The sequence below is a fragment of the Delftia sp. WSY_10 genome (assembly GCF_043104705.1).
GTDB lineage: Bacteria > Pseudomonadota > Gammaproteobacteria > Burkholderiales > Burkholderiaceae_C > Comamonas > Comamonas tsuruhatensis.
Map to the genome: position 1 here is coordinate 276544 of NZ_JBICKY010000056.1, position 113447 is coordinate 389990.

At 69.4% G+C, this 113447-nt stretch carries 93 protein-coding genes (2 of these 93 only partly in view); 58 read left to right on the top strand and 35 right to left on the bottom strand.

Annotated features, from left to right (window positions below):
* From ACF8ML_RS23935 to ACF8ML_RS23945, 3 genes are all read right to left on the bottom strand, one after another.
* Nucleotides 1-491, bottom strand: partial view of a PilT/PilU family type 4a pilus ATPase gene (locus ACF8ML_RS23935; protein WP_016450725.1) — the 5' end (the start) only. 646 nt of this gene lie to the left of the window's left edge; 491 of the gene's 1137 nt are visible here — the first part of the coding sequence; the start codon lies at nt 489-491; the stop codon falls past the left edge of the window.
* 129 nt (nt 492-620) lie between these two features.
* Nucleotides 621-1253, bottom strand: coding sequence for a cyclic nucleotide-binding domain-containing protein (locus ACF8ML_RS23940; RefSeq protein ID WP_017406039.1), 633 nt, complete (start codon nt 1251-1253; stop codon nt 621-623).
* 31 nt (nt 1254-1284) lie between these two features.
* Nucleotides 1285-2328 (bottom strand): type IV pilus twitching motility protein PilT, encoded by a 1044-nt coding sequence (locus ACF8ML_RS23945; protein WP_016450723.1) that lies wholly within the window; start codon nt 2326-2328, stop codon nt 1285-1287.
* A gap of 37 nt (nt 2329-2365) precedes the next feature.
* Here ACF8ML_RS23945 and ACF8ML_RS23950 point away from each other — a divergent pair, with 37 nt between their 5' ends.
* Entirely contained in the window at nt 2366-3091 is a 726-nt protein-coding gene (locus tag ACF8ML_RS23950) for a YggS family pyridoxal phosphate-dependent enzyme (RefSeq protein WP_310036333.1), read from the top strand.
* A 38-nt stretch (nt 3092-3129) separates the two neighbouring features.
* Here the strand turns inward: ACF8ML_RS23950 and ACF8ML_RS23955 are convergent, their stop codons facing one another.
* Together ACF8ML_RS23955 and ACF8ML_RS23960 are read right to left on the bottom strand one after the other, a co-directional pair.
* Complete coding sequence (locus ACF8ML_RS23955) at nt 3130-4413, bottom strand: branched-chain amino acid ABC transporter substrate-binding protein (protein ID WP_016451988.1); 1284 nt, start codon at nt 4411-4413, stop codon at nt 3130-3132.
* 26 nt (nt 4414-4439) lie between these two features.
* Nucleotides 4440-5162: a TetR/AcrR family transcriptional regulator gene (locus tag ACF8ML_RS23960; RefSeq protein ID WP_013804427.1), complete on the bottom strand. Its 723-nt coding sequence runs from the start codon at nt 5160-5162 to the stop codon at nt 4440-4442.
* A gap of 159 nt (nt 5163-5321) precedes the next feature.
* Here ACF8ML_RS23960 and ACF8ML_RS23965 point away from each other — a divergent pair, with 159 nt between their 5' ends.
* From ACF8ML_RS23965 to ACF8ML_RS23985, 5 genes are all read left to right on the top strand, one after another.
* A complete protein-coding gene (locus ACF8ML_RS23965) occupies nt 5322-6917 on the top strand; it encodes an AMP-binding protein (protein WP_267178254.1) in 1596 nt (531 codons plus the stop codon).
* A 16-nt stretch (nt 6918-6933) separates the two neighbouring features.
* Entirely contained in the window at nt 6934-10227 is a 3294-nt protein-coding gene (locus tag ACF8ML_RS23970; RefSeq protein ID WP_392408168.1) for a carboxyl transferase domain-containing protein, read from the top strand.
* Nucleotides 10228-10329: 102 nt separating this feature from the next.
* Nucleotides 10330-11472: an alanine--glyoxylate aminotransferase family protein gene (locus ACF8ML_RS23975; protein WP_012203005.1), complete on the top strand. Its 1143-nt coding sequence runs from the start codon at nt 10330-10332 to the stop codon at nt 11470-11472.
* 38 nt (nt 11473-11510) lie between these two features.
* The gene (locus tag ACF8ML_RS23980) at nt 11511-11930 is read left to right on the top strand and encodes an FKBP-type peptidyl-prolyl cis-trans isomerase (protein ID WP_016446675.1); all 420 of its coding nucleotides are present in this window, start codon (nt 11511-11513) and stop codon (nt 11928-11930) included.
* An 88-nt stretch (nt 11931-12018) separates the two neighbouring features.
* Nucleotides 12019-12933, top strand: coding sequence for a DMT family transporter (locus ACF8ML_RS23985; RefSeq protein WP_133072602.1), 915 nt, complete (start codon nt 12019-12021; stop codon nt 12931-12933).
* Between the two features lie 9 nt (nt 12934-12942).
* On the opposite strand, the gene ACF8ML_RS23990 is transcribed toward ACF8ML_RS23985, so the two are convergent.
* A complete protein-coding gene (locus ACF8ML_RS23990) occupies nt 12943-14124 on the bottom strand; it encodes a Fic family protein (protein ID WP_016446673.1) in 1182 nt (393 codons plus the stop codon).
* Between the two features lie 124 nt (nt 14125-14248).
* Nucleotides 14249-15820, bottom strand: a complete 1572-nt coding sequence (norR, locus tag ACF8ML_RS23995; RefSeq protein WP_392408169.1) for a nitric oxide reductase transcriptional regulator NorR — start codon at nt 15818-15820, stop codon at nt 14249-14251.
* Between the two features lie 120 nt (nt 15821-15940).
* On the opposite strand from norR, the gene hmpA reads away from it, so the two are divergent.
* Complete coding sequence (gene hmpA, locus ACF8ML_RS24000; protein ID WP_017407870.1) at nt 15941-17167, top strand: NO-inducible flavohemoprotein; 1227 nt, start codon at nt 15941-15943, stop codon at nt 17165-17167.
* A gap of 112 nt (nt 17168-17279) precedes the next feature.
* Here hmpA and ACF8ML_RS24005 read toward each other — a convergent pair whose 3' ends face one another.
* Nucleotides 17280-17537: a DUF3297 family protein gene (locus ACF8ML_RS24005; RefSeq protein ID WP_016446670.1), complete on the bottom strand. Its 258-nt coding sequence runs from the start codon at nt 17535-17537 to the stop codon at nt 17280-17282.
* Nucleotides 17538-17657: 120 nt separating this feature from the next.
* On the opposite strand from ACF8ML_RS24005, the gene ACF8ML_RS24010 reads away from it, so the two are divergent.
* Nucleotides 17658-18962 (top strand): DUF445 domain-containing protein, encoded by a 1305-nt coding sequence (locus tag ACF8ML_RS24010; RefSeq protein WP_252653270.1) that lies wholly within the window; start codon nt 17658-17660, stop codon nt 18960-18962.
* A 166-nt stretch (nt 18963-19128) separates the two neighbouring features.
* On the opposite strand, the gene ACF8ML_RS24015 is transcribed toward ACF8ML_RS24010, so the two are convergent.
* The gene (locus ACF8ML_RS24015; RefSeq protein ID WP_156180070.1) at nt 19129-19296 is read right to left on the bottom strand and encodes a hypothetical protein; all 168 of its coding nucleotides are present in this window, start codon (nt 19294-19296) and stop codon (nt 19129-19131) included.
* On the opposite strand from ACF8ML_RS24015, the gene ACF8ML_RS24020 reads away from it, so the two are divergent.
* Together ACF8ML_RS24020 and ACF8ML_RS24025 are read left to right on the top strand one after the other, a co-directional pair.
* Nucleotides 19295-21322, top strand: coding sequence for a ligand-gated channel protein (locus ACF8ML_RS24020; RefSeq protein WP_392408170.1), 2028 nt, complete (start codon nt 19295-19297; stop codon nt 21320-21322). The two genes, ACF8ML_RS24015 and ACF8ML_RS24020, sit on opposite strands and share 2 nt — an antisense overlap.
* 121 nt (nt 21323-21443) lie before the next feature.
* Complete coding sequence (locus ACF8ML_RS24025; RefSeq protein ID WP_392408171.1) at nt 21444-22388, top strand: siderophore ABC transporter substrate-binding protein; 945 nt, start codon at nt 21444-21446, stop codon at nt 22386-22388.
* On the opposite strand, the gene ACF8ML_RS24030 is transcribed toward ACF8ML_RS24025, so the two are convergent.
* Nucleotides 22364-23365 (bottom strand): arsenic resistance protein, encoded by a 1002-nt coding sequence (locus ACF8ML_RS24030; protein ID WP_392408172.1) that lies wholly within the window; start codon nt 23363-23365, stop codon nt 22364-22366. The genes ACF8ML_RS24025 and ACF8ML_RS24030 overlap by 25 nt on opposite strands.
* 127 nt (nt 23366-23492) lie before the next feature.
* Nucleotides 23493-25175 carry a sigma-54 interaction domain-containing protein gene (locus tag ACF8ML_RS24035; RefSeq protein ID WP_392408174.1) on the bottom strand — a complete coding sequence of 561 codons (1683 nt, stop codon included), beginning with the start codon at nt 25173-25175 and terminating at the stop codon, nt 23493-23495.
* A gap of 222 nt (nt 25176-25397) precedes the next feature.
* Between ACF8ML_RS24035 and ACF8ML_RS24040 the strand changes: the two genes are divergently transcribed.
* The 6 genes from ACF8ML_RS24040 to ACF8ML_RS24065 are packed head-to-tail and all read left to right on the top strand — an operon-like array spanning nt 25398 to nt 32149.
* The gene (locus tag ACF8ML_RS24040) at nt 25398-26945 is read left to right on the top strand and encodes an acyl-CoA carboxylase subunit beta (protein ID WP_017406246.1); all 1548 of its coding nucleotides are present in this window, start codon (nt 25398-25400) and stop codon (nt 26943-26945) included.
* 28 nt (nt 26946-26973) lie between these two features.
* Complete coding sequence (locus tag ACF8ML_RS24045; protein WP_016451976.1) at nt 26974-27993, top strand: tripartite tricarboxylate transporter substrate binding protein; 1020 nt, start codon at nt 26974-26976, stop codon at nt 27991-27993.
* Between the two features lie 10 nt (nt 27994-28003).
* Complete coding sequence (locus ACF8ML_RS24050; protein ID WP_392408175.1) at nt 28004-30121, top strand: acetate--CoA ligase family protein; 2118 nt, start codon at nt 28004-28006, stop codon at nt 30119-30121.
* Nucleotides 30118-31479 (top strand): acetyl/propionyl/methylcrotonyl-CoA carboxylase subunit alpha, encoded by a 1362-nt coding sequence (locus ACF8ML_RS24055; RefSeq protein ID WP_392408176.1) that lies wholly within the window; start codon nt 30118-30120, stop codon nt 31477-31479. Before ACF8ML_RS24050 ends, ACF8ML_RS24055 begins: the two co-directional genes overlap by 4 nt.
* Nucleotides 31480-31490: 11 nt before the next feature.
* Nucleotides 31491-31715: an acetyl-CoA carboxylase biotin carboxyl carrier protein subunit gene (locus ACF8ML_RS24060; RefSeq protein WP_012203026.1), complete on the top strand. Its 225-nt coding sequence runs from the start codon at nt 31491-31493 to the stop codon at nt 31713-31715.
* The gene (locus tag ACF8ML_RS24065) at nt 31712-32149 is read left to right on the top strand and encodes a PaaI family thioesterase (protein WP_392408177.1); all 438 of its coding nucleotides are present in this window, start codon (nt 31712-31714) and stop codon (nt 32147-32149) included. Before ACF8ML_RS24060 ends, ACF8ML_RS24065 begins: the two co-directional genes overlap by 4 nt.
* A 7-nt stretch (nt 32150-32156) precedes the next feature.
* On the opposite strand, the gene ACF8ML_RS24070 is transcribed toward ACF8ML_RS24065, so the two are convergent.
* From ACF8ML_RS24070 to ACF8ML_RS24080, 3 genes are read right to left on the bottom strand one after another with little or no spacing between them, the layout of a single operon-like run.
* Nucleotides 32157-32585, bottom strand: coding sequence for a hypothetical protein (locus tag ACF8ML_RS24070; protein WP_034363519.1), 429 nt, complete (start codon nt 32583-32585; stop codon nt 32157-32159).
* 35 nt (nt 32586-32620) lie between these two features.
* A complete protein-coding gene (locus tag ACF8ML_RS24075; protein ID WP_043789226.1) occupies nt 32621-34000 on the bottom strand; it encodes a heavy metal sensor histidine kinase in 1380 nt (459 codons plus the stop codon).
* Nucleotides 33997-34686: a heavy metal response regulator transcription factor gene (locus ACF8ML_RS24080; protein ID WP_252653264.1), complete on the bottom strand. Its 690-nt coding sequence runs from the start codon at nt 34684-34686 to the stop codon at nt 33997-33999. Before ACF8ML_RS24080 ends, ACF8ML_RS24075 begins: the two co-directional genes overlap by 4 nt.
* Nucleotides 34687-34839: 153 nt before the next feature.
* Here ACF8ML_RS24080 and ACF8ML_RS24085 point away from each other — a divergent pair, with 153 nt between their 5' ends.
* The 7 genes from ACF8ML_RS24085 to ACF8ML_RS24115 all read left to right on the top strand — a co-directional run bounded on the left by ACF8ML_RS24085 (nt 34840) and on the right by ACF8ML_RS24115 (nt 44291).
* Entirely contained in the window at nt 34840-35250 is a 411-nt protein-coding gene (locus ACF8ML_RS24085; protein WP_392408178.1) for a hypothetical protein, read from the top strand.
* A 176-nt stretch (nt 35251-35426) separates the two neighbouring features.
* Nucleotides 35427-36728 carry a TolC family protein gene (locus ACF8ML_RS24090; RefSeq protein ID WP_047326297.1) on the top strand — a complete coding sequence of 434 codons (1302 nt, stop codon included), beginning with the start codon at nt 35427-35429 and terminating at the stop codon, nt 36726-36728.
* A gap of 30 nt (nt 36729-36758) precedes the next feature.
* Nucleotides 36759-38132, top strand: a complete 1374-nt coding sequence (locus ACF8ML_RS24095; protein WP_392408179.1) for an efflux RND transporter periplasmic adaptor subunit — start codon at nt 36759-36761, stop codon at nt 38130-38132.
* 11 nt (nt 38133-38143) lie between these two features.
* Nucleotides 38144-41317: a CusA/CzcA family heavy metal efflux RND transporter gene (locus tag ACF8ML_RS24100; RefSeq protein ID WP_392408181.1), complete on the top strand. Its 3174-nt coding sequence runs from the start codon at nt 38144-38146 to the stop codon at nt 41315-41317.
* 200 nt (nt 41318-41517) lie between these two features.
* Nucleotides 41518-43005, top strand: a complete 1488-nt coding sequence (locus tag ACF8ML_RS24105; protein WP_392408182.1) for a purine-cytosine permease family protein — start codon at nt 41518-41520, stop codon at nt 43003-43005.
* The gene (locus ACF8ML_RS24110) at nt 43002-43754 is read left to right on the top strand and encodes a carbon-nitrogen hydrolase family protein (RefSeq protein WP_047326293.1); all 753 of its coding nucleotides are present in this window, start codon (nt 43002-43004) and stop codon (nt 43752-43754) included. The genes ACF8ML_RS24105 and ACF8ML_RS24110 overlap by 4 nt, the downstream gene beginning before the upstream one ends.
* 186 nt (nt 43755-43940) lie before the next feature.
* Nucleotides 43941-44291: a DUF4148 domain-containing protein gene (locus tag ACF8ML_RS24115; protein ID WP_016446650.1), complete on the top strand. Its 351-nt coding sequence runs from the start codon at nt 43941-43943 to the stop codon at nt 44289-44291.
* Nucleotides 44292-44360: 69 nt separating this feature from the next.
* Here the strand turns inward: ACF8ML_RS24115 and ACF8ML_RS24120 are convergent, their stop codons facing one another.
* Nucleotides 44361-44783: a hypothetical protein gene (locus tag ACF8ML_RS24120; protein WP_016446649.1), complete on the bottom strand. Its 423-nt coding sequence runs from the start codon at nt 44781-44783 to the stop codon at nt 44361-44363.
* A gap of 119 nt (nt 44784-44902) precedes the next feature.
* Between ACF8ML_RS24120 and ACF8ML_RS24125 the strand changes: the two genes are divergently transcribed.
* Nucleotides 44903-45925 carry a hypothetical protein gene (locus tag ACF8ML_RS24125; RefSeq protein WP_016451965.1) on the top strand — a complete coding sequence of 341 codons (1023 nt, stop codon included), beginning with the start codon at nt 44903-44905 and terminating at the stop codon, nt 45923-45925.
* 87 nt (nt 45926-46012) lie between these two features.
* On the opposite strand, the gene ACF8ML_RS24130 is transcribed toward ACF8ML_RS24125, so the two are convergent.
* The 3 genes from ACF8ML_RS24130 to purU all read right to left on the bottom strand — a co-directional run bounded on the left by ACF8ML_RS24130 (nt 46013) and on the right by purU (nt 49458).
* The gene (locus ACF8ML_RS24130; RefSeq protein WP_343739900.1) at nt 46013-47524 is read right to left on the bottom strand and encodes an FAD-linked oxidase C-terminal domain-containing protein; all 1512 of its coding nucleotides are present in this window, start codon (nt 47522-47524) and stop codon (nt 46013-46015) included.
* A gap of 142 nt (nt 47525-47666) precedes the next feature.
* The gene (locus tag ACF8ML_RS24135) at nt 47667-48590 is read right to left on the bottom strand and encodes a LysR substrate-binding domain-containing protein (RefSeq protein ID WP_017405258.1); all 924 of its coding nucleotides are present in this window, start codon (nt 48588-48590) and stop codon (nt 47667-47669) included.
* Between the two features lie 19 nt (nt 48591-48609).
* Nucleotides 48610-49458, bottom strand: coding sequence for a formyltetrahydrofolate deformylase (gene purU / locus ACF8ML_RS24140; RefSeq protein ID WP_013804418.1), 849 nt, complete (start codon nt 49456-49458; stop codon nt 48610-48612).
* 73 nt (nt 49459-49531) lie between these two features.
* On the opposite strand from purU, the gene ACF8ML_RS24145 reads away from it, so the two are divergent.
* Complete coding sequence (locus tag ACF8ML_RS24145) at nt 49532-51487, top strand: bifunctional diguanylate cyclase/phosphodiesterase (RefSeq protein ID WP_016451962.1); 1956 nt, start codon at nt 49532-49534, stop codon at nt 51485-51487.
* A 3-nt stretch (nt 51488-51490) separates the two neighbouring features.
* On the opposite strand, the gene ACF8ML_RS24150 is transcribed toward ACF8ML_RS24145, so the two are convergent.
* Nucleotides 51491-52375 carry a ChaN family lipoprotein gene (locus tag ACF8ML_RS24150; protein ID WP_392408183.1) on the bottom strand — a complete coding sequence of 295 codons (885 nt, stop codon included), beginning with the start codon at nt 52373-52375 and terminating at the stop codon, nt 51491-51493.
* Between the two features lie 161 nt (nt 52376-52536).
* Between ACF8ML_RS24150 and ACF8ML_RS24155 the strand changes: the two genes are divergently transcribed.
* Both ACF8ML_RS24155 and ACF8ML_RS24160 read left to right on the top strand, forming a co-directional pair.
* Nucleotides 52537-54435, top strand: a complete 1899-nt coding sequence (locus ACF8ML_RS24155) for a type IV pili methyl-accepting chemotaxis transducer N-terminal domain-containing protein (protein WP_392408184.1) — start codon at nt 52537-52539, stop codon at nt 54433-54435.
* A 28-nt stretch (nt 54436-54463) separates the two neighbouring features.
* Nucleotides 54464-55135, top strand: coding sequence for a response regulator (locus tag ACF8ML_RS24160; RefSeq protein WP_012203037.1), 672 nt, complete (start codon nt 54464-54466; stop codon nt 55133-55135).
* A gap of 4 nt (nt 55136-55139) precedes the next feature.
* On the opposite strand, the gene ACF8ML_RS24165 is transcribed toward ACF8ML_RS24160, so the two are convergent.
* The 3 genes from ACF8ML_RS24165 to ACF8ML_RS24175 are packed head-to-tail and all read right to left on the bottom strand — an operon-like array spanning nt 55140 to nt 59466.
* Nucleotides 55140-56381, bottom strand: coding sequence for an MFS transporter (locus tag ACF8ML_RS24165; RefSeq protein WP_392408185.1), 1242 nt, complete (start codon nt 56379-56381; stop codon nt 55140-55142).
* Nucleotides 56378-57445 carry a class I SAM-dependent methyltransferase gene (locus ACF8ML_RS24170; protein ID WP_392408186.1) on the bottom strand — a complete coding sequence of 356 codons (1068 nt, stop codon included), beginning with the start codon at nt 57443-57445 and terminating at the stop codon, nt 56378-56380. Before ACF8ML_RS24170 ends, ACF8ML_RS24165 begins: the two co-directional genes overlap by 4 nt.
* A gap of 26 nt (nt 57446-57471) precedes the next feature.
* Nucleotides 57472-59466, bottom strand: a complete 1995-nt coding sequence (locus ACF8ML_RS24175) for a TonB-dependent receptor (protein ID WP_392408187.1) — start codon at nt 59464-59466, stop codon at nt 57472-57474.
* Nucleotides 59467-59596: 130 nt separating this feature from the next.
* On the opposite strand from ACF8ML_RS24175, the gene ACF8ML_RS24180 reads away from it, so the two are divergent.
* From ACF8ML_RS24180 to ACF8ML_RS24245, 14 genes are all read left to right on the top strand, one after another.
* Nucleotides 59597-60559: a helix-turn-helix transcriptional regulator gene (locus ACF8ML_RS24180; protein WP_392408188.1), complete on the top strand. Its 963-nt coding sequence runs from the start codon at nt 59597-59599 to the stop codon at nt 60557-60559.
* Nucleotides 60560-60715: 156 nt separating this feature from the next.
* Nucleotides 60716-62038 carry a nitrate/nitrite transporter gene (locus tag ACF8ML_RS24185; RefSeq protein WP_012203038.1) on the top strand — a complete coding sequence of 441 codons (1323 nt, stop codon included), beginning with the start codon at nt 60716-60718 and terminating at the stop codon, nt 62036-62038.
* A gap of 16 nt (nt 62039-62054) precedes the next feature.
* Nucleotides 62055-63515 (top strand): MFS transporter, encoded by a 1461-nt coding sequence (locus tag ACF8ML_RS24190; RefSeq protein WP_392408190.1) that lies wholly within the window; start codon nt 62055-62057, stop codon nt 63513-63515.
* Between the two features lie 67 nt (nt 63516-63582).
* Complete coding sequence (locus ACF8ML_RS24195) at nt 63583-67437, top strand: nitrate reductase subunit alpha (protein WP_392408191.1); 3855 nt, start codon at nt 63583-63585, stop codon at nt 67435-67437.
* Between the two features lie 18 nt (nt 67438-67455).
* Entirely contained in the window at nt 67456-68997 is a 1542-nt protein-coding gene (gene narH, locus ACF8ML_RS24200) for a nitrate reductase subunit beta (protein ID WP_034363529.1), read from the top strand.
* A gap of 11 nt (nt 68998-69008) precedes the next feature.
* Nucleotides 69009-69722 carry a nitrate reductase molybdenum cofactor assembly chaperone gene (narJ, locus tag ACF8ML_RS24205; protein WP_047326399.1) on the top strand — a complete coding sequence of 238 codons (714 nt, stop codon included), beginning with the start codon at nt 69009-69011 and terminating at the stop codon, nt 69720-69722.
* Nucleotides 69719-70456, top strand: a complete 738-nt coding sequence (gene narI / locus ACF8ML_RS24210; protein ID WP_012203043.1) for a respiratory nitrate reductase subunit gamma — start codon at nt 69719-69721, stop codon at nt 70454-70456. Before narJ ends, narI begins: the two co-directional genes overlap by 4 nt.
* A 94-nt stretch (nt 70457-70550) precedes the next feature.
* Nucleotides 70551-71372, top strand: coding sequence for a peptidylprolyl isomerase (locus ACF8ML_RS24215; RefSeq protein ID WP_047326284.1), 822 nt, complete (start codon nt 70551-70553; stop codon nt 71370-71372).
* Between the two features lie 15 nt (nt 71373-71387).
* On the top strand, nt 71388-72065 hold the full coding sequence (locus tag ACF8ML_RS24220) for a carbonic anhydrase (protein ID WP_016451950.1): 678 nt from the start codon (nt 71388-71390) through the stop codon (nt 72063-72065).
* A gap of 55 nt (nt 72066-72120) precedes the next feature.
* Nucleotides 72121-75714 carry an LAGLIDADG family homing endonuclease gene (locus ACF8ML_RS24225; RefSeq protein ID WP_392408192.1) on the top strand — a complete coding sequence of 1198 codons (3594 nt, stop codon included), beginning with the start codon at nt 72121-72123 and terminating at the stop codon, nt 75712-75714.
* A 146-nt stretch (nt 75715-75860) separates the two neighbouring features.
* Complete coding sequence (locus tag ACF8ML_RS24230) at nt 75861-76925, top strand: type IV toxin-antitoxin system AbiEi family antitoxin (RefSeq protein WP_392408194.1); 1065 nt, start codon at nt 75861-75863, stop codon at nt 76923-76925.
* Nucleotides 76913-77776 carry a nucleotidyl transferase AbiEii/AbiGii toxin family protein gene (locus tag ACF8ML_RS24235; RefSeq protein WP_047218513.1) on the top strand — a complete coding sequence of 288 codons (864 nt, stop codon included), beginning with the start codon at nt 76913-76915 and terminating at the stop codon, nt 77774-77776. Before ACF8ML_RS24230 ends, ACF8ML_RS24235 begins: the two co-directional genes overlap by 13 nt.
* A 101-nt stretch (nt 77777-77877) precedes the next feature.
* Nucleotides 77878-78444 (top strand): hemerythrin domain-containing protein, encoded by a 567-nt coding sequence (locus tag ACF8ML_RS24240; RefSeq protein WP_392408195.1) that lies wholly within the window; start codon nt 77878-77880, stop codon nt 78442-78444.
* Nucleotides 78445-78515: 71 nt separating this feature from the next.
* The gene (locus ACF8ML_RS24245; protein ID WP_392408196.1) at nt 78516-79610 is read left to right on the top strand and encodes an AbrB family transcriptional regulator; all 1095 of its coding nucleotides are present in this window, start codon (nt 78516-78518) and stop codon (nt 79608-79610) included.
* A 7-nt stretch (nt 79611-79617) separates the two neighbouring features.
* Here the strand turns inward: ACF8ML_RS24245 and ACF8ML_RS24250 are convergent, their stop codons facing one another.
* From ACF8ML_RS24250 to ACF8ML_RS24285, 8 genes are all read right to left on the bottom strand, one after another.
* A complete protein-coding gene (locus tag ACF8ML_RS24250; protein ID WP_012203049.1) occupies nt 79618-80184 on the bottom strand; it encodes a glycerol-3-phosphate responsive antiterminator in 567 nt (188 codons plus the stop codon).
* A gap of 1 nt (nt 80185) precedes the next feature.
* Nucleotides 80186-81736, bottom strand: a complete 1551-nt coding sequence (locus tag ACF8ML_RS24255; RefSeq protein ID WP_392408197.1) for an FAD-binding oxidoreductase — start codon at nt 81734-81736, stop codon at nt 80186-80188.
* On the bottom strand, nt 81730-83412 hold the full coding sequence (locus ACF8ML_RS24260; protein WP_392408198.1) for an FAD-dependent oxidoreductase: 1683 nt from the start codon (nt 83410-83412) through the stop codon (nt 81730-81732). Before ACF8ML_RS24260 ends, ACF8ML_RS24255 begins: the two co-directional genes overlap by 7 nt.
* A complete protein-coding gene (locus ACF8ML_RS24265) occupies nt 83409-84950 on the bottom strand; it encodes an FGGY family carbohydrate kinase (RefSeq protein ID WP_047326279.1) in 1542 nt (513 codons plus the stop codon). The genes ACF8ML_RS24260 and ACF8ML_RS24265 overlap by 4 nt, the downstream gene beginning before the upstream one ends.
* Nucleotides 84951-84963: 13 nt before the next feature.
* Nucleotides 84964-86412: a nitrate/nitrite transporter gene (locus ACF8ML_RS24270; protein ID WP_197944867.1), complete on the bottom strand. Its 1449-nt coding sequence runs from the start codon at nt 86410-86412 to the stop codon at nt 84964-84966.
* Between the two features lie 241 nt (nt 86413-86653).
* A complete protein-coding gene (locus tag ACF8ML_RS24275) occupies nt 86654-86947 on the bottom strand; it encodes a DUF3567 domain-containing protein (protein ID WP_034363542.1) in 294 nt (97 codons plus the stop codon).
* Nucleotides 86948-87182: 235 nt separating this feature from the next.
* Nucleotides 87183-88370, bottom strand: coding sequence for a DUF3108 domain-containing protein (locus ACF8ML_RS24280; RefSeq protein ID WP_392408199.1), 1188 nt, complete (start codon nt 88368-88370; stop codon nt 87183-87185).
* Complete coding sequence (locus tag ACF8ML_RS24285) at nt 88363-89142, bottom strand: IclR family transcriptional regulator (RefSeq protein WP_012203056.1); 780 nt, start codon at nt 89140-89142, stop codon at nt 88363-88365. The genes ACF8ML_RS24280 and ACF8ML_RS24285 overlap by 8 nt, the downstream gene beginning before the upstream one ends.
* A 126-nt stretch (nt 89143-89268) precedes the next feature.
* Between ACF8ML_RS24285 and ACF8ML_RS24290 the strand changes: the two genes are divergently transcribed.
* The 3 genes from ACF8ML_RS24290 to ACF8ML_RS24300 all read left to right on the top strand — a co-directional run bounded on the left by ACF8ML_RS24290 (nt 89269) and on the right by ACF8ML_RS24300 (nt 92357).
* Entirely contained in the window at nt 89269-90291 is a 1023-nt protein-coding gene (locus ACF8ML_RS24290; RefSeq protein ID WP_034368208.1) for a fumarylacetoacetate hydrolase family protein, read from the top strand.
* Complete coding sequence (locus ACF8ML_RS24295; RefSeq protein WP_392408200.1) at nt 90288-91301, top strand: TraB/GumN family protein; 1014 nt, start codon at nt 90288-90290, stop codon at nt 91299-91301. The genes ACF8ML_RS24290 and ACF8ML_RS24295 overlap by 4 nt, the downstream gene beginning before the upstream one ends.
* Before the next feature lie 81 nt (nt 91302-91382).
* Nucleotides 91383-92357 (top strand): tripartite tricarboxylate transporter substrate binding protein, encoded by a 975-nt coding sequence (locus ACF8ML_RS24300; protein WP_016446620.1) that lies wholly within the window; start codon nt 91383-91385, stop codon nt 92355-92357.
* A 196-nt stretch (nt 92358-92553) separates the two neighbouring features.
* On the opposite strand, the gene ACF8ML_RS24305 is transcribed toward ACF8ML_RS24300, so the two are convergent.
* A complete protein-coding gene (locus ACF8ML_RS24305; protein WP_392408201.1) occupies nt 92554-94338 on the bottom strand; it encodes an ABC1 kinase family protein in 1785 nt (594 codons plus the stop codon).
* Between the two features lie 90 nt (nt 94339-94428).
* Nucleotides 94429-96507, bottom strand: a complete 2079-nt coding sequence (locus ACF8ML_RS24310) for a molybdopterin-dependent oxidoreductase (RefSeq protein ID WP_154835921.1) — start codon at nt 96505-96507, stop codon at nt 94429-94431.
* Nucleotides 96508-96704: 197 nt separating this feature from the next.
* Here ACF8ML_RS24310 and ACF8ML_RS24315 point away from each other — a divergent pair, with 197 nt between their 5' ends.
* From ACF8ML_RS24315 to ACF8ML_RS24330, 4 genes are all read left to right on the top strand, one after another.
* Entirely contained in the window at nt 96705-97862 is a 1158-nt protein-coding gene (locus tag ACF8ML_RS24315; RefSeq protein WP_016446617.1) for an ABC transporter substrate-binding protein, read from the top strand.
* Nucleotides 97863-97888: 26 nt separating this feature from the next.
* The gene (locus tag ACF8ML_RS24320; protein ID WP_016451935.1) at nt 97889-99097 is read left to right on the top strand and encodes a M20 aminoacylase family protein; all 1209 of its coding nucleotides are present in this window, start codon (nt 97889-97891) and stop codon (nt 99095-99097) included.
* Nucleotides 99098-99158: 61 nt separating this feature from the next.
* A complete protein-coding gene (locus ACF8ML_RS24325) occupies nt 99159-99938 on the top strand; it encodes an ABC transporter ATP-binding protein (protein ID WP_392408202.1) in 780 nt (259 codons plus the stop codon).
* Between the two features lie 115 nt (nt 99939-100053).
* Nucleotides 100054-100308, top strand: coding sequence for an acyl-CoA-binding protein (locus ACF8ML_RS24330; RefSeq protein ID WP_012203065.1), 255 nt, complete (start codon nt 100054-100056; stop codon nt 100306-100308).
* Between the two features lie 227 nt (nt 100309-100535).
* On the opposite strand, the gene ACF8ML_RS24335 is transcribed toward ACF8ML_RS24330, so the two are convergent.
* A complete protein-coding gene (locus ACF8ML_RS24335; RefSeq protein ID WP_392408203.1) occupies nt 100536-101558 on the bottom strand; it encodes an isopenicillin N synthase family dioxygenase in 1023 nt (340 codons plus the stop codon).
* Nucleotides 101559-102155: 597 nt separating this feature from the next.
* Between ACF8ML_RS24335 and ACF8ML_RS24340 the strand changes: the two genes are divergently transcribed.
* The 6 genes from ACF8ML_RS24340 to ACF8ML_RS24365 all read left to right on the top strand — a co-directional run bounded on the left by ACF8ML_RS24340 (nt 102156) and on the right by ACF8ML_RS24365 (nt 107043).
* Nucleotides 102156-103184, top strand: a complete 1029-nt coding sequence (locus ACF8ML_RS24340; protein WP_392408204.1) for an ABC transporter substrate-binding protein — start codon at nt 102156-102158, stop codon at nt 103182-103184.
* A gap of 10 nt (nt 103185-103194) precedes the next feature.
* A complete protein-coding gene (locus ACF8ML_RS24345; RefSeq protein ID WP_012203068.1) occupies nt 103195-103710 on the top strand; it encodes a nucleoside deaminase in 516 nt (171 codons plus the stop codon).
* 55 nt (nt 103711-103765) lie between these two features.
* Nucleotides 103766-104803, top strand: coding sequence for an ABC transporter substrate-binding protein (locus ACF8ML_RS24350; RefSeq protein WP_043825805.1), 1038 nt, complete (start codon nt 103766-103768; stop codon nt 104801-104803).
* Nucleotides 104804-104872: 69 nt separating this feature from the next.
* A complete protein-coding gene (locus ACF8ML_RS24355) occupies nt 104873-105715 on the top strand; it encodes an ABC transporter ATP-binding protein (RefSeq protein WP_012203070.1) in 843 nt (280 codons plus the stop codon).
* Between the two features lie 16 nt (nt 105716-105731).
* Nucleotides 105732-106499, top strand: a complete 768-nt coding sequence (locus ACF8ML_RS24360) for an ABC transporter permease (protein ID WP_012203071.1) — start codon at nt 105732-105734, stop codon at nt 106497-106499.
* A 10-nt stretch (nt 106500-106509) separates the two neighbouring features.
* Nucleotides 106510-107043, top strand: a complete 534-nt coding sequence (locus ACF8ML_RS24365) for a nucleoside deaminase (protein WP_392408207.1) — start codon at nt 106510-106512, stop codon at nt 107041-107043.
* An 18-nt stretch (nt 107044-107061) separates the two neighbouring features.
* On the opposite strand, the gene ACF8ML_RS24370 is transcribed toward ACF8ML_RS24365, so the two are convergent.
* Entirely contained in the window at nt 107062-108828 is a 1767-nt protein-coding gene (locus ACF8ML_RS24370) for a phosphoethanolamine transferase (RefSeq protein ID WP_392408208.1), read from the bottom strand.
* A 149-nt stretch (nt 108829-108977) separates the two neighbouring features.
* Between ACF8ML_RS24370 and ACF8ML_RS24375 the strand changes: the two genes are divergently transcribed.
* Together ACF8ML_RS24375 and ACF8ML_RS24380 are read left to right on the top strand one after the other, a co-directional pair.
* On the top strand, nt 108978-109652 hold the full coding sequence (locus tag ACF8ML_RS24375; RefSeq protein ID WP_016446608.1) for a response regulator transcription factor: 675 nt from the start codon (nt 108978-108980) through the stop codon (nt 109650-109652).
* Nucleotides 109645-111072, top strand: a complete 1428-nt coding sequence (locus tag ACF8ML_RS24380) for an ATP-binding protein (protein WP_392408209.1) — start codon at nt 109645-109647, stop codon at nt 111070-111072. Before ACF8ML_RS24375 ends, ACF8ML_RS24380 begins: the two co-directional genes overlap by 8 nt.
* Here the strand turns inward: ACF8ML_RS24380 and ACF8ML_RS24385 are convergent.
* Entirely contained in the window at nt 111024-112295 is a 1272-nt protein-coding gene (locus tag ACF8ML_RS24385) for an aminopeptidase (RefSeq protein WP_392408348.1), read from the bottom strand. The genes ACF8ML_RS24380 and ACF8ML_RS24385 overlap by 49 nt on opposite strands.
* A gap of 22 nt (nt 112296-112317) precedes the next feature.
* Here ACF8ML_RS24385 and ACF8ML_RS24390 point away from each other — a divergent pair, with 22 nt between their 5' ends.
* Both ACF8ML_RS24390 and ACF8ML_RS24395 read left to right on the top strand, forming a co-directional pair.
* Nucleotides 112318-112926 (top strand): hypothetical protein, encoded by a 609-nt coding sequence (locus ACF8ML_RS24390; RefSeq protein WP_016446605.1) that lies wholly within the window; start codon nt 112318-112320, stop codon nt 112924-112926.
* A gap of 24 nt (nt 112927-112950) precedes the next feature.
* On the top strand, nt 112951-113447 hold the beginning of the coding sequence (locus tag ACF8ML_RS24395; protein WP_016446604.1) for a class I SAM-dependent methyltransferase. Its footprint extends 832 nt past the window's final position; the window shows 497 of its 1329 coding nt (coding positions 1-497); its start codon is at nt 112951-112953; its stop codon lies beyond the right edge, outside the window.

Consider the following 113447-nt stretch of genomic DNA (forward strand, 5'->3'; position numbering starts at 1 on the left):
GTCACGATGTGGCCGTAGGAATTCTCGTTGCGCCAGTCCACCATGGCGGCCAGCGTGGTGGACTTGCCCGAGCCCGTGGCGCCGACCAGGATGCACAGGCCGCGCTTGGTCATGGTCACTTCCTTGAGCACCTGGGGCACGCCCAGGCTGTCGATGGTGGGCAGGGCCAGCGGAATCGTCCGCATCACCATGCCCACGCGGCCCTGCTGGATGAAGGCGTTGACGCGAAAGCGCCCGATGCCCGGCGGCGAGATGGCAAAGTTGCACTCCTTGGTGCGCTCGAAATCGGCGATCTGCTTGTCGCTCATGACGGAGCGCGCCAGCGTCAGCGTGTGCACCGGCGACAGCGGCTGCGGCGACACCTTGGTGATGCGCCCGTCGATCTTGATCGCCGGCGGGAATTCCGCCGTGATGAACAAGTCGCTGCCGTTGCGGCTGACCATGAGCTTGAGCAGGTCGTTGATGAACTTGGTGGCCTGATCTCTTTCCATTGCCGTATTCCCCCGGGCATTGCGCACCGTCGTGGCGCGCAGGTTGTTTTGTTATGTGCAGGTGGTCCGGTCCGGCCCGGATGGGCCAGGCGTCCTCATATTCGACTCATTCGCCGACTCATTCGCCATCTAAGTGTGCTGCTCCTCGCCCAGGCGCACGCTGATGGCACGCAGCCGGAACGAGAGCTTGCGCGCCAGCAGCGCCATCAGCTTGGCGGCCAGCGCGGCATCCTTGACCATCATTTCGTCCAGCGCCTCGGCGCTGAGCACGCCGATCTCGCAGTCGGTCAGCGTGGTGCAGCTGGAAAAGCGCGGCCCGCCGTCGAGCAGCGACATCTCGCCGAGGATGTCGCCGGGCCGTGTCTGCGCCAGGCGCATGCGCTCGCCCCAGGGCTGCTGGCGCTCCACGGCGATCTGGCCGGACAGCACCACCGCCATGAAGCTGCCGTTCTCCTCCTGGCGGATCACGTCGCGCTGCGGCGCCACGGCCGCGTAGATGAAGTATTCGCTCAGCCGCTGCAGGCTGGCCGCATCCAGCTGGCCCAGGTAGCGGTCGCGCGACCACAGCTGCTCCAGCTGGGTGACGCTGCCGCGCGGCAGCCGCGTGGCGCCCACCTCGATGGCGCGCGCCTCCCAGGGAACGGGAGGCGTGTGCGGGTCCATGAAGCCATGCGCCGCCAGCGTGGTCGTGAAGAAGGCCGACTCGGAGGCCGGGGCCGAAGGGTCCTGGCCGCTTCGCAGCTTGCGGAAAATGCTTTTCATGGCGCGTGGCGAGAGGCTGGGCCGGTGGCGGTCAGCCCGGGAAGTTGTCCGGTATCTTGGCCTTGGCGCGCGCTTCGGCCGGGCTGATCAGGTTGCGCCGCACCAGATCGGTCAGGTTCTGGTCCAGCGTCTGCATGCCCACATTCTGACTCGTCTGGATGGTGGAGTACATCTGGGCCACCTTGGCCTCGCGGATCAGGTTGCGGATGGCGCTGGTGCCCAGCATGATCTCGTGGGCCGCGATGCGGCCCTGGCCGTCCTTGGTCTTGCACAGCGTCTGTGAGATCACGGCCTGCAGCGATTCGGAAAGCATGGCGCGCACCATCTCCTTTTCCTCGGCCGGGAAGACGTCGATGATGCGGTCGATGGTCTTGGCGGCGCTGGAGGTGTGCAGGGTGCCGAAGACCAGGTGGCCCGTCTCGGCCGCGGTCATGGCCAGGCGGATGGTTTCGAGGTCACGCATTTCGCCCACCAGGATGGCGTCCGGGTCCTCGCGCAGCGCCGAGCGCAGGGCGGCCGAGAACGACTGCGTCATCGGCCCGACCTCGCGCTGGTTGATCAGGCACTTCTTGGAGTCGTGCACGAATTCGATGGGGTCCTCCACCGTCAGGATGTGGCCGTACTCGGTCTCGTTGAGGTGGTTGACCATGCCGGCCAGCGTGGTGGACTTGCCCGAGCCCGTGGGGCCGGTCACCAGCACCAGGCCGCGCGGCTTCAGGGCCAGGTCGGCGAAGATGCGCGGCGCGTTGAGCTGCTCCAGCGTCAGGATCTTGCTGGGAATGGTACGGAAGACGGCGGCCGCGCCCCGGTACTGGTTGAAGGCGTTGACACGAAAGCGCGCCAGCCCCTCGATCTCGAACGAGAAGTCCACCTCCAGGAACTCCTCGTAGGCCTTGCGCTGGGAGTCGCTCATGATGTCGTAGACCATGGCGTGGACCGTCTTGTGGTCCAGCGGATCGACATTGATGCGGCGCACATCGCCGTGCACGCGGATCATCGGCGGAAGCCCCGCGGACAGGTGCAGGTCGGAGGCCTTGTTCTTGACGCTGAAAGCCAGCAATTGGGTGATGTCCACGGAGTTCGCTCCCTCGTTTGGTACGCTGGCGGCAATTATGACGACGATTGAAAACAAGCTTCAACAGATTCACGAACGGATTGCCTCGGCCTGCGCGCAGGCGGGCCGGGCGGCCGGCTCGGTGCAGTTGCTGTCCGTCTCCAAGACCTTCGGCGCCGACGCCGTGCGCCAGGCCGTGCTGGCCGGCGAGCGCAGCTTTGGCGAGAACTACATCCAGGAAGGCGTGGACAAGATCGCCGCCGTGCGCGCCATGGGCCTGCCGGGCGGCGAGGCCCTGCAATGGCATTGCATAGGCCCCATCCAGAGCAACAAGACGCGCCTGGTGGCCGAGCATTTCGATTGGGCCCAGACCGTGGACCGCCTGAAGATCGCCGAACGCCTGTCGGCCCAGCGCCCCGAAGGCCTGGCGCCGCTGCAGGTCTGCATCCAGCTGAACGTGGATGGCGGTGAGACCAAGGCCGGCGTGGCGCCTCAGCAGGCGCTGGAGCTGGCCGCCGCCATCGTGCAGCTGCCGCGCCTGGTGCTGCGCGGCGTGATGAGCATTCCCGACGATGTGCCGGGCTTCGAGGCCCAGCGCGAGGTGCATGCCCGCGCCACGGCCGTGTTCACGCAGATCCGCGGCAGCGGCCTGCCGGGGCTGGAGCGCTTCGACACGGTGTCCATGGGGATGACGGGCGACCTGGAAGCGGCCGTGGCCGCCGGATCGACCATGGTGCGCGTGGGCAGCGGCATCTTCGGCCAACGAAACTACGCCCCGCATTGAGCGGGGCGTAGCTGGCTTGGCTGGCGGGGCAGGCCGCCTCAGCGCCCGCCTGGCCGCTTCATCTGGCAGTCCGTGGGCAGCTCCACCTGCTCGGGCGTGTAGACGGCGTCGGTGCGAAAGCCGTAGTTCGTGCCTTCCCAGCCGGTCTTGACCAGCTTGCCATCCACGGGCGCGATGGTGTTGACCACCTGGGGCAGCAGCAGCTGGTGGTCCTTGCCGCGCATGCGCACGGGGCCGACCACGGTGTCCATCTGCAGGTCCTCCAGGGCCAGCGCGATCTTCACAGGTTCGGTGGACTGTGCCTTGGCCATGGCGGCAGCCAGCATGCGCGGCACCAGGTCCATGCGCGGGGCCAGGAAGTCCTTGCCCATGCGGGCCTTGTATTCCTGGGCGCGGGCGTCGGCCAGCGGGCGGCCGGCCTGGCCTGGGTGCCATTCGGCCACCCAGGTCAGCTGGCCGATGCGGGTCTGGGCGAAGGATGTCACCGTGCCCGGCATGCCGCCGGCGCTGTGGTTGAAGTAGCGCAGGTCATAGCCCGAGTCGGCCGCTGACTTGAGCAGCAGGGTCAGGTCCTGCCCCCAGTTGCCCGTGATCACCGAGTCCGCACCCGTTTCCTTGATCTTGGCCACGTAGGGAGCGAAGTCCTTGACGCGGCCTATGGGGTGCAGCATCTCGCCCGTGAACTGGATGTCGGGCCGGGCCGCGCTCACCATCTGGCGCCCGTAGGCCGCCCACTGCTTGCCGTGGGCGTAGTCCTGGTTGAGCAGGTAGACCTTGCGGATGCCGGGCTGGGTCTTGATGTAGCTGGCAATCGCCTGCATGCGCATGGCGGTGTTGGCATCGAACATGAAATGCCAGAAGCTGCAGGCCTTGCCCGTCAGCTCGGGGTCGATGGAGGAGTGGTTGAGCACCAGCACCTCCTTGCCCGGATTGCGCTGGTTGTGGCGCGAGGCCGCCTGCACCAGGGCTGCCACCACCGACGAGCCCGATCCCCCGGTCACCACCACGCGCGCGCCCTGGTCTAGGGCCGCCTGCAGCGCGGCCTGGCTTTCCTGGGCCGAGAGCTTGCTGTCGAACTGCAGCAGCTGCAGCTTCGCCCCGTTGAACAGACCGCCCTTGGCGTTCACGTCCTCGACCGCGTACTGCACGTGGTCCCGCATCAGCTCGCCCGTGCTGACGAAGGGGCCGGACAGCGGGTCGATGAAGGCGATCTTGAAGCTGTCGGTTCCCTGGGCGTGGGCGGCCGTGCTGCACAGCAGGGCGGCGGCGAGTGCCATGGATGGCTGGGAATATCGTCGGATGCAATGGCGGCGGATCGGCATGTCTTGTCTCCTCGAAGGAATGGTCGTCAGTCCTTGCCGGGCGGCTCGGCCCGGGGCCGGCTGCGCCGTGCAGGCGTCTTTTTCGCGGGGGATGCGGCAATGGCTTCGGGCGCGGTGGCTGGCGCCGTGCGCAGGCCCAGCACGCGGCTGGCCAGCTCGGTCAGCTCGGCCACCATCTCGGCCGTGCCCAGGCGGCCGCCGGGGCGGTACCAGTTGTAGAGAAAGCCCGGCAGGCTGCAGGCGGCCTGGGCGGTGATGCGTGTCTCGCGAAAGTCCAGGTGGCCGCTGGCGCGGCCTTCTTCGAGCAGCGCGCAGAACTGGCGGTAGAACTGGCGCGCCAGCGTGCGCGAGGCCTTCATGTACGCCGGACTGAAGGCCTGGGGCTCGCGGTAGGGAAAGAAGGCCGCCGGATAGTGGGCAATGGTGGCCGCGATCAGGCGCTGCAGGCCGTCCACGGCCTTCTCGTGCGCGGCGCGCGCATCGTCGGCCGCGAAGTCCAGCACAGTGAAGCAGGCCTCGGTGGGTGCCCAGCACAGGGTCTCGAAGATCTCCTGCTTGTTGCGGAAGTAGTAGTAGACGAAGGGCTTGGTCACGCCCAGGGCCTGGACGATCTGCTCCATCGTGGTGTTGGCGTAGCCGTTGCGGTCGAACAGGGCCTCGGCCGCCTTGAGGATGCGTTCGCGCTTTTCATCGGAGCCGGCCGTGGGAAGGCGCTGGCGGCCGCGCGGGGTGACAGGGGGCTTGGGCATGCGGGAAATCTCGTGTCGCGTCGGTGGCTGCGATGGTTATACCGGTGGGTAGCAATGTTCTACCAGCGGGTATATATTGGCAAGACGCCGATCCAAAAATCAGATCAAGGCTATCCCTTAGGACTGGTTCCGGGGTGGCCAGACACCCAGGAGACAAGCATGGCGGATTCCGAGACCCTCATTCCCCTGCATGAGGCCCTGCGCCGCAATGCGCGCAACCACCCCGGCCGCGACGCCTACATCTGGTATGGCCGCCACATCAGCTGGGCCGAGATGGATGCGGCCAGCGACGCCTTTGCCGCGCGGCTGCAGGCGCTGGGCGTGGGCCGGGGCGAGCCCGTGGCGCTGTTCATGAACAACTGCCCGCAGTACATCGTGGCGCACTACGGCATCCAGAAGGTCGGCGCCATCGTCTGCCCCTGCGGGCCGCTGAACAAGGAGCATGAGCTGCAGTACCAGCTCGATGACCTCCAGGCCCGCGTCATCGTCGCGGCCGATGTGCTGCTGCCCGTGGTGGACAAGGTGCGCGCCAGCACGGCGCTCAGGCATGTGCTGGCCGTGCGCTATGGCGACTGGCTTCCTGAATCGGCCACGCTGGCGCTGCCGCCCGAACTGCAGGTCCCCGTGCAGCCGCTGCCCGAGGGCGTGGAATCGTTCTGGGATGTCATGCACAGCGGCGCCAAGCCCGTGCCCGTCGATGTCGCCATGGACGATGTCTCGCTGATGACCTATACCTCGGGCACGACGGGCCTGCCCAAGGGCGCCATGCTCAGCTACGGCAACGCGGCCAGCAAGACGGCCGGCGCCTCCAGCGCCACGGGCGTGAACGCCGGCGACATGCTGCTGGCCGTGGCGCCGCTCTATCACATTGCCGGCATGTCCATGGGCGTGAACATGCCCGTGCACAGCGGCGCCACCTGCGTGCTGCTGCACCGCTTCGACCCGCTGGCCGTGGCCCAGGCGCTGGAGCGCTACCGCGTGACCTGGTGGTACAGCATCGCGCCCATGAACGTGGCCGTGATGCAGCTGCCGGGCGTGGAGGCCATGGACTTTTCCGCGCTGCGCCGCAACACGGTGACCAGCTTCGGCATTGCCTACACCGAGGAGCTGGCGCGGCAGTGGAGGCGCTTCACCCCGAACTGCATCTCCAGCGAGGCGGCCTATGGTCTGAGCGAGACCCACACCATGGACACCACCATGCCGGGCGATGCCATCCGCTGGGGCACGCACGGCAAGCCGCTGCCCGGCAACGAGGTGCGCATCATCGACCCCGAGACCGGCGAGCCGCTGCCGGCCGGCGAAGTGGGCGAGATCACCATCCGCGGCCCCGGCAACTTCAAGGGCTACTGGAACAAGCCCGAGGCCACGGCCAGGACCCTGAAGAACGGCTGGGTCCACACGGGCGACATGGGCCGCTTGGACGCCGAGGGCTACCTGACCTTCATCGGCCGCTTCAAGGAAATGATCAAGGTCTCGGGCTACAGCGTCTTCCCCGAGGAGGTGGAGGCCATCCTCATCAAGCATCCGGCCGTGGCCCAGGCCGCCGTGATCGGTGTGCCCGACCCGCAAAAGGGCGAGGTCGTGCGCGCCTTCATCGTCACGCGGCCGGGCCAGCAGATCGCGGCCGAGGACCTGGTGCAGTGGTCGCGCGAGAACATGGCCAGCTACAAGGCGCCGCGCGAGGTGCGTTTCATCGAGGCGTTGCCTGCCACCGGCGCAGGCAAGGTGCTGCGTCGCTTGCTGCGCGATCAATGAGAAAGACCGAAGTCCCATGTTCCAGAAGATCCTGATAGCCAACCGCGGCGAGATCGCGCTGCGCATCGTGCGCGCGCTGCGCGAGCTGGGTGTGCCCAGCCTGGCCGTCCATGCCGCAGACGATGCGCAGGCGCCCCATGTATCCGCTGCCGATGCAGCCGTACCCCTGGACGCCAGCGGCCCCTCGGCCTACCTGGACGGCGCCCACCTGCTGCGCATTGCGCGCGAGCACGGCTGCGACGGCATCCATCCGGGCTACGGCTTTCTCAGCGAGAACGCCGGCTTTGCCCAGGCCTGTGCCGATGCGGGCCTGCGCTTCATCGGCCCCGCGCCGGAGCACCTGGCGCTGCTGGGCGACAAGGCCCGCGCACGCGATCTGGCGCGCCGCTGCGGCGTGCCGCTGATGCCGGGCAGCAGCGAGGCCGTCACGCTGGAACAGGCCCAGGCCTTCTTCGAGGCGCAGCAGGCCGGGGGCGCCAGCGGCATCATGGTCAAGGCCATCGGCGGCGGCGGCGGGCGCGGCATGCGCGCCGTGGCGCGTGCCGAGGACCTGCCCGCTGCCTACGAGCGCTGCCGCAGCGAGGCGCGCGCCGCCTTCGGCGTGGACGGTGTCTATGTGGAGCGTCTGATGACGGGCGCACGCCATATCGAGGTACAGATCCTGGGCGACGGCGGCGCAGGCCCCATCGCGCTGGGCGAGCGCGAATGCACGCTGCAGCGGCGCTTCCAGAAGCTGGTCGAGATCGCGCCCAGCCCCAGCCTGGCGCAGCCGCTGCGCGAGCGCATCACGCGCGACGCGCTGCGCATGGCCGCCGAGATCGGCTACGAGAGCCTGGGCACCTTCGAATTCCTGGTCGATGCCGCCTCCGACTCCCTGCCCTATGTGTTCATTGAGGCCAACCCGCGCCTGCAGGTCGAGCACACCATCACCGAGGAAGTCTTCGGCATCGACCTGGTGCAGGCCCAGATCCGCATTGCGGCGGGCGATCACCTGGGCGAGCTGGGCCTGGATGCCAGGACACCCCCCGCGCCGCGCGGCTATGCCATGCAGTGGCGCATCAATGCCGAGACGCTGGATGCCGCAGGCCATTCGCGCCCCGGCAGCGGACGCATAGGCGCATTGCAGTGGCCGGCCGGCCCCGGCATCCGCATCGACACGCATGCGGTGGCGGGCGCCAGCCCCTCGCCGCACTACGACACGCTGCTGGCCAAGCTCATCGTGCACAGCAGCGGGCCGCGCTTCGAAGACGTGCTGCGCCGCGCACGCCGCGCGCTGGACGAATGCCACATCGACGGGCTGGCCACCAACCTGCCGCTGCTGCAGGCGCTGGCCGGCCGGCCCGAGATGGCGTCGCAGGCCGTGCACACACGCTGGCTTGAAGAGGCCCTTCCAGAATTGGTGGCGGACGCCCAGGCGCTGGCCGAAGGCGCGCAACGCACGGCTGTGGCCGCCGATGTTCCGGTGGCGGACGAGGCTGCTGGCGCGCCCGTCCCCGAAGGCGCCATCACGGCCCCCATGCCCGCGCGCATCGTGCAGTGGAGCGTGGCCGTGGGCGATGTCGTAGCCGCAGGCACCGAACTGGGCGTGCTCGAAGCCATGAAGATGGAGCATGTGCTGCTGGCGCCGCAGGCCGGCACCATCACCCAACGGCTGGCCCAGGCCGGTGCCTATGTGGCCCAGGACCAGCCCCTGCTGGTGCTGGCCGCCGCCGAAGGCGTGCGGGCCGACGCACGCGCGCAGCAGATCGCCCAGGACCCGGACCACATCCGCGCCGACCTGCGCCGCGTCATCGACCGCCATGCCTTCACGCTGGACACCGCCCGGCCCGAGGCCATGGCCAAACGCCATGCCCAGGGCGGCCGCAGCGCGCGCGAGAACATCGCCGATCTTTGCGATGAGGGCAGCTTCATCGAGTACGGCGCGCTGGCCATTGCCGCGCAGACGCGCCGACGCAGCATGGACGACCTGATCGCCAACACGCCGGCCGACGGCATGGTCACGGGCATGGGCTCCATCAACGGCGCGCAGTTCGGCCAGGAGCGCTCGCGCGCCGTCGTCATGGCCTATGACGCCACCGTGCTGGCCGGCACCCAGGGCGCGCGCAACCATGCCAAGACCGACCGCATGCTGGGCATTGCGCTGGCGCAGAAGCTGCCCGTGGTGCTGTTCGCCGAAGGCGGCGGCGGGCGGCCCGGCGATACCGACACGCCCGTGGTCGCCGGCCTGCATGTGCACACCTTCGCGGCCTATGCGGCACTGTCGGGCCAGGTGCCGGTGATCGGCATTGCACACGGCCGCTGCTTTGCGGGCAATGCAGCCCTGCTGGGCTGCAGCGACGTCATCATCGCCACGCGCGCCAGCACCATCGGCATGGGCGGGCCAGCCATGATCGAGGGCGGTGGCCTGGGCGTGTTCCGCCCTGAAGAGATAGGACCCAGCGGCATCCAGCATGCCAATGGCGTGATCGACGTGCTGGTCGAGGACGAGGCCCAGGCCGTGGCCGCCGCGCGCCACTACCTGTCCTTCTTCCAGGGCCGCACCACGGAGTGGACCGCGCCCGACACGCGCGCCCTGCGCCATGTGGTGCCCGAGAACCGGCTGCGTGCCTATGACACGCGTGCGGCCATGGCGCATCTGGTGGACGAAGGCAGCCTGCTGCTGCTGCGCACGGGATTTGGCGCAGGCATCCACACGGCGCTGGCGCGCATCGAAGGCCGGCCCGTGGGGCTGATGGCCAACAACCCCTCCCACCTGGGCGGCGCCATCGACGCCGATGCGGCCGACAAGGCCGCGCGCTTCATGCAGCTGTGCAACGCCCATGGCCTGCCCATCGTGAGCCTGGTGGACACGCCGGGCTTCATGGTCGGCCCCGAGATCGAGAAGACCGCCCAGGTGCGCCATGTCAGCCGCCTGTTCGTCACGGCGGCCAAGCTGCGCGTGCCGTATTTCAGCGTGGTGCTGCGCAAGGGCTACGGCCTGGGGGCCATGGGCATGACGGCAGGCAGCTTCCATGCGCCGGTGTTCAACGTGGCCTGGCCCACGGGCGAGTTCGGCGCCATGGGTCTGGAAGGCGCCGTGCGCCTGGGCTTTCGCAAGGAACTGCAGGCCCTGCCCGAGGGCGCCGAACGCAACGCTCTGTTCGACCGGCTGCTGGCCCAGCAGTACGCCCACGGCGAGGCCATGCACATGGCCGGCACGCTGGAGATCGACGCCGTCATCGACCCCGCCGACACGCGCGCCTGGCTGTCGCGCGGCCTGGCGGGGGCGCGCGTGGCACCCGCCCAGGCGGGCTTCGTGGACACCTGGTAGGCCCTGAAAACGCTGCAGGCGGCGTGCTAAGCTGATCCTCTTTTCGACGAACACGATGGCGGGCCCGCTCAAGCGGGCCCCGCTGCCTTTGGAGACCTTCCCATGCCCGGACTTCTGCCCGATATCGATCCCGACGGCCTGCTCGAATTTTCGGTGGTCTACACCGACCGCGCGCTCAACCACATGTCCAAGCGCTTCGCGGGCGTGATGCAGGACATCCTCACCACGCTGCAGGAGGTCTACCACGCCCACACGGCCGTGCTGGTGCCGGGCAGCGGCACCTTCGGCATGGAGGCCGTGGCGCGCCAGTTCGCCAACCGCGAAAAGGTGCTCATCGTGCGCAACGGCTGGTTCAGCTACCGCTGGACGCAGATCTTCGAGGAAGGTGGCCTGGGCGGTGGCGCCGTGGTCTGCAAGGCCCGCCGCCAGGGCCCGGGCAGCCAGGACCCCTGGGCGCCTTGCGCGGCCGAGGACGTGGCCGCCGCCATCCGCACCGAGAAGCCCAAGGTCGTGTTCGCGCCCCATGTGGAGACGGCCAGCGGCATCATCCTCAGCGACAGCTACCTGCGCGCCGTGGCCGATGCCGCGCACGAGGTGGGTGCGCTCTTCGTGCTGGACTGCGTGGCCTCGGGCGCCATGTGGGTGGACATGGAAAAGACCGGCGTGGACGTGCTGATCAGCGCGCCGCAAAAGGGCTGGAGCAGCTCGCCGTGCTGCGCCATGGTCATGCTCTCGCAGCGCGCGCGCGAAGCCATCGAGCACACGCAAAGCTCCAGCTTCTCCTGCGACCTCAAGAAGTGGATGCAGATTGCCGAGGGCTACGAAAAAGGCCAGCACGCCTACCACACCACCATGCCCACCGACGCCCTGGTCCGCCTGCGCGACGTGATGCTGGAGACGCGCGCCTACGGCTTCGCCAAGGTGCGCGACGAGCAGATCGCCCTGGGCGCCAAGGTGCGCGCCCTGCTGGAGTCGCGCGGCTTTCCCAGCGTGGCGGCCGAAGGCTGGAAGGCCCCTGGCGTGGTCGTCAGCTATACCACCGACCCCGGCATCCAGAGCGGCAAGAAGTTCATGGAAGCCGGCCTGCAGACCGCCTCGGGCGTGCCCCTGCAGTGCGACGAAGGCCCGGACTTCAAGACCTTCCGCATCGGCCTGTTCGGCCTGGAAAAATGGCATAACGTGGACCGCACCGTCGGCCACATCGCCAAAGCGCTGGACGACATCGGTGTCCCCGCCAAGGCGTGAACCGAACCCGCTGCAAACATTGCATTGAAAGAGCCCTCATGAACAAGACCCTCACCACCCTGGCCGCCTCCTGCGGCCTGATGCTCGCCGCACTGACCGGCGTGGCGGCCCATGCGGCCGAACCCGTCACCACGGCCAGCGGCCTGGTCTATGAAAGCCTCAAGGAAGGCACAGGCGCCAGCCCCAAGGCCAGCGACACGGTGCGCGTGCACTACCGCGGCTACTTCCCCGACACGGGCAAGGACTTCGACAGCTCCATCACGCGCGGCCAGCCCATCGAGTTCCCCCTGACCGGCGTGATTCCCTGCTGGACCGAAGGCGTGCAGAAGATGAAGGTCGGCGGCAAGGCCAAGCTGACCTGCCCGCCCTCCATCGCCTACGGCAGCCGTGGCGCGGGCAGCGTGATCCCGCCCAACGCCACGCTGAACTTCGAGGTGGAACTGCTGGGCATCAAGTGATGGCCGGCCCGCTGGCCGGGCCATCCCCCGCCTGATGCGAAGCCGGCCTGCGGGCCGGCTTTTTCACGGTCGCTGAAAGGAAGACGTCGTGGACCCACGCAAACCGCTGGACGCGCGCGCTGCCGCGCTGATGCTCATGCTGTGCCTGATCTGGAGCCTGCAGCAGATCCTGCTCAAGGCCACGGCCGATGCCATCGCGCCCACGCTGCAGATCGCGCTGCGCTCGGGCGTGGGCGCCGTGCTGGTGTGGCTGTTCATGCGCTGGCGCGGCATGCGCGTGCAGTGGGGCGACGGCAGCTGGCGCCCGGGCCTGGCCGTGGGTACGTTGTTTGCGCTGGAATTCCTGCTGGTGGGCGAGAGCATCAACCACACCTCGGCCGCCCATGTGGTGGTCTTCCTGTATTCCGCCCCCGTGTTCGCGGCGCTGGGCCTGCACTGGAAGCTGCCCTCGGAGCGCCTGGCGCCGCTGCAATGGCTGGGCATCGTGCTGGCCTTTGCCGGCATTGCGCTGGCCTTCCTGGGCGGCGGCAAGCCTTCGAAGGCAGCCGGCGCCGCCATGCTGCTGGGCGACCTGCTGGCCCTGGCCGCCGGCGTGGCCTGGGGCGCCACCACGGTGGCCATCCGCACCACGCGGCTGGCATCGCTGCCCGCCGCGCAGACCCTGCTCTACCAGCTGGCCACCGGCTTTGCGCTGCTGCTGCCCGCCGCCTTCCTGCTGGGCCAGACCCGCTTCGAGCCCACGCCCCTGGCCTGGGCCGGCCTGGCCTTCCAGTCCGTGCTGGTCTGCTTCGTGAGCTTCCTGGTCTGGTTCTGGCTGCTCACGCAATACCTGGCCTCGCGCCTGGGCGTGTTCTCTTTCATGACGCCCATCTTCGGCGTGGTCTTCGGTGCCTGGCTGCTCAGCGAGCCCATCGAGCCCAACTTCCTGGCCGGGGCACTGATGGTGCTGGCGGGGGTGCTGCTGGTGAGCGGGTATGGGTGGCTGATGTCGCTCAGGCGGTGAGGCCAGGGATCAGGCCGGCCGGGGTAGCGGATCCGTGCCCTCGTTGAGCACGGAAAGATAGCGCTGATAGCTGAAGACACGGCCTCGCTTGCGGCCGGTCACTTCCTCGATGATGCCCAGGCGCTGCAAGTCGGCGAGCGCCGTGTTGACGGTGGGCGAGGACAGTCCCGTCTGCCGGACCAGCTGGTTGGACGTCAGGAAGGGGTTGAGCTGGAACAGGTCGTGGATGCGCAGCGTGGAGCTGGCGCGTTCGCCTTCGGTCGCGATGCGTTCGCGGTCCTGCCTGAACAGATCGACGATATGCGTGGCGGCCTCGAAGGCCTGGTTCGCGGTCTGTGCCACGCCGGTGAGAAAGAAGTCGAGCCAGGCTTCCCAATTGCCGTTCTCGCGCACTTCCTGCAGCAGCCGGTAGTACTCGGCCCGGTGCGTCTTGAGAAATAGGCTGAGGTAGAGCAGCGGCTTGTTCAGCACGCCGTTGATGCAGAGATACAGCGTGACCAGCAGGCGGCCAATACGGCCATTGCCATCGAGGAACGGATGCAGTGTCTCGAATTGCACGTGCAGCAGGCCGGCCTTGATGAGGGCGGGCAGGCGGGAGGCATCTTCGTGCATGAAGCGTTCAAAGGCGTCGAGGCAGGGGCCGAGCTCGTTGACGGGCGGCGGCACGAACAAGGCATTGCCTGGACGCGTGCCGCCAATCCAGTTCTGCGAGCGCCGGAACTCGCCGGGGCTCTTGGTGCCGCCGCGTCCGCTTTGCAGCAGCCGGCCATGCATCTCGCGGATCAGGCGCAGTGACAGCGGCAGGTCCCGCAGGCGCTCCAGTCCGTACATCATCGCGTCCACATAGTTCGAAACTTCGCGGATGTCGTCGATGGGCTGGCCCGCCTGGGCCTCGGCTTCGAAGCGCAGCAGGTCCGACAGCGTCGATTGCGTGCCCTCGATCTGCGAAGAAAGCACGGCCTCCTTGCGCACGTACATGTAGAGGAACAGCTCCTGGCGGGGCAGCAGCATGGTGATGCCATCGAGCCGTCCCAGCGCACGCTCGGCAAGGCTGAGCTTTTCCAGGAGGACGAGCACATCGATGGCCGGCTCCGGCGGCAGCGGTGGCGGCACGAAGGCGCGCACCTTTTCGCCTGCTGCGGATGTCTCGATGAAGCGGCCAAGCCGCTGGCTGGTAGGGGAATCGGGCATGGGCTGACTATGGCTTCGGACGCTTATTTAAGCAAATGCGGTTTTTCTTAAATAACGAGAGCGCCAAGTTAAGCAGACTTAAATAAGCCTTCGTCTCAAGGCGGCGGGCCGGCCCCATGACCCCTCATGCCAGTCCCAGCCGCCGCGCCAGCCGCTGCAGGTTGGCGCGGTCCATCTGCAGCTCGCGTGCGGCGGCGGCCCAGCTGCCGTGGTGGCGCTGCAGGCTGGCCTTGATCAGCTGGCGTTCGTAGCTTTCGACGGCATTGCGCAGGCCTTGGGGGCTGGCGCCGGGCGATGCGGCCTGTGGGACGGGCAGGGTCGGGGTGGCCGTCGCCGGGGGCTGCGCGTCATCCCAGAGATCGGCCTGCCCCAGCGTGACCATGCGTGCCCGGCCACCGGCCGGATTGCCGGAGGGCGCACGGCTGAGCGCCCGCAGCACGCCGCGGCTGATGAGGTGCTCCAGTTCCCGGACATTGCCGGGCCAGTCCTGGGCGAGCAAGGCCGATTGCGCAGCGGGGTGCAGGCGCAGTCCGCCCAGGCCCAGGCGGGAACGGTTTTCCTCGAGGAAGAAGCCGGCCAGCATCAGCACGTCGCTGTCGCGCTCGCGCAGCGCGGGCACGCGCAGCGGGTAGACGCTCAGGCGGTGGAAGAAATCGGCGCGCATGCGGCCGGCCGCCACCTCGGCGGCCAGGTCACGGTTGGTGGCGGCGATCACGCGCACGTCCACATGGTGCTCGCGGTCCGAACCCAGGCGCTGCAGCTGTCCGCTTTGCAGCACGCGCAGCAGCTTGGCCTGCACGGCCAGGGACAGCTCGCCCACTTCGTCCAGGAACAGCGTGCCCTGGTCGGCCTGCTCGAACTTGCCGCTGCGCTCGGACAGCGCGCCCGTGAAGGCGCCGCGCACATGGCCGAACAGCTCGCTTTCGACCAGGTTGTCGGGCAGGGCCGCGCAGTTGATGCTGACCAGCGCCCGGCCCGCGCGCGCCGACTGGGCATGCACGGCCTGGGCCACCAGTTCCTTGCCCGTGCCGGTCTCGCCCGTGATCAGCACATTGAGGTCGCTGGCCGCGACCAGGGCGATGTCCTTTTGCAGCGCGCGCATGGCCGGGCTCTGGCCGATCAGCGGACGCGATGAATCGCCCCCCGGGGCGGCGCCGGGTGCGGGCAGGGCGCGCGCACTGCGCGCCAACCGGCGCAGCCGCTCGGCCGTGGTCACGGTGGCCGCCGCCAGGTTGCTGAAGGCCTGCAGCGCCGCCAGCGCGGCCGGGTCGGCAAAGCGCCCCGGGTCCAGCGCGTCCAGCGTCAGCAGGCCCCAGGGCAGGCCGCCCGTCTGCAGCACGCAGCCCATGCAGTCGTGCACCTCCAGCGGCCCGTGGCCCTGGGCCACCAGGCCGTCATAGGGATCGGGCAGCGGGCTGTCGGGCGCAAAGCGCATGGCCTGGCCCGCGGCCAGCAGCTGGGCGAAGCGCGGGTGCTCGGCAATGCGAAAGCGCCGGCCCAGCGCATCGGGCACCAGGCCATCAATGGCCACGGGCCGCAGCCACTCGCCTTCCAGGCGCAGCAGGGCGGCGGCATCGGCCGGCAGCACGGCGCGCAGGGCTGCCAGCAGGCGGCGAAAGCGCTCGCGCTCGGGCAGGTCCTGGGCCAGGTCGGCCACCAGGGGGGTGAGGGCGTGCAGGGCGGTGGATGTGGTCATAAAGACTGCGATGGCTGTCAAAAGGACTCGATTTGACGGGAGTCATATTGACGCATGAAACGCCAAGCCCTTGTTCTTCAAGGGTCGCGGGACTGGCACGGCCCTTGCCTTTGCCAAGGCATGTCCGGCATCGCACCGGGCATGTCCGTCCCCGTACCCAAGGAGTTTCCCGTGCTGACCGACCGCCAACGTGCCATCGTCCAATCCACCGTTCCGCTGCTTGAAACCGGCGGCGAAGCGCTGATCACGCATTTCTACCAAACCATGCTGGGCGAGTACCCCGAGGTGCGCGCCCTGTTCAACATGGCCCACCAGCAAAGCGGCGCCCAGCCGCGTGCCCTGGCCTACAGCGTGCTCATGTACGCCAGGCACATCGACCGGCTGGACGCCCTGGGCGACCTGCCCGCGCAGATCATCAACAAGCACGTTGCGCTGCAGGTGCAGCCCGAGCACTACCCCATCGTCGGCACCTGCCTGCTGCGCGCCATCCGCGAAGTGCTGGGCGCCGAGATCGCCACCGACGAGGTCATAGCCGCCTGGGGCGCCGCCTACCAGCAGCTGGCCGACATCCTGATCGGCGCCGAGCGCCAGGCCTATGACCGCACGGCGGCGGCCGAAGGCGGCTGGCGCGGCGAGCGCGCCTTCGTGGTCGAGGACAAGGTGCAGGAAAGCGCCGAGATCACGTCCTTCTACCTGGTGCCCGCCGACGGCGGCCCCGTGATCGCCCACCAGCCCGGCCAGTACATCGGCCTGCGCCTGGTGGTGGACGGCCAGGAGCAGCGGCGCAACTACTCCCTGTCCGCACCTGCAGACGGGCGCAGCCTGCGCATCAGCGTCAAGCGCGAGGCGGGTGGCAAGGTCTCCAACTTCCTGCACGACCGGGTCCGGGTCGGCGACACGCTGCAGCTGTTCCCGCCCGCAGGCCACTTCACGCTGCAGCCCGGCGAGCGCCCGCTGGTGCTGATCAGCGGCGGCGTGGGCATCACGCCGACCCTGCCCATGCTGGACGCGGCCTTGCCGACCCGGCGGCCCGTGGTCTTCATCCACTGCGCACGCGAGCGCGGGGTGCATGCCTTCCGCGAGCATGTGGATGCGCTGGCTGCCGTGCATCCGCAGCTCACCCGTTACTACTGCTATGACCGGGCGGAGGAGGGCGATGGGGTCGATGCGCAGGGCCTGCTGACCGCCCGCCAGCTGGGTGAATGGCTGCCCGCCGTGGATGCCGATGTCTATTTCCTGGGGCCTCGGCCGTTCATGCGGTCGGTGAAGGAATCGTTGAAGGCCCTGGGGGTGCCGCAGGAGCAGGTGCGGTATGAGTTTTTTGGGCCGGCCGAGGCGCTCCAGTAGGCTTTGCCGGAGCCTGCCCTGGGTGGTTCCTGGCTCTGCCGCACCCCTGGCATGCCTTTGTCGCGCCCCTTGTAGCACCTCTGTGGCAAGAGGCGCGACAAGGTCCGAAGGCTCAGCGGTAGAAGGCTTGCACGGTGCCCTTGAGCTTGATCAGCAAGGGCCTGCCCTTGCGATCCACCGTCTTGCCCGCGGGCACCTTGATCCATCCCTCGCTCACGCAATACTCCTCCACGTCGAACCGCTCCTTGCCGTTGAAGCGGATGCCGATGTCGTGCTCGAACACGGCCGCCACGTGGTGCGGGCTGCGCGGGTCGATGGACAGGTGGTCGGGCAGGGCGGGGCGCTCGGCGGATGCGTTGGCGTCGGTCATGGTCTTGTTCTCGCAAGAGGGTTCTGAAGAAAGCCGGTATTGTCCGCGCAATCCGGGGTCAGGCGCTGGCTGACAGGCATTGGCGGCAGGCATCGCCACGCGGGGCCCGGCGGGCGTCGTATGCTGCGCTCCATGCTGTCGCCAGAGCAACGTCAAACACTGAAGTCGGCCAAGCGCCTGCCGCTGGCGTTGCTGCTGCTCATGGCGCTGGGCTTCGTGGCCTCGTCGGTGGCGGCAGCGCACTGGCAGCAGGTGCCGCTGTGGCTGGCCTGCATCAAGGCCGTGACCGAGGCCTCGCTGGTCGGCGCGCTGGCCGACTGGTTTGCGGTGTCTGCCCTGTTCCGGCACATTCCGCTGCCCGTGGTCGGGCGCCACACGGCCATCATTCCGCGCAACAAGGACCGCATCGGGCTGAACCTGGCGAATTTCGTGCGCGACAAGTTCCTGGACGGGCCTTCGCTGGTGGCGCTGATCGAGCGCCATGATCCCGCGCGCGTGCTGGCGGGCTGGCTGACCTCACCGGCCAACAGCACGCTGCTGGGGCGGCAGGTGGCGCGGCTGGCGCTGGCGGCGCTGGAGATGGTGCAGGACCGGCAGGTGGAGCGCTTTCTCTCGCACTCGTTCAAGGCCTTGCTGGAGCATCTGGACCTGCCGCGCGCGGCGGCGGACCTGCTGTCGGGCCTGACCCAGGACGGGCGCCACCAGGCCGTGCTCGACGATGTGCTGGCGCGCGTCAGCGGCGTGCTGCGCGAATCCGAGACCCATGTGCTGATCGCCCGGACCATCGTGCTGTGGCTCAAGCGCGAGCATCCGCTCAAGGAAAAGATGCTGCCTACGGACTGGCTCGGCGACAAGGGTGCCACGGCCATCGCCGGGGCGCTGGACAGCCTGCTGCAGGACATCGCCAGCGATCCCGGGCACCACATGCGCAAGGCGTTCGATGCCTCCGTGCAGCGGCTGATTGACCGGCTGCAGTCCGACCCGGCCATGGCCGATCGCGCCGAGCGCCTGCGCGACTACCTGCTGCACGACGAGAAGCTGGCCGGCTACCTGCGTTCGCTGTGGCTGGGCCTGCGCGCCAGGCTGCAGGCGGACCTGGCCAACGAGCATTCGCAGGTGGCGCGCAAGACCGCGGCCATGGGCCGCTGGCTGGGCCAGTCGCTGGCGCACGACGAGGCGCTGCGCCACTCCATGAACGAACGCCTCAAGCGCTGGGCCCAGGCGCTGGCGCCCGATGTCTCGCAGTTCCTGGCCCAGCACATCGCCGACACCGTGCGGCGCTGGGATGCGCGCGAGCTGTCCGAGCTGATCGAGCTGCACATCGGCAAGGACCTGCAGTACATCCGCATCAATGGCACCGTGGTCGGCGGTGCCGTGGGGCTGGTGCTGTTCCTGGTCTCCAATGCGGGGCGGCTGTGGTCCTGATCTTCGTATCAGGATGTTGCCTGCCGGCCACATCGGGCCAACTTTACAAAGCCGCCGTGTTCGCCGGAACGCCGTGAATCGGGCCGGGCGCCGCACGCGCCCGGGCACTGGCGGCCCTGCATGTCATTGATGAAAAAGGCAACATTCAGCATCCTGAATGAATTGCTCACAGATCGGTCCGCTTGTAAAGAAAAACAGCAGCTGCGCTGCCGTCGGCCAGGCCGTTGTCGGCGGGAAAATAAAATAAGAACGATTCGCACTCATCAAAAACAACAGAGCGGATGCGCACCCCGGTCGTTCGACCGTCCGTGATTCTTCTTGCGAGCTTTCCCATGCACAACTGCACAGCCCCCGCGGCGGGCCGTGGCTTTGCCCTGTCCGCCCTTTGCACCTCCCTGCGTGCTTCGTTTCCCTCCACCGCCGTTCCCCTGCGCCGCACCGCGCTGGGCGCCTGCCTGGGCCTGCTGGCCTCGGGCAGCGCGCTGGCCCAGGCAGCAGGCGGGGCCGCGCTGGAAACCCTGGTCGTGACGGCCAGCGGCTTCGAGCAGGAGATCAGCCAGGCGCCGGCCTCGATCTCGGTGATCACGCGCCAGGAACTGGAGCAGGGCGCCTACCGCAACCTGCACGATGCCCTGCGCGATGTGCCCGGCGTGATCCTCACGCCCTCGGACAACAACTCCAACGACATCTCGTTGCGCGGCATGGGCGCCAACTACACCCTGATCCTGGTGGACGGCAAGCGCATGAGCACGCGCGAGACCCAGACCAACGGCAGCACGGGCACGGACCAGAGCTGGATTCCGCCGCTGGAGGCCATCGAGCGCATCGAGGTGGTGCGCGGCCCCATGTCCTCGCTGTACGGCTCGGACGCCATGGGCGGCGTGATCAACGTCATCACGCGCAAGGTGGCGAAGAACTGGCATGGCTCGGTGCGCGCCGACGCCACGCTGCAGGAGCGCTCCACCTCGGGCGATGCCTACCAGACCAACTTCTACCTGTCAGGCCCGATCAAGACCGACCTGCTGGGCCTGAGCCTGTACGGCAACTACGGCAAGCGCGACCAGGACCGCATCTACCAGGGCTACAACAAGAGCGACAACCGTTCGCTGAACCTGCGCCTGGCGCTGACCCCCAGCAAGGACCACGACCTGATCGCCGAGATCGGCACTTCGCGCCAGCACTTCGTTTCGTCGCCTGGCATGACCCTGCTGCCCACCGATGCGCCCAGCGACCGCAAGTTCGAGCGCGAGAACTACTCGCTGCAGCACAAGGGCCGCTGGGGCTGGGCTTCCTCCGACACCTATCTGCAGCGCGAGGAAACGCGCAACCTGTCGCGCGACATGACCATCAGGAACACGGTGTTCAACAGCAGCTGGGTAGCGCCGCTGGGCCGCCAGCACCTGCTGACCACGGGCGTGTACTACAACCAGCAGGACCTGCGCGACACGACGACCAATACGCTGCCGGACTCGGCGCGCACCACGGCCGATCGCACGCAGTACGCCTGGTTCGCCGAGGACGAGTGGCGCCTGCGCGAGAACTTCGCCCTGACCGGCGGCCTGCGCTACGACCACGACAGCAAGGGCGGATCGCAATGGAGCCCGCGCCTGTACGGCGTGTGGAACCTCGACGCGCAATGGACCGTCAAGGGCGGCGTGTCCACCGGCTTTCGCGCGCCCTCGCTGCGCCAGACCCTGGGCGACTGGGGCCAGTCCAGCCGCGGCGGCAACATCTACGGCAACCCCGACCTGAAGCCCGAAACCTCGCTGAGCAAGGAACTGGGCGTGCTCTACAACAACGGCGCCGGCCTGTCGGCAGGCCTGACGGTGTTCGACAACGAGTTCAACGACAAGATCACGCGCATCGCCTGTCCCGAGTGCGGACCGGCCAACTCCTCGGGCAACACGCCCACCACCAACGTCAATATCGACAAGGCCATCACGCGCGGCATCGAAGCCACGTTCAAGGCCCCGCTGGCGCGCACGCTGGACCTGAGCAGCAGCTACACCTTCACCAAGTCCGAGCAAAAGAGCGGCGAGTTCGCGGGGCAGCCGCTGAGCCAGCTGCCGCGCCACATGCTCAACCTGGCGCTGAACTGGAAGCCTTCGCAGCAATGGGCGGGCTGGGCCAAGCTGTCCTACCGGGGCAAGGAAAGCCAGCCCACGGGCGGCCGTTCGGCGCGCACCTGGGTGGCTGGCAGCTATGCCATGTTCGACATGGGCGGCTCCTACAACTACAGCAAGGACGTGACCTTCTACGCAGGCATCTACAACCTGTTCGACAAGGACGTGTACTACGAGGACTACGCCACGGTGCAGGACGGCCGGCGCTACTGGATCGGCATGAACGTGAAGTTCTAGGCATCCCGGCCGCAAGGGCGGCCGCTGCCCGTGGCCTGCGGATCAGGCCGCGCCGCTTCCCGGCGCGGCACCCGCCTCCGGAGGCCGGAACTCCTTTCATTTTTTCCTGGGATTCTTTGCCATGACCTTCGATATCACGCGCCGCGCGGCGGCGCTGGCCCTGCCGGCCTTGTTCCTGGGGACTGCGGTGGCGGCCCCGCTGTCCGTGCGGCATGCCGGGGGAGCGGCCAGCCTGCCCGGCGCACCCCGGCGCGCGGTGGTTTATGACCTGGGGGCGCTGGATGCACTGCATGCGCTGGGCGTGCCCGCGTCGGCGGTCGCAGGCGTGCCCCGGGCGCAGCTGCCCCGGTATCTGGACAGCTTCGCGCAGCGGCCTGCGGCGGGCGGGCTGTTCGAGCCCGACTACGAGGCGCTGAGCCGCCTGGCGCCCGACCTGATCGTCGTGGGCGGGCGCTCGGCCGGCAAGGCCGAGGTGCTGGGACGCATCGCGCCCACGCTGGACCTGAGCGTCAGCGGCAAGCACATGCTGGCCGATATCGAACGCAACATCGCCACGCTGGCGCTGCTGTTCGGCCGCCAGGCGCAGGGCCGTGCGCTGGTGCAGCGCATCCACGCCGAGCTGCAGGGCCTGCGTGCCCAGGCCTCGCAGGCCGCGCCGGGCCTGCTGCTGATGGCCGTGAACGACAAGCTCCTGCCGCAGGCGCCGGGATCGCGCTTCGGCTTTCTGTTCGATGTGTTCGGCGCGCGCTCGGCGCTATCGGCCGCGCAACTGCCAGCCCGCGGCACCGCCTACGGCTTCGCTGATGTGGCGCGGCTGGACCCCGAGTGGATCTACGTCATCGACCGCAACACGGCCACGGGCCAGGCGGCAGGCGGCGGCGAGATCATGGCTTCGCGCAAGGTGTTCGACAACGCGCGGATCCACGCCACGGCGGCCGGCCGCAAGGGGCAGGTCGTCTTCCTCGATCCCAAGGGCTGGTACCTGATGGGCAGCGCCGGGCCGACGGCGCTGCTGGACAACATGGCGCAGCTGCGCCAGGCCTATGGCGCTGCGTCATCGCGTTGACCGCGGGCCAGGGCCGGCTCCCGGTCCCGGCCCCACAGCGCAATCACGCGCACATAGGCCAGCTCGGCCAGCAGCTCCACCAGCGTCTGCGTGACGATGACGGCCGGCAGCACGGGAATGGCGCCAGGCACGGCCAGGGCCAGCGGCAGCACGACCAGCGAATTGCGCGTGCCCGCGCTGAACGCGACCGCTCGGCCTGCGGGCGCTGGAAGCCGGAAGGCACGCGCCACCAGCCAGCCCAGCGCGGGCGCTGCCACCGCAAAGGCCGCGTAGACGGGCACCACGCTCCAGGCCGCGTGCGTGGCCGGGCCCAGTTGGGGCAGCACGGAGGCGATCACCACGAACAGCACCAGCGCGGTGGCCGGCACGGGCAGCAGGCCCAGCCATGCCGAGGCGCTGGCGCCGCGCCGGCTGCGGGCCGCCCACCACTGGGTGGCAGCGGCCAGGGCCAGCGGCACGGCGATCAGCCACACGAACGCATGCAGGAAAGGCCCTGCCTGCACGAGCCGCGCCGCATCGTCGCCCAGGAACAGGCCCAGGTAGCCGGGCAGGGCCAGCATCTGCGCGATCAGCAGGGCCGGCGTGGCCGCCAGCAGCAGGCGCGCATCGGCGCGTCCCAGGTGGGAGAAGGTGACCACGTAGTCGATGCAGGGCGCCAGCAGCACCAGCAGCGCGCCCAGGCGCAGCAGGGGGTCGGCGGGCAGGAACTGCAGCAGGGCCCAGACCAGCAGCGGCACCACGATGAAGTTGGCCGTCATCAGCGCCGCCAGGAAGCGCACCTGGCCGAAGGCGCACCGCAGCTCGGCCAAAGGCACCTGCAAGAAGGTCACATAGAGCATCAGTGCCAGCGCGGGGTTGATGGCGCGCTCCAGCACGCCTGTGCCGGGCAGCGCCCAGGCGGCAACTGCGGCCAGGGCCACGGCGGCGAAGTAGATGGGGATCTGGCGCTGTTCGAGCGCGTCTCGGGTGTCTTGCATTCAGGAGGCCGATGGCGGCGGGTACGGGGCGGGTACGCGGATGTGGGGCGGATGTGGGGCGCCTAGTATGGCAACGGCACAGCCGGCCCGCTGCTTCATTCCCCTGCAGGCCCTGGGCCCGCAGGGATCAGCCCTGGTTTGCCGCGCCCAGCACCTTGTACAGATAGGAGCGCGAGATGCCCAGCTCCTGCGCGGCCAGCTTCTTGTTGCCGCCGCAGCGTGCAATGGCGTCGAGGATGGCGTTGCGCTCCTGGTCCTTGAGCGGGGCCACGGCGCCGGTGGCGGGCAGGCCGGGCTCGGCAACGGGCGAAGGCCGTGCGCCGGCCAGCGGGTCCTCGTGGCGCGCGAAGTTGTCCACGCCCAGCAGGTGGCCGTCGCAGAACACCAGGGCCTCTTCCACGCGCTGGCGCAGCTGGCGCACATTGCCGGGCCAGGCCTGGCGGGCCAGGTAGGGCATGACACCGGGCGCGATGCGGGGCAGCGCAATGCCGTTGCGCTCGCAGAACGACTGGGCAAAGCGCTGCACCAGGGCCGGGATGTCCTCCAGGCGCTGGCGCAGGGCCGGCACATGCAGCACCACGCCGCTGAGGCGGTAGAACAGGTCCAGCCGGAAGCGCCCGCTGTCGATGAGGCCGCGCAGGTCGCGGTGCGTGGCGGCCACGATGCGGAAGTTCACCTGCCGGCCGCTGTGCGCGCCCAGGCGCTGCACCTGGCGGTCCTCCAGCACGCGCAGCAGCTTGACCTGGATCTCCATGGGAATGTCGGCCACCTCGTCGAGGAAGAGCGTGCCGCCCTCGGCCTGCTCCAGCTTGCCTGGCTGGCCCTGCCGGCGCCCGCCCGTGAAGGCGCCGGCCTCGTAGCCGAACAGCTCGGACTCGATCAGCGTGGCCGGCAGGGCCGCGAGGTTGAGGCTGACCAGGGGCGCGTCGGCATCGCGCCCGCGCGCATGCAGGGCCTGGGCCACCAGCTCCTTGCCGCTGCCGCTCTCGCCCAGGATGAGCACGGGCACGTCCAGCCGCGCCACGGCGTCGATCTCGCGGGCCAGCCTTTGCATGGGGGCGCTGGCGCCCACCATCTGCGCCGTGGGCGTGCCGCCGCGCAACTGGCTCAGTTCGCGCTTGTAGTGCTGCACCTCGTCATGCAGCTGGTTCAGGCGCTGCTGCATGCGGTTGAGCGCCTCCACGCCGCTGAAGCTGACCTGGCCCACGGCGCCCACCACGGCGCCGCCCTCGTAGACCGGCATGCGGTTGACGATGCGGCTCACGCCCGGCCCCAGCTGCTGCAGGTCGCCGATCTCGGCCCGGCCGCTGCGCACCACGTGGGGCAGGCGCGAGTTGGGGATCACGTCCTCGGCGCGCCGGCCTGCGGCCGTGCCGGGCGCCAGGCCGAAGAACTTCTCGTGCACGGGGCTGATGTAGCGCATCAGCCCTTCATGGTCGGCCACCGTGATCGCCTGGTACGGGTTGGTCAGGAACATGTTGAGGATGGCGAAGGCGAAGGGCACGCTGGCCACCATGTCGAACAGCGCCGCCGCCTCGTCGGCCGGGCGCAGCAGGGCGACCTCGCCCTCGGCATCGGCCAGCACCACGGCCACATGGCGGGCCACCGTGCCGCGCGGGCCCGGTGTTTCCACGTGCAGCAGCTGGCCATGCCCGATGGGGTTGTGCCCGTCGCCGTGCGCGCGGGCCAGGGCCTCGGTGACGGCTGCATGCAGCAGCGGCTCCTGCGCCAGGCCCAGCCGCGCCACGGGCTCGGGCGAGTCGCGTCGCCAGACGAGAACGCCGAATCGGTGGTCGGGGGAGCTGGACATGGGCATGGCGGGCAGTGGCTGGGGTGAACGCACTCTAGCGGCGCGCAGGCCACGGGTCTGTCCCCGTGGTGTCTCCATTGAAGACAGTACCCAACCCGTGTCTTCGAGGTTGTCCTTGATGTGGACACACGCAGGTCGACTGTGGAAAAAATCCTTTGAATTCAACGCGCTGCGTTCTGGCACGCCTTGTGCATCTCTACAGGCACAAGGAGACACGACGACATGAGCTGGCAACCCGAAGTGGACGAGATCGCATACCGCCGCGCACTGGCGGCCAAACTGGGCGGAGAGGACAAGGTGGCGCGGCACAAGGCCGCGGGCAAGCTCACGGTGCGCGAGCGCATCGATGCCTGCACGGACGCGCAGTCCTTCGTGGAGGTGGGCTCGCTCACCGGCTCGGGCCAGTACGACGGCCTGGGCCGGCTGACGGACTTCACGCCCTCCAACCTCATCATGGGCCGGGCGCGCGTGGGCGGGCGGCCCGTGGTCGTGGTGGGCGACGATTTCACGGTGCGCGGCGGCGCCAACGACGGCGCCGTGGGCGACAAGCTGATCTTTGCCGAGAAGATGGCGCACGACCTGCGCCTGCCCATGGTGCGCCTGGTGGACGGCACGGGCGGCGGCGGCTCGGTGCGCAATATCGAGACCAAGGGCTACACCAGCGTGCCCACCATGAAGGTCTGGAGCCAGGTGGTGCAGAACCTGTCCACCGTGCCCGTGGTCTCGCTGGCCCTGGGCTCGGTGGCCGGCATGGGCGCGGCGCGCGTGGCCTCCAGCCATTACTCGGTGATGGTCAGGGAGACCGCCCAGCTGTTCAATGCCGGCCCGCCCGTGGTGGCGCGCATCGGCCAGAACGTGACCAAGAACGAGCTGGGCGGCAGCCAGGTGCACACGCGCAACGGCGTGGTCGATGACGAGGTGGCCACCGAGCAGGAGGCCTTCGAGCGCGTGCGCCGCTTCCTGTCCTACCTGCCATCGTCGGTGTACGAGCTGCCTGCGCGCACCGCGCCGCAGGACGATCCGCGGCGGCGCGACGAATGGCTGCTGTCGGCCATTCCGCGTGATGGCCGCAAGGTCTACAAGATCCGGCCCATCGTCGAATGCCTGGTCGATGAGGGCTCCTTCCTGGAGACGGGCCGCCACTGGGGCCGGGCCATCGTCACCGGGCTGGCGCGCATCGACGGCTGGCCCGTGGCCGTGGTGGCCAGCGACCCGTACTTCTACGGCGGCGGCTGGGACGGCCCCTCGGCCGAGAAGTTCACGCGCTTCGTGGACATGGCCCAGACCTTCCACCTGCCCGTGGTCAACCTGGTGGACATCGCGGGCTTCCAGATCGGCGTGGAGGCCGAGAAGGCCGGCGTCATGCGCTACGGCGTGCGCGCCCTGGCCGCCGTCTACCAGGCCACCGTGCCCTGGTGCAGCATCCTCATCCGCCGCGCCTACGGCGTGGCGGCGGCGGGCCACCAGCACATGGGCCGCTTCAACTTCCGCTATGCCTGGCCCTCGGCCAACTGGGGCTCGCTGCCCATCGAGGGCGGGCTGGAGGTGGCCTACAAGGCCGAGATCGAAGGCGCCGACGACCCCGTGCAAAAGCGCGCCGAGATCGAGCAGCGCGTGCGCAGCCTGACCTCGCCCTTCCGCACGGCCGAGGCCTTCGGCATCGACGAGGTGATCGATCCGCGCGACACGCGCGCCCTGCTCAGCGAATTCGTGGAACTGGCCGCGCCGCTGCGCGAGGCCGGAGCGCCGCAGTTCGGCCTGCGGCCCTGAACGCATAAAAACCCAAGGAGACAAAGCAATGGCAACCAGACAACCGCGCGCGCCCTCGCGCCGCACCGCCCTGGCCCTGTGCCTGGCGCCGTGCCTGACCATCTGCGCCGCGACGGCGGCCCAGGCCCAGGCCCCCCAGGAGGACAAGTGGCCCACGCGCCCCGTGCGCATCGTGGTAGGCTTTCCTGCAGGCTCGTTCACCGACACCATTGCACGTGCGCTGTCCGAGCCGCTGAGCAAGTCGCTGGGCCAGCCCGTGGTGGTGGAGAACAAGCCCGGCGCCAACGGCGCCATCGGCGTGGGCGAGGTGGCGCGCGCCGCGCCCGACGGCTACACCCTGCTGGTCACCAACTCCAGCAGCATCACCATCAACCCCCAGATCTACAAGAAGATCACCTACCGCGCCAAGGACTTCGCGCCCATCACCATGGTGCTGGATGCGCCCTTCATCCTCACCGTCAACCCCGAGTGGGCGCAGAAGCACCAGATCCGCTCGGCCAAGGATGTGATCGCCTTCGCCAAGGGCCATCCCGACAAGCTCAGCTACGGCTCTGCCGGCCCCGGCAACATCGCCCACCTGGCCTATGCGGCCTGGAGCAACCGCACGGGCGTGAAGACCACGCATGTGCCCTACAAGAGCGCATCGCAGGCGCAGATGGCCGTGCTCAGCGGCGAGCTGGACACGCAGTTCGACACCTGGAGCGCGCTGCCCCACATCGCCAGCGGCAAGCTCGTGGCACTGGCCGTCACCGCGCCCCGGCGCATGCAGCAGCTGCCCGAGGTGCCCACCATGGCCGAGGCCGGCTATGCCGATTTCGACGTCACCTTCTGGGCCGGCCTGCTGGCGCCCGCGGGCACGCCGCCGGCCATCGTCAACCGGCTCTACGAGGCCTCCAGGGGCGTGCTGCAGGACGCACGCATCCGCGCCGTGCTCAGCAGCCAGGGCGAGCCCGTGATGATGCCGCCCGCGCCGTTCGGCCAGCGCATCGCCAAGGAAGTGGCCGACTGGGGCCAAGTCATCCAGCGCGAAGCCTTGTCTTTGGATTGATGAGGTACGCATGTCTCTGTTGCAAGCACTGAACCCCCGCTCGGTCGCCATCCTCGGCGCCTCCGACAACCCCATCAAGGCCGGTGGCCGGCCCATCGACTACCTGCGGCGCCATGGTTTCGCAGGCCGCATCCTGCCCGTCAATCCCAAGCGCGCCGAGGTCCAGGGCCTGGCCGCCTACCCCTCGCTGCGCGCGCTGCCCGAGGCGCCCGACGCCGTGGTCATCAGCCTGCCCGGCGAGGACGTGGCCGCCGCCATCGACGACTGCGTGGCCGTGGGCGCGCGCCTGGCCGTGATCTATTCCTCGGGCTTTGCGGAGCTGGGCGAGGAAGGCCGCCGGCAGCAGGCCGACCTGGTGGCGCGGGCGCGCCGGGCGCCAGGCGGCGGGCTGCGCCTGTTCGGCCCCAATTGCCAGGGCGTGGCCAACTTCGCCACGGGCGCCATCCTCAACTTCTCGACCATGATCAACGAGAACGCGCCGGCCGACGGCCCCGTGGCCATCGTCAGCCAGAGCGGTGCGGGCGCGGCCATTCTCTACGGCGGCCTGCGCCGCGCGGGCATCGGCGTGCGCTACATGCTGTCCACGGGCAACGAGGCCGATGTCTGCGCAGCCGAGGCCGTGCGCGCCGTGGTCGAGGACGAAGGCATCCGCCTGGTCGTGCTCTACATCGAGACGCTGCGGCAAAGCGCCTGGCTGGCCGAGGCTGCGCGCCTGGCCCATGCGCGCGGCGTCACCATCCTGGCCGTGAAGGCCGGCCGCACGCGCGCAGGCCAGGCCACGGCCAGCTCGCACACGGGCGCGCTGGCGGCCGAGGACGCGCTGGCCGATGCCTTCCTGCGCCAGCACGGCATACCGCGCCTGGCCGACTTCCGCGAGCTGATCGACTACGCGCCGCTGTTCCTGTCCCAGCCCGCGCCGCGCGGTCGCCGCGTGGTCAGCATCAGCAATTCGGGCGCCACCTGCGTGCTGTCGGCCGACGCGGCCGAGGAATACGGCCTGGCCCTGGAGCCGTTCGATGCCGCCACGCTGGACGGCCTGTCCCAGGCCCTGCCGTCCTATGTCACGGCGCGCAATCCCATCGACATGACCACGGCCCTGCTGGGCAGGCCGCAGACCTTTGGCGACACGCTGCGGGCCTTGTCGGGCAGCGGTGCCGCCGATCTGGTGCACGTTGGCTTCCCGATCGGCGGCGAGGGCTATGACTTTGCCGACTTCGCGGGCCAGGCCAGCCGCTTTGCGCGCGACACCGGCGTGCCCATTGCGGTCAGCGTCAACCAGGACTGGGTGGCCCAGGCCTTCCAGGACCAGGGCGTGCCCACCTTCTGGAGCGAACGCGCCGCCATGCGCGGCCTGGCGCTGCTGGCCGAACAGGCCGGCGGCAGGCAGGCACAGGTGCCGTCTGCCGAGGCATCGGTGCCGGTGGCGGCCTCCCGCTCCCTTACGCTGGTTACGCTGGACGAGCCCTCCAGCCTGTCCGAGCTGGCCCTCGCCGGCCTGCCGGTGATGCGCCATCTGGTCTGCAGGAGCGAGGACGAGGTGCGCGCCGCCATCGAGTCCCTGCCACGGCCCCTGGTGGCCAAGGGCGTGTCCGCCGATCTCTCGCACAAGTCCGAGCATGGCCTGGTGCGGCTCAACATCCGCGATGCGGAGCAGGCGCTGCAGGCCTTTGGCGACTTCGCCGCCACGCTGGCCCGCCTGGGCGTGGCCGATGGCGGCCTGCTGCTGGGCGCCCAGCACAGGGCCGACTTCGAGCTGGCGCTGGGTGCCCATGTCGATGCCGAGTTCGGCGTGGTGGTCATGGTCGGCCAGGGCGGCGTGCTGGTGGAGGCGCTCAGGGACGTGCAGTTCCTTGTCGCCCCCTTCAGTGCGCGGCAGGCGCTGGATGCCCTTGCGCGCCTGTCCATCGCCCCGGCCTTTGCGGCCGTGCGCGGCATGCCGGCCGTGGAGCTGGACGCCGTGGCCGCCATGATGGTGCGGCTGGGCGACTGGATGCTGGCCCAGGGCGGGCGCGTGCAGTCGGTCGATGCCAATCCCGTGCTCGTGGCGCGCGGCGCACAGGCGCCGGTCATCGTCGATGCGGTGGTGGCCGTGGCCGCCGCGCCAGCGGTCTCCTCGGAGGCGGCATGAGCGGCGCCCCGCACCCCATCCGCCGCGTGCTGGTCGCCAACCGGGGCGCCGTGGCCGCACGCGTGATCCGCACGCTGCGGCGCATGGGCCTTGAATCCGTGGCCGTGTACTCCGAGGCCGATGCCAGCCTGCCCCATGTGCGCGCGGCCGACCATTCCGTGTGCATAGGCCCTGCGCCCGCCGCGCAAAGCTATCTGGACCAGGCGCGGCTGCTGCAGGTGGCGCGCGAGACCGGGGCCGATGCCGTGCACCCGGGCTACGGCTTTCTCTCCGAGAACGCGGAGTTCGCCGAGGCCGTGCAGCGCCAGGGCCTGTGCTTCATCGGCCCCTCGCCGCACTGGATACGCACGCTGGGCCACAAGACCCAGGCGCGGGCCTTCATGGCCGCCCAGGGCATGCCGCAGGCGGCCAGCTCGGCCGTGCTGCACAGCGTGCAGGAGGCGCAGGCGGAGGCGGCGCGCATCGGCTTTCCCGTGCTGGTCAAGCCCGCAGGCGGGGGCGGCGGCATCGGCATGCTGCCCGCGCACGATGCACCGCAGCTGGAGGCCGCCTGGTCCAAGGCCAGCGGCATTGCCGCCAAGTACTTCGGCACGGCCGAGCTGTACCTGGAAAAGCTGATCGAGGCGCCGCGCCACATCGAGTTCCAGGTGCTGGCCGACCGCCATGGCGAGGTGCGCGTGCTGTTCGAGCGCGACTGCTCGGTGCAGCGCCGCCACCAGAAGGTGGTGGAAGAGGCCCGCCCCGCAGGCATTCCCGCGCAGGCCCTGGCCGACATGCGGCAACTGCTGGCCGGCCTGCTGGCGCGCACGGGCTATGACGTGATCGGCACCGTGGAGATGCTCTACACGCCGCAGCACGGCTTTGTCTTTCTGGAGATGAACACGCGGCTGCAGGTCGAGCATGCGGTGACCGAGGAGATCACGGGCATCGACATCGTCGAGGCCCAGATCCGCCTGGCCGCCGGCGAGCGCATGGGCGACGTGCTTCCCGCCGAGCCCGTGGCCAGCGGCCATGCCATCGAGGCGCGCATCTATGCCGAAGACCCCGTGCGCTTCCTGCCCTCGCCGGGGCGCCTGGACCGCTTCGAGATGCCCCAGGGCGAAGGCCTGCGCGTGGAGACCGGCTATGCCCAGGGCTGCAGCGTCACGCCCTTCTACGACCCCATGGTCGCCAAGCTCGTGGCCCATGGCAGCGACCGCGCCCAGGCCATCGCACGGCTGCGCCAGGCACTGGCGCAGACCCGCATCGAGGGCGTGAAGACCAACATCCCCTTCATCGAACGCATCCTGGGCCACGCCGATTTCCTGGACCTGCGCATCGACACCGGCATCGCCCAGCGCGTGCTGGCCCACCTTTGAAAGCCCTACCCATGACCACCACCCCGAACATGATCACAAGCCCCATCGCCGGCCTCGTGGCCGCTGTGGAAGCCGCCGAAGGCGGCACCGTCGCCCTGGGCGACACCCTCATCATCGTGGAGTCCATGAAGATGGAGATTCCCGTGGAAAGCGAGGTGGCAGGCGTCGTGCGCCGCATGCTCGTGGCCGTGGGCGAGCCGGTGGCCGAAGGCCAGGCGATTGCGGAGATCGGATGAACGCCGTTGGAATCTCCACCGTCCCGGACCTGGAGGCCGCCGCGCTGGCGCGCGGCTACTTCGGCATCGACGTGCCCTTCATGTCCCATATCGGCCTGGAGCCCGTGAGCCTGGCACCCGGCCTGGCGCGCACGCGGCTGCCCATGCGCCCGCACCTGGCCAACAGCCGGGGGCATGGCCATGGCGGCGCGCTGATGAGTGCGCTGGACTTCACGCTGAGCGCGGCCGCGCGCTCGTCCAACCCGCTGGGGCTGGGCGTGGTGACCATCGAGATGAGCACGCATTTCCTCGCCTCGGCCACCACCGACCTGCTGATCGAGGCCCGCGTGCTGCGCGCAGGCGCGCGCACCGTGTTCTGCGAGGGCGATGTGCTGGACAGCGCGGGCCAGGCCGTGTGCACGGCGCGGGCCGTGTTCAAGCTGATCGCGCTGTAGCCTGGCTTCAGGCGCCGTCGCCTTCGGGCGCCGGCGGCAGCAGATGCTGGCCGATCTGCTGCCAGGCCTTGGCCGCGTCATGCTGGCCGCCGAACATGTGGCAGCTGGCGGCCGTCATGGCCAGGCGGCCGTTTTCGGGCTCCAGGTCGAACGCCAGCTCGCATTGCGCGGCGGCGTTGCGCCACATCACCACGGCGTCCGGCGATTCTTCCTTTTGCAGCGCATGGGCTTCGGCCATCCAGGCCTGGGCCAGGCGAAACGCGGCTTCCGCCTGTTCCGGGTCGGCCTTGTGGGCCAGATAGAAATGCTTGCCGGCCTGCTGCCACAGCGCCCGGGCCTGGGCGAAATCCTGGGTGGCGGCCCGCTGCGCCTGGGCCACCAGGGCATTGCCTTCGGCCAGCAGCGTTGCGTAGGAGGAGGGGGCGTCTTGCGTCATGGGGCGCCATTGTGCCGCCGCTCCGGTGCCTGTGTTCAGGCCGGGGAATCGCGCGGCGGGCTCGGGCTGTCGGGCAGTTCCAGGCCGATGCGCGTGAAGCCGCCCTCGGACTCGGCAAAGCAGCGCCCGCCGTGCATGCGCGCGATGGCGGCCACGATGGCCAGGCCCAGGCCATGGTTGCGGTCGGCCTGGCTGCGCGCGGCGTCGGCGCGGTAGAAGCGGTCGAACAGGCGCGGCAGGTGGACGGGATCGATGGCCGGGCCCCGGTTGAGCACCGCCAGCGCCACATCGCCGGCGCCCCCGTGGTGGGTACAGGGCCGCGCGCCGATCTGCACGGTGATGGTGGAGCCGCGCTGTGCATAGCGTGTGGCATTGCCCAGCAGGTTGGACAGCGCCCGGCGCAGCAGCCGCGCATCGACCTCGGCGGCCGCGTCGCCCTGGACGACGACCTGCAGGTCGGCCTCCTGCAGTGCGGCCTCGTGGAAGTCGATGACCTCATGGGCCAGCGCGGCCAGGCTGGCCCAGGGCGCCAGGCGCGCGCCCTGGCCCCGGTCGGCCTGCGAGAGAAACAGCATGTCGGCCACGATGCCGGCCATGCGCCGCAGGTCCTCCAGGTTGGAAGCCAGCACCTCGCGCAGCTCGGCCTCGCTGCGCGGCTTGCGCAGGGCCAGCTCGCAGCTGCTGATCAGCGTGGTCAGCGGCGTGTTCAGCTCATGGGCCACATCGGCGTTGAAGGCCTCCATCTGCCGGTAGGCCACGGACAGCCGCTCCAGCAGGGCGTTGAACTGTGCGATCAGCGGCCGCAGCTCCTGCGGCTGCCCGCTGTCGTCCAGGCGCCGCTGCAGATCCTGGGCCGACAGCTGGCGCGTCTGCTCGGTCAGCTGTCGCAGCGGCGCCAGGCCCAGGCGCACCAGCCAGATGCCGGTCAGCGACACCAGCAGGGCGCCGCCCACGGCAGCCAGGGCCAGCGTCCAGGCCAGCAGGGACAGTTGCCGGTCGTCTTCGGCCCGGTCCAGCGTGAGCTGGGCACGGGCCTGCTGGCCGGAGTCGGCCAGCACGACCTCGAAGCTGCGCTGCAGCGTGCGGCCGGGATTCTTGGGCGTGCGCAGGCGTTCGTAGAGCACGCGGCCCTGCAGGTCGGTGATGCGCAGCGACATCTCGTCCAGGCCCGTGAGAAAGTCGTCCAGCATGTGGGCCAGCCCGGCTTCGTTGTGGGCGCTGCGGCTTTCGGTCATCAGGTGCAGCACGGCCTGCTGCTTGAGGTCCAGCGTCTCGTGCTGGTGCTGCTCCAGCGTCATCGATGCCACCCCGTAGACGGCCGCGCACACCAGGCCCAGGCCCAGCATGGTCTGCAGCGCCAGCCAGCGCGACAGGCGCCGGCCCAGATGGGGAATGTCGGCAGGGGCAACGCTCACGGTGCGCGCGACTCCAGCACATAGCCCATGCCGCGCACCGTGTGCAGCAGCGGCTGCTCGAAGGGCTGGTCCAGCTTCAGGCGCAGGCGGCGCACGGCCACCTCGACCACGTTGGTCTCGCTGTCGAAGTTCATGTCCCAGACCTGGGAGGCCAGCTCGGTGCGCGACAGCACCTCGCCCTGGCGGCGCAGCAGCAGGCTCAGCAGGTTGAATTCCTTGGCCGTCAGGTCCAGGCGCTGGCCGGCGCGCGTGGCGCGGCGGCGTATCAGGTCCAGCTCCAGGTCGGCCATGCGCAGCGTGGTGGCCTCGGCCGCAGGCTGGGCCGTGCCGCCGCCGCGGCGCAGCAGCACATGCATGCGCGCCACCAGTTCGGAGAACGCGAAGGGCTTGACCAGGTAGTCGTCGGCGCCGCCTTGCAGGCCGCGCACGCGGTCCTCCACCTGGCCGCGCGCCGTCAGCATCAGCACCGGCGTCTGGCGCGATTGGCGCAGCGCCGCCAGCACGGCCAGGCCGTCGATGCCGGGCAGCATGCCGTCGAGCACGATGAGGTCGTAGGCCAGCTCGGTGGCCAGGTGCAGGCCGTCGATGCCGTTGTGCGCGACATCGACCACGAACCCCTCCTCGGTCAGGCCCTTGCGGAGGTAGTCGGCCAGCTTGGTTTCGTCTTCGATGACCAGGACTTTCATGCCGAGCATTGTCGGGGCAGGCAAGGGTTTTCGGAGATGACAAATTTGTCATGTGCCCGACAGCGCCGGGTCGTTGCGCCGCCCTAGACTCGCCGGCATGGGGCAGTCGCGATTGGGGTCAAACGCCATGCCCGACAATCCCGCACTTCTGCCATGCCCTCTTCCATGACCCGGCCCCGTCTTGCCGCCCTTGCCATCCTCGTGATCGCGCTGCTGTTCCAGTGGACCTGGATGGCGGCCGCTGCGCTGTGCCGCCACGAAGGGCATGAGACCCGGCACTTCGGCCACCATGTCCACGGCGTGAGCCTGCACGGCATGGGCGCCGAGCGCCATGCGGGCACGGGCACGGATGCCGAGTCCGGCCCGCCTGCGCAAAAGGCCGACCAGGGCCTGCAGTCCTCGCTCAGCGTGGACTGCTCCATGTGCCACGCCTGGGTGGCCGCTGCCACACAGCACTGGCAGGCGGCGCCGGTGGCCCCGCCGCCCGCGCAATTCGCCGAGCCGCTGCGCCGGCATGCCTCGGCCGTGCTGCTGCGCCCCGACCGGCCCCGCTGGCAGGGCTGACGCTCCTGCAGCCGCCGGCCGGGCATTCGGCGTTCATCGCCCTGTTTCGCCCCGGACCGGCATTTTCCAGAAATCCCTTCGCGCGCAGCGGCCCTCGTCCGTGCGCGCCCTGTGGCGTGGGGCCTGATCGACCAAGCGATCACGCCTGATCCGCGCTGCGGGCAAGGAGCCCGTGTATGTCTTTTCCTTCGTCCTTTCCGTCGAGGACAGCCTTCGCACCGTGGGTGCTGGCGGCGCTGGCCGCCTGTGGCGTCGTGCAGGCCGCCGAGCCACCGGCCGATTCCGTGGCGCCACCCGCCTTTGCAGGCGCATCCCTTCCTGATGGCCCGCCGCTGGACCTGCAGCAGGCACTGGCCCTGGCGCTGGACGGCAATCCCGGCCTGCGCGCGGCCCGCCAGGCGCTGGCCGCCACGGAGGGGGCCGTGCTGCAAAGCCAGGCCCGGCCCAATCCCGAGCTGGCCTGGTCGCAGGAGGACACGCGCCGCAGCACCCGCACGCTGACCGTGCAGCTGAACCAGACCCTGGAAGTGGGCGGCAAGCGCGAGGCCCGCATGCGCGTGGCCGAGCGCGGCCGCGACCTGGCCCGCGCCGAACTGGCAGGGGCCGAGGCCGCGCTGCGCGCCGATGTGGGCGCGGCCTTTTTCGGCGTGCTGGCCGCGCAGCAGCGCGTGGTCCTGGCCGGGCAGACGCTGGAGATCGCCAGCAGCGCGCGCGAGGCGGCGGCCCGGCGCGTGGCGGCCGGCAAGGTGGCGCCGCTGGAGGAGACCCGGGCCCGCGTGGCCGAGTCCGGCGCCCTGCTGGAGCAGGCCCGGGCCCGCTCTGCCCTGCGCGTGGCGCGCGGCCAGCTGCAGGCGCTGTGGGGCGAGAGCGTGCGCCCCTTCGGCCAGGCCGAGGGCGCCGTGGACGCGCTGCCCCAGCTGCCGGAACTGGCAGCCCTGCAGCAGCGCATCGAACAGGCTCCCGCCGTGCTGCGTGCGCGCCAGGCGCTGGAGCAAAGCCGCGCCACGGCCGACCTGGAGCGTGCACGGCGCCTGCCCGATCCCACCGTCAGCCTGGGCGTCAAGCGCGCCACCGAGGTCGGGCGCAACCAGCTCGTGGTCGGCGTCTCCGTGCCCCTGCCCGTGCTCGACAGCAACCGGGGCAATCAGCTGCAGGCCCTGCGCCTGGCCGACCAGGCCGAGGAGCAGTTGCTGGCCACGCGCGTGCAACTGCAGGCCCAGCTGTTCGAGGCGCGCGAGCTGCTGCAGTCCAGCCGGGAGCAGGCGCGCCAGCTGGCCGAGGAGGTGCTGCCCACGGCGCGCACGGCCTACGAGCTGGCCTCGCGCGGGTTTGCGCTGGGCAAGTTCGGCTACCTGGACGTGCTGGACGCGCAGCGCACCTGGTCCGAAGCGCGCAGCCAGTACCTGGACCAGCTGCTGGCCACGCACCGCGCCGCCGCCGACATCGACCGCCTGCTCGGCACAGAAGCCGGCCTCTGACCCCGATAGCAACCTGATTGCATCCAGACCATGAACACCAAGCCCTCCTCCTCCCCCCTCGGACCGCGCCGCACCCTCGTGGCCATTGCCGTCATCCTGGCCGTGGGTGCGCTGGCCGCCACGCTGATCCTGCGCAGCGGCCCGCCGGGTGCCGCCAAGGCCGACAGCCATGGCCACGGCCACAGCGAGGCCGCAGGCCATGCCGATGGCGAGCACCACGGCGCTGCAGCCGCAGCCGCAGCCGATGGCCACAAGCACGACGAAGGCCATGCCGACGATGAGCACCATGAAGATTCCAAGGCGGAAAAAGCCGAGGCCAAGCCCGCCGCCAAACCCGCAGCCGCCGCCGAAGCCGGCCATGGCGACGACGAAGGCCTGATCGCCATGGACGCCCAGCGCATGCAGGCGGCCGGCGTGCGCCTGGCCGAGGCCGGCCCGGCCACCGTGCGCTCCGTGCTGCAGCTGCCCGGGGAGATCCGCTTCAACGAAGACCGCACGGCCCACGTCGTGCCGCGCGTGGCCGGCATTGCCGAGAGCGTTCCCGCCAACCTGGGCCAGAACGTGAAGAAGGGCCAGCTGCTGGCCGTGCTCAGCAGCGCCGCCGTCTCCGAGCAGCGCAGCGAACTGCTGGCCGCCAGCAAGCGCCTGGAGCTGGCCCGCACCACCTATGCGCGTGAAAAGCAGCTGTGGGAGGAAAAGGTCTCGGCCGAGCAGGACTACCTGCAGGCGCGCCAGGCGCTGCGCGAGGCCGAGATCGCCGTCTCCAACGCCCAGCAGAAGCTGGCCGCCACGGGCGCCGGTGCCGGCGGTGGTGCAGGCGGGCTCAACCGCTTCGAGCTGCGCGCGCCGTTTGACGGCGTGATCGTGGAAAAGCACCTGTCCGTGGGCGAGGCCGTGCAGGACACCACCCAGGTCTTCACCATCTCCGACCTGCGCAGCGTCTGGGCCGAGATGCGCGTGGCCGCGCCCGACCTGCCCGCCGTGCGTGTGGGCGAGAAGGCCACGGTGCGCGCCACGGCCTTCGACTCCTCGGCCACGGGCGAGGTGGCCTATGTGGGCGCCCTGATCGGCCAGGACACGCGCACGGCCCCCGCGCGCATCACCCTGCCCAACCCCGACGGCGTGTGGCGCCCGGGCCTGTTCGTGAATGTGGAGCTGACGGCATCGTCCCGGCAGGCGCCGCTGGCCGTGGCCACGCAGGCACTGCAGAAGATGGAGCAGCAGACCGTGGTCTTCGTGCCCGTGCAGGGCGGTTTCCGCGCCCAGCCCGTGCGCGTGGGCCGCAGCGATGGCAAGGCCACCGAGGTGCTCGAAGGCCTCAAGCCCGGCCAATCCTACGTGGCCGAGGGCAGCTTCATGCTCAAGGCCGAGCTGGGCAAGGCCAGCGCCGAACACAGCCACTGATCGGAGAGTCCATGTTTGAACGCATCATCCGATTCGCCATAGAGCAGCGCTGGCTGGTCCTGCTGGCCGTGCTGGCCATGGCGGGCCTGGGCATCTACAACTACCAGCGCCTGCCCATCGACGCCGTGCCCGACATCACCAATGTCCAGGTGCAGATCAACACCCAGGCCAGCGGCTACTCGCCGCTGGAGACCGAGCAGCGCGTCACCTATCCCATAGAGACGGTGATGGCCGGCCTGCCCCACCTGGAGCAGACGCGCTCGCTGTCGCGCTACGGGCTGTCCCAGGTCACCGTGGTGTTCAAGGACGGCACGGACATCTACTTCGCGCGGCAGCTGGTGGGCGAGCGCATACAGCAGGCGCGCGACAGCCTGCCTGCGGGCATCACGCCCACGCTGGGCCCCATCTCCACGGGCCTGGGCGAGATCTACCTGTGGACCGTGGAGGCCGAGGACGGTGCGAAAAAGCCCGACGGCACGCCCTACACGCCCATGGACCTGCGCGAGATCCAGGACTGGGTCATCAAGCCGCAGCTGCGCAACGTGCCCGGCGTCACCGAGATCAACTCCATCGGCGGCTACGCCAAGGAGTACCTGGTGGCGCCCGCGCCCGAGAAGCTGGCGGCCTACGGCTTCACGCTGGCCGACATCGTCACCGCCCTGCAGCGCAACAACAGCAACGTGGGTGCGGGCTATATCGAGCGCCAGGGCGAGCAGTACCTGATCCGCGCGCCGGGCCAGGTCGGCGGCATCGCCGACATCCGCGAGGTCATCGTGGGCTCGGCCCAGGGCCAGCCCATCCGCATCCGCGACCTGGCCGAGGTCGGCCTGGGCCAGGAGCTGCGCACGGGCGCGGCCACCGACAACGGCCGCGAGGTGGTGCTGGGCACGGTGTTCATGCTGATCGGCGAGAACAGCCGCACCGTCTCGCGCGCCGTGGACCAGCGCATGGCCGAGATCAACCGGGGCCTGCCCCCGGGCGTCAAGGCCATCACCGTCTACGACCGCACCAACCTGGTGGACAAGGCCATCGCCACGGTCAAGAAGAACCTGGTGGAGGGCGCGGCCCTGGTGGTGGTCATCCTCTTCCTGTTCCTGGGCAACCTGCGCGCGGCGCTGATCACGGCGCTGATCATCCCGCTGTCCATGCTGTTCACCTTCACGGGCATGGTGCACTACAAGGTCAGCGCCAACCTCATGAGCCTGGGGGCGCTGGACTTCGGCATCATCATCGACGGCGCCGTGGTCATCGTGGAGAACTGCGTGCGCCGCCTGGCCCATGCGCAGGAGGCGCGCGGACGGTCGCTGACGCGCAGCGAACGCTTCCATGAAGTCTTCGCCGCCGCGAAGGAAGCGCGCCGCCCGCTGCTGTTCGGCCAGCTCATCATCATGGTGGTCTACCTGCCCATCTTCGCGCTCACGGGTGTGGAGGGCAAGATGTTCCACCCCATGGCGCTCACGGTGGTCATTGCGCTGGCCGGCGCCATGCTGCTGTCCATCACCTTCATCCCGGCGGCGATTGCGCTGTTCATGGGCGACAAGGTGGCCGAGAAGGAAAACCGCCTCATGGGCTGGGCGCGCCGCGGCTATGCGCCCGTGCTGGCGCGCGTCATGGCCGCGCCCGCCGTGGTGCTCACGGCCGCCGCCGTGGCCGTGGCGCTGAGCCTGCTGCTGGCCACGCGCCTGGGCAGCGAGTTCGCGCCCAACCTCAACGAGGGGGACTTCGCCATCCAGGCGCTGCGCATCCCCGGCACCAGCCTCACGCAGTCGCTGCAAATGCAGATGCAGATCGAGAAGGCGCTCAAGAAGGAGTTCCCCGAGATCGACCGCGTGTTCGCGCGCACCGGCACGGCCGAGATCGCCTCCGACCCCATGCCGCCCAACATCTCCGACGGCTACATCATGCTGAAAGCCCGCAGCGAGTGGCCCGACCCGGCGCGCCCGCGCGATGAGCTGCTGGCCGCCGTGCAGGCGTCGGTGGACCGCATCCCGGGCAACAACTACGAGTTCTCCCAGCCGATCCAGCTGCGCTTCAACGAGCTGATCTCGGGCGTGCGCAGCGACGTGGCCGTGAAGATCTTCGGCGACGACATGGCCGTGCTGGAAAAAAGCGCCCAGACCGTGGCCGGCATGCTGCAGCAGATCGCGGGAGCCTCCGAGGTCAAGGTCGAGCAGACCACGGGCCTGCCCATGCTCACCGTGCAGATCGACCGCGAAAAGGCCTCGCGCTACGGCCTGAACATGGGCGATGTGCAGGACGCCATCAGCACCGCCATGGGCGGCACCGAGGCTGGCACGGTGTTCGAGGGCGACAAGCGCTTCGACATCCAGGTGCGCCTGCCGGACGCCGTGCGCAACGACCTGCAGGCCCTGAGCCGCCTGCCCATCGCCCTGCCGCGCGGGGCGGACGGGCGCATCGGCTTCGTGCCGCTGTCGGCCGTGGCCACGTTCGAGACCGCGCCCGGCCCCAACCAGGTCAGCCGCGAAGACGGCAAGCGCCGCATCGTGGTCAGCGCCAATGTGCGCGGGCGCGACATGGGCTCCTTCGTGGGCGAGGCACAGCAGAAGCTGCAGGGCCTGTCGCTGCCGCCCGGCTACTGGACGCGCTGGGGCGGCACCTTCGAGAACCTGGAGTCGGCCACGCGCCGCCTGCAGATCGTCGTGCCCGTGGCCCTGCTCATGGTCTTCGTGCTGCTGTTCGCCATGTTCGGCAATGTGCGTGACGGGCTGGTGGTCTTCACGGGCATTCCGTTCGCGCTCACGGGCGGCATCCTGGCGCTGTGGCTGCGCGACATACCGCTGTCCATCTCGGCGGCGGTGGGCTTCATCGCGCTGTCGGGCGTGGCCGTGCTCAACGGCCTGGTCATGATCTCCTGGATCAGAACCTTGCGCGAACAGGGCGCCAGCGTGCCCGACGCCGTGACCGAAGGCGCGCTCACCCGGCTGCGCCCCGTGCTGATGACGGCCCTGGTCGCCTCGCTGGGCTTCGTGCCCATGGCCATTGCCACGGGCACGGGTGCCGAGGTGCAGCGGCCGCTGGCCACGGTGGTGATCGGCGGCATCCTGTCATCCACGCTGCTGACCCTGCTGGTGCTGCCGCTGCTGTACCGGCTGGTGCATCGCAATGATCCGTCGGAGGCCAGCGGCACAGACCCCGCGCCCGCCGCGCCGGCACCTGCCGTGTGACGCGGCGCCCGGGCAGCACCCGGGCGGCCACTTTGGAACCCGCTGCAGCCTGGCTGCAGCGGGTTTCTTCCTGCCCGGGATATCCCGGGCCACACATCTTTGCCCATCGATGTGAACCTCGCGCATTTGGCATGGAGCGGCTGCGAGCCCCTGCCTAGAATTCGTCCCACAACAGCAAGGACAACGGGAGGGACAAGGCCATGAACAGCCCCGCCAGCGGACAGCACGGCCGTGCCCGCATCGCCGTGGAGAGCCGGTCCATCGACTGCATTCCCGATGGCGAGCGCCACGCGCGGCTCGCCGACCAGGGGCCGTTCTGGTTCCTTGGCAACTTCCACTTCTTCACGCTTTCCATCGGCTTCGTCGGCCCGTCGCTGGGGCTTTCGGCGCCCTGGAGCGCCCTGGCCGGGACGCTGGGCATCATGTTCGGCACGCTGTTCATGGCGCTGCACGGCGCGCAGGGGCCGCAGCTGGGGCTGCCGCAGATGATCCAGTCGCGCGCGCAGTTCGGCTTTCGCGGTGTCACCCTGCCGCTGTGCGCCACGCTGCTGGTGTTCACGGGGTTCAACGTCGTCAACGTCTCGCTCATCATGCAGGGCATGCAGGCCGTGTTCGGCCTGCCGCCCGTGCCCACCGCGTGCGTGGCCGTGGCCGTGGGCGCGCTGCTGGCGGTCTGCGGCCACGATGTGATGCACAGGGCCTTCCGCTGCGCGCTGGTGCTGGCGCTGCCCCTGTATGCGCTGGCCACGCTGGCGTTGCTGGCAGGCGTGGGCGAGCCCGCCTTGCACGGTCGGTCGGAGCCATTGCCAGGATTCGCATGGAGCGCCTTTGCCGCGCAGTTCACCATCGCGGCCAGCTACAACATCTCCTATGCGCCCTATGTGTCCGACTATTCGCGCTACCTGCCGAGCCACACTGCGCCCCGGCGCCTGATCGCGGCCATCTTCCTGGGTGCCTCGCTGTCCGGGGCCTGGATGATCGGCCTGGGCGCATGGATGGCGCAGCGGCTGCAGGCCGGCGACGCGCTGGCGGCGCTGGGCCAGATCGGCGCGGCGCTTTTCCCGGGCGCGGACCGGCTGCTGCCGGCGCTGGCCGTTGTGGCCTTCCTGCCCATCATCGCGTTGAACACGTACAGCGCGGCGCTGACCGTGCTCACGGCGGCGGATTCGCTGGGCGGCCTGCGCCCCACGCGCAGTGCACGCATCGGTGCCATCGCCGCCATCAGCGCCACCATCCTCGCGTGCGTGCTGTCCATCCAGGGCAGCGGCGTGGCACTGCTGCACTCCTTCCTGGCGCTGCTGCTGTACTTCCTGGTGCCATGGACGGCGGTCAACCTCGTGGACTACTTCCTGGTGCGCAAGGGCCGCTACGCCATCGCTGATTTCTTCACGCCACAGGGCATCTACGGCGCCTGGGGCTGGCGCGGCATCTGCGCCTATCTGGGCGGCTTTGCAGCCATGGTGCCGTTCATGCACATCCACGACGCCACCGATGGCCATGCGGTCTTCATCGGCTGGGCTGCGCAGCGGCTGGGCGGCGTGGACTTCGCCTGGCTGCCGGGCATTCTCGTCGCCGGCAGCCTTTACTGGGGGCTGGCCCGCAACCTGGATCTGCAGGCCGAGGAGGCCGCCCGTTGCCAGCCGCGGCAGGACCGCCACCCTTTGCATCCCAAGGAGCGCACACCATGACGGAGCACCGCATCCGCATCATCCAGCCCCGTCTGCGTGACGGCGACATTGCCGGCAACCTGGCGATGACGCTGAAGACGATCAAGGCCAGCGCGGGGCAGGCCGACCTGCTGGTCTTTCCCGAAACCTGCATCAGCGGATTTCCCCGGCCCGACAACGTGGCGCAGCTGGCCGAGCCGCTGGACGGCCCCTCGGCCACCGCGCTGCGCGAGGCCGCGCGGCAAGCCGGCGTGGCCGTCGCCATCGGCCTGGCCGAAGCAGACCTGGGCCGCCGCTTCAATGCCGGCCTGCTGATCGATGCCGACGGGCAGGTGCTGCTGCACTACCGCAAGACCATGCTCTACGACTCGGACCAGGGCGTGTTCGAGGTAGGTGAGCGCTGGCCCACATGCGAATGGCGCGGCCTGCGGCTGGGAATGCTGATCTGCTTCGACATCGAGTTTGCGGCACCGGCCCGCGCGCTGGGTGCGCAGGGCGTGGACCTGATCGTGCTGATGGACGGGATGATGCACCCCCACGGCCACATCCATCGCCATGCCGTGCCCGTGCGTGCGATGGACAACCAGTGCTACATCGCCATGGCCAACCGCGTGGGCCCTGGCGACAGCTACGCTTTCAGCGGAGGCAGCCAGTTCGCCGATCCCTTCGGCCAGACGCTGGCGCGCATCGCGGGCAATGCTGAGGGCCTGCTGGACGTGCGCCTGGACCCTCTGGCGCCCGGCCGCGCGCGGGCGCAGTACCGGGGCTGACGAGCGCCGAGGCGCCGCAGTGTCTCGGTCATCGCGGTCATCTGTGTCGGTTGTATGACAGCAATGTCACCATCCTGTGGGGCTGGTGTGGGCACGTGATTTCTACATTGGAGTCCTCTCCCCGGCGTTCCGCCTTGCGGGGCGTGGGGAGAACGAATCACCAACGTTCTTTGAAAGGGACACACCATGTCGCAACGCCGTTTCACCCCCGCTACCCTGATCGCCGGCCTGGTCGCATCGGCAGCGCTGCTGCTGCCGGGCATGGCATCGGCGGCCGGGTACATCCACCCGGCCAACAACGAGGCGGGTGCCGTCGTCCATCCCGAACATTTCAAGAGCAGCAAGACGCGCGCCCAGGTGACGGCCGAGGCCGAGGCGGCCGTGCGCCAGGGCGGCACCTCGCGCTTCAATGCCGGCGTCTACCCGGCGCCTGCACCGCAGACCGGTGGCGGCAAGACGCGGCAGGAAGTGATCAATGAACTGATCAACGAAACGCCTGCCCAGCGCGATGCACGCCAGCGTGCCATGGGTGGTTGATGCACGTGCGGGGCGATGCAGTGCTGCCCCGCAGCAGCCGTATCAGGGGATGATCGACGCGCCGCGCGGCTACGAGCCTGCGGCGCGTTCCGCTTCCTCGGCCTCATGGGCGCGTGCGATGGCCAGGATCACGTCGCGCGCCAGGCGGCGCTTGGGTACGGGAAGGCGCAGGTAGATCTTGAACAGCTCGTTGTCCTCGTAGCCCAGGCCGGCGGACCAGCTGCCCTTGGGCTCACGCACCTCGCGCGCCGGCTGCGGCGCGCGCAGGAACTCCTCCAGCGGCACCTGCAGCCAGTCGGCCAGCGCAGCAAGTTTCTTGGTGTTGGGCATGGTCTTGCCCAGCAGCCACAGACGCACGCCGTGCTGCGACATGGGCTTGCCCCAGAAGCGTGTGTTGAATTCGCGCTCCAGCACCGAGGGCTTGGCTTCATAGCCACGGGCCTCCAGGGAATCACGTAATTTCTGCGCAAACCGCTGCTTCGCATCCTGCATGCGGGCACGCTATGGGATAAGTCTGATTGTGCAGTGAGTATTGTGAAAAATCACATATCCGATGTGATTGATAGTTAACATCAAAGACTCAACCAGAAATCACAAGCACAGGAGGGCCCATGCGCTGGCAACGAGTGTGGCTGCTGCCTGCGGGCCTGGCCCTGCTGCTGGGCGGTTGCGGCGGTGACGATGGCGAGGTGCTGACCGTGCGGGCTGCGCCCTGGGGCGCCGCCTCGGGCGTGTCGATAGGGCAGGTGCTGCAGGACAGGTCGGCCTGCGCGCGCAGCAGCTGGCGCAGCGTGGGAGACGGCAGCGGCGGGCGCATCGTCGAGTACGCCTGCGAGCGCGCAGGCGTGCGCGACTACCTGCAGGCCAGTCTGCGCCAGGAGGTCGGGCCACTGCAGCGCGCCGCCGAAAGCGAACAGGCCCGGTTCGAGGCGCGGTTGCGTGGCGAATGGCGTGAGCTGCTCGTGCTGGAGCGGCAGCGGCAGGAGATGCTGCGGCGCCACGCGCAGGAGGCGCAAAGGGATGCCGACCACAGGCAGCGGCACCTGGAGGATCTGCGTGTGCTGGGGGACATGAAGGAGTGCGGCAGCTTCCGTCCGCAAAGCCTCAGTGCCGAGGCCGCGCCGCAGCGCCTGGTGCTGGCAGCCCAGGCCTGTGCGCAGGCCGGGCGCGCGGCCGGGCATGTCTATGCGCGCGAGCGGGAGCGGACGCTGGTGCGGCTGCGCGCGGCCCTGCCGCGCTACGACGAGGCCCGGTTGGGCCGCGAGGCGGCCTTGCAGGCGATGGACCGCACCCTGGAGCAGCAGGAGGCGGCGCTGCGCCGGCTGGAGGAAGACCGCCCCGAGGCGGGCGAGCGCATACGCCGCTCATTGGCCGCGCGCATGGAGGCCATGCGCCTGCGGCTGGGCCAGGTGGGCCGCGTGCGCGAGCTCACGCGCTGGAGCGTGGCCGGCGCACGCGTGGCCTACCTGGACACGGCCCTGGCCATGGAGTGCGGCGTGCGCACGCTGACCGAAGCCATGCCGCTGGACACCCTGGTCGAAGACCTGGGCGAGGGCCAGGCCGTGCCCCGCCAGGGAGGCGCATTGGCCCGGGCGCTTGACGGACTGTGGGCGCGCTGCCTGCAGCAGCCCTGAGGGCGGGAAGGACTGCACGGCGCCTGTTGCACGTCGCACGGCGCCGGTTGCACCGCGCCCGTTGCACCACGCCGGTTGCACCACGCCTCAGAATCTCGGCAGGTCCGGGTGTGAGATCTGGCCGCCGCGCACCAGCATCTTTCCGTATTCGGCACAGCGGTTGAGCGTGGGAATCACCTTGCCGGGGTTGAGCAGGGCCTGCGGGTCGAAGGCGGCCTTGAGCGCGAACATCTGGTCGTTCTCGGCCGTGGTGAACTGGGTGCACATGGAGTTGAGCTTTTCCACGCCCACGCCATGCTCGCCCGTGACCGTACCGCCCATGGCCACGCTGGTCTCCAGGATGTCGGCGCCGAACAGCTCGCAGCGGTGCAGCTCGTCGGGGTCGTTGGCATCGAACAGGATCAGCGGGTGCAGGTTGCCGTCGCCCGCGTGGAAGACGTTGGCGCAGCGCAGGCCGTATTTCTTTTCCATCTCCTGGATGGCCAGCAGGATGTCGGCCAGGCGCTTGCGCGGGATGGTGGAGTCCATGCACATGTAGTCGGGGCTGATGCGCCCGCTGGCGGGAAAGGCGTTCTTGCGCCCGCTCCAGAAGCGCAGGCGCTCGGCCTCGCTTTCGCTCACCGTGATGGCCGTGGCCCCGGCGCCGCGCAGCACCTCGCTCATGTGGGCGATCTCTTCCTCGACTTCCTCGGGCGTGCCGTCGCTCTCGCACAGCAGGATGGCCTCGGCCGTGAGGTCGTAGCCGGCCTTGACGAAGTCCTCGACGGCGGCCGTCATGGGCTTGTCCATCATCTCCAGCCCGGCCGGGATGATGCCGGCCGCGATCACGGCGGCCACGGCGTCGCCGGCCTTGCGCACGTCGTCGAAGCTGGCCATGATGCAGCGCGCCAGCTGGGGCTTGGGGATCAGGCGCACGGTGACTTCGGTGGTCACGGCCAGCATGCCTTCGCTGCCGACCAGGATGGCCAGCAGGTCGAAGCCCGGCGTGTCCAGCGCCGTGGAGCCGAACTCCACCGGCTCGCCCTCCACCGTGAAGCCGCGCACCTTCAGCACGTTGTGTACGGTCAGCCCGTACTTGAGGCAGTGCACGCCGCCCGAGTTCTCGGCCACGTTGCCGCCGATGGTGCAGGCGATCTGGCTGCTGGGATCGGGCGCGTAGTACAGGCCGAAGGGCGCGGCAGCCTCGCTGATGGCCAGGTTGCGCACGCCGCACTGCACCACGGCCGTGCGGCTGGCGGCATCGACCTGGAGGATCTTGTTGAACTTGGCCAGCGACAGCGTCACGCCCATGGGATGGGGCAGGGCGCCGCCCGACAGCCCGGTGCCTGCGCCGCGTGCGATCACGGGCACCTGGATGGCGTGGCAGGCGCGCAGCACGGCCTGGACCTGGGCCTCGGTCTCGGGCAGGCAGACCACCAGGGGGCGCTGGCGGTAGGCCGTGAGTCCGTCGCATTCATAGGGGGTGGTGTCCTCGGCGTTCCACAGCAGGGCATGCGCGGGCACATGGCGGGCCAGCGCGGCCACGACCTCGGCCTGGCGCCGTGCGCGTTCGGAGGCCGTGGGCTGCTGGTGGGCGGCATCGGCGGCGGCCGACGCCATGGCGCCGGGGGCAGGGCTGGCTGGGGAGCTGGCGGAAGTCATGGGGCCTGACTTTAGGCGATGCCGCCGTCTTTGTGCAGCGGGACTGCGCTGATGTTTATTGCAACGGCGCGTGAAATCCGCGAATTCCGTTGTGGGCGCCTCAGCAGGCCATCGCCCTCTTCAACCATTCAGCAAAGGCCGCGCATTCCCAGCGGTCCATGGTGCCGGTGCGCCAGCACAGGTAGTGGGCATGGGGGCTGGCCGTGTCCATGTCGAACAGGCGCACCAGGGTGCCGTTGTCCATCCAGGGTGCGCCCAGCTTGTGGCGCACCAGGGCAATGCCCATGCCGGCCGAGGCCGCGTCGCACATCAGGCCGATGTCGTTGAACTGCGAGCCCTCGTGCGGCTCGGGCCAGTCCAGGCCGGTGGCGCCGAACCAGGTGCGCCAGGGCTCCAGCGGGCTGCGCAGCAGGGGCATGCCTTCCAGGTCCTGGGGCTGCTCGAAGGGGCCATGCTCGCGGATGAAGGCCGGCGAGGCCAGCGGCGTGACCACGTCGCGCGCCAGTTCGATGTGCTCCACGTCGGCGTAGTGGCCGGGGCCGAAGCGCACCATCAGGTCGGCATCCTCGGCCACCACGTCCAGCAGCGGGATGGAGACCTGCAGGGCGATGTCGATCTCGGGATAGGTTTCCGTGAACTGGCGCAGGCGCGGGATCAGGATCACGCGCGCAAAGGTGGGCGTGACCGCCAGCTTGAGCCTGCGGCGGCCCGGCGCCGTCACCTCGCCCGGAAAGCGCTGCAGCGCGCCCAGGCCCTCGCGCACGTGGGACAGGTAGGCGCTGCCTTCGGTGGTGAGCGAAAAGTCCGAGCGGCCGAACAGCCGCGTGCCCAGGATCTGCTCGAGCTGGCGCACGCGGTGGCTGACGGCGCTGGGCGTGACGCACAGCTCCTCGGCCGTCTGCGTCACGCTGCGCAGCCGCGCCAGCGCCTCGAAAGTGAGCAGGCACTGTATGGGCGGGATGCGGCGGGCGCCGCTGCCGGGCGGGGCAAAGCCGCTGCCGGCGGCAAGGGTCACGTTCGCCATGGGCGGCCGGGAGCCGGCTTCAGCGGAAGACCACGGTCTTGTGGCCGTTGAGGATGACGCGGTGCTCGCTGTGCCACTTGACGGCGCGGGCCAGCACCTGGCTCTCGGTGTCGCGGCCGCGGGCCGTGAGGTCTTCCACGGTGTCGGTGTGGTCGGCGCGGGCCACGTCCTGCTCGATGATCGGGCCTTCGTCCAGGTCGGCCGTCACATAGTGGGCCGTGGCGCCGATCAGCTTCACGCCGCGGTCATGGGCCTGGTAGTAGGGCTTGGCGCCCTTGAAGCTGGGCAGGAAGCTGTGGTGGATGTTGATCGCGCGGCCGGCCAGCTTGGTGCACAGGTCGTTGGACAGCACCTGCATGTAGCGCGCCAGCACCACGAGTTCGGCGCCTTCGGCCTCGATGATCTCGAACTGTTTTGCCTCGGCCTGGGCCTTGGTGGCAGCCGTGACGGGGATGTGGTGGAAGGGAATGTTGTAGCTGGCCGCCAGCTGGTAGAACTCGCGGTGGTTGCTGATGATGGCGCGGATGTCCACCGGCAGCAGGCCACTCTTCCAGCGAAACAGCAGGTCGTTGAGGCAGTGGCCTTCCTTGCTGACCATGAGCACGGTCTTCATGGCTTCGGCCTTGGTGTGCAGGCGCCACTTCATCTGGTACTGGCCGCCCAGGTCGGCCAGGGCCGCCCTCAGAGCCGCGGGATCGCAGCCGTTGCAGGCAAATTGCACGCGCATGAAGAACAGTCCGGTGGCCGGGTCGTTATACTGCGCGGCCTCTTCGATGTTGCCGCCTTGCTCGAGCAGGAAGCCCGAGACGGCATGTACCAGACCGAGCCGGTCGGGGCACGAAAGGGTAAGAATATAGGCTTGGGTCATAGCGGCGCAATTGTCGCAGCATGCACACGACCCTGCGCAAGTCACACGTTCTGGGAACGTTCTGAGGAATCACATGCAAGATCAGGGAGAGCAGCCCCGAATACCGCTCTGGGGCGCATTGACCCTGTATGTGTGCGCAGGTCTGCTGTGGCTCTGGGGCGTGGAATGGCTGCTGGCGCACCTGCAGATACCGCCCGGGCCGGCAGCGCAGCGGCGCATGCTGTCCTCGGTGGCCCTGGTGCTGGTCACGGCCGTGGGCGGCGGCTGGCTGCTGTGGCGCATGCGCCGTGGAGAGCGCACCGCCCATGCCGCGATGGCCGCCGGGCGGGAGGCCGACGAACGCCAGCGCCTGGCCGCCGCCGTGGTGGACAACACCATGGAGGGCGTGGTCGTCACCGATGCGCGCAGCCGCATCCTCTCGGTCAACAGCGCCTTCACGCGGCTGCTGGGCTATACCGAGCAGGAGATGCTGGGCAAGACCCCGCGCATGTTCAAGTCCGGCCGCCACGACAAGGCCTTCTACGAGGCCATGTGGGACAGCATGCAGGCCACGGGCCACTGGCAGGGCGAAATCTGGAACCGCCGCAAGAACGGCGAGGTCTTTCCCGAGCGCATGTCGCTCAGCGCCGTCAAGGACGCACAGGGCAAGGTCACGCACTACGTGTGCATGTTCACCGACATCTCGGCCGAGAAGGCGCGCGAGGCCCAGCTCGAATTCCTGGCCCACCGCGACATGCTCACCGGCCTGCCCAACAGCGTGCGCTTCACAGCGCTGCTGGAAGACGCCGTGGCCGAGGCGGCCGCCGAGCAGGGCACGCTGGCCGTGATGCTGCTGAACATCGATCGCTTCAAGGACGTCAACGACAGCTACGGCCACGCCATCGGCGACCAGGTGCTGCGCCACATCGCCGCCCGTGTGCACGATTCCCTGGGCCCCCAGGACCTCATAGGTCGCATGGCCGGTGACGAACTGGCCGTGCTGTGCAAGGGCATGAGCGAGCGCGGCGACGCCATCGCCCGCGCACGGCAACTGATCGCGGCGGCCGGCCAGCCCTGGAGCTCGCCGGACGGCCTGTCCGTCATGGCCGGCGTCAGCGTGGGCATCTGCATGTACCCCTCCCACGCCGGCAATGCCCAGGACCTGCTGCAGGGCGCGCATGCGGCCGTCTACGGCGCCAAGTCGCGCAGCGGCCGTGCCTGGTGCTTCTTCGAGGAAGACATGACCTCGGCCGCGCGCGAGCGCCTGGCCATGGAGGCACGGCTGCGGCAGGCCATAGACCTGGGCCACCTGCGCCTGTACTTCCAGCCCCAGATCGACCTGGCCACGGGCCGCCTGGTGGGCGCCGAGGCCCTGGTGCGCTGGCTGGACCCGGACGAGGGCCTCATCTCCCCGGCCCGCTTCATCCCTGTGGCCGAAAGCTCGGGCGTCATCGGCGCGCTGGGCCTGTGGGTGCTGCGCGAGGCCTGCGCCCAGGGCCAGCGCTGGCGCGATCAGGGCCTGCCCGAGATGACCATCGCGGTCAATGTCTCGCTGCACCAGTTCCTGCTGACCGACATCGCCGGTGCCACCGCCGACGCGCTGGCCGCCACGGGCTTCGCCCCGCACTGCCTGGAGCTGGAGATCACCGAAAGCGCCCTGGCCGAGCGCCCCGAGGAGGCCCTGGCCGTCATGCGCCGCCTGCGCGCCCAGGGCCTGCGGCTGGCCATCGACGACTTCGGCACCGGTTATTCCTCGCTGGCCCACCTCAAGCGCTTCCCGCTGGACCTGCTCAAGATCGACCAGGGCTTCATCCGCGACATCCCGCACAGCGCCGACGACATGGCCATCAGCGGGTCGGTGATCGCGCTGGGGCATGCCATGGGGCTGAAGGTGCTGGCCGAGGGCGTGGAGACGGCCGAGCAGCTGGCGTTCCTGCGCGGCAAGGGGTGCGACTTCTTCCAGGGCTATCTGTGCAGCAAGCCCATGCCTGCGCAGGCGTTCGGCGAGTGGGTCTCGGGCAACGAGGGGATGTGGGCCGTGCAGGGGTGAAGCTCAGTCCACCCGACCCGCATCCGCCCGCGGTGCCGGCGGGTTCCTGAACTTCTCGCGCAGCTCTGCGCAGTGATCCTTGGCCGGCAAGGCGTCCGTCTTCTGCAGCCAGTCCACATCGGATTCGTGCGCCACCGATGTCTCGCCTGCCTGCGCCACGGCCACTTTGGCTGCTGCGGACTCCGGCAGCCAGGTCGGGATGCCCACCCCGCGCAGGACATGGCCCCGCCCGGCCACCAGCACCACGGTCTTGCCAGGCCTGATCGCCGCCTTGGCCACCTCGGCCATGCTGGCATCGCGGGCCAGCTGGATGCGGGCCATGGGCGGCAGCTGTGTGTCGGGCAGCAGGCCGCAGTGGCCTTCGCGGATGGCGTCGAGCTGGCGCTGCCAGCCCTCGGGCGGCAGGTGGGTGTCCAGGTTCTCGTTGCGCATGGCCTGCTTCATGTCGGCGCGCGGCAGGTTGCCGCCCAGCACGGGCACGCCTGCGCGCACGGCGGCCATGACCACGCCGCGGTAGCGCGGCCAGGGCCAGGCCGCGTCCTGCCATTGCAGGGCCTGCTGCACCGCGTCCTCGGATGCATCGCGCGCCAGGCTGGCCGTGGAGCCCGTGCGCGGCGCCATCTCGATCACCAGCGCGGCCAGGCGCTCCTGTTTTGCCAACTGCTCCACCGTGGCCTGCTGCCAGGCCTGGTGGGCGACCGCATCGTGCTGCTCGCCCAGCAGCACGATGGGCGCGTCTGACCAGCGCTGCAACTGCTGCGTCCAGTCCCGCGCCGGGGCGGAGGAGCTGGCGCAGCCGGCAAGGGCTGCCGCCAGCCATGCGGCCGCTGCCAGGCCGGCAAGGCGCGGGGTGCGGATGAAGGGGCGGGGGATGGAGCGGACTTGCATGGCCCCATGCTAAACACTGGCCTTGCCCGGGGCCCCCATAGGCCCTGTGGGCATTGGGGGCAGTTGAAAGGATCCTAGGAATCGGGGCGGGGGCACGGCGCAAACGGGTGACGCTTGATTCAGGTCAAGACGCGCAAATGCGCCGTGGCTACAGTGCGACCATGCATGGCAAGCCCTCGCTTTCGACCAAGCTGCTGCTCATGGGCGCGGCCTGCCTGCTGGCGGCCGTGGCATCGATCGGCTTCACGCTGTGGGTGGCCTGGCAGCTGGAGGGCGGCGCGGCCGCCGTGAACGAGGCCGGGCGGCTGCGCATGAGCATGGTGCGCATGGCCATGGCGCGCCAGAACGAGGCGCCAGCGCAGTGGCAGGCGCGCGCGCAGCAGTTCGACGCCAGCCTGGACCTGCTGCGCAGCGGCGACATGTCGCGGCCGCTGTTCGTGCCCTGGAGCGATGCGGTCAGCGCGCGCTACGAGCGCATACGCGGCGACTGGAGTGCGCTGCGCACGCAGTGGCAGGCCGAGGACCATGTCGATGCGCAGGCCATCATGGGCAGCGCCGATGCCTTCGTGCGCGAGGTGGACGGCTTTGTCGAAGCCATCGAAGACCGGCTCTCGCGCTGGACGGCCATCCTGCACCTGTTTCAGATGTGTCTGATGGCGCTGGCCATCATCGCGGCCGTGAGTTTCATGGCCACCAGCTACTGGCTGGTGCTGCATCCCGTGGGCCAGCTGCGCTCGGCGCTGGAGCGCATGCGGCGCGGACACCTGGACACGCGCATGAGCGTGGAGGTGGACGACGAGTTCGGCCAGCTGGCGGCCGGCTTCAACCTCATGGCCCAGTCGCTGCAAAGCTCGCACGCCGAACTGGAGGACAAGGTGCGCGAGAAGACCGCCAGCCTCAACGTGCAGCACCAGCAGCTGCAGGCGCTGTACGCGGTCAGCGTGCAGGCCTCCGAGGCGGCCAGCCTCCAGGCCCTGGCCGAAGGGTTCGTGCGCCAGATCCGTGTGGCAGCCCAGGCCGATGCGGCCACGGTGCGCTGGTCCGACGAGGCCAACGAGCGCTACGTGCTGCTGGCCGGCGACGGCCTGCCCCAGTCCATGTCGGTGCAGGAGCACTGCCTGCACACGGGCGCCTGCCTGTGCGGCCAGCCGCGCGAGCAGGCGCGGCTGCGCGTGATCCCCATCACGCCGTCCAGCGACCTGCAGCTGCCGCACTGCCGCGAGGCCGGCTTCGAGACCGTGGTCAGCATCCCCGTGCAACTGCAGCAGCGCCTGCTGGGCGAGGTCAACCTGTTCTTTCGCTCCACCGTGGTGCTCACGGACGACATGCGCGACCTGCTGTCCGCCATGGCGCGCCACCTGGCCAGCGCCATGGAAAGCCTGCGCGCCACGGCGCTGGAGCGCGAGGCCGCCGTGGCCGAGGAGCGCGGCCTGATCGCGCGCGAGCTGCATGACTCCATTGCCCAGTCGCTGGCCTTTCTCAAGATACAGACCCAGCTGCTGCGCGACGCCGTGGCCAAGGGCCGCGACGAGGCGCGCGACCGCAGCCTGGGCGAGCTGGAAGTGGGCGTGCGCGAATGCTATGCCGACGTGCGCGAGCTGCTGGTGCATTTCCGCACGCGCACCAGCGCCGAGGACATCGAGGCCGCGCTGCGCGCCACGCTGTCCAAGTTCGAGCACCAGACGGGCATTGCCACCTCGCTGAGCATGTCGGGCCAGGGCCTGCCGCTGGCGCCCGACGTGCAGATCCAGGTGCTGCACATGGTGCAGGAGGCGCTGTCCAACGTGCGCAAGCACGCGGGTGCCAGGCATGTGGAGTTGCGCGTGGGGCGCCACCCCTGGCGCTTCGAAGTCTGCGACGACGGCTGCGGCTTCGTCCCCGCCGCCGTTGCGCCGGACTCGCTGCATGTGGGCCTGGGCATCATGCGCGAGCGCGCCCTGCTGGCGCAGGCGCTGGTCCATGTCCACTCCCGCCCCGGCGAGGGCACGCGCGTGCTGATCGAGCTGCCGCCGTCGGCCTCGGCCGGCGCGCCAGCGCAGGCCCTCCCCTCGAACGCGTGACACGCTCCCGCAAGAAAAAGACCGCCCCATGTCCTTCTCCAGCCCCATCTCCGTCTTCGTCATTGACGACCACACGCTGTTCCGCCGCGGCCTGATCGCCCTCATCGCCCAGGACGCAGGCCTGCGCGTGGTCGGCGAGGCCGGCGACGCGGGCGAGGCCCTGCGCCTGGTGCCCGCGCTGGCGCCCCAGGTCATCCTGCTGGACAACCACCTGCCGGGCGTGCTGGGCGTCGATGCCATCGCGGGCCTGCGGGCCGCATCGCCCGGCAGCCGCGTTGTCATGCTCACCGTGAGCGAGGACGGCCAGGACCTGGCGGCCGCGCTGCGCAACGGCGCGCAGGGCTATCTGCTCAAGACCATCGACGGCGACCTGCTGTCCGAAGCCCTGCGCCGCGCCGCGCGCGGCGAGCCCGTAGTCAGCCCCGAGATGATGGGCAAGCTGGTGGCCGCCTTCCAGTCCCAGGGCGCGCCCGAGCCCCAGGCGCCCGAGCCGGACGAGGCCCCGGCCTCGCCGCTGTCCCCGCGCGAGGAAGAGGTGCTGGTCCAGATCGCCCGAGGCGCCAGCAACAAGGAAATCGCCCGCACGCTGGACATTGCCGAGACCACGGTCAAGATCCATGTGCAACACATCCTGCGCAAGCTGGGCCTGAGCTCGCGCGTGCAGGCGGCGGTGTATGCGTCGGAGCGGCAGCGGGATTAGCGGCCTACGCTGTGGCTGAAGCCCAACCATCCCCCGCACACCGCATCGCCCACACCCAGGCCAGCGCGGCCGCTACGGTCAGCCCGGTGAGCATGGCTGCCGTGCCCACGGCGTCCAGCGCCACGCCGGCGGCCAGCGGCACCAGCATGCGGCTGGCGGCAAACAGACTGGCCTGCAGGCCGTAGTCGAAGGCCTGCCAGCGCGGGCGGGCGAATTGCATCATCAGTCCGAAGACGCAGGCCGAGGAGGCGCCCATGGCTGCTGCCACGCAGGCCACGGCCGCGACCAGGCCCGGGGCCGGGGCGCCGGCTGCGATGACGGCCGCCAGCAGCGCCAGCGCCGCCACGTTGCCGCCCGCATACAGGGGCAGGGCGCGCCGGGTGCCCAGGCGGCGCGTGAGCAGGGGCGAGGCCGCGCCCGCCAGCGCAGCCACCACGCCGCCGCCCATGCCGGCCAGCAGGGCGGCCTGGGCGGGCGCGAAGCCGTGGTCCAGCATCAGCGGCTTGAGGTAGAACCAGCCCGCGCCGATGAAGGGAAAGTAGCTGACCAGCACCAGGGCCCAGCGCCAGGCCCCAGGCTGGGCGCCATAGCCGCGGACCATGGCGGCCAGTCCAGCTTTGGGCGCAGGCAGCAGCAGGGGCGAGGGCGCATCCCCCGGCTCATGGCGCACCACCCAGGCCAGCAGCAGGGCGCCCAGGGCCAGCGCGCCGGCCAGGCACAGGAAGGGCGCGCGCCAGCCCCATTTCGCCTGCATGAGCAGCATCATCCCGCCGCCCACGATGGCGCCCAGCGACAGCGCCGCTGCGCGCAAGCCCCCGGCGCGCATGCGCTCGGACGCGGGCAGCAGGCGGATGGCCAGGGCGCTGACGGGAATGTCGGCCCAGGTGGCGGCCAGCGCGGCCGCGAAGGCCAGGCCGAACAGCCACAGGCGCTCGGCCAGCAACTGCTGCCAGCCCAGGGCCAGCAGCACGGCCGCATAGGCCAGGCACAGGGCCAGCGCCCAGGCGCGGTAGCGCGGCCGGCCGTTCGCGCTGCGCGCTTCCACGGGCGCGGCCAGCGCGAACTTGATGAGCGCGGGCAGCCCCGCCAGCTGGAACAGGCCGATGGCCGTGCCCGACCAGCCATGCTGGCGCATGACCAGGGGCAGGCCCAGCCAGAGGTAGACGCTGGGCGCGGTGAGCGCCAGGTGCAGCCAGCCGAAAAGTGCCTGGAGCAGCCAGACAGGGCGGGGAGCTGCGGCCTTCATGGCGCGGCCTTGCGCGCCACGAGCACGGCCAGTGGCGCCATCGGAAACTCGCGCGACTCGATGCGTTCTATGCGCTCGAAACCCGCCTGCGCCAGCAGCGCCTGCAGCTCGCCGCGCCGCGTCACGCTGCGGCCCAGCAGGCGCATGGGCAGGTAGTAGGGCAGGGTGCGCAGGGCGGCTTCGGGCGTCTCATCCACCTCGGCATGGGCGCAGACGAAGACGCCGCCGGGCGCCAGCGCGTCGAACACCTTGGCGACCACGGCTGCCGCATCGGGCACGAAGTGCAGCACGGACGAGCACCAGACCAGGTCGTAGCCGCTGCCTATGCTGTCCGTGGCCAGGTTGCCGCCCAGGGCGGTGAAGCGGTCGGACAGGCGGGACTGGCGGGCGTTGTCCGCCGCCACGGCCACGGCCTCGGGCCAGTCGAAGACGCTGGCCTGCAGCGCGGGCTGCCGGCGCAGCAGGGCCAGCGCGATCCAGCCGGGGCCGCCGCCCAGGTCCAGCATGCGGCGCGCGGCGCCTGCCTCGGGAACCTGCTGCAGCAGGTTCAGCGCGGCGGGCACGCTGACGGCGCGCTGCTCCTGGCTGATCTGGGCGCGCGCGGCGGCGGCCCAGCCTTCGGCATTGCCCGTGGCCAAGGGGGCGCTGCAGGCCGAGCCGTCCCCGGCAGGGCCGTGCTCGACCAGGCCGCGCAGCAGCGTGGCGGAGTGGCGCAGCGAGCGCAGGCGGAACAGCCAGGCCGCGCCGCAGGACTCGGGCGATGCGCTGTGCAGGTAGCGCAGCGCGTCGGTGGCCAGCAGGTAGCTCAAGGGCTCGTGCTGGCCGCGTCGCAAGAGGCCCATGCTCCACAGCAATTCCAGCCAGTGGGAGGTATTGGCCTCGTTCCAGCCCTGGGCCTGGGCCAGCTCGGCCGGCGTCTGGGGCGTGGCCAGCCGGTCCAGTGCCCCCGATTCGAGCGCCAGCACCAGGGCCTCGGCCTGGACCTGGGCGGCGGCCAGGTCCCACAGCGGCTGCAGGGCGTGGGAGGGGGTGTGGGTAGGGGATTCACAGCGGGGTGTTTTCATCGGAATGTCCTTTTCACGAAAGGGAGTCACATGCGCCAGGTCAGCCGCACGCCGAACTCGCGCGGCGGGCTGTAGACCACGACCTGGCCGTTGAGGTAGCCCACGGCGTCGTAGCGGCGGTTGGCGGCATTGCGCAGGTAGGCGGCGATTTCCCAGGACCCCTGGGCATAGCCGGCCGACAGGTTGAGCAGCCCGTAGCCGGGGCGGCGGTAGGCGTTGGCGGCGTCCAGGTAGACCTTGCCCGTGCCTTGCACGGCGGCCTGCGCCCACCAGCGGCCGGGAGCGTCGTAGCGCAGCGCCACATGGGCCGTCATGTCGGGCGCAAACGGGTTGCGGTGGCCGTCGTAGACGGCGCCGCCGTCGCGGAAGCTGCCGAAGCGCGTGCGGTTCAGGCCCAGGGCGGTCTGCAGCTGCCAGCCGCCGCCGAACACATAGTCCAGCTCGAAGTCCGCACCCGTGGAGCGGGCCCGCGCCGCATTGGTGATGTAGACCACGCCCGGCAGGCCCATCTGCTGCACCTGCATGTCGCGCACCTTTTGGGTGTAGACCGAGGCCGCATAGCGCAGGCGCTGCCCCAGCAGCCGGCCCTTGGCGCCGATCTCCCAGGCGCGCACGGTCTCTGGCTCGTAGGCCGCATAGCCCATGGCCGGAGAGAACACGTTGAAGCCGCCCGCGCGGTAGCCCTCGCTGAGGCTGGTGTAGACCTGGGCCTGGGGCGACCACTGGTATTGCAGCGAGAGCTTGGGGCTCAAGCGCGACCAGTCGTCGCTGCGCGCCGCCGCGCCCACGGGGGCCAGTTCCACGCGGTTGCGCTCCACGCGCGCACCGGCCGCCAGCGTCCAGCGCTCGGACAGCGGGACGGTCCAGTGCGTGAACAGCGCCGCCGTGCTGCCCTTGAGTCCGGCCGTGGGCCGCATCAGCGCGGCGGGCAGCTTTTGCTCGTAGCGCAGGTCATGGTCGTCGCGGTCCAGGTACAGGCCGGCCAGCCAGCGTGCGTTCCACAGGCCTGCGGCCTCGCCCTCCAGGCGCAGTTCCTGCGAGGTCGTGGCCAGGCGGTAGTCGCGCCGCACGTGGAGCAGGTCGGCGCGCTGGAAGTCCGTGTCCTGCAGCACGCGGTCGTCGAAGACATTGCGCGCGGTGATGGAGCGCAGCCGCAGTCCCGTGGCAAAGCGGTGCGAGACATCGAGCGACAGCGTCTGCCCGCGCGAGCGGTTCCAGCTGTCCGTGCCCGAGTTCACCGTGGCGCGCGGCGCGGCAATGCTGCCCCATTGCGCGGCGCCGTCGTCCCAGCGCTGCCGGGCGTAGCGCAGCGTGGCCTCGGTCTCGGCCGTGGGCGTCCAGCGCAGGGCCAGGCGGCCGCTGGCGCGCTCGCGGTCGTCCACGCGCGCTCCCGTCGCCTGCTGGCGAATGAATCCGTCCTGCGCGCGCCACTCGCCCGACAGGCCGATGTAGAGCTGGCCCGGCACCAGGGCGCGGCCCAGCTCGAAGCTGCCCGCGCGCTGGCCGTGGTTGCCGGCCTCGGCGCTGATCGATGCATACGGCGCGTCGCCGGGCTGGCGCGTGACGATGCTGACCACGCCCGCTTCGGCATTGCGTCCATACAAGGTCGATTGCGGGCCGCGCAGCACCTCCACGCGGTCCACGCCCTGCAGGTTGTGCTCGAAGCCCTGGGCCATCAGCGTGGGCACACCATCGACCAGCAGCAGCGTGGACGAGGAGAACGACACGAAGTTGGCTGTCAGCCCGCGCATCACGGGCGGCTGCACGCCCGACTGGCCGAAGGCCTGGAACACAAAGCCCGGCACCTGGGCGGACAGCGCGTCCAGCCCGCGCACGCCGGCCGCCTCCAGCGCCGCGCCGTCGAAGACGGAGACGCTGGCGGGCACGGCGTCCAGGCTCTCGGCCTGCTTGTTCACCGTGACCGTGATCTCGGGCAGGGCGGCTTCGGGCGCCTGGCCCTGGGCCGCCACCGTGAAGGGGGCCAGGGCCAGCGCGGCCGGCCAGCGAAGGGGGAATGCCATGGTGTTCTCGTCCTCTCCAAAAGGGAATCTCGTTGGAGACCGATGCTAGGGAAGATGAGAATCGCTATCATTTGAAAACGTATGCGCGCCGGAGCATTTCCTATGCGAAGCGCGCATCCATTCCTCTCCCATGACCTCCCGCATCCCTTCCTCGCTTGCCTTGCCCCAGCCCTGTGCGCCGGGCTGGACGCGGCATGCCCTGCCCGCCGAGCTGGGCGACTGCCATGCGGAGCGCTTCACGCTGGGCGACGGCATCGTGCTGGCGCGCTCGCACTACTGCCCGCTGCGCGACCTGGTGGAGGACAGCGTGCAGGCCGATGCCTCGGACCAGGGCCGCACCCTGGTCATCACGCTGGGGCTGGCCGGGGAATCGGGCTTTGTGGCGCGCACGGGTGCGGCACTGCGCTTCGGCGCGGGGCAGACCACGCTGGCAGCCTTTCGCGGCAGCCAGGGCGAGCGCCGCTATGCGGCAGGCCAGACCGTGCGCCAGCTGCGCCTGCTGCTGTCGGGCGCGGCGCTGGACCGCTATCTGGGGGCCGAGCTTTCGCGGCGGCTGACGCAGGTGGACGGCGCGGCCGGCGTGCGGCCCTTGGACCACCGTGCCAGCCTGCCGGCCAGCCTGGCGCTGGCGCGGCGGCTGGCCCAGCCGCCCGGGCACCAGCCCACCGATGCGCTGGACCGCCACATCGCCATGCTGAGCCTGGCCGCGCTGGAGCTGCGGCATCTTGCGCCTGCGTCGCAGCCGGCCAAGGCGGCACCGCGCTGGTCGGCCGACGAACTGGCCCGGCTGGAGCAGGCGCGCGAACTGCTGTCCACCCAGATGGACCGCGCGCTGACCCTGGCCTACCTGAGCGCCACCGTGGGCCTGGGCGAGCACCGCCTCAAGCAGGGCTTTCGCGCCGTCTTCGGCACCACGCCCCAGGCCCTGCTGCTGGAGCTGCGCATGCGCCGCGCCTGGGCGTTGCTGGAGACCGGCTGCCAGGTCGCCCAGGCCGGCTGGCAGGTGGGCTATGCCCATCCGTCGAACTTCAGTGCCGCGTTCACGCGGTTCTACGGGCGCAGCCCGAAATCGGTCTTCGGCCGCCGCTCCTGATCTGCGTCAAGCCTTTTTGTCCCCGATAGTTCTTTGGAACTAGGCCCGCCTGCGCGCTCCTAGTTCTTCCGCCTTGTCCGAGCGTACGGCTGGCGGATGTGCGGCGCGGCCCTCGCGCGGGACCATGGATGCCATAGCCCCCACGAGGAAAACAAAATGGCAAACACAGCGCCCACCGCACAGGGCGACCCCCGAAAGAGCACCAGCACAGGCACACGCCACGACCGCCAGGCCTGGTCGGTCCTGGCCGTCAGCACCCTGGCCTTCACGGTCTGCTTCATGGTCTGGATGATGTTCGGCATCATCGGCATCCCCATCAAGAAGATGCTGGATCTGAACGCCACGCAGTTCGGCCTGCTCACGGCCATGCCCGTGCTCACGGGCTCGCTGGTGCGCGTGCCGCTGGGCATCTGGACCGACCGCTTCGGCGGGCGCATCGTGATGGCGGTGCTGATGGCCGTCACCGTGCCCGCGATCTGGGTGATGGGCTATGCCACCGAGTACTGGCACTTCCTGACCATCGGCCTGTTCGTGGGCCTGGCGGGCGGCTCGTTCTCGGTGGGCACGCCCTATGTGGCGCGCTGGTTTCCCAAGGAGCGCCAGGGCATGGCCATGGGCATCTACGGCGCGGGCAACTCGGGCGCGGCGGTCAACAAGTTCGTGGCGCCGGTGATCCTGGTGGCCTTCGGCTGGGCCGCCGTTCCGCATGCCTATGCGGCCATCATGCTGGGCGCGCTGGTGCTGTTCTGGCTGTTCAGCCACAGCGACCCGGCCCACCTGGTGCCCAGCAACGTGCGCTTCAGCGACCAGTTGAAGGCGCTCAAGGACCCGCGCGTGCTCAAGTACTGCCAGTACTACAGCATCGTCTTTGGCGGCTATGTGGCGCTGAGCCTGTGGATGGTGCAGTACTACGTGGGCGAGTACGGTCTGGACATCCGCGTGGCGGCGCTGCTGGCGGCCTGCTTTTCGCTGCCGGGCGGCGTGCTGCGCGCCATCGGCGGCTGGCTGTCGGACAAGTACGGCGCACACAGCGTGACCTGGTGGGTGCTGTGGGTGTGCTGGATCTGCCTGTTCCTGCTGTCCTATCCGCAGACGGATTTCACGGTGCTCACCACCGAGGGCAGCACCCGCTTTCACCTGGGCCTGAACGTCTATGCCTTCACCGCGCTGATGTTCGTGCTGGGCATTGCCATGGCCTTCGGCAAGGCCAGCGTCTTCAAGTACATCAGCGACGACTACCCCGGAAACATCGGCGCCATCAGCGGCATCGTGGGCCTGGCCGGCGGCATGGGCGGCTTCATCCTGCCCATCCTGTTCGGCGTGCTGCTGGACTGGACGGGCATCCGCTCCAGCGCCTTCATGCTGCTGTACGGCGTGGTCTGGGTATCGCTGATCTGGATGTATTTCACCGAGGTGCGCCGCACCGACGTGCTCAACAGCCACGGCGGCCACAGCGATGTGCAGCCGGCCGCGCGCTGAACCGCAGGAGTTGCACATGCATGCGAACACCAAGACCGCCGCAAAGGCATCCGTGCGCAGCCGCCCCGGCAGCGTGCTGACCCTCTGGCGCCCCGAGGACAGGCAGTTCTGGGAGCGCGAGGGCGAGGCCATCGCCAGGATCAACCTCTGGATCTCGGTGCCCGCCCTGTTCCTGGCCTTTGCCATCTGGCAGGTCTGGAGCGTAGTGGCCGTGAACCTGCCCGCGCTGGGCTTCACCTACTCCACCAACCAGCTGTTCTGGCTAGCGGCCGCGCCCGCGCTGTCGGGCGCCACGCTGCGCATCTTCTATTCCTTCATGGTGCCGCTGATGGGCGGGCGCCGCTGGACGGCGCTGTCCACGGCCTCGCTGCTGATCCCGGCCATCGGCATCGGCTACGCCGTGCAGGATGCCAGCACCGGTTATCCGACCATGCTGATCCTGGCCCTGCTGTGCGGCCTGGGCGGGGGCAACTTCAGCTCCAGCATGGCCAACATCAGCTTCTTCTTTCCCAAGGAGCGCAAGGGCTCGGCCCTGGGCGTGAACGCGGGCCTGGGCAACCTGGGCGTGTCGGTGGTGCAGTTCCTGAGCCCGCTGGTGATCACGGCCGGCATCTTCGGCGTCTTCGGCGGCGATGCGCAGACCATCACCAAGGCCGGCGAGACCACCCGGGTCTGGGCGCAGAACGCGGCCTTCATCTGGGTGCCGTGGATCGCCATCGCCTCGCTGGCCGCCTGGTTCGGCATGAACGACATCGCCGACGCCAAGGCCAGCTTCGCGGCCCAGGCCGCCATCTTCCGGCGCAAGCACAACTGGGTGATGTGCCTGCTGTACCTGGGCACCTTCGGCTCGTTCATCGGCTTTGCCGCCGGCTTTCCGCTGCTGATCAAGAGCCAGTTCCCGGCGGTCAATCCGCTGGCCTATGCCTGGCTGGGCCCGCTGCTGGGCGCGCTGTCGCGGCCCTTTGGCGGCTGGCTGGCCGACAAGGCGGGCGGCGCGCGCGTGACGTTCTGGAACTTCCTCGTCATGGCCGTGGCCGTGGTGGGCGTGCTGTATTTCCTGCCCAAGGGCAGCGGCGGCTACGCGCTGGGCTTCGGTCCCGCCGAGGGCAGCTTCATGGGCTTCTTCCTGATGTTCCTGGTGCTGTTCCTGACCACGGGCATCGGCAACGGATCGACCTTCAGCATGATCCCGGCGATTTTCCTGGCGCTCAAGCAGAGCGAACTGGGCGCCCATCCCAGCGAGCAAGCGCAGGCCCATGCCCTCAAGGAGGGCAATACCGAAGGCGCGGCCGCCCTGGGCTTTGCGGGCGCGCTGGGAGCCTACGGCGGCTTCTTCATCCCCAAGAGCTACGGCAGCTCCATCGCCGCCACGGGCGGGCCCGAGCTGGCGCTGTGGGTGTTTGCCGCCTTCTATGTGCTGTGCGTGGGCGTGACCTGGTGGTACTACGCGCGCAGGAACGCCGAGATGCCCTGCTGAGCCCTGGGCTGCAAGCACTACTGCACCGAACAGCAACGCACCGCAACGAACAACAAGGAGTCCCGCGATGAGCCATTTTCTGGACAAGCTTTCCTACTTCTCCCTGCCCCGGCAGGAATTCTCCAACGGCCATGGCCAGGTGACGGGCGAGGACCGCACCTGGGAAGACGCCTACCGCGACCGCTGGGCGCATGACAAGGTGGTGCGCTCCACGCACGGCGTGAACTGCACGGGCTCGTGCTCGTGGAAGATCTACGTCAAGGGCGGCATCGTGACCTGGGAGACCCAGCAGACCGACTACCCGCGCACGCGCGCCGACCTGCCCAACCACGAGCCGCGCGGCTGCGCGCGCGGAGCCAGCTACAGCTGGTATCTGTACAGCGCCAACCGCGTCAAATACCCCATGGTGCGCGGCCGGCTGCTCAAGCACTGGCGCGCTGCCCTGGCCGTGGCCAGGAGCCCGGTCGATGCCTGGGCCGCCATCGTCGAGAACGAGGATGCGCGCAGCGAGTGGCAAAAGCAGCGCGGCCTGGGCGGCTTCGTGCGCAGCAGCTGGGACGAGGTCAACCGCATGATCGCGGCGGCCAACGTCTACACCATCAAGAAGCACGGGCCGGACCGCATCATCGGCTTCTCGCCGATTCCGGCCATGTCCATGATCTCGTATGCCGCAGGCAGCCGCTACCTGAGCCTGATCGGCGGCGTGTGCATGAGCTTCTACGACTGGTACTGCGACCTGCCGCCGGCCAGCCCCCAGACCTGGGGCGAGCAGACCGACGTGCCGGAGAGCGCCGACTGGTACAACTCCAACTTCATCATCGCCTGGGGCTCCAACGTGCCCCAGACGCGCACCCCCGACGCCCACTTCTTCACCGAGGTCCGCTACAAGGGCGCCAAGGTCGTGGCCGTCACGCCCGACTACTCCGAGGTCGCCAAGCTGGCCGACCTGTGGATGCACCCCAAGCAGGGCACGGACGCGGCCGTGGCCATGGCCATGGGCCACGTCATCCTCAAGGAGTTCTACTTCGGCGAGCGCGGCCGCCCGGCCTATTTCGAGGACTATGCGCGCCGCTACACCGACCTGCCGCTGCTGATCCGCCTCAAGCGCCAGCAACTGCCCGACGGCCGCACGGCCCTGGTTCCCGAGCGCTATGTGCGCGCCAGCGACTTCGACGGCCACCTGGGCCAGGACAGCAACCCCGAGTGGAAGACCGTGGCCTACGGCGAGGACGGCGGCGTGGCCCTGCCCAACGGCTCCATCGGCTTTCGCTGGGGCGAGGCCGGCCGCGCCGACGAGGGCCTGTGGAACCTCGAATCCAAGGAGGCGCGCACGGGCAACGACGTGCAGCTCAAGCTCTCGGTGCTGGACGGCCAGGGCGTGGACAGTGAAGTGGCCGACGTGGCCTTCCCCTACTTCGGCGGCCTGCAGTCGCCGGGCTTCGACGCCAACGAGCAGGGCACGGATGTGCTGCTGCGCCGCGTGCCCGTCTCGCGCATGGTGCTGGACGGCGAGGAGGCCCTCGTGGCCACCGTGTTCGACCTGCTGGCGGGCAACTACGGCATCCACCGCGGTCTGGAAGGCGAGGGCGCTGATGGCGGCTATGACGCCGATGCGCCCTACACCCCGGCCTGGCAGGAAAAGATCACCGGCGTGCCGCGTGACCAGGTGATCGCCATTGCGCGCCAGTTCGCCGACAACGCCGAGAAGACGCGCGGCAAGTCCATGGTCATCATCGGCGCGGCCATGAACCACTGGTACCACTGCGACATGAACTACCGCGGCATCATCAACATGCTGATGCTGTGCGGCTGCATAGGCCAGAGCGGCGGCGGCTGGGCGCACTACGTGGGCCAGGAAAAGCTGCGCCCGCAGACCGGCTGGACCGCGCTGGCCTTTGCGCTGGACTGGCTGCGCCCGCCGCGCCAGATGAACTCCACCAGCTTCTTCTACGCCCACACCGACCAGTGGCGCTACGAGAAGCTGGGCGTGGAAGAGGTGCTGTCCCCGCTGGCCGACCGCAGCCAGTACGGCGGCGCCATGATCGACTACAACGTGCGCGCCGAGCGCATGGGCTGGCTGCCCAGCGCACCGCAGCTGCAGGCCAACCCGCTGCAGCTGGTGCGCGACGCCCAGGCCCAGGGCCTGGACGTGAAGGACCACTTGGTGCAGTCCCTGCAGGACGGCTCGCTGTCCATGAGCTGCGAGGACCCCGACCACCCGGCCAACTGGCCGCGCAACATGTTCGTGTGGCGCTCCAACATCCTGGGCAGCTCGGGCAAGGGCCATGAGTACTTCCTCAAGCACCTGCTGGGCACCACGCACGGCGTGCAAGGAAAAGACCTTGGAGAACAAGACCCCCCCGATGCGCTGCGCGCCTCCCCCCAGGGGGCGGCCGGCTTGGGGCGGCCCGGCGCCGGCCATTCGGCCAAGCCGCAGGAAGTGCGCTGGCACGACAAGGCGCCCGAAGGCAAGCTGGACCTGCTGGTCACGCTTGACTTCCGCATGAGCACCACCTGCCTGTACTCGGACATCGTCCTGCCCACGGCCACCTGGTATGAGAAGAACGACCTCAACACCAGCGACATGCACCCCTTCATCCACCCGCTGTCGGCGGCCGTGGACCCGGCCTGGCAGGCCAGGAGCGACTGGGAGATCTACAAGGGCTTCGCCAAGTCCTTCAGCGAGGTCTGCGTGGGCCACCTGGGCGTGGAAAAGGACGTGGTGCTCACGCCGCTGATGCACGACACCCCCGCCGAGCTGGCCCAGCCCGATGGCGTGCGCGACTGGAAGAAGGGCGAGTGCGCCCTGATCCCCGGCAAGACCGCGCCGCAGATTGCCGTGGTCGAGCGCGACTATCCCAACCTCTACAAGCGCTTCACGGCCCTGGGCCCGCTGATGGACAGGCTGGGCAACGGCGGCAAGGGCATCGGCTGGAACACCGAGACCGAGGTGGAGCAGCTGGGCGAGCTCAACGGCCTGGTGCGCGAGGAAGGCGTGAGCCAGGGCCGCCCGCGCATCGTCACCGACATCGACGCCACCGAGGTGGTGATGATGCTGGCGCCCGAGACCAACGGCCACGTGGCCGTCAAGGCCTGGGAGGCGCTGTCGAAGCAGACGGGGCGCGAGCACGCCCACCTGGCCCTGCACCGCGAGGACGAGAAGATCCGCTTTCGCGACATCCAGGCCCAGCCGCGCAAGATCATCAGCTCGCCCACCTGGTCTGGCCTGGAAAGCGAGAAGGTCAGCTACAACGCCTGCTACACCAACGTGCATGAGCTGATCCCATGGCGCACCCTCACCGGCCGCCAGCAGTTCTACCAGGACCATCCGTGGATGCGCGACTTCGGCGAAGGCTTCGTCAGCTACCGCCCGCCCGTGCACATGAAGGCGCTGCAGGAAGTGCAGGGCCAAAAGCCCAACGGCCATCCCGAGATCGCGCTGAACTTCATCACGCCGCACCAGAAGTGGGGCATCCACTCCACCTATGGCGACAACCTGATGATGCTCACGCTGGCGCGTGGCGGCCCCATCGTCTGGCTCAGCGAGGACGACGCCAAGAGCGCCGGCATCGCCGACAACGACTGGGTGGAGCTGTACAACGCCAACGGCGCCATCGCGGCGCGGGCCGTGGTCAGCCAGCGCGTCAAGCCGGGCATGGTGATGATGTACCACGCGCAGGAGAAGACCATCAACACGCCGGGCTCGGAGATCACCGGCACGCGCGGCGGCATCCACAACTCGGTCACGCGCATCGTGCTCAAGCCCACCCACATGATCGGCGGCTACGCGCAGTACAGCTACGGCTTCAACTACTACGGAACCATCGGCACCAACCGCGACGAGTTCGTGCTGGTCCGAAAGATGCGCCGCATAGATTGGCTTGACGACGAAGCTCCGGCCGGCGCAGCCGCCCATGCCTGAACAACAAGGAGAAACACGATGAAAATCCGCGCACAGATCGGCATGGTGCTGAACCTGGACAAGTGCATCGGCTGCCACACCTGCTCCGTCACCTGCAAGAACGTCTGGACCAGCCGCCCCGGCGTCGAATACGCCTGGTTCAACAACGTCGAGACCAAGCCCGGCATCGGCTACCCGCGCGAGTGGGAAAACCAGGCCAAGTGGAACGGCGGCTGGATGCGCCGCACGGACGGCTCCATCGCGCCCCGCCAGGGCGGCAAGTGGAGCCTGTTGATGCGCATCTTCGCCAACCCCAACCTGCCCCAGATCGACGACTACTACGAACCCTTCACCTACGACTACGAGCACCTGCAGTCGGCCAGGGAAAGCAAGGCCGCGCCCACGGCGCGCGCACGCAGCCTGATCTCGGGCCAGCGCATGGAGAAGATCGAATGGGGTCCGAACTGGGAGGAGATCCTGGGCGGCGAATTCAGCAAGCGCAGCCATGACGTGAACTTCGAGCAGATCCAGAAGGACATCTACGGCCAGTTCGAGAACACCTTCATGATGTACCTGCCGCGCCTGTGCGAGCACTGCCTGAACCCGGCCTGCGTGGCGTCCTGCCCCTCGGGCTCGATCTACAAGCGCGAGGAGGACGGCATCGTCCTCATCGACCAGGACAAGTGCCGCGGCTGGCGCATGTGCGTCTCGGGCTGCCCCTACAAGAAGATCTACTACAACTGGCAAAGCGGCAAGGCCGAAAAATGCATCTTCTGCTACCCGCGCATCGAGGCCGGCCAGCCCACCGTCTGCTCCGAAACCTGCGTGGGCCGCATCCGCTACCTGGGCGTGCTGCTGTACGACGCCGACCGCATCGAGGAAGCGGCCAGCGTGGAGCGCGACCGCGACCTCTACCAGGCGCAGCTGGACATCTTCCTGGACCCCAATGACCCCGAGGTCATCCGCCAGGCCCGCATCGACGGCATCCCCGACGCCTGGATCGAGGCCGCCCAGTCCAGCCCCGTCTACAAGATGGCCGTGGACTGGAAGGTGGCCCTGCCGCTGCACCCCGAGTACCGCACCCTGCCCATGGTCTGGTATGTGCCGCCGCTGTCGCCCATCACCTCGGCGGCGAACGCCGGGCATCTCGACAGTGTCGGCCGCAGCCCCATCAATGGCGACCTGCCCGATGTCTCGCAGCTGCGCATCCCCGTGCAGTACCTGGCCAACCTGCTCACCGCCGGCGACACCACGCCCGTGGTGCGCGCGCTGGAGCGCATGCTGGCCATGCGCGCGTACCAGCGCAGCAAGCACGTGGACCAGGAACAGAACCTGGCCGTGCTCCAGTACGCGGGACTGACGGTGCACGAGGTCGAGGACATGTACCAGACCATGGCAATCGCCAACTACGAGGACCGCTTCGTCATCCCCTCGGCCCACCGCGAATACGCCGAAAGCGCGTTCGATTTGCGCGGCGGCTGCGGCTTCTCGTTCGGCAACGGCTGCTCCGACGGCAGCACCGACGCCAGCCTGTTCGGCGGCAAGAAGCCGCGCACCATCCCCATCCGCGCGCAAATGTGAGGACTGCCGCCATGTTCAATCACAACACCTCCACCCCCGTGCGCCTGACGCTGCGCGCGCTGGCCTGCCTCATCGGCTACCCCGGCGCCGAGCTGCGCGCCCTGCTGCCGGGCCTGATCGACGCCCTGCGCCTGGAGCAATCCGTGGCGCCCGCGCGGCTGCGCGAGTTGCAGCAGCTGGCCGAGCAGCTGCAGGCCATGGACCCCTTCGAGGCCGAGGCCCGCTACGTGGACACCTTCGACCGGGGCCACCAGACCTCGCTGCACCTGTTCGAGCATGTGCACGGCGACTCGGCCGACCGGGGCCCGGCGCTGATCGACCTGCAGCAGACCTACGAGCGCGCGGGCCTGGCCTTCGAGGCCGACGAACTGCCCGACCACCTGGCCGTGGTGCTGGAGTTCGCCTCCACCCAGCCGCCGGCCATCGCCCGTGAATTCCTGGGCGAGATGGCCCACATCCTCAACGCCCTGTTCACGGCGCTGGCGCGGCGCGACAGCCCCTATGCCAGCGTGATCGCGGCCGTGCTGGAGATCACCGGCCACCGGGCCGAGCGCGTGGAAATCCGCCCCGAGCCCGCCATGGACGAGGCCTGGGCCGAACCCGCCGCCTTCGACGGCTGCAGCAGCCAGGGCAAATCCCGTCCCGGCGCCGAGCAGCCCGTGCATTTCGTGCGCCGCACGGCGGCGCCCCAAGCCCAAGGACCCCGCCAAAGGAGCCTGACATGACCCCCTCCTGGATAGACCACCTGCTCTTCGGCCTCTACCCCTACATCTGCCTGGCCGTGTTCTTCATCGGCAGCTGGCTGCGCTTCGACCGCGACCAGTACACCTGGAAGAGCGATTCATCGCAGCTGCTGCGCAGCGGCAGCCTGCGCTGGGGCAGCAACCTGTTCCACATCGGTGTGCTGTTCCTGTTCTTCGGCCACACCGTGGGCATGCTCACGCCGCACTTCGTCTACGAGCCCTTCATGGCCGCAGGCGCCAAGCAGCTGCTGGCCATGGTCAGCGGCGGCATCGCGGGCACGCTGGGCTTCATCGGCCTCACCATCTTGCTGCACCGCCGGCTGTCGGACGTGCGCATCCGCGCCCACTCCAGGTTCAGCGACATCGCCATCCTCTGGCTGCTGTGGCTGCAGCTGCTGCTGGGCCTGGCCACCATCCCGCTGTCGGCAAAGCACATGGACGGCTCCATGATGATGGCCCTGGCCGAATGGGCGCAGCGCATCGTCACCTTCCGTGGCGGCGCGGCCGAACTGCTGGCCGAGGCCGGCTGGGTGTTCAAGGCCCACATGTTCCTGGGCATGAGCATCTTCCTGGTCTTCCCCTTCACGCGCCTGGTCCACGTCTGGAGCGGCTTCGGCACCCTGGTCTACCTGCTGCGCCCCTACCAGCTGGTGCGCTCGCGCCGCCTGGGCCTGCCCGCATCGTCGGCACGCCGTGACGCCAAGCCCGGCCATTGAGGAGATCGACATGGAACATGGATGCAACGGATCGGGCGGCGGCCACTGCGGCTGCGCGTCTTCAACCCCTTCTTCTTCTACTTCTTCTGCCCCGATGGGGGATCTCCCGGCGATTCCCGAAGTGCCGGCCTTCCAGCCCGTGGGCGAGGCCGGTGCCGAGGTGGCCCGCATCAACAACACGCCGCTGCACGCACCCGGACAGCGCCCGCCCGAGCGCGAACTGCGCCAGCGCGCCTGCACCGAGCTGCTGCGCCAGGCGGCCCAGCGCGAAGGCCTGCTGGGCGCCGATGATGCGGCCGGCGACGACGGCGTCATCAGCGAGCGCGCCTCCCAGGCCATAGAGCAGCTGCTGGAGCAATCGCTGCACCTGCCCGAGCCCGGCGAGGACGCCTGCCGCCGCCACTTCGATGCCAACCCCGCGCGCTTCGCCCAGGGCGAGCGCGTGCGCCTGCGCCACGTGCTGTTTGCCGTCACGCCCGGCGTGGACGTGCGCGCCCTCACCCAGCGGGCCGAGGCCCTGCTGATCGAGTTGCGCTGCGCCGACGACGCCGGCCTGCGCTTTGCCGAGGCCGCGCGCCAATGGTCCAACTGCCCCAGCGGCCAGCATGGCGGCGAACTGGGCTGGCTGGGCCGCAGCGACTGCGCGCCCGAATTTGCGCGCGATGTCTTTGCCTCCCAGGAAATCGGCGTGCTGCCGCGCCTGGTGCACAGCCGCTTCGGCCTGCACGTGGTCGAAGTCTGCGCGCGCGAGGCGGGCGTTCTGCCCGACTGGCAGCAGGCGCGCCCGGCCGTCGCCCAGGCCCTGCACCAGCAGACCTGGGTGAGCGCGCTCCACCAGTACCTGCAAATGTTGGCCGGCCAGTCCGAGGTGGTGGGCGTGCGCATCGCTGCGGCCGACTCGCCGCTGGTGCAATAGCAGGGGGAAGTGCCCATGCCCGACGACGAGCTGCTGCAGCGCCTGCGGCGCTTCCACGAGCACGCCTTCCCGCAGTACCGCGCGCAGTTCCGCACCCTGGTCGAAGAGGGCCAGCATCCCACTACGCTGTTCATCGGCTGCTCGGACTCGCGCCTCGTGCCCTACCTGCTCACGGGGGCGCCGCCGGGCGAGCTGTTCCTGGTGCGCAACGTGGGCGCCTTCGTGCCGCCGTACGACGGATCGCACGGCCACCACGGCACGGCGGCGGCCATCGAATTCGCCGTGCTCAACCTGCAGGTCAGCCGCATCGTGGTCTGCGGCCACAGCCACTGCGGGGCCATCAAGGCCCTGTATGGAGAAGTCTCGCCCGAGGCACGCAACCTGCAGCGCTGGCTGGACCTGGGCCGCGAGGCCGTGCTGCCCGTGCAGGCCGGCCCCGAGGCGCTGCGCCGCACCGAGCAGCGCGCCGTCGTGCTGCAGCTCGAACGGTTGATGGACTATCCCATGGTGCGATCGCGGGTAGAGGCCGGGCAGCTCAGCCTGCACGGGTGGCACTATGTCATCGAAGACGGCGAAGTCCATGTCTTCGATGTCCAGACCGGCCGCTTTGTTGCGGCATCTCAAGCTCCGCACAGCGGCACCGGGCCGTACCCGCCCTACGTGGAGCATGATGGACAAGTGCTTGTCGACTGAGGCCCGAGCAAGTGCCAGGGACGGCGGCAGGCAAGTCAACACGGGAGCCATGCCAATGCATCGCGAAAACCTGGGCCGCGCGCAGGACGCGGCGGATCTGCAGCCCATCAGCCTCGATGTGCTGCGCGAGAAATACCTCAAGAACGGCGAGACCGGCGTGGGCGAGCTCTACGCCCGCGTGGCCCGCGCCCTGGCCTCGGTCGAGCCCGAGGCGCGCCGCGCCGAATGCGAGGCCCTGTTCCTGGCCAACCTGCAGGCCGGCGCCATAGGCGCGGGGCGCATCATGAGCGCGGCCGGCACCGACCTGCAGGCCACGCTGATCAACTGCTTCGTGCAGCCCGTGGGCGACTGCATCCAGGGCGTGGACGACGGCGGCTACCCCGGCATCTACGAAGCCCTGCGCGAAGCCGCCGAAACCATGCGCCGTGGCGGCGGCGTGGGCTACGACTTCTCGCGCATCCGCCCCCGCGGCGCCGAGGTGCGCGCCACCGCCTCGCTGGCCTCGGGCCCGTGCAGCTACATCAACGTCTTCGACCAGTCCTGCGCCACCGTGGAAAGCGCGGGCGCGCGGCGCGGCGCCCAGATGGGCGTGCTGCGCATCGACCACCCCGACGTGCTCGAATTCATCACCGCCAAGCGCACGCCGGGCCGCTGGAACAACTTCAACGTCTCGGTCGGCGTCAGCGACGCCTTCATGCAGGCCGTGGCCGAAGACCAGCCCTGGCACCTGGTGCACCGCGCCCGCCCCGGCACCGCCCTGCTGGAGCAGGGTGCCCACCAGCGCGCCGACGGCCAGTGGGTCTACCAGACCCTGCCCGCCCGCACGCTGTGGGACACCATCATGCGCTCGGCCTACGACTTCGCCGAGCCCGGCATCCTCTTCCTGGACCACATCAACGACGACAACAACCTGCGCTACTGCGAGGAGATCGCGGCGACGAATCCTTGCGTCACGGCAGATACCTGGGTACTCACCGAGTCGGGACCAGCCCAGGTTGCAGACCTCGTCGGAAAGACATTTGGCGCCGTGGTCGACGGTCAGGTTTACGCCACCGAAAGCGCGGGCTTCTTTGCCACCGGCCGCAAGCCGGTGCTGCGGCTGACTACACGCGAGGGCCAGGTGCTGCGCCTGACCGCAGACCATCTGGTGCGGCGTGTCGCTCGCCGCACGCGCTATGCGTTGCAGGCCGAATGGACTCCGGCCGCCCGACTGCAGGCAGGCGACGAGGTACTGCTTCATAACCACCGTGCGTTTCAAGGCTGGGATGGGCAGGGCACCGAGGCCGAAGGCTACCTGCTGGGCCTGCTGATAGGCGATGGAACCCTCAAGGCCGACAAGGCCGTGATCAGCGTATGGGCGCCCGAGCTGCGCCAGGTCGCAGGCAACGCCAGCAGTGCGGTGGCCTATGCCGCCACGGGCGCGGCAGGCATCATGCAGGCCGCTGAGGCTGCAGCAGCCAGCTTGCGCCACCGCGCGGATTTCCGTGGATTCCAGCGGCCAGTGGCGGGACGTGGCGAGGCGCGCATGGCCAGTGCCGCATTGCGCGATCTGGCGCTTGGCATGGGGATGGAGCCAGGGTGCAAGTGCATCACCAAGTCCATGGAAGCGGCCTCTTCTGCATTTTCCGCAGGGCTGCTGCGCGGCCTGTTTGATGCCGATGGATCGGTCCAGGGCACACAGGACAAGGGCGTGAGCCTGCGCCTGTCCCAGAGCGATTCTGAGTTGCTGCGTACCGTGCAGCGCATGCTGCTGCGCCAGGGCATGGCGTCGACGATTTATGAGAACCGTCGGCCAGCCCAACTGCGCGCCATGCCCGACGGCAAAGGCGGCCAGCGCGACTATGCAACCCAGGCACAGCATGAACTGGTCATCAGCGGCGACAACCTTGGCATCTTTGCCGACCGCATAGGCCTTGCGGATACCGACAAGGCCGAACGGCTGGAGCAGGCCCTGGCCCAGTACCGGCGCACCCCGAACCGTGAGCGCTTCACTGCCACCGTCCAGGCGTTGGAGAGCGACGGCGAGGAAATGGTCTATGACGTCACGGTGGCAGACTGCCACGCCTTCGACGCCAATGGCCTGTATGTGCACAACTGCGGCGAACAGCCGCTTCCCTCCTACGGATGCTGCGACCTCGGCCCCGTCATCCTCACGCGCTTCGTGCGCCATCCGTTCGGCTTCGCGGGCGAGCCTGTGTTCGACTTCGAGGCCTTCGAGCGCGCCGTGGCCGTGCAGGTGCGTGCGCTGGACAACGTGCTGGAGCTGACCTGGTGGCCACTGCCGCAGCAGCGCGAGGAAAGCGAGGCCAAGCGGCGCATCGGCGTGGGCTTCACGGGCATGGGCAATGCGCTGGCCATGCTGCGCCTGCGCTACGACGCGCCCGAGGGCCGGGCCATGGCCGCGCGCATTGCCGAGCGCATGCGCGATGCGGCCTATGGCGCCTCGGTGGAGCTGGCGCGCGAGAAGGGGGCCTTCCCCAAGTTCGACGCCGATGGCTACCTGGCCGAAGGCACATTCGCCAGCCGCCTGCCCGATGCGCTGCGCCAGCGCATACGCACGCAAGGCATACGCAACAGCCACCTGCTGTCCATCGCGCCCACGGGCACGGTCAGCCTGGCCTTTGCCGACAACGCCTCCAACGGCATAGAGCCGCCGTTCTCCTGGACCTACAAGCGCAAGAAACGCACGGCCGATGGCGGCAGCGCCGAGTACGCGGTCGAGGACCATGCCTGGCGCCTGTACCGCTCGCTGGGGGGCGACGTGCAGCAGTTGCCCGAGTACTTCGTCAGCGCGCTGCAGATGCCTGCGGCCGGCCACATCGCCATGATGCAGGCCGTGCAGCCCTTCGTGGACACGGCGATCTCCAAGACCGTCAACGTGGCCGCCGACTATCCCTACGAGGACTTCAAGGACCTGTACCGCCAGGCCTGGAAGGCCGGCCTCAAGGGCCTGGCCACCTACCGGCCCAACACCATCCTGGGTGCCGTGCTCGAAACCCATGCGCCCGAATCTGCTGAAAAGCCGGCCTCCCCCGCGCCGGCGGGAGCGGCGGCTTCCGCACCCGACCCGCTGCGCACCGTGATAGAAAGCCGCCCGCAGGGCGCGCTGGACGCCGTGGCCGAGAAGATCGAGTACTGGACCCAGCAAGGCCCCAAGCGCCTGTACCTGGTCGTCTCCTTCCTGCCCGTGGTCCTGCCCGATGGCCGCACGGTGGACCGCGCCATCGAATTCTTCATGCCCGTGGGCCAGAGCGGCGAATCCCAGCAATGGGTGACCTCCAGCATGCGCCTGCTGTCACTGGCCGCGCGCGGCGGCTTCCTGGAGCGCGCCCTCAGCGACATGCGCAAGGTGGCCTGGGACCGGGGCCCCGTGCGCCTGGGCACCCACCAGCGCGACGACGGCACGCGCGTGCCCATGTGGCACGACTCCGAGGTGGCCGCCATCGCCTATGCGGTGCAGAACATCCTGGCCCGGCGCGGCAGCGGCGCACCGCCCGCCCCATCGCCGCTGCCCGAGTCCGACGCCCTGGCCACCGACCCCATGGTCATGGCCGGCCGCAAATGCGAGGAATGCGGCGCCCATGCCGTGATCCGCAAGGACGGCTGCGAGTACTGCACGGCCTGCGGCAACCTGGGGAGTTGCGGGTAAAGGGCAGTCCGCTGTGGTTTTCAAAAAATGGCGTTCAGTAGTTTTGCTGTGTTCAGCAATTGCTGAATGCAGCCATTTCATTGAAATTCGGTTGAAATTTTCACCAAAAATGCTATTTTCAGCGAATGTTGAAAACTGCTGATCCAGTGAATATCGAGCAACGCGCCGTGGATGCGCTGCGAGCAGCCTTGGGAGAAGCGCCCGGGCTCACGGTGCTCGATATCGAGGCCGGCAACGATATCCAGGACGTGTCGGTGGACCTGGTCTGCCATGTCGATTTCGGGGGGCGACGCCACGTTGTTGTGGGCGAAGTGAAGTCAAGCGGGCAGCCCCGGTATGTGCCGAAGGCGTTGCTGCAGCTCAAAACGTATGTTGGCAGACAGCAGGGCTCGGACTTGGTCACGCCTGTTTTCATCGCGCCCTATCTCTCCGAAGACGCCCGCGCGCTGTGCACGGAAAACGGGGTCGGCTACCTTGACTTCGAGGGAAACGCGCGCATCGTGTTTCCCGGCTTCTTCATGATGCGCACTGTGGCAGGCAAGCCGCCAGCGGAGCGGCGACAGTTGCGCTCGCTGTTCAAGCCCAAGTCCGCTTCGGTGCTTCGTACCATGCTGCGAGATCCATCGAAGAGTTGGCGGGTAGCGGATTTGGCCGAGGCATCGCTTGTCAGCGTCGGACATGTCAGCAATGTGCGCAATAGCCTGCTGGACAGGGGATGGGCTGAAGTGTCCGAAGAGGGGGTCTTCCTCTCCAATCCCGACGGGCTGCTTGATGCATGGCGCGACGACTATGCGCCCCCTGGCGCGGACCGCCGAGCTTTCTACACGACCCTGCATGGGGCCTTGTTCGAGGACGCGGTTCGGAAGTTGGGACCGACATTGGCGGATGACGGGCTCGCCATTCTTTCCTCGTTCTCGGCGGCCAACTGGCTGGCGCCCTATGCACGCGCCGGGACGCATTACTTCTATGCCGACGAAGAAGGGGCAGACCGACTGCGCCAGTTCCTGAGTCTTTCGCCAGCAGGCCGGGGTGAGAACGTGGTGGTCACCGTCCTTGACGACCTTGCCCTGTTCAATGACTCGGTCGAAGCAGCAGGCGGTATTCATTGCACGAGTCCAGTCCAGACCTATCTGGATCTGTACGTGTCGGGTGAGCGTGGCCGCGAAGCGGCTGAGCATCTGCGTCGGGAAAGGCTGCAATGGCAGGGATGACCGCTGGCGAGCCTCAATCCGCAAATGACTACGACGACCGTACGACGGCGGCCGTCAAATCCGTCCTGATCGAGATCGGCCAAATCCTGGGCAGCTACAAAGGCAGGTATGCCGTCGTGGGTGGTGCGGTGCCTTGGCTGCTCCTGAATCAGAATGACATGCGCCATGTGGGGACGCTGGACGTCGATCTGAGCCTGGACGCCGCAGCATTGGGGGGCGGCGAGTATGCCCACCTCATAGAGTCACTGAAAAGTCATGGTTACGAGCAGCGCGAGAGCCTGCGGCGCTTTCAACTCGTGCGGCAGATCGATGCCCGCGATGGAGGCCCGCTGATCGACGTCATCGTGGACTTTCTGAGGCCGCGAGACGCTGTGACCGCGAAGAACGATCCACCGCTGGTGGACAACTTTGCTGTGCAGCGGGCCAGCGGCGCCGAGTTGGCGCTGAGATTCTGCGAGTTCATTCCGATCTCTGGAGCGATGCCCAACGGCGGGACGAACCGGGTCGAGGTGGCCGTCTGCTCCATCCCGGCACTGCTGGCAATGAAAGGTCATGCAATCCATGGCCGCTACAAGCACAAGGACGCCTACGACATCTACTACTGCGTCCGTAACTACCCTGGCGGCATTGACGCGCTGGCTGCAGCCTGCCGGCCATTGCTTGATCACCCGGAGGGCCTCGCCGGATACCGATTTATTGCCGGGAAGTTTGATTCTCCCGATGGATTCGGACCCACCTGCGTCCGGCGGTTCGTTGAGGAAAGCAGGACGCTGGGGGAACGCTCTGCGGACCAGTGGCAGCTTGACGCCTTTGGACAGGTGCATGCATGGTTGCGCGCGCTAGGTCTATGAGCAAGACGCCTGCAGCCGCCATTCATTCAGTGCCCGCTTGCGACTTATGGTGAGCAATGGAAGCCAAGAGTTTTTCATCCAAGGACTTGCATATGCAGCTGATGAGTCAACGCCCGCAGGGCGATGCCGTGCCCGGCTGGCGCGCGCCCGGCACGGGCTTCGACCAGCCCTTCGAGATGCTCGAAGCCTGCCACGAGCGCGTGCTGCGCATGTTGGCGCTGCTGGACCGGCTGCGCGTGCATCTCCGGACCAAAGGTTGCGACGACAGCGCACGCCAGGCGGCGCGCGACATCCTGCGCTACTTCGACCAGGCGGCGCCGCTGCACCATGAGGACGAGGAGCTGCATGTCTTCCCGCCGCTGCTGGAGCAGGGCGATGCGCAGACCGTGGCCCTGGTGCAGCGCCTGCAGCACGAGCACGGCCTGATGAGCGCCGACTGGGCGCTGGCGCGCCAGCCACTGCTGGACATGGCCGAGGGGCGGTCCCAGGGCTTTGGCGCGGCTGACGAGGCGGTGTTCGAACGCTTCGCGGCCTGCTATGCCAGCCATGTCGAGAATGAAGAGCGGCTGGCCTACCCGCAGGCGCGCGGCCTGCTGCCAGAGGCAGCGCAGGCGGCCATGGGCCGTGAGATGGCCGTGCGGCGCGGCGCGGACCTGTCACGGAGATAGCGCCGCCGGCAGCGCGCGGGAGCCGGCGCGGCGATACTCGCAGGCTTTGAACCTGTCCCGCCTCGCCTGCCATGCCCGAGCGCCGCCACATTTTCCTGCTTCGCATCGCACTGACCCTGCTGGGCGCCTTTGCCGCCGCCCAGCTGTGCCTGTGGCTGCGCACGCCGCTGCCCTGGATGCTGGGGCCGCTGATCGCCACTTCGCTGGCCTCCATCCTGGGCGCGCCCACGGCCAGTGCGGGCCGGCTGCGCAACGGCGGGCAGTGGATCATCGGCGCCTCGCTGGGCCTGTATTTCACTCCGGCCGTGGTGCAGTTGATCGCGGGGCTGTGGTGGGCGATTGCCGTGGCCATCGTCTGGGCGCTGCTGCTGGGCTGGGGCTTCGGCGCCTGGCTGTACCGCGTGCATGCGCCGCGCATGCCGCAGATACCGGCTGGCGAGATGCGCGCCACCACCTACTTCGCGGGCGCCATTGGCGCGGCCTCTGAAATGACGCTGCTGGCCGAGCGCGAGAACGCGCGCACCGACCTGGTGGCGGCCAGCCACAGCCTGCGCCTGGTCATCGTCACCGTGAGCATTCCGTTTGCGCTGCAGTGGAGCGGCCTGCATGGGCTGGAGGGGCTGACGCCTCCCAGCATCCGCATCGTCGAATGGCCGGGGCTGGCGCTGCTGGCCGTGCTCACGGGCCTGGGCGCCTGGGCCATGGACCGGCTCAAGCGCGCCAACCCCTGGTTCCTGGGCGCGCTGCTGGTGTCCATGCTGCTGACCATGTGCGGCCAGGAACTGTCGGCCGTGCCCCAGGCCCTGGTCAATGCGGCGCAGCTGGTGATCGGCATCAGCCTGGGCGTGCGCTTCAAGCGCGAATTCCTGCACACCGCGCCGCGCTGGCTGGGCTCCGTGGCCTTGGGCACCGTGGGGCTCATGGCGATCTGCGCGGGCTTCGCCTGGCTGCTGCACCTGGCCGTGGACCTGCCCTGGGTCACCCTGCTGTTGGGCACCTCGCCGGGCGGCATCACCGAGATGGCCATCACCGCCAAGGTGCTGCAGCTGGGCGTGCCCGTGGTCACGGCCTTCCAGGTCTGCCGGCTGATCGCCGTGCTGCTGCTGGTGGCGCCGCTGTTCCGCTGGGTGGAGGCGCGCGGGCCGGCCGCGTCGCGCACGGCCTAGGGCCACCTCACCACAGCCCACTGTCGCTGGTAGACACCGCAATCGCACCACCGGCCAGCGCCTGCTGGACCTGCTCCTGGCTGCAGACGAAGCCCGAGGCCACGAGCGGCGGCAGGATGCGGCGCTCGGCCTCGGTGATGTGGGCCAGCATGGGGGCGGGCATGATCTGCACGAGGTTGGGGTCGCTCTGCTCCACGGCCTTGATGCTGCGCGGCCAGGTGGAGCGGTCGGTGACGAAGACCTTTTGCATGGTCAGCAGCCCGGCCTTGTTGGCGCGCTGGATGGTGGCCACGCGCGTGGACAGCAGGCTGCTGGCGCCCAGGTCCACAAGGTAGTCCACGCCGCCCTTGTCGGGCGAGATGCCGTCGCAGCTGTCGATGTTGACGATGGCGATCTTGCCCGCCCCGGTGATGGTGGAGATCACCGAGCGCAGCCGGCGCAGTTCGATGTTGGCGACGATGGCGACTTCGGCCTGGCTGGCCAGCAGCGCGTCCATTTGCTCGGCCCCGTACAGGGTGGCGATGACGGGGCGGCGCGCCAGCCGCGCGCCCAGGGAGTTGTCCGGGCGGCCCATGTCAGAGGTCCAGCCCCAGCTTGCCGGGGTTGAGCAGGTTCTTGGGGTCCAGCATGCGCTTGGTGGCCTCCAGCAGCGCAAAGGCCGGGCCCAGCGATTGCCGCATGTAGGGCGCGCGCAGCAGGCCCACGCCGTGGTGGTGGCTGAGCGTGGCGCCGTGGCGCAGCAGCACGGCGTTGGCCGCGTCCCAGGCCGCGCGGTACCACTGGGCACGCTGGTCCACGGCCACCTCGCCGCGCAGCGAAAAGTACAGGCAGGCGCCATCCACATAGGCATGCGACTGGTGGGCCGAGCCGGCCAGGGTGCCGGGGATGGCCTGCAGGGCGGCGACCACTTCCTCGTAGATGGCCGGCAGGTCTTTCCAGGGGCCGCACATCTCCAGCGTGTCGGCGACGAAGCCCGGGCCTTTCTTGAAGCCCTCGGCGCTCTTGCCGGTCAGGTAGCGCGTGTCCAGCCAGCGCTCCAGGGTGGCGGCGCCGTCCAGCCGTTCACCCAAAGGTGCACACACACGTTCGCAGATGGCCATGACGGCATCGACGATCTCGGGCGCGCCTTCGTCGGCGATCAGCAGCACGTTGAGGTCGCTGCGGCCGAATTGCACGCCGCTTTCCAGCGCGTCATACAGCCGCAGCGCGGCGGGGTTGGCGCCTTGCTGCAGGATCTGGCGGCAGGCCTCCAGGCCCTGGGCAAAGCTGGCGAAGCCATAGGCGATGGCGCGGCCGTGGTCGGGCAGGCGGTGCAGCTTGAAGCGGATGCGCACGATCACGCCCAGCGTGCCTTCCGAGCCGATGAACAGCTGCTGCAGGTCCGGCCCGATGGCCGCGCGCGCGTAGCCGCCCACGGTGACGAGGCGGCCATCGGCCAGCACCACATCCATGCCGTGGACCATGTCCTCGATCTTTCCGTAGCGCGTGGACAGCTGGCCTGCGCCCCGGCAGGCCACCCAGCCGCCCACGGTGCTGATGCCGAAGGACGAGGGCCAGTGGCCCATGGTCATGCCGTGGCGGCGCTGGATGGTTTCCTCGAACACGTCGCCGAACATGCCGGCCTCGACCTCGACGATCTGGCTTTGCTCGTCCATGGCGATGAAGCGATTGAGTTCGCACAGGTCCAGCACGATGCCGCCGCGCAGGGGCAGGGCCGCGCCCGTGACGTTGCTGCGCCCGGCCGAGACGGTGACGGGAATGGCGTGCGCGTCGGCAATGCGCATCACGGCCTGCACCTGCTCCACGGTGGATGCATGGGCGATGACGGCCTGCGGCGTGGCCGGGTTGCCCGAGGTCTCGGCCACCATGGTGCGGGCCCACCAGTCGCGCGTGCCGGCAACGATGTCGGCGCGCTCGGTCTGCACGCGGTCGCAGGCGGCGCGCAGCGCGGCGAGCGCGGCCTCGGGCACGGCCACGGGCTCGTGCTGCAGGCCGCAGGCAGGACCTTCAGAGGCAGGGCGGTCGGCTGCGGGTGCGGCCTGCGCCGCCCAGCCCGGGGTCGTGGGGGCGCCCACCACGTAGTTGCGGCGGTTGTAGCCGCGGGCGATTGCGTCTTTGCTCAGCATTGGATGTCTCCCATCAAAATCTGTTTTTCGCGCTCCATGGCGCGGCGGTAGTCGTGGATCTGCTGCGCTATCTGCGCAGGTGCCAGCCCCAGTTCCTGGGCCAGGATGTCGCCCACGCGCGCTGCGGCGCGGGCCGATGCATCGCGCGCCATGAGGCGTGCGCGCATGCGGCGCGAGAGCACGTCTTCCACCGTGCGCGCCATTTCGTGGCGCGCGGCGTAGAGGACTTCGGCCTCGGTGTGGGGCAGTCCCTCGACGATGGGCCGGGCCAGCGCGGGATGCGCGTCGAGGATGTCGCTGACGAAGCGCGCTTCCGTGCCGTAGCGCTCGCCCAGGTGGGCCGACAGTCCGCCCGTGGCCGTGATGGCCTGGGCGTCGTAGCCGGCCGCGCCCAGCAGGAAGGCCGAGGCGGTGGTGCAGCGCGTGCGCCGGCCCAGCAGCTTTTCCACGGCGTCCACGGTCTGCTCGGCCATGTGGCGCGAGGTGGTGAGCTTGCCGCCGACGATGGTGACCAGGCCGTCGCCGGCCACATGGATCTCGTGGTTGCGCTTCATCTCCACGGTCTTGCCGCCGGGCGGGCCGACCAGGGGGCGGCAGCCGGCGATGGAGCCGACCACGTCCTCGGGCGACAGGTCCACCTTGAGCGCCGATCGCGCTCCTTCGAGCAGGAAGTCCAGCTCGGCGCGCGTGCAGTGCACATCGTCCAGGCTGCCCGCATAGTCCTCGTCGGTGGTGCCCAGGTAGGAGACATCGCCCCAGCGCGTGATGGTGGCGCGCCGGCTGCGGCCCGGCACGGGGATGGTGACGGTGCAGTCGTTGCGTATGCGCAGCCAGGGAATGGCCACGTGCACGCCCTTGGCGGGGCGCACGTGCAGCTGCGCCTGCTGGTCGGACCTGCGGCCATCCCAGTCGCGCAGCCAGACGCCCGTGGCCATGACCACGCTGCGCGCGCGCACCGTGATCTCGCGGCCATCGGCCTGGACGATGGCGCCGTCCACGCCGCCGTGGGCGTTGCGCGTGATGGCGGTGGCCCGGGCATGGTTGAGCACGGCCGCGCCATGGAAGGCCGCCGTGCGCGCCACGGCCAGCGTGAGCCGCGCATCGTCCACGCGCGCATCGAAGTACATGTAGCCGCCCAGGAGCTGCTCTTCGCGGAAGGTCGGGCAGTGCGACAGCACCTCGGCCTTGCCGAGCTTGCGGTGCAGGATGCCTTCGCGCCAGCCGCCGGCCAGGTCGTAGGTCCACAGCAGGCTGCCGAAGGCCTTGGCCAGGCGGGCGTCGAAGACGCCGTCGCGCTCCATCACGGGAAACAGGAAGGGCAGGCGCTGCACCAGGTGCCGCGCATTGCGGCGCAGGCGCTGGCGCTCCAGCAGCGAGTGCCGCACCAGTCCCAGGTTGCCCTGCTCGATGTAGCGCAGGCCGCCGTGCACCATCTTGGAGGACTTGGACGAGGTGCCCGAGGCGAAGTCGTCCTTCTCCACCAGCGCCACGCGCAGGCCGCGCAGGCTGGCGTCCAGCGCCGCATAGGCGCCGGTGATGCCGCCGCCGATGACCAGCAGGTCGAAGGCCTCGTCACCCAGCCGCGCGAGCTGGTCCGCGCGCTGCAGCTGCAGCGGCGCGGTCTGGGTCAGCATGGCGCTGTCCCTGCGCTCCTTGCCAAAGGGCCATTGCATCATGCGCAGCCCTCCAGGGCGGCGCTGCGGCCGGGGGCCCGGGCGCGGGCCAGTTCGTCGCCCACGCGGGCGCGCCAGATGCGGCGGCGCTCGCCGCGCTCGTCGGCGGCCATGCGCGGGGTGAAGACCGCTTCGGTGCGCAGCGTGGCGCAGGCCTGCTCCAGCCCGTCCCACAGCAGGCCTGCGCTGCCGGCCATGAAGGCGATGCCGCGCAGGCTGGCCTTGTCGGTATCGGCCAGGCGTCGCACGGGCAGGCCGCCCAGGTCGGCCTGGATCTGCAGCAGCGCATCGCTGCCCGACAGGCCGCCGCCCACCAGCAGCTCGCCCACCTCGGTGCCTGCGGCCGCCTCGTCCGCCTGCACGCAGGAGGCCACGGAATGCGCAATGCCTTCGAGGATGGAGCGCGCCAGCTGCGGCCGCGAGGTGGCCATGGACACGCCCGAGATCGAGGCCCGCGCGCCCGGCTCCATGGCCGGCAGGCGCAGGCCGGTGAGCGCGGGGATGAAGACCAGGTCGGTCGGCGTCTCGGCCTCGCGGGCCAGGGTGCTGATCTGCTGCGGGTTGTCGAACCACTGCAGCTTCTCGCAGATCCAGTTGAGCGCCGATCCCGTGGTGGGCACATAGGTCTCGATGGCATAGCGCGAGACACCGCCCATGCGCCGCGCGGTCATGGTCAGCGAGCTTTCGTGGGCCGCGTCATGCGCGGGCAGCTTTGTTCCCGTGAGCACATCGACGAAGCTGCCCGTGCCATGCACGCACAGCGCCTGGCCCCGCTCCAGGCAGCCCAGGCCCACGGCCGCCGCATGCTGGTCGCCCGCGCAGGCCAGGATGGGCACGGCCAGGCCCAGCAGCTCGGTGCGCGTGCGGCCGAAGTCCTGCACGTCCTCGCACAGGCGGGGCAGCAGCTCGGCGGGAAACTCCAGCGCGTCCAGCCAGTCCTGCAGGTAGCGGTGATCGCCCAGCGCATAGGCGTTGCCCGAGGTCACGTTGGTGGGCGTGGTGACCACGGCGCGCGCATCCGACAGATGCCACAGCAGCCAGGAGTCGATGGTGCCGAAGGCCAGGCGGCGCTGCTGCCAGGCACGGGCCACGGCCGCATCCTCACGCAGCTTGCGCGCGGCCCACAGGTAGGGCGAACGCACGCCCACGGGCCGGCCCGCGTGGCGGATCAGCCGGGCATCCCAGTCGCCGGCCAGCAGGGCCAGTTCGTCGCGGTGGCGCGAGTCCTGCCAGACCATGATGGGGGCCAGCGACCGGCCCGTGGCCGTGTCCCAGAGCACGGCCGAGCAGCGCTGGTTGGCAATGGCCAGGGCCACGATCTGCTGGCCGCTGCCCTGGGCGCGGGCGATGGCGCGGCGGCACACGTCCAGCGTGCGCTCCAGCAGCAGGTCGGCGTCCTGCTCGACCACGCCGGGGCGCGGGCAGTGGATTTCCAGCGGCAGATAGTCCTGGGCGGACACCTGCCCGTCGCGCCCCACGACGGCGGCGCGCGTGCCCGAGGTGCCTTCGTCGATGCAAAGGATCACGGCTTCATGGTGCATGGAGTGTTCTCTTTCAGGCGGTGGTTTGAGCGATCTTGGCGGGCGGGGCGGCGTCGTCCGCGAACTGAGGCGCGCCGGGCTCGTCGTCGGGGTTCACCGTGGTGCGCGTGGGGTCCCAGCGGATGGAAAAGCAGACGATGCTGGCCAGCAGCGGCACCACGGACAGGATGAGGAAGGTGTTCTCCAGCCCGTACTGCTGGCGGAACAGCGGGAACACCAGCAGCCCCAGCGCCGCGCCCATGGCGCCCAGCGCACCGATCACGCCATTGGCGCCCGCGCGCAGCTCGCTGCGGAACGACAGCGTGGACAGGCTCTTGCCGTTGGCGCCGGGCCCGCCCGAATGAAAGAGGATGAACAGCGAGGGCACGGCCACGGCCAGCCAGATCGGCATGCGGCCGTTGAACAGGCCCAGCACCAGCAGCATCAGGAACACCAGCGCAAAGCCGAAGGCCGAGGCCCGCCGCAGGCCCAGCCGGCGCCCGATGACGGGCGACAGGAAGCCGCCGACGATGCCGAACACGTTGAACACCAGCGCGCCCAGCGTGGCCTCGCGGAAGTCCTTGCCGAACAGCGAGGCGCTGATCAGCGGCAGGTACCAGCCCACGGCAAAGTACTGGATGGACTGGCCTATCTGCACCGTGGCCGCCAGCAGCGTGCGCGGCAGGTAGATGCCGCGAAAGATCAGCAGCACATTGGCCAGGCCGCGCCGGGCCGGGTTGAGTACGGGCAGGCGCTCGGCAAGGGGCGCGGCCCTGAAGGTCTGGCCATAGATGCGCGTCATGGCGCGGGCCGCGTCGTCCAGCCGCTCCTTGCGAGCCAGCCAGGTCGGGCTTTCCACCAGCAGCGCGGCCTGCATGCCCAGGATGAACACGCCGAACACGGCGGTGGCCGCGACCGAGTAGCGCCACAGCGAATCGCCCACGTCCCAGGAGTGGAACCACAGCGCCAGCACCAGGTTGCTGCACACGGCCATGTACCACATGCCCTGCCAGACATTGAGCCGGCTCTTGAGGCGTGCGGGCGTGAATTCGGCCAGCACCGCCATGGCGATGGCGAAGTCGATGCCATAGGCCGCGCCCACGAAGAAGCGGCCGAAGAGGATGGTGGCGTAGTCGGGCGCCATGCTGACCAGCAGCGCGCCGGCCACGGCCAGCACCTTGGCGATGACCAGCGGGCGCATGCGGCCCCAGCGGTCGGCCATCCAGCCGCCGATGGGGTTGAAGGCGATGGACACCCAGGAGGCCAGCGACGTCATCCAGGCCACCTCGGCCGGCGTGAGCTGCTGGTCGCGCGTCATGGGCCCCAGGCCCACGCTGAGCGCGGAGTTGGAAAAGGCGTCGAGGAAAAGGCCGCCGAGTGCCAGCCACCAGATGGTGCCGGCGCGGCCTGAAATGCCCTGGCGTGCGTCGATGTACGAGATGACATCCTGAACGCCACGAATGCTGTGGCCTGTGGTTTGCATCGCTGCCTCCTGGTTGTCTGCAAGAGGCCGGCGCACACCACACAGGCGTGACAAGACCATCTCACAGATGGTCTTCAAATCTTGAACCTGCGCTCAGGATTCTAGGCAGGAGGCGCAGGCTGCGGATCGGTGAAAGCACCAGGGTCCGTGCAATGGCCGCGCCCAAAGAAAAAGCCCGCCGCAGAGAGTCTGCGGCGGGCTTGGCACGCGGCCCCTTCAGGGGACCGTGCGCTGTGTGCTGTCAGTGGACCACGACAGGCTGCTGGGCCAGGCCGGCGTAGCGCTCCAGGGCGTCCTCGACCTCTTCCTCGGTGGGGGCGTCCTGCTGCCAGGCGATGATCTGCTTCTGGAACATCTCGGCCCAGGATCCATCCAGGTAGACCTCCTTGCCCGAGCGCTTGTCCACGATTTCGAAGCCGTGGCGTGGCAGTTGGCGGGCGGCATCGACCGCAGCTTCGCCGGCCGCTGCATCCGGATCCATGTCGGGACGCAGATGGAGCACCACAAAAGATTCGGAGTCGTAAAGCATTTGCATGGTGTTCCCTTTCTGGCCCGTTGCCGGGCGTCGCACAGCCTACATGGCTGCGAAGCGCCGGATTTCAAGGACCGTGGGGGTCCCGATCTATCGCAGGCACTTGCATGCAGTATTCCACGGATTGGCATGCGCTGCGGCGTGTGCCGCAGGCCGCGCTGTGGTAGGCGGGCGGTGGCGTTGGCTGCAAGTGCAGGACTACCGGGAAATCACCGGTGTCCCACCGGTGGCCCGTGTGTCATGGCGCCTGGCGGCTCTTGAGCTGCAGATCGGCGAAGTCGCCGTTGTCCTCCGTCAGCCGGATGCGCACGGGCAGGTATTGCATGGACGGCGCCAGCCACAGCGAGGCCTGCTGGTCATCGCCGGCCGCTGCGATCTTGTCCAGGCGCAGCGCCTGCGTGCTGCCCGAGGGCAGGTCCAGCGTTTCGGTCTCGCCCACGCGGAAGGTCCAGCGGTCGGCGCGCCGCGCGCTGACGGTGATGAAGCTGATCTGCGTGCCCGCCGGGTAGCGCTGCGGCGCCGCCGCCAGCAGGGCGGACAGCTGCAGGAACACGCTGAGCCGGTCCTGCGCGCCGGGCGCGATGGGCGCGTCGGGCGCGCCCGTGCTGAAGCGCGCCAGGTTCTGGTCGAACGCCAGCTGCGCCGATTGCTCCTTGCGCGCCTTGTCGTTGAAGCGGCTGGGCTCCAGGCCCCTGTCGGTGATGCGGCCCTCGCTGGTCTGCGAGCGCGAGCCCAGCAGGAACAGGCTGACTTCCTGGCTGGCCTGGTACTGGCCGTTGGCATGGCGCCAGACCAGCTCGGCATTGGCCGAATAGTTGAAGCGCTTTGCCTGGCCGGTGACGGCGAACGACAGCCGCGCGGGATCGGGCAGTTGCACGGGAACGGGGGCGTCGGAGGCCAGCGGCGTGCCGTCGGGCGAGGTGATGGCCATGCCCTGGGCCGGTCCGGCCGAGGGCGTGGGCGGTGTTTCGGGTTCGGGCTTGGGAGCGGGCGGCGCCGGCGGTGTGGCCGGAGTTGGCTCGCTGCCGGCACCCGTATCGGCAGCAGCACGGGCGGTTTCCGAGGCGTCCGATGCAGCAGGCTCCTGCGCTGCGGCCATCGGCAAGGGCTCCACGGTTTCGCGGATGGGCGTGTCCAGCGGCTCGGCCACGGGTGCGGTGGGCGCGGCGGGTGTCGGGCGCTGGACCTTGGGGCGAGGGCGGGGTTGCGGCTTGGGTACGGGCGCAGGTGTCTCGGGCGCGGCGGCAGGCGGGGGAGCGGGTGGCTCGGGCAGGGACAGCGCCCGTGTCTGCATGGCCGCCACCTCGGTGTGCGGCGCTGACACCTGGCTCCACAGCGGCAGGCCCAGCAGGGCCAGGGCGTGCACGCCCAGCACCACGGCGGTGAGGGCGGGCAGGGCGCGCTGGCGCAGGTGCATTTCAGGCATTCCAGCCCAGGTCCTGGGACAGCTGCACGCAGGCCTCGCGCAGGGGCGCATCGATGGCGCCGCCGTATTCGGGGTCGAAGGTGGCAATCGAGCCCAGCGTGGTCAGGCCCAGCACGATATGGCCCGAGGAGTCGAAGACCGGCGTGCAAAACGCCACGATGCCGGGCAGCACGGTATCGACCACGCGGGCGGTGCCGCGCTCGCGCACCTCGGCCAGCATGGCGTCTATGGCCTCGGGGGTGAGCGGCAGGTCCTTGCGCTGGATGCGGCGGGCCTTGTCCACCTCGGGCTCCAGCAGCGGGGCCGTGACCTCGCGCGGCAGCCAGGCCGCGAAGCAGCGCCCGGTGGCCGAGGCCAGCATGGGCATGACGTCGCCCAGGCGCAGATTGGCGGTGACCGACTGCGCGCTTTCCTCCCAGTGCACGATGGTCGGCCCGTGGTTGCCCCAGACGGCGATGGCCGCCGTGTGGTGGATGCGCTCCATGAGCGCGGGCATGCGTTCGCGCGCCAGCCGCACGGGGTCCAGCCGCGCCAGCGATGCCAGGCCCAGCTTGAGCGAGGCCGGGCCCAGGTCGTAGCGGGAGGTGCGCGCGTCCTGGGTGACCAGGCCGATGCGCTGGAAGCTCACGAGGTAGCGGTGCGCCTTGGCGGCGCTCATGCCGGCGTCGGACGCCAGGTCCTTGAGCATCTGCGGGCCCCGGGCGCGCGTCAGCGCCTCCAGCAATGTAAAACCGACCTCGACCGATTGAATCCCTGCGCGTTCCTTGTCCATTGCAATAGAATTTGGTTTTGTTTAGTTAAATCAATTTAACTTATCGTAATTCGTGGCTGCGTCGCCATGGGTATCCAGGCCGCTGCCCGGATGCCGTGGCGCGCGGCGGCGGCACGGGGGAGCAGCATGAAACTTGCCACATACAAGGACGGATCGCGGGACGGGCAACTGGTCGTGGTGTCACGCGACCTGAGCCAGGCCCATTATGCGACCGGCATAGCGAGCCGCCTGCAGCAGGTGCTCGACGACTGGAGCTACATGGCGCCCCAGCTGCAGGACCTTTACCACCTGCTCAACAGCGGCAAGGCGGTCCATGCCTTTGCCTTCGATCCGCGCCAGTGCATGGCGCCGCTGCCGCGCGCCTACCAGTGGGCCGACGGCTCGGCCTACATCAACCATGTGGAGCTGGTGCGCCAGGCGCGCGGCGCCGAGGTGCCCGCCAATTTCTACACCGACCCGCTGATGTACCAGGGCGGCAGCGACGATTTCCTGGGCCCCTGCGACGACGTGGTGGTGCCCAGCGAGTCCATGGGCATCGACTTCGAGGCCGAGATCGCCGTCATCACCGCCGACGTGCCCATGGGCGCCACGCCCGAGCGTGCGCTGGGCGGCGTGCGCCTGGTCATGCTGGCCAACGACGTGAGCCTGCGCAACCTGATCCCCAGTGAGCTGTCCAAGGGCTTCGGCTTCTTCCAGTCCAAGCCCGCCACCTCCTTCAGCCCCGTGGCCGTGACGCTGGACGAGCTGGGCGACGCCTGGAAGGGCGGCCGCCTGCACCTGACGCTGCAGTCCACCTGGAACGGCCGCAAGGTCGGCATGTGCGATGCGGGCGAGGACATGAGCTTTCACTTCGGCCAGCTCATCGCCCATATCTGCAAGACGCGCAATGTGCGCGCCGGCTCCATCGTGGGCAGCGGCACCGTGAGCAACAAGGGCGTGGAAAGCGGCAAGGGCAAGAACCGGCGCATGGAGTGGCCCAAGGGCTACAGCTGCATCGCAGAGAAGCGCTGCATAGAGACCATCCAGGACGGCGCGCCCAAGACCGAGTTCATGCGCTTTGGCGACACCATCCGCATCGAGATGAAGGGCAAGGACGGCCAGAGCATCTTCGGCGCCATCGACCAGAACATCGTCGAGCCTGCCGAATGAGCCGCGTCTGCGCACCCTGGTGGCGCCTGGCGGGCAGGTCGCTGCGCGCCGGCCTGGCCGCGCTGGCGCTGTCGCCGCTGGCGGGGGCATTCGCGGCGCCCCCGGCCGCGGACCCTGTCACCTGCCCGCCCGAGGCGCGCATGCCCGGCCCGGACGAGATCCGCGCCCTGCAGCGCAAGGCGCAGGACCGTGGACTGCTGTGGCACATCGAGCACCGGGGCCGCACCAGCTGGCTCTACGGGACCATGCACGCGGCCAAGCTCGACTGGAGCGTGCCCGGCCCCACGGTGGCGGACGCGCTGCGCGCCTCCGACAGCCTGGCGCTGGAGCTGAACATCCTCGATCCCGAGGTCATGAAGGTCTTGTTCGCAGGCATGCAGGCGCGGCCCGATGCGCCGCCGCTGCGCGGCGATCTCCAGCGCCGGCTTGAGGAGCAAAGGCGCCTGGCCTGCGCCGGCCCCGAGCTGGCCCTGCTGCGCCCCGACGCCCAGGTGATCTCCCTGTTGTCGCTGGCCGGCCGCAGCGAGGGGCTGGACGCGTCCTATGGCATCGATTTCTCGCTGGCCGGCGTGGCGCTGGCCCTGGGCAAGCCCGTGCTGTCGCTGGAGACGCCCGAGCTGCAACTGCGCGAGCTGGTCTCGGACGACCCCGCGCGCGTGGCCGAGACGGTGGAGTCCGGCCTGCGCCAGCTGGAAAGCGGCATCGCCTCCCAGAAGCTGGGCCTGATCGCAAGCGTCTGGGCCGATGGCCGCATCCACCTGCTGGAGAGCCTGCCCGACTGGTGCGACTGCATGGCCAATGCCGCCGAGCGTGCCGACTACGACCGCATGGTCTATGGCCGCAACCCCGGCTTGGCGCGCGAGGTGGCGCGGCAGATCCGTTCCGGCCGCAGCGTGTTCGCCGCCGTGGGCGCCCTGCACATGGTGGGCACGCGCGGCCTGCCGGCGCTGCTGGCGGCCCAGGGCTTCAAGGTGCAGCGCGTGGAGTTCCCCGCAGCCAGCCCGCCCTGAAACACACGGCCGCCGCCTCCATGAACAAGAGCAACAGGGCGCGGCCAGGACCCATCCACACCCATCCCACAGGAGACAACAATGGACCGTAGACAATTCCTGGCCGCCGTGGCGGCCTCATCCGCCGGCATGGCCGCGCCTTTTGCACAGGCGCAGGACTGGCCCGCCAGCAACATCCGCTGGGTCGTGCCCTATCCGCCCGGCGGCGGCACCGACGTGCTGGCGCGCACCGTGGCCGAGGCCATGCGCCAGACGCTGAACCAGACCATCGTGGTGGACAACCGCCCCGGCGCCTCCACCAACATCGGCGCCCAGATCGTGGCCACGGCCAAGCCCGACGGCTACACCATCATGTCGGCCGACAACGCCGTGCTGGCCTACAACGAGCACCTGTTCAGCAAGCTGTCCTTCAACCCCGAAAAGGACTTCACCTACATCGGCGGCATCAGCCGCTTCCCGATGGCTCTGGTGGTGAACCCGAACTTCGAGGCCAAGACCTTCAAGGAATTCCTGGCCTACGTGAAGGCGCATCCGGGCCAGGTCAACTACGCCTCTCCCGGCAACGGCTCGCCCCACCACCTGGCCATGGAGATGTTCAAGAACCGCACAGGCACCTTCCTGACGCACATCCCCTATCGCGGCGCGGCGCCCGCGCTGGCCGACGTGATGGGCGGCCAGGTGCCCTGCATGTTCCTGGACCTGGCCTCGGGCCTGCCCGTGATCCAGTCGGGCAAGGTGCGCGCCCTGGCCATCGGCACGGGCAAGCGCGTGCCCAGCCTGCCCGAGCTGCCCACGCTGGCCGAGGTCGGCGTGCCCGACACCGAGGTCTATGCCTTCCAGGGCATCCTGGGCCCGGCCAAGATGCCCCCGGCCGTGGTGCAGCGCCTGAACGCCGAGCTCAACAAGGCCCTGGCCAACCCCGCCGTGGTCAAGCGCATGCAGGACTTCGGCATGGAGGCGCTGCCCGGCACGCCCGAGCAGTTCCTGGCCATGTCGCGCGCGGAGTCCAAGCGCTGGGGGGCCATCATCAAGAGCGCGGGCGTCAAATTGGACTGACCCCCTGAGCGGCTGCGCCGCTTCCCCCTTCTCGCTTCGCGGAGGGGGACGACACCCTCGGTGCGGGGCGGCCCTTCCTCGGTGTCTCTGGGTTGTGCCGTGGCGGTTTTGGGGGCGGCGCCCGGCTTTGATCTGATGCGCTGGTGCTGCTTTTTTTTGGCGTTCCTGATCGCCAATCCAGCGATCAATCCAGCCATCAATCCAGCGCCTTCTGCCTGCGCATGGTGGTGAAAAGAACGGCCAGGCTGGCGGCGGCGCCGGCCACGCCCAGGGCGGCGAAGAGGGGGATGCCCCACAGGCGCGGGCCCATGGTCAGCAGGCCGGGGGCCAGGCCCAGGATGAAGGCGCCAGAGACCACGGCCAGGGCCAGGCGGGTGGCGGCGCGTTCCAGGGCCTGGGAGAGGCGGTCGATGTGGCGTATGTCCAGGTCGGCCTGCAGCCGGCCCGAGCGCAGTCTTTGCATCACCAGCCGCAGGGTGTGCGGCGCGTCGTCGGCCAGGTCCATCCATTGCGCCATGGCGGCGCGGCGCTGGCGCGCCAGGCTGCGCAGGGAGTAGCGCTGCAGCAGCTGGGCCTTGACCAGGGGCGTGGCCGTCTGCACCACGTCGAATTGCGGGTCCAGCTGCAGCAGCACCTGGTCGGCCGTGATCAGGGCCTTGAGCAGCAGCGCCATGTCGGCGGGCAGGGCCACGCCGGTTTCGCGGGCCAGGGCCATGAAGTCCTGCAGGGCGCGGGACATCACCAGGCGGCCGTTGCTGGCGCCGGGGCCATGGCGGGTCACGAAGCGGTCCACGGCAGCCTCGATGCGCGCGGCCGAGGGCGGGGCGCGGCCGGGCATTTCGCTTTCGGCCGCCCAATCCAGCAGCACGCCCGAGAGGCTGCGGCCCTGGCCCTCGACCAGGGCGCGCATCAGGCCCAGCACCTGGCGGCGGCGCTGGGGAGACAGCCGCCCGACCATGCCGAAGTCGATGAAGCCGACGCGGTTGCCGGGCAGGGCCAGCAGGTTGCCCGGGTGCGGGTCGGCGTGGAACAGGCCGTCGCGCAGCACCATCTGCAAAAACGCGCAGGCGCCACGGCGCGCCAGCAGCGGGCCGTCCAGCGCGGGGTCCGCGCCCACGGCCGAGGCTTGCACGCCCGGCACGAAGTCCTGCACCAGCAGGCGCGGCCCGCTCAATGCCCAGTGGATGGCCGGCACGACAATCTCGGGCTGGGCCGCGAAGTGCCGTGCCACGGCGTCGCCGTTGTGGGCTTCGACGGTGAAATCCAGTTCCTCGCGCAGCGCCTGTCCCAACTGGCGCGTGACCTCGCGCGGGCGGTAGCGTGCCAGCTGCGGCCATTGTTCCTGGGCCAGCAGCGCCAGGTGCTCGAGCAGGCGCAGGTCGGCCTCGATCTGGGGGCGCAGGCCGGGGCGCTGGACCTTGACCACGACTTCGATGTCGGCAGCGCGGGCCGCAGGGGGGCTGTCGCTGCCGCTGCCGTCCTCCCGGCCTTCCCGGTCATCCCGGTCATCCCGGTCATCCCGGTCATCCCGGTCTTCGGCCGCAGGCAGCCGCGCGCGGTACACCTGGGCCATGGAGGCCGAGGCCAGCGGCACGGGATCGAAATGCGTGAACACCTGCTCCACGGGCAGGCCCAGCGACTGCTCGATCAACGGCTGGGCCGTCTCCCAGGGCAGCGGGGCGGCGTGGCTGTGCAGTTGCTGCAGCGCGGCCGTCCATTCGGGCGCGAGCAGGTCCGAGCGCGTGGCCATGATCTGGCCCAGCTTGACGAAGCTGGGGCCCAGGTGTTCGAGGGCCATGCGCAGGCGCTCGGGGCGGCTGGCATCCAGCGGATGCTCGGGATGGGGCTGGCTGCCGCGCGGCGCGAAGCGGGCCAGGCCCAGCGTGTCGACCAGGTCGGCCAGCCCGAAGCGCAGCAGCACGCCGACGATTTCCTGCAGCCGGGCACGGTCGCGCACGGCGACCACGGCGGTTTGCAGCATGGGCATCTCCTGTCGGTGGTGGCAATGCGGTCCATTGTGCCGATGCGCCAGACGCCATTGCGCAGGAATCGCCCGCCTCCGGGGCGGGGCTCAGGCCAGCCGCTGCACCTGTACCGCGCAGTCGTAGAAGCTGGGCGCGCGGCCCAGGTCGGTCAGGCGCTGGTGGGTGAGCTCGTTGACATTGGTGCCGTTGTCGCCGTGCTTGCGCCACCAGATGCCCAGGCCGTTGACCACGCCACGGCGCGCGCGGCCGTTGAGGGTTGCGTGGCATTCGTAGCTGCCCCGGTCGTTGAAGACGCGCACGCGGTCGCCCTCGGCCACGCCGCGCGTGGCGGCGTCGTCGGGGTGCAGCTCCACCAGCGGGCGGCCTTCCATGGTGCGCAGGCTCTTGACGTTGACGAAGCTGCTGTTGAGAAAGTTGCGTGCCGGCGGCGAGATCATGGCCAGCGGGTAGCGCGCATCCGTTTCGGCGGTTTCGTAGTTGGGCAGGTAGTCGGGCAGCGGGTCCATGCCGCGCCGCGCCAGCTCGGCGCTGGTGAATTCGCAGCGGCCCGAGGGCGTGGGAAAGCCGCCCTCGGCAAAGGGGGCCTCGGGCAGGGCCAGGGTGGCAAAGCCCTTGTCCAGCAGCTCGTCGAAGTCCACGCCGCGGCCCTCGAAGGCTTCGCGGCACAGTTGCTCGTCTCCCGTCTGGAAATGGGCAGCGGCAAAGGCGTCGTCATGCCGCGCCATGTGCGCGGCCAGGTCGCGGAAGATCTGGCCGTTGCTGCGCGCCTGGCCCAGCGGCGCGATGGCGGGGCGGTTGAGCAGCACGTCGGTATGCCCGTAGCTGCCGTGGATGTCCCAGTGCTCGATCTGCGTGGTGGCCGGCAGCACGTAGTCGGCCAGGTCGGCCGTGTCGGTCATGAACTGCTCCAGCACCACGGTGAACAGGTTCTCGCGCGCAAAGCCGGCCACGACCTTGGCCGATTCGGGCGCCACGGCCACGGGATTGCTGTTGTAGACCACGATGGCGTCCACGCGCGGGCCGAAGCCGTTGCCGCCTTCGTGCAGCAAGGCGTCGCCGATGGTGCTCATGTTGATGGTGCGCGGGCGGCGCTCGCCCAGCAGGTGCGGCATCTGCAGTCGGGCGCGCTGCGCGGGCAGGGCGCCCGAGGCGGACAGCAGCAGGCCGCCGGCACGGTGGCGCCAGGCGCCCACCAGGGCCGGCAGGCAGGCGATGGCGCGCACGGCATTGCCGCCGCCGCGCGCGCGCTGCACGCCGTAGTTCAGCCGGATGGCGGCGGGCGTGGTGGTGCCGTAGTCGCGCGCCAGCTGGCGGATCTGCTCCACGGGCAGGCCGCAGACCTGGGCCGCGCGCTCGGGCGGCCACTGCAGGGCGCGGGCCTTGAGTTCCTCCCAGCCCAGCGTGTGGCGCGCGATGTAGTCATGGTCCAGCCAGCCGTGCGTGATCAGCTCGTGCATCAGGGCCAGTGCCAGGGCGGCATCGGTGCCGGGCAGCAGCTGCAGGTGCTCGTGGCATTTGTCGGCGGTCTCGGTCTTGCGCGGGTCTATGCACACCAGGCGTGCGCCGTTGCGCTTGGCCTCCAGCGCATAGCGCCAGAAATGCAGGCTGCTGCCGATGCTGTTGCTGCCCCAGATGAGGATGAGCCGGCTTTCGGTGAAATGCTCCACGCGCATGCCCAGCTTGCCGCCATAGGTCAGGTTCAGGGCCTCGCCCCCGGCGCTGGAGCAGATGGTGCGGTCCAGCAGCGAGGCGCCGAGCTGGTGGAAGAAGCGCCGGTCCATGCTCTCGCCCTGCACCAGGCCCATGGTGCCTGCGTAGCTGTAGGGCAGGATGGTTTCGGGATCGCGCGCCGCCAGCGCGTGCAGCCGGGCGGCGATGTCGGCCAGCGCCTCGTCCCAGCCCACGGGCTCGAACTGCCCGGAACCCTTGGGTCCCACGCGGCGCAGCGGGGTGAGCACACGCTCGGGGTGGTAGCTGCGCTCGGTGTATTTGCTGACCTTGGCGCAGAGCACGCCGCCCGTGTGCGGATGGTCGGGGTTGCCCTGGACTCTTTTGGCGATGCCGTCTTCGACTGTGGTCACCAGCGAGCAGGTATCGGGGCAGTCATGGGGGCAGGCGCCCAGGACCTGTGAGGTGGCCTGGAGTGGGGGCGTGGCGGAGGACATGGTGGCAGCGGTCTCGGACAGGGTGGGGACTTTGCGAAAGAACCGTGAAAGCCGGAAAAACAGGAAAAGGCCGTCACGGGCAAGGGGCGGTGCCGGTCTTGCATGCCGCAATCGCCGCTTGTCTTTATTATGCGGACCCTTGCAGCCGGCTGCACGCAGCAACGGCGCCGATTCCAGTGACAAAAACAGGCAAGTTCATGCTCCGACCCAAGACGGCGTTCAGCCGCAGACAGTTCATCGCAGCCAGCACGGCGGCTGCCGCCACCTGGACCGGCGCAGTGCGCGCCCAGGACGCGGGAGGCACCATCGTGCTGGGCCAGTCCTGCCCGATGACGGGCCCCGCGGCACAGATCGGCCAGCCCTTCCATGAAGGCGCCAAGCTGTACTTCGAACAGCTCAACGCGCAGGGGGGCATTGCCCGGCGCAACATCGAACTGCGCGTGATGGACGACGGCTACGAGCCCGAGCGCTGCGCGGCCAATACCCAGCGCTTCCTGTCCGACGACGTGTTCGCGCTGTTCGGCTACGTGGGCACCTCCACCAGCATGGCCGCGCTGCCGCTGCTGCAAAAGGCGCGCGTGCCCCTGTTCGCGCCGCTGACGGGCGCCGACGCGCTGCGCCAGCCCCAGCTGGCCCAACTGGTCTTCAACGTGCGCGCCTCCTATGCCGACGAGACGGCGCTGATGGTGCGGCACCTCACGGGCCTGGGCCTGAAGAAGGTGGCCGTGCTGCACCAGAACGATGCCTATGGCGAATCGGGCCTGGCCGGCGTCAAGGCGGCGCTGGCCGCCAAGGGGCTGGAACCCGTGGGCGCGGCCACGGTGGAGCGCAACTCGAACAATGTGGCGGCGGCCGTCAAGACGCTGGTGCCGCTGGGCGCCGATGTGATCGTGCAGATCGTCACCTACTCGGCCAGCGCGGCCTTTGTGCGCGCCGCGCGCCAGGCGGGCTTTGGCGGGCAGTTCTACAACGTCTCCTTCGTCGGCTCGCAGGCACTGGCGCAGACGCTGGGCAAGGATGCCGAAGGGGTGGTCGTCACCCAGGTCGTGCCCTCGCCCTTCCAGACCTCGCGCCAGATCACGCGCGATTTCCTGGCGGCCATCCAGAAGGGCGGCGGCAAGCTGACGCCCAACTACTCCAGCATGGAAGGCTATCTGGCGGCACGCGTGTTCGCCGATGCGCTGCGCCAGGCCTCGGCCTCGGGCAAGCCCACGCGCGACGGCCTGGTGGCCGCGCTCGACGCCATGCACGGCCAGCAGGTGGCCGGCTTCCCGCTGGCCTTCAAGCCGCAATCGGCCAAGCCGCGCTTCGTGGAGTTGTCCATGCTGACCGGCGACGGCAAGGTCCGGGTGTAGGCTTGCAGCTCTAGAAGGAGAACCCCATGGCCTTGCTGCAGGAACTGCTGGACAGCGCACCCGAGATCACCGCGCTGCGCCGCGACATACATGCCCATCCCGAACTGTGTTTCGAGGAGATCCGCACTGCCGACCTCGTGGCCCGGCAATTGGAGGGATGGGGCATCGCCGTGCACCGCGGCCTGGGCCGCACGGGCGTGGTGGGCACCATCCACGGCCGTGACGGCGGCGCCAGCGGCCGCGCCGTCGGCCTGCGCGCCGACATGGACGCCCTGCCCATGCAGGAGTTCAACACCTTCGAGCACGCCAGCCGCCACGCCGGAAAAATGCATGCCTGCGGGCATGACGGCCATGTCGCCATGCTGCTGGCCGCCGCGCAGTACCTGGCCGCGCACCGCGACAGCTTCGAGGGCACGGTGCACCTGATCTTCCAGCCGGCCGAAGAGGGCGGCGGCGGCGCGCGCGAGATGGTCGAGGACGGCCTGTTCACCCAGTTCCCCATGCAGGCCGTGTTCGGCATGCACAACTGGCCGGGCATGAAGGCCGGCACCATGGCCGTGGGCCCGGGCCCGGCCATGGCGTCCAGCAACGAGTTCCGCATCGTCGTGCGCGGCAAGGGCGGCCACGCGGCCATGCCGCACATGGTGATCGACCCGCTGCCCGTGGCGGCCCAGCTCATCCTGGGCCTGCAGACCATCGTCAGCCGCAACGTCAAGCCCATCGAGGCGGGCGTGGTCTCGGTGACCATGGTCCACGCGGGCGAGGCCACGAACGTGGTGCCCGACAGCGTGGAGCTGCAGGGCACGGTGCGCACCTTCACGCTGGAGGTGCTGGACCTGATCGAGCGGCGCATGAAGGCCCTGGCCGAGAGCATCTGTGCGGCGCATGACACGCGCTGCGAGTTCGAGTTCGTGCGCAACTACCCGCCCACCATCAACTCCGCGCCCGAGGCCGAGTTCGCGCGCCGCGTCATGGCCGAGGTCGTGGGCGAGGCCAATGTGCTGCCCCAGGAGCCCTCGATGGGCGCCGAGGACTTCGCCTTCATGCTGCTGGAAAAGCCCGGCGCATACTGCTTCATCGCCAATGGCGACGGCGACCACCGCGCCATCGGCCACGGCGGCGGTCCCTGCACGCTGCACAACCCCAGCTACGACTTCAACGACCAGCTGATTCCGCAGGGCGCCACGTTCTGGGTGAAGCTGGCCCAGCGCTGGCTGAGCGAGCCCACGCGCTGAGGCCCTTGCGGGGTCCGGCCGACACCGGCATGTCACACACCGCACCTAGCATGCGGTCCCTGTGACCTCCATCGAATCCTCCACGGCCGCCGCGCAGGGCGTGGCCGTCCAAGCCCGGCAGCTCAAGCGCATCCACGGCGAGCGCGCCGTGCTCCAGGACATCAGCCTGCAGATCGCCCCCGGCGAGGTGCTGGCCCTGCTGGGTCCTTCGGGCTGCGGCAAGACCACCCTGCTCAAGATCCTGGCCGGGCTGGAGCAGCCCAGCCGCGGCGAAGTCTGGATGGGCGGGCAGTGCTTGGCCAGCGCCTCGCAGTCCCTGCCGCCCGAGCGGCGCGACCTGGGCCTGGTGCCCCAGGACCATGCGCTCTGGCCCCATATGAGCCTGCAGGCCAACGTGGCCTTCGCGCTGGAAATGCGCGGCCTGCCTCGCGCGCAGATCCACGAGCGGGTGCAGCAGACCCTGGGCCTGGTCGGGCTGCAGGGCATGGGCGAGCGTCTTCCCGGCAGCCTGTCGGGCGGCCAGCAGCAGCGCGCGGCGCTGGCCTGTGCCGTGGTGGAGCGCCCGCGCCTGGTGCTGCTGGACGAACCCCTGTCCGGCCTCGACTGCAACCTGCGCGAGCGCCTGTGCGAGGAAATCCCCTGGCTGCTGCGCAGCCTGGGTTGTACGGCCGTCTATGCGACCCAGGACCGCCAGCAGGCCTTCGCCGTCGCCGACCGCGTGGTCGTGATGGAGCACGGCCGCATCCTGCAACCGGGCAGCGCCCGGGGCCAGGCGCCGGCCCCCGCGCCTTGCGGGGCCGACCGATGGCCCATGGCCGGGCACCTGTGCAGCGCAGCGTAGGAGGGGCGTAGCCGGTCTCGGTTCGGATGACGATGAAAAAAGCACGGTCGTTCTAAATTCCTGCATTTTTGGCTACACTGTGCCGCTACACGAACCGCCCACCAGGAGACCCGCCATGTCCGATCTGAACGCCGCCTTCGAGGCCGCCGTCAAGAACTCCACCTCGATCAGCGAGCGCCCCGACAACGCCACGCTGCTCAAGCTCTACGCGCTGTACAAGCAGGCCACCGAAGGCGACAACGAGGCCAAGAAGCCCAGCTTCACCGACATGGTCGGCCGCGCCAAGTGGGACGCCTGGGAAAAGCTCAAGGACACCTCGGCTGACGACGCCAAGCAGCAGTACATCGACCTGATCGAATCGCTGCGCTGATCAACACCACCACCGATCGCAGACACAGACAAGGCCCCGGACTCCGGGGCCTTGTCGTTTCCGGCCAGGCCACACCACACTATGTCAAAGAGTGGAGCGCTGGAAACTGGCGCGGCCCAACTCAGGGACGCCGAGCAAGAGCCGCCTCGCGGCGGGGGCGCCCAGCCGAAGGCGTCTTCCCCCTCCGCGAAGCGAGAAGGGGGAAGCGGCGCAGCCGCTCAGGGGGATCAATATTTGTTCGAGAAGTTCGCGCTGATGCGCTGGCGCAGGTACTCCGCGCCCGTGATGGGCGGGTACTTCTTTTGCGGGCCCTCGATCACCGCGTCCTCGTTGGCCTGGCAGAAGAAGGCCAGGCTGTAGCGCGCGCCCTGGTATTCATGGGGCAGGGGATTGCGCACGCGGTGGAAGTTGCTGGGCAGCTGGTCGTCGCTCCAGCGCGTGAGCATGTCGCCGATGTTGCAGGTGATCACGCCCTCCACGGGGTCCACGGGCGTCCATTGCTGGCCCTCCATCTCCTTGCCCGGCAGCACCTGCAGGCCGCCCTGGCCCGCGCGCTGGAACAGCAGGGTCAGGCAGTCGAAGTCGGTGTGGGCGCCTGCGCGCCACAGGCCCAGCTCATCCTTGAGCGCGGGATCGACCGCGAAGTAATGCAGCATGCGCAGCGTGCTCTGGTAGGCGGGCACCGAAGGGTCGTGGGCGCGCGTGAAGAAATCCGCATCAAAGCCCAGCTTGTGCGCAAAGCACGACAGCAGCTGCGTGCCCACCTGCCAGCACTGGCGCTCAAAGTCCAGCGTGGCCTGCTGAAAGCCCGGCAGCTCCTGCTGCGTGGGCCACAGGCCGGCCATGCGCGGGCGCGTCACCTGGTAGGACTCCTTCTGGTCGGGCGTGCGCGTGGAAGGCCGGATCTGCGCCTTGTGCTCCCAGCCCGCATTGCGCGACAGCGGCCACTGCGCCTTCACCTCGCGCGGCAGCGCGAACAACTGCTCGGCACGCCCGAAGGCCGCATCGATATCGGGCTGGGGAATACCGTGGCCCGACACCTGGAAGAAGCCGATCTCCACCGAGGCCTGCCAGATCGCATCGGCGATCTCGGCCTTGCGGCGGTCGAAGTCGGAGATGTCGATCACCCGCACCTCCCGTGCGCGCGTCTCCTGCCCCTGGCCGCCCATGCGGGCCTCCTTGGCGAGTTCACCCAGCGCGTAATCTGACGCCGGTGCCGAAGGCAGGGTGGAGTTGGCAAGCATGTTCATGGTCTGTTTCCTTTGCCGCAAAGGCAGTGGCAAGGCACGCGGCGGCCGGCGCAAAAAAACACCGGTCCCGCCCGTCGCTCTTGAAGTGGCTGACAGGGCACAGGTCGCAGCCACGCCGCTCCCGCACCCGCTTCAAGAGCAATGACCCGCGCCGGCACAGGCCGGCAAGCTGAACGCTTCTACTCTTGCCAACCACCCAAGCAAACAGCGCGCCAGCCCGCGAAGGCCGGTTCATGGCCGCCTGCGTTCCATCGTGGTGCAAGAGGGCCGGGCAGCTTGGTGCACGCGCCGCATCGGAACCGTCTGGCACCAATCTGATGCATGCCCGCCGCGTCGAAAACCGGCGCGGCCCAGCCCAGTGACGCCGAGGAAGGGCCGCCCCGCACCGAGGGTGTCGTCCCCCTCCCGCGCAGCGAGAGAGGGGGAAGGCGCGAAGCGACTCAGGGGGTGGTACGCACTTTGCATACAAGCATCACTGAGTAGAAGCGTTCAGCACGCGCCCAGTGCGCGTTGCCCGGAAATTGCTCATGTCACGCCAGCCGCCCGGCCCCATGCCAGCGGCCGGTCCCCATGTTGATAGCGACTGAGAGTTCCACCATGCAACGCCGCCATTTCCTTGCCGCCGCCGCCCTTCCCGCTGCCAGTGCCGTGATGCCCGGTGCCTTCGCCCATGGCAAGGCGCTGACACCGCTGAAGTTCACGCTGGACTTTCGCGTGACCTCGCAGACCGCGCCCTTTTTCGTGGCGCTGCAAAAGGGCTACTACCGCGACGAGGGGCTGGACGTGAGCATCGACGTGGGCTCGGGCTCGGTGGCATCCATCACGCGGGTGGCCAGCGGCGCCTACCAGTTGGGCCTGGGCGACATCAGCTCGCTGATCGAGTTCCAGGCGCAGAACGCGGGCGCGGCGCGCGTGCAGGCCGTCTACCAGTACTACAACCGCGCGCCGTTCGCCATCATCGGCCGCAAGGACCGGGGCATCACGGGCGAGTTCGCCAGCCTCAAGGGCAAGAAGGTGGCCGCCGCCGCCGTGGAGTCCACCCGCCGCGTCTGGCCCCTGGTCGCGCAGCGCCAGAACCTGCCGGCCGACCTGTTCGCCTGGACCACGACGGAGTTCTCGGCGCGCGACAACGTGGTGGTGCGCGGCGATGTGGATGCGGCCACCTATTTCCATGACTCGGCCGTGTCGCTGTTCGCACGCATCAAGCCCGAGGAGCTGTCGGTGCTGCGCTACACCGATGCGGGCGTGCAGCTGTACGGCAATGCCATCCTGGCTTCCAGCGCGCTGGTGGCCGAGCAGCCGGCGCTGGTGGCGGGATTCCTGCGCGCCAGCAACCGCGCCCTCATCGAATGCCTGGCCCAGCCTGCGCTGGCCGTGGCCGCCGTGCGCCAGCGCGAGCCCATCCTGGATGAAAAGCTGGAACTGGCGCGCTGGGCCATCACCTCGCAATACCTGGCCGCGCCCGATACGCAGCGCCACGGCTTGGGCGACATCGACCCGCAGCTGCTGGCCCGACAGGCCGAGCAGGTCAGCCAGGCCTTCGGCCTGAAGGCACCCGTGTCGGCCGACGCGCTGTTCAACCGCAGCCTGCTGCCGCCGCTGGCCGCGCGCATGGCCAAGGCCTGAGGGAGTGCACATGGACCACGCCACCGTTTCACTGCCCCTTGAGGCCTCGCTCGACGAGCGCGACGGCCTGTACCTGCGCCGCGCCATTGCCATGGCCGACCGCGCGCGCCAGCGCGGCAACCGCCCTTTCGGCGCACTCATCGTGGCCGCCGATGGCCGCGTGCTGGCCGAGGCCTCCAACGCCAACGGCGAGAGCGGCGACTGCACGGCCCATGCCGAGCTGTCGGCCATCCGCCTGGCCAGCCCCCTGCATGACCGCGAGGCGCTGTCCGCAGCCACCTTGTATTCATCGGCCGAGCCCTGCGTGATGTGCGCGGGCGCCATCTTCTGGTCGGCCATAGGCCGCGTGGTCTACGGCATCGACGCGGTGCGCCTGCGCGAATTCCGCGGCGAGCGCCTGGACCAGAAGGATGCCGAGCTGTCCTGCCGCGATGTGTTCGCCGCCTCGTCCCACGCCATCGAATGCATAGGCCCGGCGCTGATCGGCGAGGCCGCCGCTTCGCACCAGGGCGCCTGGAAAAGCTGATCCGGCCCCGTTCCGTCCCCACCGTTTCTTTTGACCATCAGAGAGGAAGCCCACCATGCAAAAACGACTGTTCCTGCACACCGTCCTGGCCCTGTCCGCCAGCGCGGGCCTGGCAACGGCCCATACACAGGCCCACGCGGCCACGCCGCTGAAGTTCCAGCTGGACTGGCGCTTCGAGGGGCCGGCCGCCTTCTTCCTGCAGCCGGTGGCCAAGGGCTACTTCAAGGACGCGGGCCTGGATGTCACGGTCGATGCCGGCAGCGGCTCGGGCGGCGTGGTGCAGCGCGTGGCCTCGGGCGCCTATGACCTGGGCTTTGCCGACATCGCGGCGCTGATGGAGTTCCAGGCCAACAACCCGGACATGCCCAACAAGCCCGTGGCCGTGATGATGGTCTACAACAACACGCCGGCCTCGGTGATGGCGCTCAAGAAAAGCGGCATCGCCAAGACGGCCGACCTCACCGGCAAGAAGCTGGGCGCGCCCGTGTTCGATGCGGGCCGCCGCGCCTTCCCGCTGTTCGCCAAGGCCAACCAGGTCGGCACCGTGCAGTGGACGGCCATGGACCCGCCGCTGCGCGAGACCATGCTGGTGCGCGGCGATGTGGATGCCATCACGGGCTTCACCTTCACCTCGCTGCTGAACCTGGAGGCGCGCGGCATCAAGGCCGCCGACGTGGTGGTCATGCCCTATGCGGACTTCGGCGTGAAGCTGTACGGCAACGCCATCATCGCCAGCCCGAAGCTGATCAAGGAGAACCCGGCCGCCATCAAGGCCTTCCTGCAGGCCTTCGCCAAGGGGGCCAAGGAAGTCATCGCCAACCCGGGCGCGGCCATTGCCTACGTGAAGGAGCGCGACGGCATCGTCAACACCCAGCTGGAGACGCGCCGCCTGCAGCTGGCCATCGACACCGTGGTCAACAGCGCCGACGCGCGTGCCGAAGGCTTTGGCCAGGTCGTGCCCACGCGGCTGTCGCTGATGGCGTCGCAGGTCTCCGATGTCTACGCCACCAAGACGCGCGTGAACCCGGCCGAGGTCTGGAACGGCAGCTTCCTGCCGTCTGCGGCCGAGCTGAACATCCTGCCCAAGAAGTGACGACAAAGTGATTGACACCGTGCGCGTGCGCCAGCGGGTGGCGCGCACGGCCCTTGCCTGCTGCCTGACATGAATTCCTCCACATCCCACGGCGATGACGACGCCTTCTTCGTCGAGTTCCGCGACGTCTGGCTTGCCTACAACGAGGAACTGCTGCGCGCCAACCACTTCGCGGTCGAGGCCATCGACCTGCAGGTGCGGCGCGGCGAGTTCATCGCCATCGTCGGCCCCTCGGGCTGCGGCAAGTCCACCTTCATGAAGCTGACCACGGGGCTGAAGATGCCCTCCATGGGCCGTGTCATGGTCAACGGCGAGCGCGTGACCGGGCCGCTGAAGATCTCGGGCATGGCCTTCCAGGCGCCGTCGCTGCTGCCTTGGCGCACCACGGTGGACAACGTGCTGCTGCCGCTGGAGATCGTGGAGCCGCACCGCTCGCTGTTCCGCCAAAAGCGCAAGGAGTACGAGGCGCGTGCGCGCGCCCTGCTGCAGAAGGTGGGCCTGGGCGGCTACGAGGACAAGTACCCCTGGCAGCTGTCGGGCGGCATGCAGCAGCGCGCCAGCATCTGCCGTGCGCTGATCCACGAGCCCCAGATGCTGCTGCTGGACGAGCCCTTCGGCGCGCTGGACGCCTTCACGCGCGAGGAGCTGTGGTGCGTGCTGCGCGACCTGCAGGCCGAGCAGCGCTTCAACGTCATCCTGGTCACGCACGACCTGCGCGAGAGCGTCTTCCTGGCCGACACCGTGTACGTGATGAGCAAGAGCCCGGGCCGCTTCGTGGTGCGCCGCGACATCGAGCTGCCGCGCCCGCGCGAGCTGGAGCTGACCTACACGCGCGAATTCACCGACATCGTGCACGAGCTGCGCGGCCACATCGGCGCCATGCGCAAGACCGGCGCGGCCATCCAACAATAGAACGGGGGAGATTCACATGCACAAGAAATACGCGGAACGCTGGGCGCCCTGGGTGCTGCTGCTGGCGGTCATCCTGCTGTGGCAGGTCATCTGCTCGGCCTTCGAGGTCTCGGAATTCATCTTCCCCAGCCCCTGGGCCATCGGCCGGCAGCTGGCCGAGTTCAGCGGCATCATCGCCGCCCACGCCTGGCGCACCTACTGGGTGACCATGGCGGGCTTTGGCATCGCCATCGTGGTGGGCGTGCTGCTGGGCTTTCTGATCGGCTCCTCGCGCCTGGCCTATGCGGCGTTCTATCCGCTGATGACGGCCTTCAACGCGCTGCCCAAGGCGGCCTTCGTGCCCATCCTGGTGGTCTGGTTCGGCATCGGCGCGGGGCCGGCCATCCTCACGGCCTTCCTGATCAGCTTCTTTCCCATCATGGTCAACATCGCCACCGGCCTGGCCACGCTGGAGCCCGAACTGGAGGATGTGCTGCGCGTGCTGGGCGCCCGGCGCTGGGACGTGCTCATCAAGGTCGGCCTGCCGCGCTCCATGCCCTACTTCTACGGCTCGCTGAAGGTGGCGATCACCCTGGCCTTCGTGGGCACCACGGTCAGCGAGATGACGGCGGCCAACGAAGGCATCGGCTACCTGCTGGTGTCGGCCGGCTCGTCCATGCAGATGGGCCTGGCCTTTGCCGGCCTCATCGTGGTGGGCGCCATGGCCATGGTGATGTACGAGCTGTTCAGCGCCATCGAAAAGCGCACCACCGGCTGGGCCCGGCGTGGCTCGCAGGGTGAGTGAGAATCCGGCCATGATGCCCGCACCCACGACGACACCGTCCATGACGCCCGTGACGCCCATGAAGCCCCTCTCCGACGAACAGGCGGCCCGCCAGCTGCGGCGCGCAGGCGCCGTGGCCGAGCGGGCCATGGCCATGGGCCGCCATCCCTTTGGCGCGCTGCTGCTGGCGCCCGATGGCGAGACCGTGCTGGCCGAGCAGGGCAACATCGACACGGTGAACCATGCGGAGTCCACGCTGGCGCGCACGGCCGCCGCCAACTATCCGGGCGCCTACCTGGCGCAGTGCACCCTGGTCACCACCTTCGAGCCCTGCGCCATGTGCGCCGGAACCATCTACTGGGCCGGCATAGGCCGCGTGCTCTACGGCGCCGAGGAAACGGCGCTGCTGGCGCTGACGGGCGACCATCCCGAAAATCCCACGCTGTCCCTGCCTTGCCGCGAGGTCTTCGCGCGCGGGCAGCGCAGCGTGCAGGTCGTGGGGCCCGTGCCTGCGCTGCAGGAGGAGATGCTGGCGCCGCACCGGGGCTTCTGGCAACAGGGCTGAGCCGCCTGCGCGGGCGGCTCAACTGCGGCAGCCGGCCAGCGCGTCCAGGGGCTTCTGGTAGGTGGGGCTGGTCACGTCCAGCAGGCCCAGGGTGGTGTGGTAGAGGTTGTCGTGCGACAGCGGCGCGTCCAGCTGGCCGCGCACGCAGCGCTCGGACACGCCGGTGCGCTCGCCCAGGTTGCCCAGCCAGGCAATCATGGGAATGTGCTTTTGCTCGTCGGGCGCCATGGCGTAGGGCATGCCGTGCAGGTAGATGCCCATCTCGCCCAGCGACTCGCCATGGTCCGACATGTAGACCATGCCGGTCTGGTAGCGCGACTGCTGGCTTGCCAGCCAGTCGATGGTCTGCGACAGGAAATGGTCGTTGTAGCGGATGGAGTTGTCGTAGACATTGACCACCTGCTCGCGCGTGCAGCTGGACAGCGCGTTGGTCAGGCATTCGGGCTGGAAGACCTTGGTCTCGGGCGTGGAGCGCTTGTAGTAGGCCGGGCCGTGGCTGCCCATCTCGTGCATGACCAGCACCACGCCGCGCTCGCGGCGCTCGCGCGGCAGGGCGGCGATGCGTTCGTCGATGCCGCTGAGCAGGATGCCGTCCAGGCATTCGCCGTCGCTGGAGCACAGGGCCTTGCCGTCGGGCGTGTTCAGGCGGTCAGCCGTGCTGGCGTTGGGAATGCGTTCGCACACGCCCTTGCAGCCAGCCTGGTTGTCCACCCACAGCACGGCCAGGCCGGCGTTGTACAGCACGTCCACCAGGTTGTCGTAGTCCACCTTGCTCTTGTAGAAGCCCGTGCGGCCCAGGTGCGAGAACATGCAGGGCACGGATTCGCGCGTGCTGGTGCCGCAGGAGGTCACGTTGCTCCAGTTGAGCACCTTGCGCCTGGCCAGCTCGGGCGTGGTGTCGCGGGCATAGCCGTTCAGGCCCCAGTTGGCGGCGCGCGCCGTCTCGCCCACCACGATGACGAACAGCGGCGGCTTGCGCTCGGCCGCATAGGTGGCCCCCAGCGTGGCGCCGGCCGCAATGCTGGCAAACGGGCGCTTGGGCCGCAGGATGGGCTTGAGCACCGCGTCCAGCGAGGCCAGCACCGGGCTGACCGGATTGAGCATGTGGCGCATCCACAGGTTGTTGCGGACCACGGGCGCCAGCTCGCGGTACGAGACAAAGACCGAGGCCGCCAGCAGCAGCACCGAGGCGGCCAGCAGCGCCAGTGTGCGCAGCACGGTCTGCATGCCGCGGCGCGGGCGGATGACGCGCAGCCGCAGCAGCCAGGCCGTGGGCAGTCCGGCCACCAGCAGCAGCTGCAGCAGCAGCTGGGGGTTGAACAGGTCGCTGCTCTCGCGCAGGTCGGTCTGCAGGATGTTGTTGATCATGCCGCCGTCCATCACCGTGCCGTAGGCGGTCATGAAGTACTGGGCCGCGCCGGCAATCCAGGGCAGGGCAATCCACAGCGGCTTCATGCCGCGCGGCCAGGCCGTCAGCGACAGCAGCAGCAGCAGGCCGCCCAGGCCCAGGGGCAGCAGCCGCAGCACCAGGGCGGCCAGGCTGCCGTCATAGCCTTCCAGGTGGGGCAGGCGCCGCCACAGCGCCCAGTTGGCGGTGGCCAGCAGCCACAGCGCCAGCACCAGGGCCACGGCCTGGGGCGAGCGCGGTGCGGTCCAGGCCGTGCGCAGCCGTGCCGCGAGGCTGGCGGGGGCCGCCTGGGCAGGCTGGGCAGAAGATGGGGCCGGGGCTTGGCCGGTGCCGGAGGAGCCGGCAAAGGGGGGGCGGGCGAGCAGGCGTTCTGACATGGCCGCGAGCGTAGAATTCGCAGCTTAAGAACATCTGAACCCCGCGTTCAGACTCCGTTCAGCTTGAACCCCTGCCGCCCCCCCCCTTGCGCCACGCTTGTTCAGTCCGTATCCGGTGCGCATCCTGATGTGCGAAGGCCCAACCTCCCATGCGAATCCTGCTGGTCGAAGACGATGAGGCCCTGGCCCAGGCGGTGGGCAGCTATCTGCGCTCCAAGGCCTTTCTGATCGACAGCGTGCCTTCTCTGGCCCAGGCGCGCGCCTGCCTGGCCGGTGCCAGCTACGCGGCCGTGCTGCTGGACCTGCACCTGGCCGACGGTGACGGCCTGGCGCTCATGCCCACGCTGCGCCGGCTGGCGCAGCCTCCCGTCACCATCGTGCTGACGGCCCGCGACCAGGTCAGCGATCGCATCCGCGGGCTGGATGCGGGGGCCGACGACTATCTGGTCAAGCCCTACGACCCCGAGGAACTGCTGGCCCGCCTGCGCGCCGTGAGCCGGCGCGGCGGCGGCATGCAGGCCGGGCAGGACGCCGTGCTGCGCATGGGCACGCTGGAGATCGACCTGGCCCGTGAAATGGTGCGCGACGCCGGCCGCACCCTGCTGCTCACGCCCAAGGAATGGGCGCTGCTGCGCGTGCTCACGGCCCAGCCGCAGCGTGTGCACGCGCGCGAGCATCTGCTCGATGCGCTCTACGGCTTCGATGCCGAGGCCGACAGCAACACGCTGGAAGTGTTCATCAGCCGGCTGCGCCGCAAGCTCGGGCGCGACCGCATCCTGACCGTGCGCGGCACCGGCTACCGCCTGGCCCTCGAGCATGGATGAGCCGCAGCGCTACAGCCTGGCGCTGCCGCCCCGTCTGGCCGACCAGCTGGCCCGCGAGCTGACACTGGCCCTGGCCGCCGTCTGGCTGGCCTGCGTGCTGGCGCTGGCCTGGTATGTCAGCCACATCGTGCACCACAACTTCGACCAGGAAATGATCGACAGCGGCCACCGCCTGCTGGAGGTGGCCGTGCACCAGCTGGAACAGGAAGACCACTCGCGCGAGGGCGTGCAGCGCCCGCATGTGGCCTCGCAGCCGGGCGACGAGGCCGAGGATCTGGTCTACCAGCTGCAGGACGGCCGCGGCAACGTGCTGCTGCGCACCCAGGCCGCCCCCGTGGCGGCCTTTGCCGTGCCCATGCGCGAGGGCTTCTACGAGCGCGAGGGCTGGCGCATCTATGTGGTGGCCCATCCCCGGCAGCCGCTGTTCCTGATGCTGGCCGATCCCATGGTCGAGCGCAGCGAGGCGCTGCAGCGGGCGCTGCTGGCGCTGGGCTCGGTGATGCTGGTCATGCTCGCCCTCATGGGCTGGGCGCTGCGCGTGACCGCGCGGCGGCGCCTGCGCGTGCTGCGCGACATGCAGCTGCAGCTGAGCGAGCGCGGCGGCTCCAACCTGGAGCCGCTGGACCTGGACGCCATGCCGCGCGAGCTGTGGCGGCTGGGCCGGGGCATCAACCACCTGATGCAGCGCCTGTCGCATGCGCTGCAGGTGGAGCGCTCCATGGCAGCCAATGCGGCCCACGAGCTGCGCACGCCGCTGGCCGTGGCCACGCTGCGCCTGCAGACGGCCCTGGACAGGGGCGTGGACAACACCGATGTACGCGCGGCCTATGAGGCGCTGGAGCGGCTGCGCCAGCGCACGGAAAAGCTGCTGCAGCTGTCGCGCGCGGCCTCGGGCTCGGCGCTGGCGCAGGACGAGGTGCGGCTGGACGCGCTGGCCAGCATGGTGGCCTCCGAGTTCTGGCAGCAGGACGAATCCACCCAGCTGCGGCTGGATGTGGTGCTGCCCGAGCAGCCCTGCGGGCCGGTGGCGGGCGATGTGGACACGCTGGCCATTGCCTTGCGCAACCTGGTGGAGAACGCGCTGCGCTACAGCGATGGCTCGGAGGTGCTGCTCGAAGTCTGCGACAGCCACACCGTCCAGGTGCGCGACGAGGGGCCGGGCATGGATGCGGCGGCGCTGAGCACCGCGCGCGAGCGCCATGTGCGCCATGTGGACGACCTGCGCCTGCCCCAGGGCACCGTGCGGGAGCTGGCGTCGCCGGGCTACGGCCTGGGCCTGTCCATCGTGTCCATGATCGTGGCCCAGCATGGCGGCAGCCTGGAGCTGCAGTCGCCGCTGCCCGGCAGTTCCAACGGCCTGCTGGCCCGCATTCAGTTGCCGGGATGCGACCCGTCCGTGGATACCGACGCACGGTCCTGATCCGGGGCGCAGGCAGGCGGCAGGGGCGCATCGGCGGGCATGAGCCCGCACAGCCTTGTGTTGCGCTGCAAGGCAGGCAGGGCGGCCAGTTTCTCTACCTCGGCATAGAAACGCTGCCAGCCCTGGGCGGCCTCGCCGCCGGCATGGGCCGGCGCCTGGGTCTGCGCCTTTTTCCACAGCGCGGTGAAGGCAGGCACCCAGTCGTCGTAGGCGGCCAGCGCGCCAAAGCTGGCGTTGTTGGCATCGGCCACCCACTGGTCCAGCCGCGCCTGGTTGCGGTCGTAGAGCTGGCGCTGTGCATCGGTGGTCAGCAGAGCGGCATCGGCGCTGCGCCATTGCGCGCGCAGCGCGGCGTAGTCGCTGCGGAACTGCTGGTAGATCTGCGCCTTGGCCTGCGGCATGGCGGGGCCGCGCTGCTGCGGGTCCTGGTAGAGCTGCTGCAGCGCCTGGCGCGTGTGGCCGGTCAGTGCCCGCCACTGCGCGCGCCGCAGCTGGCCTGCATCCCAGCGTGCGCGGGCGGCGGGGCCGGCCTCGGTGGCCAGCCACAGCGGCGTGCCCAGGCGCTCCACGGTGGTGGCAAAGGATTCGTTGAAGGCGGTATCGCCGGCCACGTAGACCACCTGGTGGGCCAGCTCATGGAACAGCAGGCCGGCGAACTCGCCCTCGCCCCAGCCCACGAAGGTGTTGAGCAGCGGATCGCCCCCCAGCCAGTTCAGGTAGCCCAGCGTGGAATAGGCGGGCACGCCGTAGCTGCCGGACTCCAGGCCCTGGTCGGCCAGCAGCCGGGCCTGGGCCACGGCGTCTGCCTCGGAAAAGTAGCCCCGGTAGCCCACGCAGCCGGCCACGGGAAAGCACCAGCGGTGCAGCTCCAGGCTGTCGGGCGGCGCGGCCACCACGTTCCACACGGCAAAGGGCCGCTGCAGATCGGCGTAGCGGCGGTAGCTGGCGTTGTCGGGCAGGCCCAGCCGTTGCACGGCGAAGCTGCGCATGCGCTGGGCCGCAAGCAGGCGCTCGCGCAGCGCGGGTGCCAGGTTGTCGTCCTGCAGCCAGTCGTCAATGGGGCGGCTGGCCTGCAGCAGGTGTATCTGGCCGCGCAGGCTCTGCCAGTAATAGCCCAGGCCGTCGCCGCCGGCCCCCGTGCTGGCACAGCCGCCCAGCAGCAGGCCTATGCCCGCCAAAATCGCGGGCAGGCCGCGCCTGACTACACTCAAGCCTTCACGCACCCTTGGCCCCCTTGCTGCTTTCATGGACTTCTTCACGCTGGCGATCATTGTCTTCATCGCAATCTACCTTCTCAAGACGCAGGAGCAGCGCCGGCATACCCTGCTGCTGGCCCAGTATCTGGGGCGTTTCCAGATAGAGAAGCTGATGGGCGGCCTGATCGAAGGCTATCTGCGCGCCCTGGGCGAGAACGACGAGCAGCGCCGCGCCCAGATCTGGACCGTGCTGGACAACACCGAAACCAGCCTGGTCGAGCAGTTCCAGCGCTTTGCCAAGGAAATGGCCTCGGCCGATCCGCAGCTCACGCGCGTGAGCACGCTGCCCGTGGCGCTGCCTTATCTGGACCGGCTGTTCCCGTCGTCCGGCTTCGATCTGCGCGAAGCCATGCAGCTGCATGCGCGCGGCATTGCCTCCGTGCGCGTGGCCGACAGCGCCACCGAGGAAGAACGCCGTGCGCGCGCCTTCATGATGACGGCCGAGCTGTTGCTCATGCAGTACACCTGTCATTGGTTTTGCAAATCGCGCGCCGTGGCATCCCTGCGGCTGGTCGCACGGCACAAGACGCCCTTCGAGCAAGTGCTTGCTTCGGTGAGTGACCAGACACGGCGCGACTACAGGCAGCTGATCGCCTGATCGCCCCCTCTGTGGCGGGGCGCCATGCCCCGCCATGCACAGCCCAGGCTGCGATTGACGCAGTGCGGCTTGCTGTCAAAAATGAACGCCATGACACAAGTGCTGAGCTCCATCGAGGCGCGGCTGGCGTCTCTCCCTGTTCCCGTGGCCGTGATCCTGCCGTCCGGCCAGCGCGCCGGTCCTGCGGATGCGCAGGTGGTGCTGCATTTCCAGTCCATGGCGGCCATGGCCAGCCTGGCGGCCGGGCAGATAGGGACACTGGGCAGTGCCATCGTGGAGGGGCTGGTACGCATCGATGGCCGCATGCGCGACGTGATGGCGGTGGCCGCCAGCCTGCTGCAATCCGATCCGGTGCGCGGCACATCGCACTGGTGGGTGCATGCCATGGCCCGCATGCGCTCCATGGCCGCGCACACACTGGCGCGCGACGCCCAGCAGATCCAGTTCCACTACGACATCTCCGACGACTTCTACGGCCTGTGGCTGGACCCGCGCCGCGTCTATTCCTGCGCCTACTTCCG

Bases quoted from the DNA above. Each gene is read 5' to 3' on its own strand.
- ACF8ML_RS23940 (WP_017406039.1), bottom strand. From the start codon at position 1,253: ATGAAAAGCATTTTCCGCAAGCTGCGAAGCGGCCAGGACCCTTCGGCC.
- ACF8ML_RS23950 (WP_310036333.1), top strand. From the start codon at position 2,366: ATGACGACGATTGAAAACAAGCTTCAACAGATTCACGAACGGATTGCC.
- ACF8ML_RS23955 (WP_016451988.1), bottom strand. From the start codon at position 4,413: ATGCCGATCCGCCGCCATTGCATCCGACGATATTCCCAGCCATCCATG.
- ACF8ML_RS23960 (WP_013804427.1), bottom strand. From the start codon at position 5,162: ATGCCCAAGCCCCCTGTCACCCCGCGCGGCCGCCAGCGCCTTCCCACG.
- ACF8ML_RS23965 (WP_267178254.1), top strand. From the start codon at position 5,322: ATGGCGGATTCCGAGACCCTCATTCCCCTGCATGAGGCCCTGCGCCGC.
- ACF8ML_RS23970 (WP_392408168.1), top strand. From the start codon at position 6,934: ATGTTCCAGAAGATCCTGATAGCCAACCGCGGCGAGATCGCGCTGCGC.
- ACF8ML_RS23975 (WP_012203005.1), top strand. From the start codon at position 10,330: ATGCCCGGACTTCTGCCCGATATCGATCCCGACGGCCTGCTCGAATTT.
- ACF8ML_RS23980 (WP_016446675.1), top strand. From the start codon at position 11,511: ATGAACAAGACCCTCACCACCCTGGCCGCCTCCTGCGGCCTGATGCTC.
- ACF8ML_RS23990 (WP_016446673.1), bottom strand. From the start codon at position 14,124: ATGCCCGATTCCCCTACCAGCCAGCGGCTTGGCCGCTTCATCGAGACA.
- norR (WP_392408169.1), bottom strand. From the start codon at position 15,820: ATGACCACATCCACCGCCCTGCACGCCCTCACCCCCCTGGTGGCCGAC.
- hmpA (WP_017407870.1), top strand. From the start codon at position 15,941: ATGTCCGGCATCGCACCGGGCATGTCCGTCCCCGTACCCAAGGAGTTT.
- ACF8ML_RS24005 (WP_016446670.1), bottom strand. From the start codon at position 17,537: ATGACCGACGCCAACGCATCCGCCGAGCGCCCCGCCCTGCCCGACCAC.
- ACF8ML_RS24010 (WP_252653270.1), top strand. From the start codon at position 17,658: ATGCTGCGCTCCATGCTGTCGCCAGAGCAACGTCAAACACTGAAGTCG.
- ACF8ML_RS24020 (WP_392408170.1), top strand. From the start codon at position 19,295: ATGCACAACTGCACAGCCCCCGCGGCGGGCCGTGGCTTTGCCCTGTCC.
- ACF8ML_RS24015 (WP_156180070.1), bottom strand. From the start codon at position 19,296: ATGGGAAAGCTCGCAAGAAGAATCACGGACGGTCGAACGACCGGGGTG.
- ACF8ML_RS24025 (WP_392408171.1), top strand. From the start codon at position 21,444: ATGACCTTCGATATCACGCGCCGCGCGGCGGCGCTGGCCCTGCCGGCC.
- ACF8ML_RS24030 (WP_392408172.1), bottom strand. From the start codon at position 23,365: ATGCAAGACACCCGAGACGCGCTCGAACAGCGCCAGATCCCCATCTAC.
- ACF8ML_RS24035 (WP_392408174.1), bottom strand. From the start codon at position 25,175: ATGTCCAGCTCCCCCGACCACCGATTCGGCGTTCTCGTCTGGCGACGC.
- ACF8ML_RS24040 (WP_017406246.1), top strand. From the start codon at position 25,398: ATGAGCTGGCAACCCGAAGTGGACGAGATCGCATACCGCCGCGCACTG.
- ACF8ML_RS24045 (WP_016451976.1), top strand. From the start codon at position 26,974: ATGGCAACCAGACAACCGCGCGCGCCCTCGCGCCGCACCGCCCTGGCC.
- ACF8ML_RS24050 (WP_392408175.1), top strand. From the start codon at position 28,004: ATGTCTCTGTTGCAAGCACTGAACCCCCGCTCGGTCGCCATCCTCGGC.
- ACF8ML_RS24055 (WP_392408176.1), top strand. From the start codon at position 30,118: ATGAGCGGCGCCCCGCACCCCATCCGCCGCGTGCTGGTCGCCAACCGG.
- ACF8ML_RS24060 (WP_012203026.1), top strand. From the start codon at position 31,491: ATGACCACCACCCCGAACATGATCACAAGCCCCATCGCCGGCCTCGTG.
- ACF8ML_RS24065 (WP_392408177.1), top strand. From the start codon at position 31,712: ATGAACGCCGTTGGAATCTCCACCGTCCCGGACCTGGAGGCCGCCGCG.
- ACF8ML_RS24070 (WP_034363519.1), bottom strand. From the start codon at position 32,585: ATGACGCAAGACGCCCCCTCCTCCTACGCAACGCTGCTGGCCGAAGGC.
- ACF8ML_RS24080 (WP_252653264.1), bottom strand. From the start codon at position 34,686: ATGAAAGTCCTGGTCATCGAAGACGAAACCAAGCTGGCCGACTACCTC.
- ACF8ML_RS24085 (WP_392408178.1), top strand. From the start codon at position 34,840: ATGCCCTCTTCCATGACCCGGCCCCGTCTTGCCGCCCTTGCCATCCTC.
- ACF8ML_RS24090 (WP_047326297.1), top strand. From the start codon at position 35,427: ATGTCTTTTCCTTCGTCCTTTCCGTCGAGGACAGCCTTCGCACCGTGG.
- ACF8ML_RS24095 (WP_392408179.1), top strand. From the start codon at position 36,759: ATGAACACCAAGCCCTCCTCCTCCCCCCTCGGACCGCGCCGCACCCTC.
- ACF8ML_RS24100 (WP_392408181.1), top strand. From the start codon at position 38,144: ATGTTTGAACGCATCATCCGATTCGCCATAGAGCAGCGCTGGCTGGTC.
- ACF8ML_RS24105 (WP_392408182.1), top strand. From the start codon at position 41,518: ATGAACAGCCCCGCCAGCGGACAGCACGGCCGTGCCCGCATCGCCGTG.
- ACF8ML_RS24110 (WP_047326293.1), top strand. From the start codon at position 43,002: ATGACGGAGCACCGCATCCGCATCATCCAGCCCCGTCTGCGTGACGGC.
- ACF8ML_RS24115 (WP_016446650.1), top strand. From the start codon at position 43,941: ATGTCGCAACGCCGTTTCACCCCCGCTACCCTGATCGCCGGCCTGGTC.
- ACF8ML_RS24120 (WP_016446649.1), bottom strand. From the start codon at position 44,783: ATGCAGGATGCGAAGCAGCGGTTTGCGCAGAAATTACGTGATTCCCTG.
- ACF8ML_RS24125 (WP_016451965.1), top strand. From the start codon at position 44,903: ATGCGCTGGCAACGAGTGTGGCTGCTGCCTGCGGGCCTGGCCCTGCTG.
- ACF8ML_RS24130 (WP_343739900.1), bottom strand. From the start codon at position 47,524: ATGGCGTCGGCCGCCGCCGATGCCGCCCACCAGCAGCCCACGGCCTCC.
- ACF8ML_RS24135 (WP_017405258.1), bottom strand. From the start codon at position 48,590: ATGGCGAACGTGACCCTTGCCGCCGGCAGCGGCTTTGCCCCGCCCGGC.
- purU (WP_013804418.1), bottom strand. From the start codon at position 49,458: ATGACCCAAGCCTATATTCTTACCCTTTCGTGCCCCGACCGGCTCGGT.
- ACF8ML_RS24145 (WP_016451962.1), top strand. From the start codon at position 49,532: ATGCAAGATCAGGGAGAGCAGCCCCGAATACCGCTCTGGGGCGCATTG.
- ACF8ML_RS24150 (WP_392408183.1), bottom strand. From the start codon at position 52,375: ATGCAAGTCCGCTCCATCCCCCGCCCCTTCATCCGCACCCCGCGCCTT.
- ACF8ML_RS24155 (WP_392408184.1), top strand. From the start codon at position 52,537: ATGCATGGCAAGCCCTCGCTTTCGACCAAGCTGCTGCTCATGGGCGCG.
- ACF8ML_RS24160 (WP_012203037.1), top strand. From the start codon at position 54,464: ATGTCCTTCTCCAGCCCCATCTCCGTCTTCGTCATTGACGACCACACG.
- ACF8ML_RS24165 (WP_392408185.1), bottom strand. From the start codon at position 56,381: ATGAAGGCCGCAGCTCCCCGCCCTGTCTGGCTGCTCCAGGCACTTTTC.
- ACF8ML_RS24170 (WP_392408186.1), bottom strand. From the start codon at position 57,445: ATGAAAACACCCCGCTGTGAATCCCCTACCCACACCCCCTCCCACGCC.
- ACF8ML_RS24175 (WP_392408187.1), bottom strand. From the start codon at position 59,466: ATGGCATTCCCCCTTCGCTGGCCGGCCGCGCTGGCCCTGGCCCCCTTC.
- ACF8ML_RS24180 (WP_392408188.1), top strand. From the start codon at position 59,597: ATGACCTCCCGCATCCCTTCCTCGCTTGCCTTGCCCCAGCCCTGTGCG.
- ACF8ML_RS24185 (WP_012203038.1), top strand. From the start codon at position 60,716: ATGGCAAACACAGCGCCCACCGCACAGGGCGACCCCCGAAAGAGCACC.
- ACF8ML_RS24190 (WP_392408190.1), top strand. From the start codon at position 62,055: ATGCATGCGAACACCAAGACCGCCGCAAAGGCATCCGTGCGCAGCCGC.
- ACF8ML_RS24195 (WP_392408191.1), top strand. From the start codon at position 63,583: ATGAGCCATTTTCTGGACAAGCTTTCCTACTTCTCCCTGCCCCGGCAG.
- narH (WP_034363529.1), top strand. From the start codon at position 67,456: ATGAAAATCCGCGCACAGATCGGCATGGTGCTGAACCTGGACAAGTGC.
- narJ (WP_047326399.1), top strand. From the start codon at position 69,009: ATGTTCAATCACAACACCTCCACCCCCGTGCGCCTGACGCTGCGCGCG.
- narI (WP_012203043.1), top strand. From the start codon at position 69,719: ATGACCCCCTCCTGGATAGACCACCTGCTCTTCGGCCTCTACCCCTAC.
- ACF8ML_RS24215 (WP_047326284.1), top strand. From the start codon at position 70,551: ATGGGGGATCTCCCGGCGATTCCCGAAGTGCCGGCCTTCCAGCCCGTG.
- ACF8ML_RS24220 (WP_016451950.1), top strand. From the start codon at position 71,388: ATGCCCGACGACGAGCTGCTGCAGCGCCTGCGGCGCTTCCACGAGCAC.
- ACF8ML_RS24225 (WP_392408192.1), top strand. From the start codon at position 72,121: ATGCATCGCGAAAACCTGGGCCGCGCGCAGGACGCGGCGGATCTGCAG.
- ACF8ML_RS24235 (WP_047218513.1), top strand. From the start codon at position 76,913: ATGGCAGGGATGACCGCTGGCGAGCCTCAATCCGCAAATGACTACGAC.
- ACF8ML_RS24240 (WP_392408195.1), top strand. From the start codon at position 77,878: ATGAGTCAACGCCCGCAGGGCGATGCCGTGCCCGGCTGGCGCGCGCCC.
- ACF8ML_RS24245 (WP_392408196.1), top strand. From the start codon at position 78,516: ATGCCCGAGCGCCGCCACATTTTCCTGCTTCGCATCGCACTGACCCTG.
- ACF8ML_RS24250 (WP_012203049.1), bottom strand. From the start codon at position 80,184: ATGGGCCGCCCGGACAACTCCCTGGGCGCGCGGCTGGCGCGCCGCCCC.
- ACF8ML_RS24255 (WP_392408197.1), bottom strand. From the start codon at position 81,736: ATGCTGAGCAAAGACGCAATCGCCCGCGGCTACAACCGCCGCAACTAC.
- ACF8ML_RS24260 (WP_392408198.1), bottom strand. From the start codon at position 83,412: ATGATGCAATGGCCCTTTGGCAAGGAGCGCAGGGACAGCGCCATGCTG.
- ACF8ML_RS24265 (WP_047326279.1), bottom strand. From the start codon at position 84,950: ATGCACCATGAAGCCGTGATCCTTTGCATCGACGAAGGCACCTCGGGC.
- ACF8ML_RS24270 (WP_197944867.1), bottom strand. From the start codon at position 86,412: ATGCAAACCACAGGCCACAGCATTCGTGGCGTTCAGGATGTCATCTCG.
- ACF8ML_RS24275 (WP_034363542.1), bottom strand. From the start codon at position 86,947: ATGCAAATGCTTTACGACTCCGAATCTTTTGTGGTGCTCCATCTGCGT.
- ACF8ML_RS24280 (WP_392408199.1), bottom strand. From the start codon at position 88,370: ATGCCTGAAATGCACCTGCGCCAGCGCGCCCTGCCCGCCCTCACCGCC.
- ACF8ML_RS24285 (WP_012203056.1), bottom strand. From the start codon at position 89,142: ATGGACAAGGAACGCGCAGGGATTCAATCGGTCGAGGTCGGTTTTACA.
- ACF8ML_RS24290 (WP_034368208.1), top strand. From the start codon at position 89,269: ATGAAACTTGCCACATACAAGGACGGATCGCGGGACGGGCAACTGGTC.
- ACF8ML_RS24295 (WP_392408200.1), top strand. From the start codon at position 90,288: ATGAGCCGCGTCTGCGCACCCTGGTGGCGCCTGGCGGGCAGGTCGCTG.
- ACF8ML_RS24300 (WP_016446620.1), top strand. From the start codon at position 91,383: ATGGACCGTAGACAATTCCTGGCCGCCGTGGCGGCCTCATCCGCCGGC.
- ACF8ML_RS24305 (WP_392408201.1), bottom strand. From the start codon at position 94,338: ATGCTGCAAACCGCCGTGGTCGCCGTGCGCGACCGTGCCCGGCTGCAG.
- ACF8ML_RS24310 (WP_154835921.1), bottom strand. From the start codon at position 96,507: ATGTCCTCCGCCACGCCCCCACTCCAGGCCACCTCACAGGTCCTGGGC.
- ACF8ML_RS24315 (WP_016446617.1), top strand. From the start codon at position 96,705: ATGCTCCGACCCAAGACGGCGTTCAGCCGCAGACAGTTCATCGCAGCC.
- ACF8ML_RS24320 (WP_016451935.1), top strand. From the start codon at position 97,889: ATGGCCTTGCTGCAGGAACTGCTGGACAGCGCACCCGAGATCACCGCG.
- ACF8ML_RS24330 (WP_012203065.1), top strand. From the start codon at position 100,054: ATGTCCGATCTGAACGCCGCCTTCGAGGCCGCCGTCAAGAACTCCACC.
- ACF8ML_RS24335 (WP_392408203.1), bottom strand. From the start codon at position 101,558: ATGAACATGCTTGCCAACTCCACCCTGCCTTCGGCACCGGCGTCAGAT.
- ACF8ML_RS24340 (WP_392408204.1), top strand. From the start codon at position 102,156: ATGCAACGCCGCCATTTCCTTGCCGCCGCCGCCCTTCCCGCTGCCAGT.
- ACF8ML_RS24345 (WP_012203068.1), top strand. From the start codon at position 103,195: ATGGACCACGCCACCGTTTCACTGCCCCTTGAGGCCTCGCTCGACGAG.
- ACF8ML_RS24350 (WP_043825805.1), top strand. From the start codon at position 103,766: ATGCAAAAACGACTGTTCCTGCACACCGTCCTGGCCCTGTCCGCCAGC.
- ACF8ML_RS24355 (WP_012203070.1), top strand. From the start codon at position 104,873: ATGAATTCCTCCACATCCCACGGCGATGACGACGCCTTCTTCGTCGAG.
- ACF8ML_RS24360 (WP_012203071.1), top strand. From the start codon at position 105,732: ATGCACAAGAAATACGCGGAACGCTGGGCGCCCTGGGTGCTGCTGCTG.
- ACF8ML_RS24365 (WP_392408207.1), top strand. From the start codon at position 106,510: ATGATGCCCGCACCCACGACGACACCGTCCATGACGCCCGTGACGCCC.
- ACF8ML_RS24370 (WP_392408208.1), bottom strand. From the start codon at position 108,828: ATGTCAGAACGCCTGCTCGCCCGCCCCCCCTTTGCCGGCTCCTCCGGC.
- ACF8ML_RS24375 (WP_016446608.1), top strand. From the start codon at position 108,978: ATGCGAATCCTGCTGGTCGAAGACGATGAGGCCCTGGCCCAGGCGGTG.
- ACF8ML_RS24380 (WP_392408209.1), top strand. From the start codon at position 109,645: ATGGATGAGCCGCAGCGCTACAGCCTGGCGCTGCCGCCCCGTCTGGCC.
- ACF8ML_RS24390 (WP_016446605.1), top strand. From the start codon at position 112,318: ATGGACTTCTTCACGCTGGCGATCATTGTCTTCATCGCAATCTACCTT.